Below are 85598 nucleotides of genomic sequence, written 5' to 3' on the forward strand. Positions count from 1 at the left end.
CGCTGCCACCCTTTTTCAGCATCTGGTAGCCGGCATCGGCGGCCAGCGGATTGGCGGCGGCGACCATGAATTTCTGCGCCGCCCAGCCCGATTTTTCCGCATACGCGGTAGCGATTTCCGGCGCCTTTTGCGGCACCTCGGCAAATACGGGACTGGCAGCCAGGGCTCCCAGCAAGGTCAGGCTCAGCGCCAGCGGCTTCAATGTGATCATGGATTCTCCGATAAAAAAAGGGCGCACAGCCGAGCAAGGCTGTACGCCCCATACGGGGGTATCCTACATCAAATCGCTGCCCGGCTTATTTAGGCTGCATGCGGATCGCGCCATCCAATCTGATTGTCTCGCCATTGAGCATGACGTTTTCCACGATGGCTTTCACCAGTTGCGCGTATTCGCCTGGCTTGCCCAGGCGCGATGGGAACGGCACCATCTTGCCCAGCGCATCCTGCACTTCGGCCGGCATGCCCAGCAACATCGGCGTTTCGAAAATGCCGGGCGCCACCGTCATCACGCGGATGCCGTTGCGCGACAGGTCGCGCGCCATCGGCAGGGTCAGCCCCACCACGGCCGCCTTTGACGACGCATACGCGGCCTGGCCGATCTGGCCATCGTAGGCCGCCACGGACGCCGTGTTGATGATGATGCCGCGCTCGCCTTCAGCGGTGGCATCCTGCTTGGCCATGGCGTCGGCCGCCAGGCGGCACATATTGAAGGTGCCGACCAGGTTGATGTTGACGACTTTCTGGAACAGGGCCAGCGGATGCGGGCCATCCTTGCCCACGGTTTTCACGGCCGGCGCCACGCCGGCGCAGTTGACCAGGCCGCGCAAGGTGCCCAGCTTGGTGGCTGCGGCCACCACGGCCAGGCCGTCTTCTTCCGACGTCACGTCGCACTGCACGAACACGCCACCGAGTTCCGCTGCCAGCGCCTGGCCCGCCTCCGTCTGCACGTCGGCCAGCACGACCTTGCCGCCGGCGGCCGTCAGCATGCGCGCCGTGGCCGCGCCCAGGCCCGATGCGCCGCCCGTGATGATGAATACATTGTCCTGAATCTGCATGAAATCTCCTGAGTGATAAGTGCCGTGTTCCCGGCGCCTGATGGTTGCATGGTGCCATAGTTACGTTTACGTAAACGTAATGTCGACGACAATTGTAGCCATTTTTACGCTCACCGAGCGAAAACTTGCAACACCAGCCAATGGCAGGGTTAAAAACACTGGATGAATGCGCCGTTGCGGTGGCAGATGCGCCCGTTGGCGTCGAGCGTGGCGTTGCCCGCGCCGTTGTAGCGCGCGCCGGCCGCATCGCGGCAACCGCCCGTGTCGCATGCGCCGATGGGCTGCGGCGCGCGCGGCATCGGCACGGCCGGGCTGGGCGGCAGGGGCGCCATGGGCACGACGGGAGGCGCAGGCTGGGCCGGCATGCGGCCGATCACCTGTGCCACGGAACGGCGCGGCTGCACGGGCGGCGCCGGGCGGCATGGCTCCACGGCCAGCTTGCCGCTGTCGCGCGGGTCGAGCTGGCACACGGGCAAAGGCTCAGGCAAGGAATCAGCAGGCGCCGCAGGCTCCTGCGCCCAGGCATGGCCGCCAGCTAGCACGATGGCGCAGGCCAGCGCCGGTATGGTTTTTATCATCGTCTTCATGCCACCTCCTCAAGCATCGATCTTACCGCTTTCATTATTGGCACACACGGCGCCAGATACCATGCACATGCTGCAACGGTGTTTTATTTCCTCTCATCACTTTCTTTCTTGCCAGCATGGCATTACAATAAGAACGATTCTTATTCTCATTATCGGAATTCGAGCGCAGTTTATTCTCTTTTCATTCATACCCGAGCCACCCGGAAGGCAGCCAGGAAATAACAACATCCGGAAAGTTCACCATGACCAAGCGTAGTCCCGCTTTCGCAACCTTTGCAGCCCCCGTTTCCACTCCCGTCCGCTCCATGCATTCCGCCGCCCTGCTCCTGCCCTGCCTGCTGTCGCTGGCCGTCAGCAGCGCCTGGGCCGAAGGCAATGTGGCCGCCGATCCCACCATGAACACGGTGGTCGTCACCGCCTCCGGCACGGCCATCGACATCAAGGATGCGCCGGCCAGCATCAGCGTCATCACGCGCGAGGAAATCGAGCGCCAGCCCGTGTATGACCTCAACACCCTGCTGCGCCGCATCCCCGGCGTGACGGGCGGCACCGGCACCGAAGACGAAGCGTCGAAGATCAAGCTGCGCGGCTTGCCCGACAAATACACCTTGATCCTGGTCGATGGCAAGCGCGTGGGCAGCTCGGCCGACACGGCGTACCGCCCAGACTTGGGCCGCCAGGACTTGAACTGGATTTCGCCCGACATGATCGAACGTATCGAAGTGGTGCGCGGCCCGATGTCCTCGCTGTACGGCTCGGACGCCATGGGCGGCGTGATCAACATCATCACGCGCAAGGTGCCGGGCAAGTGGAACGGTTCGGCCACGGCCAACTACACGCAGCCGCAGGACAGCGGCCGCGGCACGGCGCACCAGATGGGCGTGAACCTGGCTGGCCCCTTGTCGGACACGGTCGGCATGCGCCTGGGCGTGAGCCAGACGCGCCAGAATCCCGATGAAAAATTCTTCGATAAAGCGGGCAGCATGGGCGGCGAACGCAACCAGACTGTCTCGGGCCAGCTGACCTGGGCGCTGGGCAAGAAACAGAACCTGTCGCTGGACGCCAGCTATGGCAGGCAGGAAGCCAGCACTTCGAGCGCGCGTGATGCGGACGGCGAACCGCTGGTCGACAGCTGGGGCGCCAACAAGCTGATACGCAAGAGCGTCAGCCTCGGCTACGAAGGCCGCTGGGACTTCGGCAAAACCACCGTCAACCTGTATCACAACGACTTCGATAACCAGGACGTCGGCACGGTGGCGAAATCCAAGGACAGCACGCTCGATGCCAGCCTGGAAAAACGGGTCGGCTGGGGCGGTATCGAGCAGATGCTGGTGATGGGCGGCCAGTGGAAGCACCAGGAACTGACGAACACGAATACCATCGGCACCGTGCCCACCGATTACCTGGGCAACACTGTGAGTGGCGCGACCTTGTCCGGCACCACGTCGGCCCTGTTTGCGGAAGATCAGCTGTTCCTGCGCGACAACCTGACGGCCACGGCCGGCCTGCGCCTCGATCACCACAGCAAGTTCGGCAACCACTACAGCCCACGCCTGTACCTGGTGTACCACCCTGCCCCCGCCTGGACCATCAAGGGCGGCGTCTCGCAAGGCTTCCGCGCCCCGAGCCTGAAGGAAAACTCGCCGGCGGCGGCGACCAATTCGGGCGGACGCGGTTGCGGCAGCCTGAAACCGCTGGGCTACGTCACCGGTTCCTGCTACATGGCCGGCAATGCGGACTTGAAGCCGGAAACGAGCACGGCCGGCGAGATCGGCGTGGCGTGGGAACAGAATGGCTGGGACGTGGGCCTGACTTACTTCCACACGGATTTCAAGAACAAGATCGACTATGCGCCGCTGGGCTTTTACCAGCAGCGCTGGTGGACCAAGATGACGAATATCCAGAAGGCGCGCACCAGCGGCCTGGAAGCGACGGCCACCATCCCGCTGACGAAAAACCTGAACTGGCGTAACAACGTCACCTACATGGCGGAAGCGAAAAACCTGACGACGGGCGCCAACCTGCTCTCCACGCCAAAACTGTCGTGGTACTCGGCGCTGGGCTGGCAAGTCAACGACCAGCTGTTCGGCGAAGTATCGGCCCAGTACACGGGCAAGGAACTCGATGCGGGCAAGCTGGCCGACAAGGCCTACACCATCGTCGACACCGTCGTGTCGTACAAGGTCACGCCGCAGTGGACCGTGCGTGGCGGCGTGCAAAACCTTTTCAAGAAGGGCCCGATGGCCGATGGACTGGTCGACTATTATGTGCCGGGACGGCGCATGTTCGTCGGTCTGACGTCGCGCTTCTGACGTTCAGGGCACGCTGGCCGGCACCACGGCGCGCCAGGGTGTCATGCAGCGCGCCACGTACGGGTAGTACCCGCGTGGCCGCGCGCAGTAATACCACACGTCCGGTTCCGGATACACGGGCGGCGGCACGATGACCGTGCCGCCGTAGTAGTCAACACGGGGATAGCCATGCCAGGGATTGCCATACCAGCGCGGTCCGTGGCCATGGTGCCATCCATGGCCAGCCCATGCGCCGCCATGCACGCGGCCGTGAAAATGACCGTGGCCGCCATGGCCACCGGGCGTGGCCCAGGCATCGCCTGCCAGCACCAGGCCCGCTACCAGCAGCGCCAGCCATAGGCCACGTCTTTTGTGCTTGCTGTCCATGACATCCTCCTGCAGTGCAAGACTTTCATCATCCTCTCTCCATTATTGGCAAACGGGCGACGCAAGCCAAGCTGCCGTAACAATTGCTCACCTTTTAGACGCCGGGAACAAGGGCAACCGGGAGCTGCGCCCCATACAAACGCAAACAGCCCCGCGGCGCGGGCCACGGGGCTGCAGGGAGTGAGCGGTTTATTGCGCCGGCAAGCTTTGCACGGGGGTCGCCGGCGCCAGAATGGGCGGCACGGGCGCGTGGATGGGTGCCGGCGCCTTGACCGCCAGCCAGCCCGTGGCCGGCAGCAGCGGCACCAGCAGCAGGGCCACGATATTGATGATCTTGATCAAGGGGTTGACTGCCGGACCGGCCGTGTCCTTGTACGGGTCGCCCACCGTGTCGCCCGTGACGGCGGCCTTGTGCGCGTCCGACCCCTTGCCGCCAAAGTGGCCATCCTCGATGTATTTCTTCGCATTGTCCCAGGCGCCGCCGCCCGTGGTCATGGAGATGGCCACGAACAGGCCCGTGACGATGGTCCCCATCAGCAAGCCGCCGAGGGCCGCTGGCCCCAGCAGCATGCCCACGACGATGGGTACCACCACGGGCAGCAGGGACGGCACGATCATTTCGCGGATGGCCGACGCCGTCAGCATGTCGACGGCCTTGTCGTATTCAGGTCGCGCCGTGCCTTCCATGATGCCCTTGATGTCGCGGAACTGCCGCCGCACCTCGACCACCACGGCGCCGGCCGCGCGGCCCACGGCTTCCATCGCCATGGCGCCGAACAGATACGGAATCAGGCCGCCGATGAACAGGCCGACGATCACCATGGGGTTCGACAGGTCAAAGGTGATGTGCTGGCCCACGGATTCGAGCGCATGCGTGTAGTCGGCAAACAGCACCAGCGCGGCCAGGCCCGCCGAGCCGATGGCATAGCCCTTGGTGACGGCCTTGGTGGTGTTGCCGACGGCGTCCAGAGGGTCGGTGATGGCGCGCACGGAGTCGGGCAAGCCCGACATTTCCGCGATGCCGCCCGCGTTATCCGTAATCGGGCCATACGCGTCGAGCGCGACGATGATGCCGGCCATCGACAGCATGGCCGTGGCCGCGATGGCGATGCCGTACAGGCCGGCCAGCTGGTACGAGACGAGGATGGCGACGCAGACGGCCAGCACAGGATACGCGGTGGACTTCATCGACACGCCCAGGCCGGCGATGATGTTGGTGCCGTGGCCCGTCGTCGACGCTTCAGCGATGTGGCGCACGGGCTTGAAGTCGGTGCCCGTGTAGTACTCGGTGATGTACACCATCAGCCCCGTGAGGACGATGCCGACGACGGTGGCGCCCAGCATCTTGTAGCGCATGGCGTCGTCGGGCCACAGCAGCCACGTGACGACGGCAAAGCCGACCAGGGACAGGCCGGCCGCCCACCACAAGCCCGTGTACAGGGCCGACATGATTTTCGCGCCCGGCTTGGTCTTGACCATCGAGCAGCCGACGATGGAAGCGAGGATGGAGACGGCGCCCAGCAGCAGCGGGTAGATGATGGCCGTGCCGCTGGCCTCGGCCATCAACAGGGCGCCCAGCAGCATGGTGGCGATCAGGGTCACGACATAGGTTTCGAACAGGTCGGCCGCCATGCCGGCGCAGTCGCCCACGTTGTCGCCCACGTTGTCGGCGATGACGGCCGGGTTGCGCGGATCGTCCTCGGGTATGCCCGCCTCCACCTTGCCGACCAGGTCCGCGCCCACGTCGGCGCCCTTGGTGAAGATGCCGCCGCCAAGCCGCGCGAAGATGGAAATGAGCGAGGCGCCGAAGGCCAGGCCGATCAGGGGCTTGATCAAGTCATGCTGGGTCAGGCCCGGCGCGCCCGTCGTCACCAGCAGCCAGTAGAACAGGGTCACGCCCAGCAAGCCCAGTCCGACGACCAGCATGCCCGTGATCGCCCCGCCCTTGAAGGCCACGTTCAAGGCCTGGTTGATGCCCAGCGTGGCCGCCTGCGCCGTGCGCACATTGGCCCGCACCGAGACATTCATGCCGATGAAGCCGCAGGCGCCCGACAGCACGGCGCCGATCAGAAAGCCCAGCGCCGTATGCAGGCCAAGCAGCGCGTAAATGGCGATCAGCAGCACCACGCCAACGATGGCGATGGTGCGGTACTGGCGCGCCAGGTAGGCGGCCGCGCCCTGCTGGATGGCCAGCGCGATTTCCTGCATGCGCGCGTTGCCGGGATCCTGCCGCAGGATCCAGCTGCGCGACACCAAACCATAAATGACTGCGACCACGCCGCAGGCTACCGCAAACCACAAACTGGCTGCCATATCGTCCCCTTCTGTTTTTATCCGACGTCATTGCCAACAGCTGCAGACCGCACCGGGTAGGCACGCGCAGCCAGGAAAACACGACCTGCAAAAAACCTGAACCACGAAAACGATACGGCGCCCGCCTGAAGCGCGGGCACAAAAAAAGCGGACACTCAGGTCCGCTTTTCAATACTGCTTATTCCGCCAGGGCGGCAAATGCGCTGTCGCGGATTTGCTCGACCGGACCGACGCCGGCGATGCGGCGGTATTTCGGTGCGCCCGGCAAGCCGGACTTGGCCCAGTCATTGTAGTAGCCGAGCAAGACCTTGGTCTGGTTGTGGTACACGTCCAGGCGCTTCTTGACCGTTTCCGCCTTGTCGTCGTCGCGCTGGATCAGCGGTTCGCCGGTGATGTCGTCGACGCCGTCGACCTTGGGCGGATTGAATTTGACGTGGTAGACGCGGCCCGAACCCGGGTGGCTGCGGCGGCCGTCCATGCGCTCGATGATCGAAGCGTCAGGCACGTCGATTTCCAGCACGTAGTCGACATTGATGCCGGCGTCTTTCATGGCGTCCGCTTGCGCGATCGTGCGCGGGAAGCCGTCGAACAGGTAGCCATTGGCGCAATCGGCATCCTGCAGGCGATTCTTGACCAGGCCGATCATGATGTCGTCCGACACGAGGCCGCCCGCATCCATGACTTTTTTCGCGGCCAGGCCCAGTTCCGTGCCTTCCTTGATCGCCGCGCGCAGCATGTCGCCCGTGGAGATTTGTGGAATGTTGTATTTTTCTTTGATGAAATTAGCTTGGGTGCCCTTGCCGGCACCGGGTGCTCCTAAAAGTATCAGACGCATTGAAAAGTTCCTAAAAAACAGATTTTGGATGGTGGTATGTGTAATTATTTTTAGATGGTGTTGCCAAGGCTATCTTTCCGTACGAAACTTACCACAAAAAATCCCTGGAACGCCAGTTTGCTATCGAATTGCTATGCCCTGATTGATCAAAGCCAGCAATTCGCGCGGCAGACGTTTCAAAATGTGGTTTTTACTGCAGGCGCACAAAACTTTATTTGCACGCCTGCCGTTTTACGGGTAGCGCTTACAGGGCGCCGTAGTGTGCTTGCACCCGGGCAAGATCTTCCGGCGTGTCGACGCCGGCGGCCGGCGCCGAGTCCGTGACATGCACGGCGATGGCAACACCGTGCCACAGCACGCGCAGCTGCTCCAGCGCCTCGATGGCTTCCAGCGGCGAGGCGGACAATTGCGGATATTCTTGCAAGAACGCATTGCTGTACGCATACAGGCCGATATGGCGCAGCGGCACATAGCCTGCGGGCAAGCTGTCTTTCGACTGCGCGAAGCCGTCGCGGTGCCACGGGATGGTGGCGCGCGAAAAATACAAGGCGCGGCCGTTCTTGTCCAGCACGACCTTCACCACGTTCGGATTGAATGCGTCAAGCACATCGTGCAGCGGATGGGCGCACGTGGCCATGGGAACGGCGGCGCTGATCTGCGCGGCGCAGGCGGCCAGCAGGGACGGATCGATCAGCGGTTCGTCGCCCTGCAGGTTGACGACGACGGCATCCGGCGGCAAATCGAGCGTGCGCGCCACTTCGGCGATGCGGTCCGTACCCGACGGATGGTCGCCGCGCGTCATGCACACTTCCACGCCATGCGCGGCGCAGGCGGCGCGAATGGATTCATGGTCGGTGGCGACGATGACGCGCGCCGCGCCCGACAGGGCTGCCTGCTCGGCCACGCGCACCACCATGGGCTTGCCGCCCAGGTCAGCCAGCGGCTTGCCCGGCAGGCGCGTCGAAGCCAGGCGGGCCGGGATGATGACGATGAACGCCATCGTTATTCCACTGCGTCTTGCAGGGTGCGCGCTTCGTCCGCCCACATGATGGGGATGCCATCGCGGATAGGATAGGCGAGGCGGTCGGCGCGGCAAATCAGTTCCTGCGCCTTCTTATCGTGTTCAAGCGGACCCTTGCAAACAGGGCAGACCAGGATATCAAGCAGTCGAGCGTCCACGACATTTCTCCACAATTTGTTGGGCCAGCGCGCTATCGATGTGCGCACTGACGGGGACGACCCACAGTCTCGGGTCATCTTTGAGATGTTCAATTTGCGCACATTTTACTGCATCCTTCTCGGTGATCAAGATCACATCCGTGTCGAGCGCCGCAAATGGCTGGTCGAGGAAGTCGTGATGGTCGGGCAGGGGCAGTTCCATGAAGTCCAGTCCGGCCCCGCGCAGCATGGCAAAGAAACGCTGCGGGTTGCCGATGCCGGCCGCCGCCACGATGCGCTGGCCGCTGGCCGCCAGGGTCGCCAAAGGCATGCTTTCGCCGCGCTTGACCAGGCGTTCGGCCACGCCGCCATCAAGCCGCATCTGCACCACCAGGGAACCTGCTGGCGCCACCTGCGCCACGAGTGCCGGCGCCAGCTCGGGCGCATTGATCACCGTCACGTCGCGCCGGCGGCGCGGCGATTCCCGCAAAGGTCCCGCCGGCAGCAGCCAGCCATTGCCGGCGCCGCGGCCGTCGAACAGCACGATTTCCACGTCGCGCTGCAAGGCGTAATGCTGCAAGCCGTCGTCGGTGACCAGCACGTCGACCTCGGGGTGCGCGGCCAGCAGCGCCCTGCCCGCTTGCGCGCGGTCGCGTCCCACCATCACGGGACAGCCGCCGCGCTGGAAGATCAGCAGCGGCTCGTCGCCCACCTGTTGCGGCGTGGAAGCGGCGCTGACGGCGCGCGGCGAACGGTCGGCGCTGCCATGGCCGCGCGAAATGACGCCCGGGCGCATGCCCGCGTCGCGCAAGGCTTGCACCAGCCAGATCGTCAGCGGCGTCTTGCCCGTGCCGCCGATAAAAATATTGCCGACGACGACGACGGGCACGGGCAGACGCGCGGATGTCAGGATGTTGGCCCGGTACAGGCCGCGCCGCACGGCGCTCAGGGCGCCAAACAGCAGGGAGACGGGCCACAACGCGCACGCCAGCGGGCCGCGCGTCAGCCAGGCGCGGGTCAATGTGGATTCAAGCTTGGCGGGGGAGGATGTGGGCATGGGGGAAGACGTAAAAATGGTGTAGGTCGGATTAGCTGCGCCGCCAGGCGCAGCGTAATCCGACATGCTTGGCTGCAGCTTGTGTCGGCTTACGCCGTGCCGGCTAAGCCGACCTACTTGCCACCCGCCTGCGCCGCAAAGGTCAGCTTTTCATAGCCAGCCAGGCGGGCCGCTTCCATCACGTGGATGACCATCTGGTGCATGGCGAACTGGTCGGCGTTGACCACCACGACGGGCGTCTGCGCCGGCGCCTTGCCGCCATTGGCCGCTTTCGCCGCGTTTTGCAGGGCATCGGCCAGGCCGGCCACGTCGCGGAACGACACCGGTTCGCGGTTGACCGTGTAGTTACCCTTGGCATCGATGGTGACGTCGAGCTGCTGCGGCTTGTCCTTCGCCTGCTCGGCGTCGGCCGTCGGCAAGGTGATCTGCAGCTCCGTAAACTTGCTGTAGGTGGTGCTGACCATGAGGAAGATCAGGATCACCAGCAGCACGTCGATGAACGGGATCAGGTTGATTTCGGGGTCTTCACGCCCCTTGCCTTTGCGGAAGTTCATTTGCGGCCACTGTGGACGATGTCGACGAATTTGACCGCTTGCTGCTCCATGTCAATGACGAAGCTGTCGACGAGGGCGCGGAAGTGGCGGTAGAAGATCAGGGCCGGCATGGCGATGGCCAGGCCAAACGCTGTGTTATACAAGGCGACGGAAATACCGTGCGACAGCGCCGAGTTCGACGCGGTGGCGCCGGGCGAAGCAAAAATCTCGATCATGCCGATCACCGTGCCGAACAGGCCCATCAGGGGCGCCAGAGTGGCAATCGTGCCCAGGGTCGTCAGGAAACGTTCCAGTGTGTGGGCCACGCCGCTGCCCGCCTCTTCGATCGATTCCTTCATCACCTCGCGCGGCGCGTCGACGTTGCGCAGGGCGGCGGCCAGCACCACGCCCAGCGGCGAATTATCTTCCAGCTTGGCCACCGTGTCCGGCGTGATCTTGCCGCTGCGATACACCTGCACCACTTCATCAAACAGCTTGCGGGGCAGGATCTTGACGCGTCGCAAATACAGCAGGCGCTCGATGATCAAGGCCAGGGCGACGATGGAAGCGATCAACAACAGCCAGATGGGCCAGCCAGCGGCTTGAAATATAGCGAGCAAAAGGAACTCCTGGTAAAGGGAAGGCGGTGAATCGCCCGAACAGCCTGTATTGTACCGAGCGCCGAAGAGCGATGGTACGTGCGCGCGGGAATGGCGCAATGTAGCGCGTTGCCGCGCCGGCGGCAAGTGGCGCCCGCATGGCACTTGTCCACACGGCGCGTCGGGCGCACGCTGCCGCTGCACAGTTTTGCACACTTTGTGTGGATAAGATTGTGAGCAAGCATGAAGTCCAGCATGCAAGTCATTGATTTACATGAGAATTACTGCACTGCGCAAAATACAGGCATAGCAGCTCATCGCCATTAGTCAATGTCATAAAATCAAGAATTCAAGAGTTCTGCACATTTACTGTGGACAAGATTGTGCGCAAAGCCGAGGAATTCAATCAAGTCATTGATTTTAAAGGAGATTAAATCAATGAGTAAAAAAGTGGCAGCCGGCGCGCAATCGGCGGCACATAAGCCTTCAAAGTTCTGCACACATTCTGTGGACAAGATTGTGCGCAAGCGCAAGGATACGCGCCAAGTACATTGATTTATATCGTTTTTATTGCCATGCATAAAAATGTGGCAGAGGTCGGAAAGCGGGGTTTTATCGATCCGATTTCACTTCCAAACGGCAGTTTTCCACCGCCATCGCAGTTCCACACATAAAGTGTGGATAAGATTGTGAGCAAGCCGATTGACTCCATGCAAGTTCCTTGATTTTAAAGGGATTTTTTTCTCTGATGAAAAATGAGGCAGCAATTCGGCATGCTCACGCGGTGGAAAACCCGGACAAGCCACGAAACGGTTTATGCAGTTTTGCACACATTCTGTGGATAAGATTGTGAGCAAGGCGCACGGCCTGACGCTACATCCTTGATTTATATGGCTATTTTTATGCTGCGCAAAATTCAGGCAAGCGATGCCATGGCTCTTCCCGTGGATAAATCCGGCGCCGCGCCAGAGTTCTGCACATTTTTTGTGGATAAGATTGTGCGCAAGGCCATGCATGGCATACTAAGCGCTTGATTCCTATACACTTTATTTCCGTGCGCAAAAATGTAGCAAGGCACTTTTATCGGCCGATGTGGGCTTGCCGGGCCATGTTTGTTCCAGGCAAAAAGTTCCGCACACTTTCTGTGGATAACTTTGTGCGTAAGTGGCAGGGGCTGAACTGATGTGCTTGATATTAAAGGTTTTTTTCCCCGTGCACGCAAATCAGGCATACGGGAATTCATCATGAAATCAAATACTTAGAAATAGAACTTGTTGTTTTGCACGATATATGACATAAGCATGACCTCGCCGATAATATGTGGACAGTTCCCTCCCCCATAGCACCAGATGATGACCGATATCCCAACTGACAGCGGCTTTGCCGCCCCGCCCGTGCTGACCGTCAGCGCCCTGAACCAGGCCGTCGCGCGCCTGCTCGAGCGCTCGTTTCCCCTGACCTGGATCGCCGGCGAGATTTCCAACTTCACGCGCGCCGCTTCCGGCCACTGGTATTTCACCTTGAAGGACGATGGCGCCCAGGTGCGCGCCGTGATGTTCCGCGGCCGCGCCCAGTTTGCCGGCTTCACGCCGCGTGAAGGCGACAAGGTGGAAGTGCGCGCCCTCGTCACCCTGTACGGCGCGCGCGGCGATTACCAGATCAACGTGGAAGCCATCCGCCGCGCCGGCGTGGGCGCCCTGTATGAAGCATTCCAGCGCCTGAAGGAAAAGCTGGCCGCGCAGGGTCTGTTCGACCAGGAACGCAAGCGCGCCATTCCCATGTTCGCGCGCAGCATCGGCATCGTCACCAGCCCGCAGGCGGCCGCCTTGCGCGATGTGCTGATCGCGCTCAAGCGCCGCGCGCCGCACGTATCCATCATCCTGTACCCGACGCCCGTGCAGGGCCAGCAAGCGCCGGAAAAAATCGCGCACGCCATCCGCACGGCATCCACAAGGGCCGAGTGCGACGTGCTGCTGGTGTGCCGTGGCGGCGGCAGTATCGAAGACTTGTGGTCGTTCAACGATGAAGCCGTGGCCCATGCGATCGCCGATTGCTCCATGCCCGTGATCAGCGGCGTGGGCCACGAGACGGATTTCACCATCGCCGACTTCGCGGCCGACCTGCGCGCGGCCACGCCGACGGCGGCGGCCGAACTGGCGGCCACGCCGCGCGCCGACTGGATGGCTTCCCTGCGCGCCGATGCGGCCGACCTGCGCCGCGCCATGCGCCGCAGCCTCGACGATGCGGCGCAGACCCTGGACCGCCACAGCCGCCGCCTGCTCAACCCGAAAGCGCAGCTGCAGCAACAGCGCTTGCAGCTGCTGGCCCTGTCCACGGCCATGACGCATGCGGCGCGCGCACCCGTCAACCAGTCGCAGTACGCGCTGGAACGCCTGCGCTCGCGCTGGGCCAACCTGCGGCCCGACGTCACGGCATCACGCACGCGCCTGGCGGACATGCAGCGGCGCAGCGGCGCGACCATGGCGCAGCAACTGGGCCAGCGGCGCCACCGCCTCGACGGCCTGGCGGCGCAGCTGGAGCTGCTCAATCCCCAGCGCACGCTGGAGCGCGGCTATGCGATCCTGCGCGATGAAAAGGGAAATATCGTGCGCTCGCCAGTGCAGCTGCAGGCGCGCCAGAACGTCAACGTGCGCCTGGCCGAAGGCAGCGCGCAGATCGGCATCGCCAGTGTGCAGGCGAGTCTGGAATAAGCGCTGGAATAAAAAAGGCCGGGGAAGAACCCCGGCCCAACACCTTCCCTACTGAGTGGACTGCTACTGCAACTGCCCTTTCACACGGCCTGATTAAAACTTCATCGACACGCGCGCGCCAAAGGTGCGCGGCGCGTTGTAGAAAGCGCCGTAGATCTGCTGCGTCGGCTGGCATGGCATGCCGACGTCCGTGCAGATTTCATTGACGTCCAGCTTGACCGCCTTGTCCGTGGCGTTCTGCACGAACGCTTCGACCGTGTAGGCCTTGTTGGCCGGCTGGAAGCGCAGGCTCAGGTCCAGGGTCGTGTAGGCTTCCTGGCGCTTGACGCCGGCATGGCCCGGCACGTCGCCGTTGAAGGCGCCCGCACCCACATACGACATGGTTTCATAGTGCACCGAAGCGCGCGGCGTGAGCTGGCCGCCGGCGACACTGAAATCATGCTCGTACTGGACGGTCGTGGAAAACTTCGGCGCATGCTTCATGGTGCTGCCGCCCACGTTCACCAGTGGCGCCGTCGAACCGCAAGACTGGCCATTCGCACGCGCCGCATCGACGTCGCACGACATGAAGTCGTCATACACGGCTTTCAACCAGGTGGCGTTGCCCGTCAGACGGTCGACCTTCGTCGGCCGCCAGACCCACTCCGCTTCCAGGCCCTTGACGGTGGCGCCGGCCGCGTTGAAGTTGGCCAGCACGCTGTTGACCACCTGCGATTCGAGCTTGTCCTTGTACTTCATCAGGAAGGCGTCGAGGTTCAGGGTCAGTTCGCGGTTCAGCAAGTCGGACTTGAAGCCGATTTCATAGCTGGTCAGCTTTTCCGGCTTGGTGGTGGCGCCGCCATCGCCGATGGCTGGCGAATGGAAGCCCGTCGTCACGGAACCGAACAGCAAAATATCCGGGCGCAGCTTGTACTCGATGCGGCCCAGCCAGGTGGCCTGGCCGTATTTCAGGTCGGCCGTGTTGTCGCCCGGTGTATTGCCGCAAGTGGCGGCCGTGATGGCGCCGCCAGGGCCGATATTGTGCGTGTTGGCCAGGCCCGAGCCCGGCGTGACCAGCTGCGCCAGCTGATCGGGATTGAGCACCGTGGTGCCCAGCGGCGCGTTCGCGGGCCAGTTCGGGCAAGCCCAGTTCTTGCCGCCGACGTCGAATTTATGGTCTTTCGTGTAGCGCGCGCCGGCCGTCAGCTTGATCTGGTCCGTCACTTGCTGGCTGACCTGGCCGAACACGGCCTTCGATTTGAGCTGGCGGTCGCCCTGGATGAAGGACATCGACGAGGCATACTGGCCCACGGTCGGCTGCACGAAGATCACGGCGCCGTTGGCGATATCCTGCTGCACGGCCGCCTGCGAAATCTGGCTGCGGTCGATATCGAAGCGCACCTTGTTCTTTTCATTGAACAGGAACAGGCCGGCCACCCACTGGAACGGCGCATCGTCGTCCGAGCGCGCCTGCAGCTCGTGCGAATAGCTGTCGAACTGCGCCCAGTCGGTGCGGTTTTCCGACTTGAAGCCGGGGAACAGGCCCGCATCGGAATCGTTGCTGTTCTGGCGCTTGTAGCGGCTCCAGCTGCCCAGGTAAGTGAAGTCCAGCGCGTCCGTCGGCTTGTAATTGAGCTTGCCCTTGTAGGTCAGAATCGACTGGTCCAGGGTGCCTGGCGTGTCGATCAGGGCCGAGCGCAGCTTCTCGCCACGTTTCGGTTCGGCCGCCAGGTAGACGTTGCCGGCGCCCTGGTCGAGGAAGTAGTCGGCGATGAAGGTGCCGCGCAGTTGCGGCGTGAACTTCCACAGCAGCGAGGCGCGCACGCCCATCTGGTCGCCGGCGCCATACTTGGCCGTGCCCGGCATGACGTTCGAGCCGCGGCGGAAGTCCACCGTGCCGTCATGGCTATCCTTGATGGCGGCGATGCGCAGCGCCACGTCGTCGGAAAACGGGATATTGAGCATGCCCTGCGTCTGCAGATGGCGCTTGTCGCCCACGGTGATGCCGGCCGAGCCCATGAACTTGGCCGTGCTTGGCGCGGCCGACACGAGGTTGACGGCGCCGGCCGTCGAATTGCGGCCGTTCAGGGTGCCCTGCGGTCCGCGCGCCACCTCGACGTGCGACAGGTCATACATCAGCGCCGTGGCGCCCTGGGGACGCGGCGAATACACGCCGTCGACATAAAAGGCGACGGCCGGGTCGCCCAGCTCCGTGTGGTTGGCCGAACCGACGCCGCGCATGTAGACGTGCACGCCGCCCGAGTCGCCATGCTGCTCGACGACAAGGCTCGGCACCATGGTCGCCAGCGACGCCAGATCCTTGACCTGGTTGTTTTGCAGGGTGTCCTGGTTGAAGGCGGTGACGGCCAGCGGCGTCTCCTGCACGAAGGTATTGCGGCGCGTGGCCGTGACGACGATGCGGTCCATCTGTTCGGCGGCCGGTTTTGCCGCGTCCGTGACTGGCGTGGCGCTGGCCGAATCCTGGGCCATGGCGGCGCCGCTGCCCAGCAAGATGAACTGGGCGAATGTCGCATGCGCCAGGCTGAGGGCGATGGTGTTGCGTTTGAGCTGTTGCATTGTTGTTGTCTCCTGTACCGCTGGTTGATTGATGATCACATAGCTCTTTGGCTATTGCTGCACATTTTTTGGGTGTCAATCTGAAGTCATGTCGCCTCCGTGCGGGGTCAATGGGTAGCCACGGCGCGCCCGGCCGTGTCAAATAGAAAGGCATGGCCCTCTTCCGGCGCGAAGCCGATGGCGCTGCCCTGCGCCAGCGCATGGCGCGCCTCGCCATGCAGCTTGATGGCCACCGCATGCGGACTGTTATCGAGGGTCGCGTGGATGATTTGCGCATCGCCCAGCTGCTCGATCAGGGTCACCGTGGCGCCATAGCCTTCGTGGCGCGGCACCAGGCGCAGGTGTTCGGGACGTATGCCGACCAGCATGCCCGCCTCGCCGCCAAGCTGGCTGGCCAGCGCGGGGACGGCGGCGCACGGCAAGAAGTTCATGCGCAGCGCGCCGATGAAGCCGGCGACGAACTGGCTGGCCGGATGGCGGTACAGGTCCAGGGGCGCGCCCACCTGCTCCAGGTGGCCGCCATGGAAGACGGCGACCCGGTCGCCGAGTGTCATGGCTTCGACCTGGTCGTGCGTCACATAGATCATCGTGGTGCCCAGTTCCTGGTGCAGCTTGGCCAGTTCGATGCGCGTCTGCACGCGCAAGGAGGCGTCGAGGTTGGACAGCGGTTCGTCAAACAGGAACACCTTGGGCTGGCGCACGATGGAGCGGCCGATGGCCACGCGCTGGCGCTCGCCGCCCGACAGGGCCTTGGGTTTGCGGTCGAGCAGGTGCGTGATCTGCAAAATCTCGGCCACCTTGCCGACGGCGGCGCGCACTTCGGCTTCCGGTTTACCCGCCAACTTGAGGGCAAAGCCCATGTTGTCGCGCGCCGTCATGTGCGGATACAGGGCGTAGCTCTGGAAGACCATGGCGATGCCCCGCTCGGCCGGCGCCACATCGTTGGCCAGCAAGTCGCCGATGCGCAGCTGGCCCGCGCTGATGTCTTCCAGTCCCGCGATCATGCGCAGCAGGGTCGATTTGCCGCAGCCGGACGGCCCGACAAAGACCATGAATTCGCCGTCATGGATATCGAGGTCCAGGCCCTTGACGATTTCCGGGCCGTCGCCGTAGGTCTTGCGGATGCCGCGCAGGGAGATGGCGGCCATGTCAGTGCTCCTCGGCCAAGACGGCGGCGTGGGACGCGCGCTGGGCGGCGATGAAGTCGCGGTACCACAGGGCACTGTCCTTGAAGCTGCGCTGCTGCGTGGCGTAGTCGACGTACAGCATGCCGAAGCGCTTGGCGTAGCCGGAGTTCCACTCGAAGTTATCCATCAGGCTCCAGTAGAAATAGCCGCGCACGTCGATGCCCTGCGCGATCACGGCGCGCAAGGCGTCCAGGTGCAGCTGCACGTACTCGATGCGCGGCGCATCGTGGATCTTGCCGTCGACGGGCTTGTCGGCCACGGCCATGCCGTTTTCCGTGATGTAGACGGGCGGCAGACGGTATTCGCGGTGCAGGCCGACCAGCAGTTCCGTCAGGCCTTGCGGATAGGTTTCCCAGCCCATGTCGTTGACACCGAGCTTGCATTCGGGTTTGCGCGGCGGCGTCTCGGCACTCATGTAAGCGCGCGTGTAATAGTTCACGCCGAGGAAATCGATGGGCTGCTTGATATCTATGAAATCGTTTTCAAAGATGGATAAAGCAGAAGCGTCGACGTGTTTCAGGGCCAGGGCCGGATAGCGGCCCTTGAAGATGGCGTCCATATACCACTGCACCGAGCGCGCATATTCGAGTTCGGCCAGTTCGCGGTCCTGGGCGCTGTCGGTGGCCGGCGTGGCCGTCCATTGATTGAGCACGATGCCCAGTTTCGCGGGCGGATTGACGACGCGCATGGCTTGCATGGCCAGGCCGTGCGACAGCAGCAGATGGTGCGACACTTGCACGGCGGCGGCCGGGTCGGCCATGCCGGGGGCGAACTGGCCCGTGCCGTGGCCCAGCACGGCCGTGCACCACGGTTCGTTATGCGTGGCGATGCTGGCGACCTTGTGGCCGAAGCGGCGCGCCACTTCGGCAGCGTAGGCGGCGAAGTGGTAGCAGGTGGCGCGATTGAGCCAGCCGCCCTCGTCCTGCAAGGCTTGCGGCAAGTCCCAGTGGTACAGGGTCAGGTGCGCATCGAGTCCCTTGGCAGCCAGGGCGTCGAGCAGGCGCCCATAAAAGTCGAAGCCGGCCTCGTTCCAGGCGCCGGAACCCGTCGGCTGCACGCGCGACCAGGACATGGAAAAGCGGTAGGCATTCACGCCCAGGCTGGCGATCAGCTCCACGTCCTCGGCATAGCGGTGGTAATGGTCGCAGGCCACGTCGCCATTGCTGCCGTCGATGATCTTGCCGTCCGTGTGGCTGAAGGTATCCCAGATGGATGGGCCGCGGCCGTCGATGGCGGCGGCGCCCTCGATCTGGTAGGCGCTGGTGGCCACGCCCCAGGTGAAGGTGGCGGGAAAGTTGGTGTCAATGTCGTCGTTATGCATGGTGGTCATGTCAGTGTGAGTGGATGAAAAAAGTGCTAGCCTTTGACGGCGCCCTGGGTCAGTCCTTCAATTAAACGCTTCGAGGCGACAAAAAACATCAGCAGCAGCGGCAGCACGGCGATGGCGGCGCCCGTCATCAGCGCGCCCCACTCCGTGTTGTTCGGCGCCTGCATGCTGCGCAGGGCCAGCGGGATCGTGTAGTTCTCGACCGAGCGCATGACGACCAGCGGCGTGATGAAGTTGTTCCACGAGTTGATGAAGGTGATCAGGCCCAGGGTGCCCATGGCGGGACCGATCAGCGGCAGCACGACTCGCCAGTAGATGGCGAATTCGCCACAGCCGTCGATGCGCGCCGCCTCGATCAGGTCCTTCGGGATCGCCGTGCCGATGTACTGGCGCATCAGGAAAATACCGAGCGCGCCGGCCGCTCCCGGCACGTACAGGGCGCGCGGCTGGTCCAGCCAGCCGAGGAAATCCATCAGCATGAAGGTCGGAATCATGTTCATGAACGAGGGAATGATCATCGACGCCATCACCAGGGTGAACAAGGGCCGCTTGAAGCGGAACTCGTACATGGCGAAGGCATAGCCGCCCAGCGAGCAAAAGAACAAGGTCAGGGCCGTCGTCATCAGCGCCACGTACAGGCTGATGCCGATATTGCGCCAGAACGGCAGGCGCTCCTGCAGCAATTCCAGGTTGTTGAGCAGGGCCGTGCCGAACCAGCGCGGCGGCGGCAGGCTGTAGATCTCGGCGCTCGTGTGCGTGGCGAAGACGAACATGAAGTAGAACGGCGCGACCATGATCAGGGCGCCGATGGCCACCATGGCGTAGGCCGTCCAGCGGGTGGTTTTCATCGGACCTCCTTGCGCTCATTGCGTTCATTGCGGCTGAAAATGCGGTTGTTGACCCAGGTGGTGCTGGCGATGATCAGGAACAGCAGCCAGGAAATGGCCGACGCCGTGCCGAAGTCGCCCGAGGAAAACGCCGTCTTGTAGACGAAGATCGCCGTCGTCATCACCGACTGGCTCACGCCGCTCGATTCGGCCACCAGCACGAACGGCTCCTCGAACAGCTGCAGGTTGCCCATGATGGTCAGTGTCACGGCCAGGTAGATCATGGGACGCAGCTGCGGCAGGGTGATGTACCAGAACTGCTGGCGTTTCGAGGCGCCGTCGATGGTGGCCGCTTCGTACAGATCTTTGGGTATCACCTGCAGCGCGGACAGATACAGCACCAGGTTCCAGCCCAGGTAGCGCCAGAAAATGACGAAGGCGACGGCCGGCTTGATGAACAGCGAGCTGCCCAGCCAGTCGATCGATTCGGCCGGAAACAGGCCACCGACGAGCGGCAGGCTGGCGCACCATTGGATCAGCACATTGATCTGGCCATAGTCACGCGAGAACAGGGTATTGAAGACCATGGCGATGGCCACGCTGGACGTGATGAACGGTAAAAAGTAAATGCCGATCACCAGGTTGCGCGAACGCTTGAAGCTGTTGTGGATGAAGGCTGCCAGCGGAATGGCGACCAGGTGCTGCGGCACGCCTGAGGCCAGCGCCAGCCACACGGTATTGCCCAGCGAGCGCAGGAACCACGGGTCGCGCAAGGCGTACTTGTAGTTGTCCAGCCCCACCCACTGCATGGCTTCCACGCCGCTGGCCGCTTCCCACTGGTTGAACGACAGATAGATGGAAAACAGCAGCGGGAACAGACTGAAGACGGCGAACAAAATGAAGAAGGGGCTGATGAAGATATACGGCGCCCACTTCTTCATGTTGTAGCGTTTCCTGGCGGGCCGCGCGGCAGCGGCAGCGGGCGCGCCCTCGGTACAAGGCATGGAGGTAGTCATGCTGCTCCTAGCGCCGCGCGCGGTGGGTGATCAGGGCCTTGGCGTCGGCCAGCGCCGTCTTGATATCCTTGTTTTGCGCCAGCACGCTTTCCAGTTCCATGTTGACGATGTCGCGCGCCACGGCGTCGAACTTGTCGACGCGGATGACGGGGATTTTCGCCGCCGTGTCGCGCGCCAGCAAACGCGTCTTCTGGCCGCCGAAATACGGCTGCGGCTCGTCCATCATCGGGTCCGCATACGCCGCCTTGAGGGCCGGGAAGGCGCCGATCTCTTTGAGCGAATGCAGCTGGATATCCTTGTTGACGGTCATGAACTTGATGAATTCCCAGGCCTGGGTTTTATTCGCGGCCTTTTTCGGGATGCCGTAGAAGGAGCCGCCGTAGGACGCCAGCGCGCCGGCCGGCAGGTTCGCCGCACGCCACTGGCCGGACGACGCCGGCGCCAGCCACTTGGCCAGGTGGCCGCTGAGCCACGAACCCATCATCTGGCTGGCCACCTTGTCGCGTTTGAATCCTTCGGCCCACTCGCCCGTCCAGGCCACGGTGCGCGCATCGATGCCGGCGACCCGCGCCGCCTTGGCCAGCTCAAACGCTTTGACGAAGCGGGGCGAGTCGACCAGCACCTGGCCCTTGTCGCCAAAATAGATGCCTTCGCCATCTTTCAGATTGGCGCGGATGACGATGTCCGCCAGGTCGCTGGCGCCGGCCAGCAGATAGGTGCCGGTGGCCGCCTTGAGCTTCTTGCCGGCGGCGATATACGATTCCCACGATTGCGTCAGGTCGGCTTCCTTGATGCCCGCCTTGTCCATCAAGTCCTTGCGGTAGAACAGGGTGCCCGGTCCCAGGTCGGCCGGCATGGCGCCCAGGGTGCCGCGCGAACTGGTCGCCTGCACGAAGGTGAATGGCACGAACTGGGCGCGGTACTGCCCTGCCCCGTAGGGCGGCTGCAGCAAATCTTCCATACCCTTCGATTCGGCGAAGCTGCCGACATAGCGGAAGTCGATGGCCATCACGTCGGGCAGGCGCGCGCCGGCCGCCAGCGCCGTCGTCATCGAGTTATGGTGGTCGTCGATCTGCAGACTGACCAGCTTGACCTTCACTTGCGGATACAGCTTTTCCCACAGGGGCAAGGCCGTCTTGACGGCGCGGTCCAGGTCGGGGAACGAGGCGACGGTAATCGTGGCCGGGGCCAGCGCCGGCAGGGCGGCGGCCGGCGGGACGGCTGCGGGCGCGGCGGCCACGCTGGCAGCCAGGGACAGCGCGGCCAGCGGGGCGGCGCCAAGGATGCTTGACTTCATTATTTCGTCTCCGTTTATTGAGCGTCTTCTATCTTGAAAACGTTTTCACAACATATATCCATTTAACACCGCAAAGAAAATCAAGTCAACCGAAAAAGTTGTCATTTTTATTGAGGGCAGCGTGGCGAGATACATGCTGGGGCGCGTGTTCTCCTATGAAAAACGCGAAAATACAGGCTGCCGGGCTTGCTGTTGTTTTTTGTGAAAACGTTTTCAAGCACCGTCCCACGGCCCTTTCGGCATTTATGGTAATCTTTCGATGAAAAGGTTTTCAGAGCACTGACAACCAGCCATTTTGATACCCAGGAATCACCTTGAACGATAGCGCCCACGCTGCTCCCCCTTCCACCCTGCTCGACGTGGCCCGCCAGGCCGGCGTGTCGCCCAGCACCGTCTCGCGCATCCTCAATGGCACGGCCAAAGTGTCCGACGACAAGCGCGATGCCGTGCTGGCGGCCATTGCGCACATGAAATTCGCGCCGAACCAGATGGCGCAGGGTCTGAAAAAGGGCCGCTCGATGACCATCGGCATCGTGGTGCAGGATATTTCCAGCCCCTTCTTCGACGAAAGCCTGCGCGGCGTGGACGATGGATTGAAGGACACGGGCTATGCCTCCGTCATCGTCAGCGGGCACTGGAATGCGCAGGAAGAGGCCGACCGCATCCGTTTGCTGCTGGCAAGAAAGGTCGACGGCATCATCCTGCTGTCGGGGCGCATCTCGGACGAGAGCGTGCTCGATTTCTCGCAGCAGCGCCCCATCGTCTCGACGGGCCGCCTGCTGGCCACGAAAAGCGCCATCGGCTTCAAGCTCGACAACGAATACGGCGCCTACCTGGCCGTGCGCCACCTGGTGGAACTGGGCCACCGACGCATCGCGTTCGTGGCCGGCCCCGCCAACAATACGGATGCGGCCGAGCGCCTGACGGGCTACCAGCGCGCGCTGCGCGAAGCGGACATCGCCATCGATCCGAAGCTGATGGTGGAAGGCGATTTCCATGAGGCAAGCGGGATGCTGGCCATGAACCATTTGTTCGATACGCAGCAGCAATTCAGCGCCGTCTTCGCCGCCAATGACCTGTCCGCCTACGGCGTGCGCCTGTGCCTGTACCGCAAGGGCATCCGCGTGCCCGACGATATCTCGCTCGTCGGCTTCGATGACTTGCCCGGCTCGTCCTACACGACGCCGCCGCTGACGACCATCCACCAGCCCCTGTACGACATCGGCCGCATCGCCACGCAAGCGCTGCTGGGGCTGATCAATGGCGAAGCCGTGCAGGCGGCAATACCGCCCCTGGAGCTGATCGTGCGGGAAACCACGCGGCGTATTCGCTAGGCCTGGTGCTGAACGAGAATCACTACGCCAACGGCATCCGCAACGCGTGCGGGAATCTGCAGCAATGGCGCATCCGCTTTACAATAGTGGCTCGTTCAGCAAGAATGCTTGGTTCAAGCACGCAAGGCTCAACCCTCCGGCCACAGGCTGGAAGACTCCGAACACTCACCATAAAGGGACATCACATGGAACATACTCTGCCACCACTGCCGTATGAAATGGACGCTCTGGCGCCGCATATTTCGAAAGAAACCCTGGAATACCACTATGCCAAGCATCACCAGGCGTATGTCACCAACTTGAACAACCTGATCAAGGGTACCGAGTTCGAGAACCTGTCGCTGGAAGAAATCATCAAGAAATCGTCGGGCGGCATCTTCAACAATGCGGCGCAAGTATGGAACCACACCTTCTACTGGAACGGCATGAAGCCGGCCGGCGGCGGCGCGCCTACCGGTGCCGTGGCTGACGCGATCAACGCGAAATGGTCGTCGTTCGACAAGTTCAAGGAAGAATTCACCAAGTCGTGCGTGGGCAACTTCGGTTCGGGCTGGACCTGGCTGGTGCAAAAAGCCGACGGCTCCGTCGACATCGTCAACACCTCGAACGCCGGCTGCCCGCTGACCACCGGCGACAAGCCGCTGCTGACCTGCGACGTCTGGGAGCACGCCTACTACATCGACTACCGCAACCTGCGTGCCAAGTACGTGGAAACGTTCTGGGGCCTGGTCAACTGGGACTTCGTTGCCAAGAACTTCGCGTAAGCGCCAGTTCCTGTCAACGTAGGGCGAAAAGAAGCCTGCGCCACCCCGCGCAGGTTTTTTTTCGCCTGCTGAAAGGCACGGCGCTGCGCTACAATCACTGCCCCGCCACCGCTATCTCCCCTGCCCCGATGTCCGCTCGCCTGCTGCGCCGCCTGTTGATCTTGCCCCTGCTGGCGTGCCAGCTGCACGCGTGCGCGGCCGCCCCATCGCCCCTGCTGTCCGACTACACGCACAACGCCTGGGGCGCCCTGCAAGGCGCGCCCGTCGATGTGTTGAAATTCGCCCAGGGCAAGGATGGCTGGCTGTGGATCGCCACGGCCACCGGCTTGTATCGCTACGATGGCGTGCGCTTCGACAGGGTCGACAGCGTGTACGGCCACCGCCTGCCGTCGAGCAATGTGCTGGGCCTGGCCACGCCGGCCGATGGCGCCGTGTGGGTCGGCTACCGCCTCGGCGGCGTCAGCGTCTTTCGCAAGGATGGCGCGCGCACCTACCGCGAGGCGGACGGCTTGCCGCCGGGCGCCGTGTTCCATATCGAGGCAGCGCCCGACGGCGCCATCTGGGTCGGCACGCGCGATGGCGCGGCGCGCCTGGCGCCCGGCGCGGACCGCTTCGTTGCGCAGGCGGCCAACGTCGGCCTGCCCGACAAGCGCGTCTACCAGATCCTGTTCGCGCGCGATGGCACGCAGTGGATGGGCACCATGCACGGCGCCTATTTCCGCAGGCCGGGCGAGACGCGCTTTTCCCATGCCTGGCCGCGCACCATCCTCACCGGCATGGATGAAGCGCCCGATGGCGCCATCTGGGCCGTCGACGCGCAAAGCAATTACTATCGCGTGCGCACCAGCGCGCCGCGCGGCGATGCGCCCATCCGGCCCGACGCCAGGGGCAACAGCATCCGCTTCGACCGCGCCGGCACCATGTGGCTGATGCAGCCCGATGGCATCGAACGCAAGTTCGACCCTTCCGGCCCCAGCCTGCCGTCCCAGCGCCTGACGCGCCAGAACGGCATCAGCGGCCCGCTGCCGCAAACCTCGTTCCAGGACCGCGAAGGCAATCTGTGGTTCGGCACCTCGACGGGCCTGGACCGGCTGCGGCCGAACCGCCTGACAACCCTGAGCGTTGCCGTGCCCTTCGACCATCCAGGCATGCTGCCGGGGCCCGATGGCGACGTGTGGATCGGCGATTACGTGAGCGACGTGCGCAGCTTTACGTCCGACGGGATGAAAAAAGTGATACTGAAGGGGGCGCTGGCGGCCAGCCACTGGGCGCCCGACGGCACACTATGGCTGGGCAACGAGCAGGAACTCCACCATCGCGCGCGCAATGGCGTCATGACGCGCGTGATGACGCCCGTGCAAGGGCTCGATCCGCAAGCGCTGCAGCAGGATCGCTCGGGCGCACTGTGGGCCTCATTTTCCGGCGGTGGCCTGTTTCGCCTGAACGACGGAAAATGGATCGCCAACGGCGGCCTGTCCGGCCTGCCCGCGGTGCTGACGACGGCCATGGCGATCGATGGCGCCGGCACCGTCTGGCTGGGCCATGCCGACAATACCATCAGCCTGGTGGCCGAGGGGCAGCGCGCAGGCGCCGTCAGGCGGCTTGGCGCGCCCGAGGGCCTGCAAGTAGGCACCGTGCTGCAGCTGTACCGCGATGGCGAGGCGATGTGGGCCGGCGGCGAAAACGGCGTGGCGCTGTACCGCGCCGGCCGCTTCCACACCTTGCGCGGCGCGCACGGCGCAGCGTTTCGCGGCGTGTCGGGCATCGTGCGGCTGCCGGACGGCGACCTGTGGCTGCATGGCGCGGACGGCATAGCCCATATCGGCGCCGCCAGCCTGGCCGCGTGGATGCGCGACGGCAGCGCCGTCGACCCGGAACGCTTCGACGCGCTCGACGGCTTGCAGGGCCATGCCTCGCAGCTGCGCCCCGTGCCGTCGCTGATCCATGCACCCGATGGCAAGCTGTGGTTCTCCACCTCGGCCACCATCGGCATGCTCGACCCGCTGCACATCCGCCGCAACGCCCTGGCGCCGCCCGTGCAGATCCACAGCTTGCTGGCCGATGGCGCGCGCTACGCGCTGGATAATGGCAAGCCGCTGCACCTGCCGCAGGGCAGCAAGTCCCTGCAGATCGGTTTCACGGCCCTGAGCCTGTCGATGCCGGAACGCGTGCGCCTGCGCTACCGGCTGGCGGGCGTGGACGCGGGCTGGCAGGAGGCGGTGGGACGCCGCGAAGCCTACTACACCAACCTCGCGCCCGGCAGTTACCGCTTCGAGGTCACGGCCGCCAACGAAGACGGCGTGTGGAACACGCAGGGGGCTGGGCTAGACATCGTCATCGCGCCCGCCTTCGTGCAAACGCCGTGGTTCGTCGTGCTGCTGGCGCTGGGCGCCGCGCTGCTGCTGTATGGCGGCTATGTGCTGCGCATCCGCCACCTGACGCGCAATATGCAGGAACGGCTGCAGGAACGCTTGCAGGAGCGCCTGGCCGAACGTTCGCGCATCGCCCGCTCGCTGCACGACACCCTGCTGCAAAGCGTGCAAGGCTTGATCCTGTCGTTCCATGCGCATGCGGACATGCTGCCCAAGGGCACGCGCGAACGGGCGCGTCTCGACGGCACGCTCAACCTGGCGGACCAGTTGCTGATCGAAGGCCGCGACCAGATCATGGACTTGCGCGCCTCGGCCGAACCGGATGAACTGCGCCTGGCGCTGCAGCAATTCGGCAAGGGCCTGGCCGAGCACCGCGCGCATGCGTTCACCGTGCATGTCAGCGGCACCTGCCGGCGCCTGCAACCGCGCGTGCATGACGAGGTTTATGCGATCGCGCGCGAAGCGCTGTTCAACGCTTCGCGCTATGCCGAGGCGGCCAACATCGTGCTGGAACTCGACTATGCGGAACAGGCCTTCACCTTGCGCGTGCGCGACGACGGCTGCGGCCTCGACGACGCCGTGGCGCAAACGGGCCAGCGGCCCGGCCACTGGGGCCTGGTCGGCATGCGCGAGCGCGCCGCCGGCATCGCGGCCAGCCTGCGCATCGACAGCCGGCCCGGCGCCGGCACGCAGATCGAAGTGAGCGTGCCGGGCCGCCTGGCCTATTGACGTCGCTAGCAGGGAAGTGTTGTAGGATGCGCAAGGGCGCAGCCTTGCGCGCCAATCCCGCCACCACTCTGTCTGAAAGTACATCATGAAAAAATGCCTGCTCGCCCTATTGCTCTGCGCCTCCGGTTCCGCCTTCGCCAACTCGGCTTGCGACACGCCGCGCAACGACTTCGACGGCCTGTATTGCCTCAACAAGGTGTACCAGGAAGCGGACAAGGAACTCAACGCCAACTACAAGAAACTTAGCTCCCAGCTCGATGCCAGCGGCAAGCAAAAGCTGAAAGCGGGCCAGCTGGCGTGGATAAGCAACCGCAACCAGAATTGCTCCAAACGCGAATCGTCGGGCTTTTATGTGAACCTCGATTGCGCCACCCAGACCACCATCGAACGCGCGCAATTCCTGCAAGACCGCGTGCGCGAATGCACCAGCGCCGGCTGCCAGAACAGCAAACTGTGAACTGAACCTGCGCCAGCGCAAACGGGAGCGGGCGGCAAGCGCCCATACTGGCCGCTCCGATGTCTTTCCCGTTTGTGCCATGAGCAAACTCATCGATATTTCCCTGAACCAGTGGGACGCCAGCGGCAGCGCCGCGCAACAGGCGACGGCGCAGCAGGCACTCGAAGATGGGCAAGTGCTGCTGTTGCCCCGCCTGGGCTTCTCGCTGCGACAGGAAGAGCATGCCCTGCTGAACGGCGCGGCGGGTAGCGCCAGCAGCGCCAAGAACATCAGCTGGGAAGCGGCGCGCGGCGTGCGCGGCCACGGCGACGCCTGCGATGCGGTCCTGCTGGCCGCGCTGATGCAGCGCTATGCGCGGCACACGCAGCGCCTGCTGGGCGGCTTGCTGCCTGGCTATGTTCCCCATCTGCAGCAAGGCAAGGGCAGCTTTCGTCCCGTGGAAATCGCCGGTCGCGTGAGTTCCTGGCGCAAGGACGATACGCGCCTGCACGTCGACAGTTTTCCCTCCTCGCCCACGCAGGGCCGGCGCATCCTGCGCGTCTTCACCAACATTCATCCGCGCGACACGCCCCGCGTGTGGAAACTGGGCGCGCCATTCGAGCAGGTGGCGCAGCATTTCTTGCCCGTCGTGAAGCGTCCGCAACCGGTGCTGGCAGCCCTGCTGCAATGGCTGCACATCACCAAGTCGCGGCGCACGGCCTACGATCACTACATGCTGCAGTTGCACGACGCCATGAAGGCCGACCTCGGTTACCAGGCGCAGGTGGAACAGCACACCCATGCATTCGCGCCGGGCCAGACGTGGATCGTCTTCAGCGACGCCGTATCGCACGCGGCCCTGCGGGGACAGCATGCGCTGGAGCAAACCTGGCTGCTGCCCGTGCACGCCATGGCCGCCCCGCACAAGTCGCCGCTGGCCATCCTCGAGCGCCAGTTGCAACGTCCGCTGGCTTAGCCAGGTTCAGGCCGGCAAACGTGCCGCCTTGAAGCGCCGCCAGGCCTTGTGCATGCGGCCATCGCTGCCCTGCGCCTGCGCGCGCGCCGCCAGATAGCCGCGCACGAAGGCCGCGTGCAACCGCAGCCCGTCCTGGGTCGACTGATCAAGCTGGCCAGCCTGGTCAGCCTGAACTTCGGGCAATTGCTGCAGCAGCCGGTCGGCCACCTGCACATCGTTGAGCCAGCCCAGTTCATCCTGCAGGGCCGACAAGCGTCCCACATACGGTTTCACGGCCCGGCCCGCAAACAGCGAGGCAAAAAATTCCGTCGCGTAGCGCGTCTTTTTGGCCGCGATGCGCACCCGGTGGCGCTGCGGCGGCGTGGCGTGCAGCAAGCCCTTGCCGCGCTTCATCAGGCGGCGCTGGTCCTTGCGCAGCGTGGCGCGGGCAAACGGTGAAACGCGCGCGTCCAGGCGCCGCAATTGGCGCGCGGAGCAATTGTCGCGCCAGGCGCGCGCCTGCAGCCAGCGTTGCAAGCCCAGCATGCAGGCCGTGTAGCGCGCCGAGGTGACGGCCTGGGCCGCTTGCTCGTGCTTGAGCCGCGCCTGCGCGTGCGCCGCCTCGGCCAGCGCCGCCGCATCCGCCTGCGCCTCGCCGTCGAGTTGCGCCAGGGTATTGCCTGCCAACACATCCCAGTCGCGCGCCTCGCCCAGCGCACCGCCCAGCCACTCGAGTTCTCCCTTCAAGGCGTCCGGCAGCGCCACCAGGGACTTGAACATGCCCAGCGCCGAGCGCAAACGGCGCAGGCCCACGCGCATCTGGTGCACGCTTTCCACGTCCTCGCCCCCCGCCACGCCATCCTGGTTGCCGCTGACTTGCTCCAGGCAATTGCCGGCGATGGCCAGGAATACCTGCTCCACGGACATCGCCGCGTCGAGCGCCAAAGGCTGCGCCTTGACCGCCTGCAGCGGCTGTGACGCCGCGAGACGGTAGCCGCGCTCCGCCTTGCTCATATGGCCCAGCTGCAGCGGCACATCTTGCAGCAGGGCCAGCGCCACGTCGAACAGGCTGGCCGCCTGCCCCTGCTTCAATTCCAGCTCGATCTCGCTGACGGGCACAGTGCGGACGACGCTATCGGCCCCGTCCGCGCCGCTTTCAATGACACCCTGGTCCAGCACGCATTCGATCTCGTCGCCCTGCGGCGTACGCAACTGCCATACGGTGCGCTCCATGCGCGTGGTAAACACGGGCCGCAAGGCGTCGCGGATGGCGTCCTGGCGCAGCAGCGCGCGGATGGGCTGCTTGCGGCCGATGGCCGCATCGAGCGCGGCGAGGTCCGGCTGCGGCCCGGGAACTTCGCCTTCCCATTCGTGGCGGCTGTGCAAGCCGCCGCTGACGGTACCGCCCGCCTTCAGCGTTTGCACCCAGCGCCCGTCCACCTGGCGCACGCGCAAGCCCGCCTGGTGGCGGCACAGCTGCAAATCGGGCGTATCGACATAGATATCGTGCATCCGCAGCAGCTGCGGCTCACCTTGCGCATATTGCGCATACTGCGCCAGCAGCGGGTGCGCGCGCAAACGGGGCACGTCTTGCGGTGCCAGCAACAACTTCAATTCGATTTCCATGACCGCTCCTTGCGAGACTCCTGAACGCCCATTGTAAGGCGCGTCCGGCCGCTCGCAAGGAGCACGCACACCGACCTTGATTTTGCGCGAAAATAAGCGCTTCATTCAACCAGGAGATGCCATGACCTACCACGCCGCCGAGAACCGCTACGACAGCATGCAATACCGTACCTGCGGGCGCAGCGGGTTGAAACTGCCGCTGCTGTCCCTGGGACTGTGGCACAACTTTGGCGACAGCAACAATCTGGCTTCCCAGCGCGACATGCTGCGCACGGCGTTTGACCTCGGCATCACGCATTTCGACCTGGCGAATAACTACGGCCCGCCGTATGGCAGTGCGGAAAGCAATTTCGGCAAGCTGCTGCGCGACGATTTTCTGCCCTACCGCGATGAACTGATCATTTCCACCAAGGCGGGCTGGGACATGTGGCCGGGCCCGTACGGCCAGGGCGGCGGTTCGCGCAAATACGTGTTGGCCAGCCTGGACCAGAGCTTGCGGCGCCTGGGCCTCGATTATGTCGACATCTTTTACTCGCACCGCTACGACGCCGACACGCCGCTGGAAGAAACCATGGGCGCGCTGGCTACCGCCGTGCAGCAGGGCAAGGCGCTGTACGTGGGCCTGTCCTCGTACTCGCCGCAAAAGACGGCCGAGGCCGCTGCCCTGCTGAAGGAATGGAAAGTGCCGTGTTTGATCCACCAGCCGGCCTACAACATGCTCAACCGCTGGATCGAGGAAGATGGCTTGCTCGATACCCTGCAGCAAGAAGGCATGGGCTGCATCACGTTCACGGCGCTGGCGCAGGGGCTGCTGAGCGACAAGTATCTCGATGGCGTGCCGCAGGATGCCCGCGTCAACCGGCCCGGCGGCGCTTCGCTGACGCAACAGCACCTGAGCGCGGAAAACCTGGCCCGCGTGCGCGCGCTGAACCAGATCGCCGCGCAGCGGGGGCAAACCCTGGCGCAGATGGCGCTGGCCTGGGTGTTGCGCGATCCCCGCGTCACCTCGACCCTGATCGGCGCGAGCAGCAGCGCGCAAATCCGCGAAAACGTGGCCGCGTTGCAGCAATTGTCGTTCACGGCCGACGAGCTGGCCGCCATCGACGTGCAGGCGCGCGAAGGCCATATTAATCTGTGGGAAGGTCCGTCGCGGGCCGTGTAAGGCGATTATGGCGACAGGGGCGGTGGCAGCAGGGCCAGCAGTTCCTGCGCCACCTGCCGGCGCCGTTCCGGCGTGGCAAAGACGCCCACCGCCACATGCCGGGTAGCATCACGCATATCGTTGATGTGTATCAATTGGCGCGGCCCTTGCGGCACGGCAATGCGCGTGCACCACGGCGCAAAGTGGTGGCACCGGCGGCGCCCGGCGCTGACCTGTTCGATGATCAGCTCGCCGTCGCGCAGGGCGATGTGGTCATAGTCGCGCGCGTGGCGCAGGTAATGCAGCAGGGCGGCGGCCACCAGGATCAATTCGGCGAACGAAAAAACGGGGATGTACCAGAGACCGCGCAGTGCAAAGGCGGCGGCAATGACGAGGGAAAACAGGCAGAGCAAGCCGTAGGCGCGCAGCAACTGGCGCGCCGTCAAGGCACTGTGGCGCGCCAGCAGCCATTGCGGCTGCTCGCGCGAGTGATCGCGTGGCATGGCGTCTCCCGCACTATCGCTTTATCACCCATCACAATCACCGCAGCGGCACTTGCCGCCGCAGGGTCAGCCAGACCGTTCAGCCAGCTTGCGCCAGGCTCAGGCGCCCATGCGCACCAGCGCGTGGCCCACGTGCTGCCACCAGTGATCGCGCGACTTGACCTGTTTCAGGCAAGACGTGTCGATCTCCGCAGGAAACACATGATCCTGGCATGCCTTCGTTTCCAGCGCATGGCGCTGGTTTTCCGCCGCTGCCAGGGCCACGACGAGCCAGAATCCCAGCGCCAGCAAGATCACCAGCAAACTCCAGGCCAGGTGATTGGTGTTACTTTTTTCGCCAAAAAACTCGCGCGGCCGCGTCTCGCGGTACATCGACATCAAGTCTTTTTCTTTCTCTTCCGACATCTGCGTTTGCATCCTCTGACATCCTATCCTGTGCCGGCCGGCTGGCCATGGCGGCGCGCACGCCGCCTTGCCCGCATTTTACGCTGATGCCGCAGGAGAGGCGGTAATTCATGGGGGCGATTCGCCACCACCATCCTCCGCCGGCCGCACGGGCGCCATGTTTTCTACATGGTCGACGTCGATGTCGCCGCCATCGGGCGCCGTATTGCGCGGCTCCACGCCGGCCCGCTCACCGGTGCCGGCCGCATCGCTGTCGTTGTCGAGCTCTTCCGCATCCTGACCCGGCACGCCCTGCATGTCGCTGCCGCTGTCGGAACTGTCGCTGGGGCCGAGCGCGCCCTTGCCATGGCCGCTGCCCAGGACGCGGTCGGGGATGACGGGCAAATTGTCCGGATCGAGTGTGCTGCCGCTCATGGTTGACTCCCGTTGAACAAAAAACCAGCTTACTCCCCTGGCCCGGCCAGCGGCGCACGCCTGCACCGCATTTTCCAAGGGGCAAATGCGGCGGCGCACAACTATTTTCATAAATTACTTCACAAATGTACTATTCATTGCTATAGTTAATTCAAGTAAGCATCTTCTCATCCAGAAACTGCTTCATCGCCGGCACGGCGCCCACCAGCGCCATGCCGACGAACCGACCGGTACGTGGCGATCCGGCCCATCCACCCAGCCATCATGCACATTTTGGAGTCTTATCATGCAAGCCAAATCACTCATCGCAGCATTGTTTGCCATCACCACCGCCACTTCGGCTTTGGCCCAAAGCGCCGCACCTGCCGCCACGGACAAGCAACTGACGCGCGAGCAAGTCACGGCCGAATACATCCGCGCCCGCAACGCCGGCGAAATCGCCACCAGCGAAGTCGACTACCCGAAAACGCCGGCCACCGCCACCAGCCAGGTGACGCGCGAGCAAGTCATGGCCGAGTTCTACGCCGCCCGCAAGGCAGGCCTGATCCCGCAAACGGAAGCGGACTTTGATATCGCGCATACGATCAAGCAGGTCGTGCAATAAAAAACCAGTTAGCCGGTTTCAGTCACACAGTAGTACACCTCAGTTGCGGCGCAGCACCCGGGCCTACCCCGACCGGGCCACTCCCGGCGCTCACCGCGGCGAGCTGTCAGCATCGCCCCAACACCACCTTCCGGAGTTCCTGCATGTCCCTGCACCGCCGCTTGCTTGCCGCCAGCCTGATCCTTGCCTTGAGCGCTTGCGCCGACATGGGCCATATCGCGCCGCAATCGGCCATGCTCGACGCCAACAAACTGCAAGCGAGCCAGGCCATGGATGCCGCCGCCAGCGCTGCCATCGAATGGCCGCGCACGCAATGGTGGCAAGACTTGCATGACCCCCAATTGAACCATTTGATGGACCAGGCCCTGGCCGACAGCCCCACCCTGCGCGGCGCCCAGGCGCGCGTGCGCCAGGCCGAGGCGCTGGCCGGCGCGGCGGAAGACAAGACCCGTCCACAAGCGGACGCGAGTGTTTCCATCAACCGCGAACTGTATTCCCAGCACGGCAGCACGCCGGCGCCGCTGGCCGGCAATTACGCGTGGCGCAACCAGGCCACCGTCACGGCCTCGTACGACCTGGACCTGTGGGGCCGCAACCGCGCCGCCCTGTCCGCCGCCCTGGGCGACGTGCAAATGGCGTCGGCCGAATCGCAGATGGCCCGCCTGGCGCTGGAAACGGCGCTGGTGCGCACCTACATCCAGCTGTCGTATGAATTCCAGCTGCAGGATGTGATCGAACGCAGCCTGGCGCAGCGCGCCCGCATCCTCGACATCACGCGCCAGCGCAAGGCGGCCGGCATCGGCACGGACATTGACGTGGCGCAAATCGAAACCACCTTGCCGGCCGGCCGGCGCCAGCTGGAACAGTCGGCCGAATCGCTAGCCCTGCTGCGCAACCAGCTGGCGGCCCTGGCAGGCAAGGGTCCGGCCGCCGGTGCGGCGCTCACGCGCCCCGTGCTGCGCCTGGACCAGCCGCTGGCCATCCCCACCGCCCTGCCGGCCGAGCTGATCGGCCGCCGGCCCGACATCGCCGCCCAGCGCTGGCGAGTGGAAGCGGCGGCGCAGCGCATCGATGCGGCCAAGGCCGAGTTCTACCCGAACGTCAACCTGGTGGCGTTCGCCGGCTTCCAGGCGTTTGGTTTCAGCCATTTTCTCGATGCCAACTCGGACATCCGCGGCGTCTCGCCCGCGCTGAGCCTGCCCATCTTTGCCGGCGCCCGTTTGCGCGCCCAGCTGGGCAGCCAGACGGCCGTGTACGACGGCGCCGTGGAGCAATACAACGCCACCGTCATCAACGCCATGTCGGACGTGGCCAATGCCGTCACCAAGGCGCAGTCGCTGGCCAGGCAGCACCAGCTGACCGTGCAGGCGCTGGCGACGGCGCAGCGCGCGCGCGACCTGGCAGAAAAGGCCTACAAGGCGGGCATGAGCGACGCCATCGCCATGCTCAACACGCAAGTGGCGCTGCTGGCGGAAGAACAGCAGCAGGCGCAGAATGGGGCGCGCGAGCTCGATCTGTACGTTTCCTTGATGAATGCGTTAGGAGGCGGCATCTGAGCTTGCAATCCTGGCATTGCCCTAGCCCAACAAGATACAATCGGAACTTTATTCACACATGAAGGAATATGACATGATCGCTTTTGACGCCACCTCCAAGCGGCTGCAAAACATCCGCACGCGCATGCCAGGCTTCCCCATGGAACTGATGCGTTTATTGCGCATGACGTACCACATTCAAAAAGGCATGAAGGACCTGACCAACGCCGCGCTGAAAAAGCACGACCTGGTCGATGCCAGCTACATGGTGCTGGCCGTGCTGTACGGCACGGACGATGAAACCTCGAACGCCTGCACCCTGGGCATGGCCTGCCATGAAAAGCCGGCCAACCTGACGCGCGTGTGCAACGACCTGGAAACGCGCGGCCTGATCCACCGTGGCACGCGCCCCGGCGACCGCCGCTCGGTGATGATTTCGCTGACCGACAAGGGCCGCGCGCTGATCGAAACGGCGCTGCCCGACGTGTACCAGGAAACCTCGGCCCTGTACGAAGGGTTCACGGAAGAAGAGCTGCAAGTGCTCGACAAGCTGTACATGCGCCAGCTGCGCAATTTGAACAATCTCAACAACCAGAACTGATAGCCTATCGATGACGCCAGCCACAGCAACAACATCTACGCACGGCCCCCTGAGCCGGGCGGCCCACTGGCTGGCGCTGGCGCTGCAGGACTGGCGCGCGACGGAAGGCGAACGCTGGATCTACGTCGGCAAGACCCTCATCGCCGCATTCTGCGCCCTGTGGCTGGCCTACCGCCTGGGCCTCGATTCGCCCAGCACGGCGATGACCACCACCATCATCCTGGCCCTGCCCAGCAGCGGCATGGTGCTGGAAAAAAGCTTTTACCGCCTGTGCGGCACCCTGCTCGGATGCACGGCCGCGCTGACCCTGATCGGCCTGTTCCCGCAGCAGCCCGTGCTGCTGTTCGCCGGCCTGGCCCTGTGGGTGGGCCTGTGCACGAGCGGCTCGGCCCTGCACCGCAACGCCCAGTCGTATGTGTACGTGCTGGCCGGCTACACGGCCTGCATGATCGTCTTGCCCGCCATCGAGCAGCCGATGCAGGTGTTCTCGCTGGCCGTCACGCGCGTGGCTGAAGTGAGCCTGGGCATCATCTGCTCGGCCGCCGTCTCCAGCGTGCTGCTGCCACGCCACCAGGGCACGCAGGTGATGCGCACGGTGCAGGCGCGCTACGGCAAATTCCTCACCTTTTGCCAGGACGTGCTGCAGCAAAAGCTCACGCCGGCGCAGGTGGAACTGACGCATCTGCAGTTTGCCGCCGACGTGGCGGCGCTGGAACTGGGCCGCTCGGCCGCCCTGTTCGAAGTCACCAGCAAAGTGAGCCACGTGCGCGCGCAAAACCGCAAGCTGCACGCCTTCAACGCCACCTTCATGACGGCGCTGACCACCTTCTACACCTTCCACCGCCTGTTCGACCGGCTGCAGCGCGATGGCGAAACCCAGGTCATGCAGGCCTGCGCGCCCCTGTACGCCATCGTCGCCGAAGCGCTGCAAACGACGCCGTCGCAAGACTCGCTCGACACCATGCAGCGGCATCTGCAAACGGCGCTGGGCCAGGCCCGCGCGGACATCGACGGCGCGGCCATCGCGCATGCGCAGCGCATCGATTTCGACACCGTGTGCGAACTGCTCGAACGCTTCGCGCGCGACATCAGCCGCTTTCACGAAGTGTATTTCAGCCTCGTGCACGACACGCCGCTGGACGTGAGCACGCCGCAGGCGTATGCGCCGAAGACGCCGCCCGCGCTGGTGCTCGCCAGCGGCGCGCGCGCCGGCATCAGCCTGGCCCTGCTGGCGCTGGGCGCCTATTTCCTCGCCTGGCCCTACGCCAGCACGGCGATGCTGATGGCGGCCGTGTTCTGCGCGCTGGCCTCCTCCTCGCCGCGCCCCATCCTGATGATCCGGCAAGTGCTGGCAGGCTTCCTCATCGCCATGCCGCTGTCGCTCGTCTGCGTGTATTTCGTGCTGGTGCACGGCGACGGCTTCCCCATGCTGGTGCTCAGTTTTGCGCCGTTTCTGGCCGTCGGCCTGTACCTGATGACGAATCCGGCCAAGCTGGGCGTGGGCCTGGGCGTGTCGACCTTCATCACGCAGATGGCGCCGACGAATGTGATGCACGTCGATGGCGCGGCCTTTTTGAACACGGGCATGGCACTGATCGTCGGACTGATGCTGGCCGCCCTCGTATTTGCCGTGCTGCTGCCCGAGCACACGATGGGCCACAAGGACCACATCGGCCGTGCCCTGTGGCGCGAAGCGCTGCATGCGTGCACGGCGCCCGCACGCCGAGTAAAACACCGCTTCGACAACCGCGTGCGCGACTTGCTCAGCCAGCTCAATGCGGCGGCCGGACCGGCGCCGGGCGAAGCCACGCGCGCCGTCGTGCGCCAGGCCCTGACCCTGCTGGAAATCGGCCACTCCGTGATCGAATTGCGCGAACTGATTGCCACGGCCCGGCCAGGCGCCACACGCCACGCGCTGCAGCAATGCGTGGATCACATCGCCGCCTGGCTGCGCACGCGCAGCGACCCCGCACTGCAGGCGGCCCTGGCGGCCACCCTGCAGGCGGGCGCCGTCGTGCGCGCGGCCCAGACGGAAGCCGATGCGACCGGCGAGCGCAGCGCGCGCCTGCAGACGGCGCTGGCCGACCTGCATTCGATCTACACCTCATTACTCGACCATATGGCGCCTGGCGCCGGAGACCACCATGCCGCGTGAATTCGCCCTGTTCGGAATTCTGATTCCTACCCTGCTGCCCCTGTTCCTCCTCAGCATAGCCCTGCAAACCCTGCTTGACCGCGTGCTGGGCTGGCTGGGCGTGTACCGCATGGTGTGGCATCCGTCGCTGGCGCGGCTGTGCATCTTCATCGCCATCTTCGGCGCGCTGGCGCTATCGCTTTACAAATAGCTAGACAAATAAAAAAACTGTTCAACCCCATCAAGGAAAGGCTGCCACCATGGTAAGCAAACTGACCCGCTATGCAATCACCGTGCTGCTATTGGCCGCAGCCCTGTGGACAGGCAAGACCGTCTGGGATCGCTACATGGAGTCGCCGTGGACGCGCGACGGCCGCATCAAGGCCGACATCGTCAACATCAGCGCCGACGTGGCCGGCACCGTCACGGAAGTGCTGGTGCGCGACAATCAGGTGGTGCAGAAGGGAGATATCCTGTTCGTCGTCGACAAGGAACGCTATGCGAGCGCACTGGCGCAGGCCGACGCCGTGCTGGCCGCGCAAAAAACGGAGCAGGGTCGCCGCGGCAAGGAAGCGCAGCGCCGCGCAGGCCTGGACGCCAGCATCATCTCGACGGAAAGCCGCGAAAGCGCGGCCTTTGCCGCCAGCTCGGCCTCGTCGCAAGTGCAGGCCGCCGTGGCCGCCCGCGCGCTGGCGCAACTGAACCTGGAGCGCACCACCGTGCGCGCCCCCGTCAGCGGCTACGTGACGAACCTGAACGTGCACAAGGGCGATTTCGCCGCCGTCGGCGCGGCCAAGCTGGCCGTCATCGACAGCGCCTCGTACTACGTGGTCGGCTACTTCGAAGAGACCAAGCTGGGCATGCTGGCGCAGGACGACAAGGCGGAAATGAACCTGATGAGCGGCGGCACCCTGCATGGCCACATCGAAAGCATCGCGCGCGGCATCACGGACCGCGACGCCGCCACGGGCCGCGAATTGCTGGCCGACGTCAACCCCACCTTCAACTGGGTGCGTCTGGCGCAGCGCGTGCCCGTGCGCATCCACATCGACGAGCAGCCGAAGGGGCAATTGCTGGTGGCCGGCACCACGTGCACCGTGGTGATCACGCCGCATTCGGCAGCGGCGCCGAAGCCAGCAGCGACCGCGCACCCCGCATGAGCCGCGGCGGCGCCGGGCGCCTGGCGGAAATCGCCCTGTTCCTCGACGCCGCGGCGCTGGGCAGCTTTTCCGCGGCCGGCCGCAAGCACGGCCTGTCGCCGGCCGCCGCCAGCGCCGCCATCGCGCGCCTGGAAACGGCGCTGGGCGCCACCCTGTTCGAACGCACCACGCGCCAGCTGCGCCTGACGGATGAAGGTGTGCACTACCGCCGCTACAGCGAACAGGCGCTGGACTTGCTGGCGCAGGCCGAAGACGGCTTGCATGCGGGCGACGGCGCCGTGCGCGGCCTGGTGCGCATCTCGGCGCCGTCCGACATCGGCCGCCAGTTGCTGCTGCCGATGCTCGACCGCTTTGCCGCGCTGCACCCGCAGGTGCGCCATGCGCTGACCCTGACGGACGCCACGGCCGACCTGGTGCAGGACGACGTCGACCTGGCCATCCGCTACGGCGAGCTGCCCGACAGCGACATGGTGGCGCGCCTGCTGCACCCGGGCAGGCGCGTCGTGTGCGTGGCGCCCGCGCTGGCCGCCAGGGTCGGCTTGCCGGCCGCGCCGCGCGACCTGGCGTCGCTACCGACGCTGGTGCTCATGGCCGGCGACGGCGCGCCGCAGGAATGGCGCTACCGCGAAAATGGCAAGCGCCACGGCCTGCGCCTGCAAGGGGAATGGCACAGCAACGACGGTGAAATCATCCGCCGCTGGGCCGTGGCCGGCCATGGCTATGCCTACAAATCCCTGCTCGACATCAGCGACGACCTGCGCGCGGGGCGCCTGCAGACGGTGCTCGACGATTACTTTGCCGATAGCGTGCCCCTGAACCTGCTGTACCGGCGCAGCCGCTTCCAGGCGCCGCGCATCACCCTGCTGGCCGACTTCCTGCTGCAGCAGTTCGCCGCGCTGCAAGTCTGAAGGCCGCCCTTACTGCGCCAGCACGCCCAGCTGGCGCAGCAGCGTCAGATTATCTTCCAGGTGCCAGTTGTCGCTGATGCGCCCCTGCGCGTTCACTCGGTACAGGTCGAACGCATGGAAATCGATGGCTTGCCCCTGGCCCTGCAGCTCGCCCTGCGGCGTGGGGAAGACGCCGGTGAAATGGCCCGTGAAATGCAGGCGCAGGCTGACCCGGTCGCCCGCCACCAGCATCTCCTCGATGGCGACTTTCAAATCCGGCACGGCCGCATGGAACACTTGCGAGGCCTGCAGCGGGCCGGCCAGTCCCTGCGGACGGCCGGCGGGCAAGGTGCGGTCAATAAAATTGTCGGCCAGCGCCAGCCGCGCCAGGGCCGGGTCGCCGCTCTGCCAGAACGCGGCGTAGCGGCGCGCGGCCAGCGCCGTTGTATCCGTGGCGGTGGCGCCGGACAGGTGGGCCGGCATGGGCAAATCCATGGCGGCATGGGCTGGCGCGGCGCCCAGCAGCGACAGGGCCAGGAGGACGGGGGCAAAAACAGAGGCGGAAGCAGATACGGGCATGATGAATCCAGGTTGGTTGATCGGCGTGCACATGGCACACCGCCATTCTGGACTCGCTTGCCCTGCTTGATAATTGGCCCCGCGCTTGAATCAGTCGCTCGCCAAATTTGAAAATGAGTTGAAAATCAGCGCCCGCCCGCCACGTCGAGAATGCTGCCCGTCACATAGCTGGCGCCCGGTCCCAGCAGGTACAAAATGGCGTCGGCGATTTCTTCCGGCTGGCCGCCGCGCTGCATCGGCACGCCGGGTGCCAGGCGCGCCACCCGTCCCGGCTCGCCGCCGGAAGCGTGGATCTCCGTATGGATGATGCCGGGCCGCACGCCGTTGACGCGGATGCCTTCGGCCGCCACTTCCTTCGCCAGACCGAGGGTCAGGGTATCGACGGCGCCTTTCGACGCCGCGTAATCGATGTATTCGTCCGGGGAGCCGATGCGCGCGGCCGCCGACGACACGTTCACGATGCGTCCGCCCTGCCCGCCATGGGCCGTCGACATGCGCCGCACGGCCTGCTGGCAGCACAGGAAATAACTGATCACGTTGGTGCGCAGCACGCGTTCCAGGCGCTGCGCGGAAATGTCGGTCAGCCGGCATTTCTGCTCCAGCACGCCCACATTGTTGACCAGCGCCGTGAGTGTCCCCAGGCGCGCGTCGATTTCCGCAAACAGGCGCGCCACGTGCGCTTCGTCGCTGACGTCTGCCTGCACGGCGATGGCCTCGCCCCCGTCAGCCACGATGCCCGCACACAGCGCCTCGGCCGCCTGCGCATCGCGCACATAGTTAATGCACACGGCATAGCCCTGGCGCGCCGCCAGCTGCGCCGTCGCCGCACCGATGCCGCGGCTGCTACCGGTAATCAAGATCACTTCCTTCATTGTCCCTCCTGAATAGTTGTGGCTTCATCATACGCGGACGAAAAAAAACCCGCGCGCGGCGGGTTTTCATGCAGACGCCTTCAGTTTCGGAAGTGCGTCATGGCGTACGTCAGATGCTGCCACCAGTGTTCGCGCGACCGCACGGACGCCAGGCATTTCGCGTCGACCTCGTTCTTGAACGCGGGGTCCACGCACGCCTTGGTGACCAGCGCATTGCGCTGGTTTTCCACGCTGACGACGGCGATCGCCAGCCACGCCACGAGGGCGAAGGCCAGCGCGCACAGGGTCCAGGGCAGCTGTTTCATGACGTTCTCCGTTTACTTCTTCGCCGGCGCCGGGGCGCGCTCTTTCAGCACGCGCGCCACCAGTTCATCCATCACGCGCAGGGTCGCTGTCTGGGTTTGCGGCTCGGACTGGCCCGGACGCGACAGCTGCGCCGGCGATGTGACGAAACGGCCATCGATGACGATGGTCGGCGCGCTGTCGATCTTGCTGGCGGTGATCAGCTGTTCGTTGCGTTTCAGCTTGGTCTGCACGCCGAAGGAATTGAACATGTCCAGGTATTTCGCCTTGTCGATGCCATTCTTGACCAGCAGGTCGAGGATGGCGTCATCGCGGTTCAGGCGGTTGCGCTCGACGTGGATGGCGCGGAAGATCTTGTCGTGGAACTGGTCCAGCTGGCCCATCGCTTCCAGGGTGGCATAGGCGTGCGCCTGCGAGTCTTTCGGGCCGGTGGCAGCCAGGTGGACGCGGCGGAAGGCGATCTTGTCGCCCTGCTTCTTGACCCAGTCGTGCATCAGCGGATCGAGCGCGTAGCAATGCGGGCACGAATACATGAAGTACTCGACCACTTCCACCTTCTTGCCCGTGTCCGTACGCACTGGCGTCGTGAGCGTGGTAAAGCCGGTATCGGCCGCCATGGCGCCGCCTGTGGCCGCCACCAGGGTGACGGCGGCAAGCAGGGGACGCAAGAAACGCAGAAAACGCATAATAATCCTTCATCATAAAGTGGTCGTGAACGGGGCGAGATTACCACTTTTTGCGCCGGGCGATGAGGCCCGGGCGGAAAAAAGCCGTGTTTATCGCCCCGCTTTGCGCCCGCTTAAGCCGCATTTAAGCCCCGCTGCGCCTGCACCTCAAAAATGGTAGCGCGCCGACACGCGCAGCTGGCGCGCATCGTTGAGGTAAATGCTGGAATGGCAGCCCGGCGCATCGCCGTAATGGCGGCGGTTGGCCAGGTTGCTGCCGGCCAGTTCCAGCTCCCAGGCGCCCAGCTTGCGCGCATAGCGCCCGTCCACGGTGGCAAACGCGGGCACTTGCGCCAGGCAGCTGCCGGCGAAATCGGGACCATAGCGCAGCGCGCGCAGCCACTGCACGCCCACATCGGCACTGGCGCCGCCCTGCCCCGTCCAGTACAGGCGCAGGCTGGCCAGGGTCTTGGGCACGAGGGCGATATCCGGGCCGTCGTAGGCGTAATCGTCATAGCGCGCATGCACTTGCCGCAGTTGCCCGTCGAGGCGCCAGTCGCGCGCCAGCGCCATGCTGGCCTCGATGGCGACGCCGTCGCGGCGCGAAGGGTCGAGGTTGCCCGCAAAGCCCAGCTGGCCCAGGCTCTGGTCGAAGACGATCTGGTTGCTCAGGCGCTCGCTGAAGACGCGCACGGAAGCGCTGCGCGCCGCGTCGCCAAAGGTGGCGCCCACTTCCATGTCGCGCCGCAGCTGGCCCGCCAGGGGGCGGTAGCCGGCGCGGGTATAGCCGTCGTCGTCGATGCGGTAGCTGCGCGCGGCCTTGGCGTACACGCTCAGTTGCGGACGCAATTGCAGGCTGCCCTGCACGTCCCAGGCATTCTGGTTTTCCCAGTCGCTGCCGCCGGCGGGCAGGTCGGCCGGATCGAGCTGGAACTGTTCATGCCGCAGCCCCAGCAGCAGGCGCGGCACATACGGGCCGCCGAATGCCAGCTCTTCGCGCAGCAGCAGCGCGCGCGAAGTCTGGCGCCGGCGCGCATCGCCATCGCGGCCCGAGCGCCGCTGCCACTGCATCAGGTCCAGGCCCACTTCCGTATCCGTGCCCACGCCGCCCACCTTGCCGTAATGGCGCAGGCGCGGCGCCAGCTGCCGGCGACGGCTGCTGTAGGTCGATTCGCTGCTGCCGTCCTCGCCCGCATAGTGGGCCGTGGCGCGTTTTTCCCGCTGCGACAGTTCCACGCCCAGCTCGAACTTGCCGACATAACGCTGCACGAAAGCGCTGGCGCGCCGCACCTCATAGCGGTACAGGTCTTCGGGACGGGCCGCCAGCAAGGCGAGGAACGGCGCCTCGGGCGCCGGGTAGCGGGTGTCCTGGTTCAGCTGGTCGGCGCTGAAGCCGAAGCGGCCCTGGCGCGCCTTCCATTCCGCGCCGCCGGTGAAGCCGCGCTGGTGAAACACGCTGCCATCGCGGTAATTGCCGTTGCGCAGAGCGTCGACGGCGGCATCGAGCGTCATGCCGCCCTGCTCGCGCGACAGGGCGCCGCGCACGCTGTGCTGGCCGCCCTGCCCCAGTTCGGCGGACACGTCGCCATGCGTGACGCCGGCCGCGCCAGCATCCACGCCAGCCACACCTTGCTGCGCGCACGCCGGCATGGCCAGGGCGCACAGCAGCAAGGCGCGCGTGGCGATGGTCAGGACGGGAGGGGCAGGCATCATGGCGGCAGGCTTGAGACGTCACCGCGGCGCGGCTGCGCGCAGGCGGAACGGAGGGATGGCAAAAGCGAATCATTATACGTACGGCGGGCGGCGCCGCAAGCGCCAGCCCGGTGGTACTTTCTTTATGCCAATATTTTATTGGTGATTTGGCATTTTTGTAGGTATATTAAGCTGCGCCCGGCGATCCTGGGCGCAGCCGACTGCATTTAAAAATCAACAATAAGAAGTCACTGTGGGAGTCACGCATGGAAAGTCGTAGCACAACGCGCCAGGGGCCGCCAAGTCCCCGCGGCACGCGCCGCAGCATTGGTTTTTTCCCCATCTCGGGCAAGCTCAAAGCCCTCTCCATCGCCGCCCTGCTGCTGGCCGGCCTTGCCCTGCAGGCCGACCTGTTCGCGCAGCCGGGCCAAGGCAAGCCGGCCAGCGCGCCCTTGCCGCTGGCGCCATCGGCCGACGGCATCGCCCTGGCGTCGCCGCACGCGTCGGCCGTCAGCACGCCCAGCGCCAGCAACGCCTGGGGCGGCGCGCGCACGGGCGCGCAAGCGACCCTGTCGGACCGCGTGGTCGACTACCAGATCGAAGCGACGCTCGATCCCGTCAAGCACACCATCGACGGCCAGCAGAAACTGCGCTGGCGCAACCGCAGCGCGCAAGCCGTCAGCAGCGTCTACCTGCACCTGTACCTGAATGCCTTCGAAGGCGAACATTCGACCTTCTTTACCGAGAAGCGCAAGCTCGACACGGGCTTCCGCTCGGGGGTCGACACGCGCGACGGCGAGTGGGGCTACATCGAACTGCGCAGCATGACGCAGAACGGCGCCAAGGCGCCCTGGCATTTCGTCCAGCCCGACAACGGCCCGGCCACCGACCGCACCGTCGTGCGCGTCGACTTGCCGCAAGCCGTCGCGCCGGGCGCCGAGACGACGCTCGACATCCGCTTTTTCGACCAGCTGCCGCGCGTCATCGCGCGCACCGGCTATTTCGGCAGCTTCCACCTGGTGGGCCAGTGGTTCCCGAAGATCGCCGTGCTGGAACTGCCCGGCGAACGGGGCGCCACCGCGCCGCGCTGGAACGCGCATGAATTCCACCTCAATTCGGAGTTCTACGCCGATTTCGGCCACTACGACGTGAAGCTGACCGTGCCCAAGGAGTACACGGTGGGCGCCACGGGCGAGCTGCAAGGCGCGCCGCAAGAAAAGAACGGCATGCTCACGCATCACTATGTGCAGGGCGACGTGCACGATTTCGCCTGGACGGCCGACAAGCACAGCGCCCAGCCGCTGACGGGCAGCTGGAGCGGCCCTGGCAGCCCGCCGGTAGCCATCAAGGTGTTGTACCCGCCAGAATACGCGTCGAACGCGGCGCCCGCGCTGCAGGCGGCCAAGGATTCGCTCACGTATTTCTCGCGCACCCTGGGCCCGTATCCGTACAAGACGCTGACGGTGGTGATTCCGCCGTTTAACGCGGCTGAAGCGGGCGGCATGGAGTACCCGACCTTCATCACGGCATCGAGCTACGCCAATCTGCAGCCGAAGACCATCCCTGAATTCGGCCTCGATTTCGTCACCATCCATGAATTCGGCCATGGTTATTTCTACGGCATCCTGGCCTCGAACGAATTCGAGGAACCGATCCTCGACGAAGGCTTGAACGAGTACTGGGACCAGCGCATGCTGCGCGCGCGCGACCAGCACATCCACGCCACCACGCCGCTGCTCAAGCGCCTGGGCTTCGATCCCGTCTTCAAGGTCTTCGAATTCGAGCGCATGGCCGCACCGCGCCAGGATGCGGCCGATCCGCTGGGCCAGAACGCGTGGGACCGCCTGCAGGGCGTGGGACCCGTCTACAGCCGCACGGCCATCACCATGCGCGACCTGGAAGCGCGCATCGGCAGCGAGGCCATGGAACGGGGCTTCAAGGCCTATTACGAACAGTGGAAATTCCGCCATCCGAGCGTGGCCGACCTGCGCGAAACGCTGGCCGAGGCGACGGGCCAGCGGCGCATCGTGGAACAGGTCTTCGCGCAGCAAGTGTATGCCAGCGCGAACATCGACGACCGTATCGGCACCTTCACCAGCGAAGAGCAGACGCCGCTGGCCGGCACGGCGCTGGTGAACGGCAAACGCGTGGAACATACGGCCGACACGCTGGAAAAAGAGGAGAAAAAGGTACGCGAGGCGTGGGACAAGGCGCATCCGGACGCCAAGCCCGGCACCGGGCCGTATCCGTATCTGACCAGCGTGGTCCTGCGCCGCCGCGGCGCGCCCGTGCCGCAGGTGCTGCTGGTGAAGTTCGCCGACGGCACGTCCGAACGCGTGGTGTGGGACAACGAGCAGCTGTGGCAACGCTACACCTGGAGCAAGCCCGTGAAGGCCGTCTCGGCTGAACTGGACCCGGACCGCGTGCACTACCTCGACGTCAACAAGCTCGATGACAGCCGCACCCTGAAAGCCGACAAATCCGCCGCGCGGCGCTGGAGCTTCGACCTTGCCGCCGCCTTCCAATACCTCCTTTCCCTGATTGCCATCGTATGAGCGCCACTTCCACGACACGGGCCAGCGGCCTGACACTGACCACGCGCGCCAGCCGCGCCGCCCTGCAATGGCGCTTGCTGCTGCTGTGGGCCGGCCTGCTGCTGATCCCCGCCATCCTTGCCGTCATTCCCCTGTGGCGCACCTTGAGCGCCAGCCTCGATAACGCCGTGCATGCGGCGGCCCTGGCGCACAAGCTCGACCTGATGACCCTGGCCGACCTGGTGGCCAATGCGGGGCGCAACGGCGCCGCCATCAGCCAGGCGGCCATCACGGGCATCGTGCTGGCCCTGCTGCTGTCACCGCTGCTGAGCGGCCTGGTGGTGACGGCCGCGCGCGCGCCGGCGCCACTCGGTTTCGGCCCCCTGCTGACGGGCGCCTTCAGCGAATACGGCCGCATGCTGCGCATGCTGTTGTGGAGCATCGTGCCGCTGGGCCTGGCGCTGACGATCGGCGCCGGCGCGCTGAAACTGGCTGACAAGCACGCGGCGAAAGCCATCCTGGAAGCCGACGCCGACCTGGCCCGCCACCTGGCCTTGCTGTTCGCGGGCGTGCTGTTCCTGCTGGCCTGCGCCACGCTGGACGCAGGCCGCGCGGCGCTGGCCGTCGACCGCCGCCGCACGTCGGCCGTCAAGGCCTGGTGGCGGGGCCTGGGCATGCTGCGCCGGCGTCCGCTGGCCAGCCTGGCCATCTACCTCGTCATCACCTTGCTGGGACTGGCGCTGTACGCGCTGCTGGGCGTGGCGCGCCTGAACCTGGCCGCACCCGGTCCGCTGGCCATCGTGGCCGGCTTGCTGGTGACGCAGCTGGCGGCGCTGGTGCTGGCGTGGATGCGCAGCGCGCGCCTGTTCGCGCTGATCGACGTCAAGCGCTCGCTGGCGTAATCAAGTCCCCAGGCGCCCTTCATCGGCAAGAAAGTCGATGAAGGTGCGCACTTTCGAGGACAGGTAGCGGCGGCTCGTGTAGACGGCGTACACCTTGCCGCCCGCCAACTTGAAATCGTCAAAAAGGCGCACCAGCCGCCCCGCCGCCAGATCCGCATCCGTCTGCCACGACGGCAGCAGCGCGATGCCCATGCCGTCGAGCGCGGCCGCGTGCAGCAGGCTTTCGTTATTGCATTGCAGGACGGGCGAAAATTTTACCGTCTCGCGCCCCTGCGCCCCGTCGAAATCCAGTTCATTACCGTTTGCCAGCAAGGAATAGCTGATCATGGCGTGTTGCGCCAGGTCTTGCGGCAGCTGCGGGTGGCCCGCGCGCGCCAGGTAGGCGGGTGCGGCCACCAGGTGAAAGGCGATGCTGCCGATGGGCCGCGCGATCAGGGTTGGCGACGGCGCCTGGCTGACGCGCAGGGCCAGGTCGAAACCCTCTTCCACCAGATTGACGACTCTTCCGCTGAGGTCGATGTCGAACGTCACTTCCGGGAAGCGTTCGCGGTAGGCGGCCAGGGTGCGCGTGAAGATGGCGTTGGCGAACCAGACGGGCGCGCTCAGGCGCAGCATGCCGCGCGGCACCACCGTCGTGCGGCCCACCGTCGCTTCCACCTCGTCGAGATTGTCGAGCATGTCGCGGCACTGTTCAAAATACACTTTGCCGATTTCCGTCAGGCTCAGGTGGCGGCTGCTGCGGTTCAGCAGGCGCGCGCCCAGGTGGCGCTCCAGGTGCATCACATGCTTGCTGACCATGGCCGGCGACAGATCGAGGCGCTCGCTGGCGCGCACAAAACTGTCCAGTTCCACCACGGCGCGAAACACGCGCATGCTGCGCAAGGTATCCATGTCGATCCGATCATCAACAAAATGGAAATGATATATCAATAATTGCGATCTTGATCAACTGACCGGGCATGACTATCATCGATAGCATCAGTCATTCCACTCCGGAGCCGCCATGCAAGAGCACACCTTCCCCACTTACTTCCTGTCCCACGGCGGCGGCCCGTGGCCGTTCATGAAAGACCAGTTCGGCGGTCGCTACGACGTGCTGGAAGCGTCGTTGCAGGATATCCCGCGCCAGATCGACGCGCGGCCGAAGGCCGTGCTGGTCGTCACGGCGCACTGGGAAGGGCCGCAATTTCTCGTCTCGGCCAGCCCCCGGCCGGGCATGATCTACGATTATTCGGGCTTTCCGCCGCACACCTATCAAATCCAGTACCCGGCGCCCGGCGCGCCGGAACTGGCGGCGCAGGTCAAACAGTTGCTGGACGCGGCTGGACATCCGGCGCGCCTCGACCACGAGCGCGGTTTCGACCATGGCACCTTCAGCGCCCTGTTCCCCATCTACCCGCAGGCCGACATGCCGCTGGTACAGCTGTCGCTGAAACACGGCTACGACCCGCTCACGCACATCGAGGTGGGCCGCGCGCTGGCCAGCCTGCGCCGGCAAGGCGTGCTGATACTGGGCAGCGGCCTGTCTTACCATAACCTGCGCCAGTTCGGCCAGGCGGGCGCCGTCGCCTCGCACCAGTTCGACGCCTGGCTGCGTCAGGCCATGGCCTTGCCACCCGAACAGCGGCTGGAACAATTGCTGGCCTGGGACAGGGCACCGGGCGCGCGCCAGGCCCATCCGCAGGAAGACCATCTGCTGCCGCTGATGGTGGCGCTGGGCGCGGCAGAACAGGAAGCGGCGCAGGTCGTGTACCACGAGGAGGATTTTTTTGGGGCCTTGGCCGTCACCAGTTTCAAATTCGGATAGGCCGGCAAGGCATAAAAAAAGCGCCGCGACAACAATGTCGCGGCGCTTTTTGTAAGCAGGGGTCAGACGGGGACGCCGAGTCCCTCAACACCGCTAACGGCTGGTTCAGCGCCAACGGCACCGGGGGTCTGACCCCAAAATTTGCTTTGGGGTGACTTGGCGACCGTGAATTACGTCCCGCGCTTGCCGCGCGCCGCATTCTTCGCCTTCTCGGCGGCAATCTCCGCCGCCTTGGCCGCTTTTTCCGCCATCTCGGCCGCGTGCTGGGCCAGCAGGGCCGCGCGCGTGTCCGGCGTTTCCAGAGAGATACGTCCGAGGATGCCGCTGCGGTAATCGAGCAGCAGGGTGTGCGACGCTTTCTCGAAATCGTAGTCGCCGCCCTTGATGCGGAAACCGCGCTTGGCGGCGATGCCCTCGACCACGCCGATGGCGTCGACTTCATCGACCTTGGTGCCGTAGCGGGTTGCCAGCAAGTCCGGGTAGCGCTTGAGCAATTCCTCGGCCAGGAACACGGCCACTTCCTCTTCGATCAGCGCGTTCGAGCCGATGGCGTGGCTGGCCGCCAGCATCAGGCCGTCGCTGGGGATGGCGATCTTCGGCCACAGCATGCCGGGGGTGTCGACGAGGATGGTGTTCTTGTCCAGGTACAGCTTTTGCTGCATCTTTGTAACAGCCGGCTCGTCGCCCACCTTGGCCACGCGCTTTTTCAGCAGCGCGTTCATCAGGGTCGACTTGCCCACGTTGGGGATGCCCATGATCATGATGCGCAGCGGCTTCGTCGGCACGCCGCGGTGCGGCGCCAGCGATTTGGCCAGATCCGGAATGCGCGCCACGTCGCCCGGCTTCTTGGTCGTCATCGCATACGCGGTCACGCCTTCCTGGGCATTGAAATACGCCACCCAGGCGGCGGTGGCGGCAGGGTCGGCCAGGTCGGTCTTGTTGAGGATTTTCAGGCAAGGGCGCTGGCGGAACAGGCGCAGCTCGTCCACCATGGGATTGCAGCTGGCTGCCGGCAGGCGCGCGTCCACCACTTCAATCACCAGATCGGTGTTTTCCATGGTCTCGGCCGCTTTCTTGCGGGCCGCGTTCATGTGTCCTGGGTACCATTGTATCGCCATGCTCTTGCTTTCAAAATCGTTCGGTCAATCCGCTATTTTACGTGGTTGCCGCCACGACGTCCCATTTTCCGCCGCCAACGCCAGCCGTGCGACATGAACGAGACAATTGGTGATAATTTGGCAGTTACCTGAATGATAAGATCTGCAATCCGTCCAGCCTGACCGGTTCCCCATCGCAAGCTTAACCTGACACGCATTCCATGCACTTTTCCCGCTTTTGCCTCCTCGCCTCCCTTTACGCCTGCCTGCTGCCCGCCATGGCCCAGGAAAAACCGGCGGCGCCGGGCGAGGCGGTGAATCAGGAAATGCAGCAGATCGTCGACGTGCAAGGCACGCGCGATCCCGACCTGCGCCCCTACCGCACCATGCTCAGGGGACTCGACGCGTATGCCGACCACCAGCGCCTGGCGCCAGCCGCGCCGCTGCGCTTCATGCTGATACCCGCCACGCCCCAGGCCAGGCTCGATGGCGTGACCCTGCACCTGTCAGCCGACAACCTGTCGATCCCCGTGCCGCTGGCGGCGGATGGCGGTTTCACTTTGTCGCGCGACAAGACCGCCTACGATGCGAATGCCGACCTGGTCAGCAACAAGAAGCGCGACACCTTGCGCTGGCGCGCCGACATCCACACGCCGGGCTTGCCGCAGAACGTGCGCCGCCTGGGCGACTTGCGCCTGGAATGCGAAATCCGCTGGGCCGTCGAGCAGGATGAGCTGTCTTTTGTACGGCGCAACCTGTTCCGCCTGGCGGGCGGACCGTGCCACTCGTCGCTGATCCACGTGCCGTTTCCCGTGGCCCGCAAGCTGCTTGCCGTGCAGGCGCGCTCGGGCGAGCGCACCCTGGACATCCGCCTCACGCAAGACCGCCAGCGCTACGTGCCGCCGCTGCATGACGTGAACTGGGACGACGATACCCTGCTGACCCTGACGTACGCCGACGAGGGCAAGATGGCTGGAGCCGCTCCGGCAGCGCCCTTGCAGACAATGCAGCATCAGTGAGGCGCGCCCGGGAAGCCAGGTCAAATATTTCCACATGGATTTTTATATTTACTGAAAGAAACAAAAAAGTATGCTCTAATATCGCCTCTTAAATGAAAAGCAATTATTTTCCAGGCTGGTTCCCGCCGGGGAGATAGGCGATGGGGATAGTGCGATATGATGATGGAACACACTGGCAAGGCGCCCAAGCGCGTGCCGCGCAATGACTGGAAGAAGGAATGCCGGCAGTTGCAGGGGCAAGTGGCGCAGCTGGAAGAGCGGTTGAAGCGCCAGAGCGCGGACAGCTATGGCTTGCAAGTGCTGTATGACCAACTGGTCAATGAAATCAAGCATCACCGCGACATGTTGCAGCTCGACAGTTTTGACGCGGACAAATCGTCGCTCGTCTACACGCAAGCCTGGCGCCGCTTCATGGCCGGCGATGCGCTCGACTACCAGACGCACCGCCACACGAACTCCCGCAGCCGTCCGAGTTTGCTTTAGTTAAAGCTCCGCCAGCGCCTTCACGTGCGCCGCCACGCTGCGGCCCAGGGACGACAGGTTGTAGCCCCCTTCCAGGCAGCTGACGATGCGGCCCTTGCCATACTGATTGGCCACGGCCATCATTTGCTGCGTCATCCACGTGTAGTCGGCCTCCACCAGGCCCATGCCGCCCACGTCGTCTTCACGGTGGGCGTCGAAACCGGCGGAAATGAAAATCATCTGCGGCTGCTGCCGGTGCAGCGCGGGCAGCCAGTGGTCGAGCACCAGCTGGCGCACGGCGTCGCCCTTCGAGCGGGCCGGCACGGGCACATTGACGCGCGTGTCCGTGTACGATTCCACGTCGCTGTACGGATAGAACGGGTGCTGGAAAAAGCTCACCATCAGGATGCGCGGATCATTTGCCACGGACTCGGCCGTGCCATTGCCATGGTGCACATCGAAATCGACGATGGCGACCCGTTCCAGGCCGCGCACGTCGAGCGCATGCTTGGCGGCGATGGCGATATTATTGAACAGGCAAAAACCCATGGGCTCGCTGGGCCGCGCGTGGTGGCCGGGCGGGCGGATCGCGCAAAAGGCGTTGCTGATCTCGCCATCGATGACGGCGTCCGTGGCCGCCACGGCCGAGCCAGCGGCGGCCAGCGCCGCGTCATAGCTGTGCGCGTTGAGCAGGGTGTCGCCGTCGAGCGGGTAATAGTCACCGGCCTGCGGCACATTGTCGCGCACCAGGCCGATGGCCGTCGCACTGTGGTTGCGCTCGATATCGGACAATTGGGCATGCACGCCATCGCGGTGCTCGACCAGGTCGCTGATGTGCGCGAGGATCAATTGATCATTGATGGCCTGCAAGCGGGCCGGCGATTCGGGATGCCAGTCGCCCATTTCATGGCGCTGGCAATCGGGATGGGTATAAATGGCTGTGCTCATGCGCTGTACTGGTTACCTCTGTCTCTGTCCGTTCTCCGGGAACACTGCATGGCATTCCTGTTCGCCCTGCGCGTTCTCGCATAAAATCACTGGCCGGTCTGTGCCGCTACTGCACTAATCTACCACGAGCACGGCACGGGCGGGCGGCACGGCTTGACCTGGCCAAAGCGATTGTAAATTAAATAATCCGACTTACTGTGATAGAAATAGCATGTTTTCGAAAATACACCAGGCCGCACAGCAGATCGGCGAAGTTCTCGTCGGCAAACACTTGCAGATCCGCCAGGCCCTCGCCTGCGTGCTGGCCGGCGGCCACCTGCTGATCGAAGACGTGCCCGGCGTGGGCAAGACGACTCTGGCGCACGCGCTGGCCATCTCGCTGGGCCTGCAATGGAAGCGCCAGCAATTCACGAGCGACCTGCTGCCCGCCGACGTGGCCGGCATGAGCGTGTATGACCGGGGCAGTGGCAGCTTCATCTTCCACCCTGGCCCCCTGTTTACCCAGGTGCTGCTGGCCGACGAGATCAACCGCGCCACGCCGAAGACGCAATCGGGCTTGCTCGAAGCGATGGAAGAGCGGCAAGTGACGCTCGACGGCGTCACGCGCGCGCTGCCGCAGCCGTTTTTCGTCATCGCCACGCAAAACTGCGCGCACCAGCTGGGCACCTTCCCCCTGCCCGAATCGCAGCTCGACCGTTTTCTCATGTGCGTCACCCTGGGCTACCCCGATGCGGCCGCCGAACGGGAACTGCTGCTCGGTGCCGACCGCCGCGCCATGCTGCAAACCTTGCCGGCCGTCATGAACGCGGAAGAATTGCTGCAGGCGCAGGCAGGCCTGCGCGCCATCCACGCCTCGGTCGCCGTCGTCGACTACGTGCTGGCTCTCGTGCATGCCACCCGCGTGCCGGGCGTGTTTGCCGATGGCCTGAGCCCGCGCGCCGCGCTGGCCCTGCTGCAGGCGGCGCGCGCCTGGGCCGCCCTGGCCGGACGCGACCACGTCACGCCCGACGATGTGCAAGCCATAGTCTTACCCGTCTGCGCCCACCGCCTGCATGCCGCGCAAGGGTCCACGGACAGCCGCACCCTGCTGCAGCAATTGCTGCTGGCAACTCCCGTCTGACCGCCATGCGCCTGCGCACCATCCGCTGGCTGCCGGCGCGCCCCTGGCTGGGCGCGCAGCGCGTGCACATCCGCCCCTCGCGCGCGGGCCTGGCATTTGCCGCGCTGCTGCTGGCGCTGTGGATCGCCGCCGTCAATTACCGCCTGGGCCTGGGCTATGCGCTCACATATTTCGCGGCCGCCTGCGCCATCGCCGACATGCTGTTTGCCAGCCGCAACCTGGCGGGCCTGGCGCTGGCTGCCACGCCAGGCCAAGCTGTGTTCGCGGGCGGCCACGCCACGTTCACCTTGCGCCTGATCAACCGCAGCACACGCCCGCGCCATGCGATCCAGCTGGCCGTGATCGATTCCAGCGCAGCGCCCAGCCTGGCCGATATCGATGCCCACGGGGAAACGGCCATCCATATCGTCGTAGCGGCGCGGCAACGCGGCTGGCTCGATGCCCCGCCCTTGCGCCTGTCCGGCAGTTTCCCGCTGGGCCTGTTTGTTGCCTGGTGCCATTGGCAACCCGAGGCGCGCGTGCTCGTGTATCCGCAGCCCGAGCAGAACGCGCCGCCACTGCCCTTGCCGGCCGGGACAGAACAGCCGACAAAGCAGACACCACAACAGCCACACTCGTCCGGCGGCGCCCTGGAACTGGCCGGCGTGCGCGCCTACCAGCCAGGCGATCCCTTGCACCGCCTGGCCTGGCGCCAGATCGCCCGGCATGACGGCGAGCATTTATTCAGCAAGCAATTCCAGCCAGCCGCCGACGCGCAAGCAGGCGCAGCCCGTGGCAGCATCGTGTTCGATCTCGCCACTCTGCACGCGCTGGCGCCGGAAGCGCGTTTGTCCCGCCTGGCCGCCTGGGTGCTGCAGGCGGAACGCACGGGCTTGCCATATGGCTTGCGCCTGGGCGCGCTGACTCTGGCGCCGGCCCTGGGCGCCAGCCAGCGCGACGCCTGCCTGCGCGCGCTGGCGCTCCATGATGTGCCGCACGATTTGCCACAGGGTTCGCCGCACAATTGGCGGCACGATTGGCCGCCAGCGCAGGCGACGCCATGAAAGCCTGGCTGAGCAACTTGCCGCGCGACAAGGCCGACATCGTGCTGCTGTTGCTGGCCACCGCCATGGTGCTGGCGCCGCACGCGCTGCACCTGCCCCCGTGGCTGTCGGCCGCCGCCGCAGCCCTTCTGCTGTGGCGCGCCGTCATTACCGTGCGGGGCCGGCGCCAGCCGCAGCTGGCCGTGCTCGCGCCGCTGGCCTTGCTCGGCATCGCCGCCGTCTACGCCAGCTATGGCACCGTGCTGGGACGCGATGCGGGCGTGGCCATGCTGGCCCTGCTGCTGGCCCTGAAATCGCTGGAAATGCATGGCCGGCGCGACATCTTCGTCTTTGTTTTCCTCAGTTTTTTCCTCCTGCTGGCGAACTTCTTCCATGCGCAAGGCATCCTCAGCGCCGCCTGGATGCTGGCCACCGTCATCGTCCTGCTGGCAGGCCTGTTGTCGGCCCAGTACGGCGCCGTGCAGCCGCGCCTGGCGCAAAGGCTGCGCTTGCTGGGTCGCATGCTGGCGCTGGCCCTTCCCCTGTCGGCCGTACTGTTTCTGGCCGTGCCACGCATCGACGGCCCCCTGTGGGGCGCGGCGCCGGAAGGCGCGCAGGCGCGCACGGGCTTGTCCGACAGCATGCAGCCGGGTGCCATCGCCTCGCTGGCTCTGTCAAGCGAACCCGTCTTCACAGCCCGTTTCACTACACCACTCCCGCCGCAAGACCAGCTGTATTGGCGCGGCGTCGTGCTGGGCGACTTCGACGGCGCCACCTGGACGCGCCGGGGCGCTGGCCAACGCGCACCGGCCAGCGACAACCGGATAGACATCGCACTGGAAGGCCAGCCCAGCCACTACGAAGTGACCTTGCAAGCGAGCGGCCAGCGGCGCATCTTCGCGCTCGACGTGCCGCGCAGCATCGAACGCCTGCCCGGCAATCCGTATGTGGTCTCGTCCGCGCTGGAAGTGCTGACCATACAGCCTATTACTTCGACCGTCCGTTACCGCGTCAGTTCCCTGCCACGCTACCGGCTGCAGGCCGGCCTGTCGCTCGCGCAACAACAGCCATGGCTGGCCTTGCCCGCTGGCAGCAACCCGCGCAGCATCGCCTGGGCCCGCGCACTGCGCGGCAGCGGCGCACAGGCGCTGGCACCCGCCGATGCCATCGCCGCCGTACTCACGCATTTCCGCCGCGCACCTTTCCGCTACACCCTGCAGCCGCCACTGCTGGGCAAGCATGGCGTCGACGACTTCCTGTTTACCACGCAGGCGGGCTTTTGCGAGCATTACGCGGGCAGCTTTGTCGTGCTGATGCGCGCCATGGGCATACCCGCGCGCGTCGTCACCGGTTACCAGGGCGGCCTGCGCAACGGCACGGACAACAGCCTGAGCGTGCGCCAGTCCGACGCCCATGCGTGGAGCGAGGTGTGGCTGGCCGGCCGGGGCTGGGTGCGCGTCGATCCCACCGGCGCAGTCGCGCCCCTGCGCACCGAACGCAACCTCGACGCCGCCCTGCCGCCGGCCCCGTCGCCGCTGACGGCGTGGCGCGCGCTGGCCGGCCTCGATGGGGGCGCGCACGTGGCGGTGGCCGCATGGCGCCAGCAATGGCAGCAGGCCGAGCACGTCTGGAGCCGCTGGGTACTTGACACCACGCCGCAGCGCCAGCGCGCCATGCTCGATGGCTTGAAAAACGTGCCCGCAAAAAAGCTGGCACTCGCTTGCGCCGTGCTGGCCCTGCTGGCGGCCGTGGCTGGCGCGCTGGTCTGGTGGCGGCAGGCGCGGCAAGGCGATCCGCTCGACGCCCTGTACGCGCAGTTTTGCCAGCAGCAGGCGCGGCGCGGCTACAGCCGTGCGCCGCATGAAGGCCCGCACGGTTATGCTGCGCGGCTGGCCGCAGGCAAGGCCACACAAGAGGCGCACGCCGCCATCGCACAGTTTCTGGCAATCTATGCCGCGATGAAGTATGGTAATGCCAACCCAGACGAACAATTCCGCGCGCGGCGCAGCTTGCGCCGCCTGTTAACCCAATGCCGATGAGACGCTCCTTGTTACCGATCAAATACCCCGCCCTGTCCCTGCTCCTCGCCCTTCCCCTGTGCCTGTCCACCGCGCATGCTGGCGAAAACAGCAATATTTCCGCTGCCGACCGGGCCCGTGCCGTGCGCGCGGCCAAGGCGCCACCCGCCAAGACAGCGGCCAAAAAAGCACCGGCGAAATTCGACTTCGAAGGCGAATTTGTCGACTATGCCAACTGGAAAGAAGTACGCGCCTTCCTCGACGAGATGTCCGCCAAACACGGCTTTAACCGCGCCGAACTCGATGTCCTGATCGGCAAGGTGCGCTATGTCGAGTCGACCGTGCAGCTGATGAAGCCGGCGCCACCGGGCAAGCCGAAGAACTGGCAAGCGTACAGCGCCCGCTTCATCGAGCCGGTGCGCATCAATGCGGGCGTGAAATTCTGGGAAGAGAATGCCGATGCGCTGGCGCGCGCCGAACGCGAATATGGCGTGCCGGCCGAGATCATCGTCGGCATCATCGGCGTGGAAACTGTCTACGGACGCAACACGGGCCGTTTCCGCGTGCTCGACGCGCTGACGACCCTGGCGTTTTCCTACCCGGAAAGCCCGACCCGCGCCGCGCGCATGGAGTTTTTCAAGGGAGAACTGGAAAACGCGCTGCTGTACGCGCGCAAGGATGGCATCGATCCCTTGACCCTGCTCGGCTCGTATGCGGGCGCCATCGGCCTGCCCCAGTTCATGCCTAGCAGCATCATGAAATATGCGGTGGACTTTGATGGCGATAGTCACATCGACCTGCGCAATTCCACAGCCGACGCCATCGGCAGCGTCGCGCATTTCCTCGTCGAGCACGGCTGGCGGCGCGACGACCCGGCCATCAGCACCTATCCCGTCACCGTCTCGGCCAGCCGCGCCTGGGAAAAATTCATCGGCCAGGGCTTGCAAGCGAAGTACCGGCTGGCGGAAATGAAGGAGGCGGGCGTGAGTGCCAGCCCGTCCACACCCCAGAACATGCTGTTTGGCCTGATCGATCTGCAAAATGGTTCAGAAGCAACTGAGTATCACTTGGCAACCAATAACTTCTTTGCTATAACTCAGTACAACAGAAGTTATTTTTATGCCATGTCAGTGATCGACTTGGGCAAGGCCATCAGTCAAGTGCGCGCACGCTAACCGAAAGTCAGTGTAAAGTTATAATATTACTTGTAAGAAAGCGTAAGGGATGTTGAAGCGACCAGAAAACAAGTCTATGGTAGGGCCGATAACATGTGCCAGCCTTGCTCGCCAGCCTTTGTGCGGCACGGAATACGGAAATGGTTTTATACTTAACTTTTGTCAAAGTACAATTTTTGTTCTATCATAGAGCATAATAAAGAATAAATAGGTGTTGCAACAAGACAACACCTATTTTGTACAAAGCAAGATTGCTGGGCTTTCCGGCCTGAAATTGAATCCTGTTGTACAATTGTGTATATATTACGAAAAACTGTATCCCGGATCGTACCGTGTGTGAATTCGTTCCTTTTAGTAAAGAATGAACATGAACGCAGCAAGAGCGAGCTCCGAGTGTTTTTTACTTTGCAGTGCAACTACAGAAGGAACAATAACATCATGACAAACCAAGTCGGCATTGATATGAACAGCGATTCGGACTCCGACGATCTGCTCCAGTACAACCCAAACAGACTGCTCGATACCCTGATCGAAAACCTGCGCCTGAAAAACGACGCAGCCCTGTCCCGCGCGCTGGAAGTAGCGCCACCAGTCATCAGCAAAATCCGCCACCACCGCCTGCCGGTCGGCGCATCGCTGCTGATCCGCATGCACGAAGTCAGCGACCTGAGCATCCGCGACCTGCGTTACCTGATGGGTGACCGTCGTAACAAATTCCGCATCAGCGACAAGCAATTCAAGCCAAAAGAAGGCGAAACGCCACAAGGCTGATCCTGCCAGTTACGCAGGTTTTCCCTCCCCGCCATGGGGAGGGGGTATTTCCAGCAGTTCCCAGGCCGTTCTGGCCGACATTATTTTCCCGTATCAACTATCAAGCAGGAAACACGCCGGTCGAGAGATAGCGGTCGCCGCGATCGCACACGACAAACACGATCGTCGCGTTTTCCACCGTTTGCGAGATGCGCAGCGCGATTTCGCAGGCACCGGCTGCCGAGATGCCGCAGAACAAGCCCTCTTCCGCCGCCAGGCTGCGCGCCATGCGTTCAGCCACGCCTTGGCTCACGTACTCCACCTGGTCGACGCGCGACTTGTCGTAGATTTTCGGCAGGTACGCTTCCGGCCACTTGCGGATACCGGGAATCTGCGAACCGTCTTCAGGCTGGGCGCCGATGATCTGGATGGCGGGATTCTGTTCCTTCAAATAGCGCGATACGCCCATGATGGTGCCCGTCGTGCCCATGGCGCTGACGAAATGCGTAACCTGGCCATTCGTATCGCGCCAGATTTCCGGCCCGGTGCTTTCATAGTGGGCGCGCGCATTGTCTTCATTGGCGAACTGGTCGAGGATGATGCCACGGCCATCCTTCTGCATCTGCTCGGCCAGGTCGCGCGCATATTCCATGCCGCCCGTCTTCGGCGTCAATAAAATGTCGGCGCCGTAGGCGGCCATGCTCTGGCGGCGCTCCACGCTGAGGTTATCGGGCATCAGGAGCAGCATCTTGTAGCCGCGCAAGGCGGCGGCCATGGCCAGCGCGATGCCCGTATTGCCGCTGGTCGCCTCGATCAGGGTATCGCCCGGCTTGATGACGCCGCGCTCTTCAGCGCGCTTGAGCATGGACATGGCCGCGCGGTCCTTCACCGAGCCGGCTGGATTATTGCCTTCCAGCTTGCCCAGGATGACGTTGTTGCGCGCAAGCGCATCGGCACCCGGCAAGCGCGTCAGCTGCACCAGCGGGGTATTGCCTATCGTATCTTCAAGTGTCTTGTAAGCCATCGTGTCTGTTTGAGTAGGTTCAACAAAGACCCATTCTAATATGAGATGCCGGCCTGCGTATCGCTGATCGGCTCCAGCAGCCGGGCCCGCGCGCGCCCCTTGCTGCGCCGCCACATGCGGCATGGCGCCTGCCGCGCCGCCATTTCCGGGCGTACACAAGGGGTATTGCGGCAGGCGCGCGCCGCATGCGCTAGACTCGTCACTGTTAGTTATTTTTGTTATTTGCTTATTCAGCCTCCGAACGGACTCGCCATGGCCAGCAGCACACCCGAATTCATTCCCGAAACGACGCAGGACGATCCCGTCCAGTTCGCCACGCTCGACTTGCAGGGCCGCAGCCACCAGATCTCGCCCGTCTTCAATGGGCTCGAACTGCAGCGCTTGCAGCGCTATGGCACGCTGCAGCGCTTTGCCGATGGCGATACCCTGTTCGAGGCGGGCAGCAGCAGCTTCGGCATGCTGGTGATACTGTCCGGGCGGGTCAGCATCAAGCGCCACGAAGTGATGGGACAGGCGTCCGTCCTGCGCGAAGTGGGCGTCGGCCACTTCATTGCCGAAGTGGCGCAATTGTCCGGCCGCCCCACCCTCGTCAACGGCAGCGCCGTGGGCGCCGTGGAATTGCTCGACATCAGTTCGGAATCCCTGCGCGCGCTGATCGTGGCCGAGGCGGAGATGGGCGAACGCATCGTGCGCGCCCTGATCCTGCGCCGCGTGGCGCTGATCGAATCGAATTCGGGCGGCCCCGTGCTGGTAGGGCCGCGCGGCAATGGCAATCTGTTCCACCTGCAAAGTTTTCTGTCGAGCAATGGCCATCCGCACACGGTGCTTGATCCGTCCACCGATGCGGCCGCCGCCGCGCTGGCCGAGCGCTACCAGCCTACGCCGCAGGAATGGCCGCTGGTGGTCTGTCCTGACGGCAAGATCATGAAGAATCCCGGCAATGCGGAACTGGGACGCTGCCTGGGCATGCTGCCCGATTTGTCCGGTGACAAGATTTTTGATGTGCTGGTGGTGGGCGCCGGCCCCGCCGGCCTGGCCACGGCCGTGTATGCCGCCTCCGAAGGCCTCACCGTGCTGGCGCTGGAACAGCGCGCGTACGGTGGTCAGGCGGGTGCCAGCGCGCGCATCGAAAATTACCTGGGTTTTCCCACCGGCATTTCCGGCCGGGCCTTGGCGGGACGCGCCTATGTGCAGGCGCAAAAATTCGGCGTCGAAATCGCCACGCCGGCCAGCGCCGCCAACCTGCTGTGCGACACCTGGCCCCTGCGCGTCAATCTGTGCGACGGCACGCAGGTGCGCGCCCGCACGGTGGTGCTGTCGTGCGGCGCGCGCTACCGCCGCCCCTCGCTGGCCAACCTGAAAACGTATGAGGGACGGGGCGTGTATTACTGGGCCTCGCCCATCGAAGCCAAGCTGTGCCGGCAGGAAGAGATCATCCTCGTTGGCGGCGGCAACTCGGCCGGCCAGGCGGCCGTGTTTCTATCCAGTCACGCCGCCAAGGTCCACATGGTGATCCGCGGCGAAGGCCTGGCGGCCAGCATGTCGAGCTATTTGATCGAGCGCATCGCCGCCACGCCCAACATCACTTTGCACACGCACACGGAAATCATCGCCCTCGAAGGTGACGACGATGGCTTGACAGAGGTGCGCTGGCGCAACAACCAGACAGGCAAGGAAGCCGCTTGCGCCGTGCGCCGCGTCTTCCTGTTTGTTGGCGCCGATCCGAACACGGACTGGCTGCACGACTGCGCCGTGGCCGTCGACGAACAGGGTTTCATCCGCACGGGCTTCGACGTCACGCGCGCCGAATGCCGCGCCCACGGCCATGCTGCGCATTTACCCTACCCGCCACCGGACTTGCCGGAGCGGGCCGCGCTGGAAACAAGCGTGCCGGGCGTGTTCGCCATCGGTGACGTGCGGGCCGGCTCCACCAAGCGCGTGGCCGCCGCCGTCGGTGAAGGCGCGGCAGTTGTTTCCCAGATTCACGGCTTCCTGGCGCGGCTGCCGGCCGGTTCCGCCTGAAAATCGTGCATTGTAGAAACTGCTACAATCGGCTGTTGCCATCCCGCTGAAAGAGTCCGCATGCCCCACACCACCCGGCTTTTCCCGCGCCGCAGCATGCCCGCGGTGCGCTGACGGTGCGCCGCATGCTCGTCAAATTGCTGCTGCTGGCCACCTTGTTTGCCATGCTCAGCATCGCCGCCCTGTACAGCTACGGGCGCTTCGCGGAACGCTCGCTGGGCGCGCCTGGCACGGCCCTGCCCGTGGCGATGGATGCCACCCTGCTCGACCGCGTGCTGGCGCCGCAACTGGCGCAACGGCCCGGCCACAGCGGCACGGCGTTGATCGACGACAATCTGGAAGCGTTCGCCCTGCGCGCCCTGAGCGCGCGCGAAGCGGGCCGCAGCCTCGACCTGCAATACTACATTTGGCATAACGACGTCACGGGACGGCTGCTCGTGCGCGAACTGCTGCGCGCGGCCGACCGCGGCGTGCGCGTGCGCGTATTGCTCGACGATATCAACGCGCGTGGCCAGGACGCCGCCATCCTCGCGCTCGACAGCCACCCGCTGATCGACGTACGCATGTTTAACCCGGGCCGCAACCGCGACGGCATCTGGTTGCGCGCCACGGAAATGGCCTTGCGCGCCGTCAGCCTGAACCGGCGCATGCACAACAAGGCCTGGATCGTCGACGGCAGGGTTGCCCTCGTCGGCGGACGCAATATCGGCGATGAATATTTCGATGCCGCAGAACAAGTCAATTTTCAGGATGCCGACCTGCTGCTGGTGGGCCCCGCCGTGCAGCAGACGAGCGACATCTTCGACCGTTTCTGGAACAGCCGCGCCGTCATCCCCATCCGCGCCTTGCACGCTGGCAAGGACGCGGGCGCGCCGGAGCTGCAGGCTGTGCGTGCCCGCCTCGACGCACTGACGGGCGAACTCGGCGCTTCACCCTACCTGCGGCAACTGACGGATGCGGGCCAGTTGCAAGCCCACCTCGATGGCCGCCTGCGCCTGCACTGGAGCGAAAAAGTGCAGGTGCTGTCGGATCCGCCGGAAAAAGCCGCGCCCGTGGCCAGTTTGCAGCGCAGCGAGCGCTGGCTCATTCGCAGCTTGCTGCCCCTGCTGACGGAGGCGCGCGCGGAAGCGCTGCTGACTTCGCCATACTTCGTGCCCGGTGCGGCGCTGACGCACACCCTGGGCGAAAAAGTCGCCGCCGGCGTCCAGGTCCAGGTGCTGACCAACTCGCTGGCCGCCACCGACGTGGCCCTCGTGCATGCGGGCTATGCGCGCTACCGCCAGGCGCTGCTGGGCGGCGGCATCGAACTGTATGAATTGAAGACCCAGCACCGCAAGCGCATCAGCCTGATGGGGTCGAGCCGCGCCAGCCTGCATACCAAGGCCATGGTGGTGGACGGCCAGCGGGGTTTCGTCGGCTCCTTCAACCTCGACCCGCGCTCGGCCCAGCTCAATACGGAGATGGGCATGCTGTTCGACGATGCCGCGCTGGCGGCCGACATGCGCGCGCTGTTCCACCATTCGACGGCGAGCGACACCAGCTACCGTTTGCTCCTCGACAACGGCGCCCTGCGCTGGTCCGACGCCACCGAAGTACCCGCCAAAGTGTGGACGCACGACCCGGAAGCGGGTATCTGGCGCCGCATGCTGGTGTCCGTGATGCGCTGGCTGCCGATCGAGTCGCAGCTGTAGCAGCATAAAAAAAACCCCGCGCGGCCGGTACCACGCGGGGTTTTCTTCTCGTGCTGCGCGGCACCACCACGCAGCACGCCTTCAGCAACACGCTTACTTTTTCTCGGCTTCAGCCTTCTTCGCGTCGGCAGCAGCCAGTTTGGCTTCCTTCTTCGCCGCCGCTTCCGCAGCCTTGGCTTCTTTCTTGGCGGCCGTTGCCGCTTTCTTCGCGGCAGCGGCTTCCTTCTTCGTCTCGGCAGCCGTTTTCACGGGGGCGGCATCGGCGGCGGCTGGCGCAGTGGCGGCGGCAGGGACGACCTTGGCGGCGGCGGCTTCTTTCTTGGCGGCGGCAGCGGCGGCCTTGGCTTCTTTCTTCGCGGCAGCAGCTTCTTTCTTCGTTTCAGCGGCTGTCTTGGCTGGCGCCGCAGCGGTGTCGGTCGCAGCAGCTGGCTTCGGTGCGGCTTCTTTCGCTGCAACTTCCTTCACAGCAGTTTCCTTTTTTGCCGGGGCAGCTTTCGCCGCCGGAGCAGGCGCCGCTGGCGCGCCGGACTTGGCCTGGCCATTCACTTGCAAGCCCGCTTCCGACAGCTTCAACGAACTTTTCGGGCCGATGCCCTTCACGCGGGTTTCAAAATCGGCCCAATCCTTGAAGGCGCCGCCCTTGGCGCGTTCATCGATGATGGCTTTCGACGTGACGGGGCCGATGCCCTTGACGCTATCGAGTGCCGCCTGGTCCGCCTTGTTGACATCGACCTGGGCAAAGGCAAAGCCCATCGTCGCAATCAGGGTGGCGATGGCCAGCAGTATTTTTTTGAACATGGATATCTCTCCGTAAGGTGGTTTTAAGATGACTCGAACGCAAAGGAGGAACAGCGCCTTAACGGCTTAACGGCTGTGGCGTGATACGGTTGACAAGACGGGACAGCGGAATGGCGGGGAAACCTGCGCCAGATCAAACGGACTGGCGCAGGCGAGATGCGGCATACAGCGGCATAGTTACTGCGGGAACAGCTCTTCCCGGGTGACGGTGGCCGTGCCCAGCTTGCCGACGACGATGCCGCCGGCGCGGTTGGCCGTGCGCACGGCGTCGCCCAGGCTCATGCCGGCGCCCAGCATGGCTGCCATGGTGGCGATCACCGTGTCGCCAGCGCCCGAGACGTCGAATACTTCGCGCGCATCGGTCGGCATGTGCAGCACTTCATCGGCCGTGTACAAGCTCATGCCTTCTTCCGAGCGCGTCAGCAGCAAGGCGTCCAGGCCCAGCTGCGCGCGCATCTGTTGCGCGCGTTCCGTGAGTTGCTCTTCCGTGCTCCAGTTGCCGATCACGCGGCGTAGTTCCGATTTATTCGGAGTGAGCACTGACGCTCCGGCATAGCGGCTGAAATCATCGCCTTTCGGGTCGACCATGACGATCTTGCCGGCCGCCCGGGCCGCCTTGATCATCTCGGCCACGTTCACCAGACTGCCTTTGGCGTAATCGGACAGGACCACCACATCATAGTGCGGCAAGAGGGCATTGAACTGCGCCAGCTTGTCGCGCAGCACCGTATCGCTGGGCGCATCCTCGAAGTCGATGCGCAGCATCTGCTGCTGGCGGCCGATCACGCGCAGCTTGATGATGGTGGAAATGGCCGCATCGCGCTGCAGATAGCTGTGGATGCCGCCGCCTTCGAGCAGGCGCTCGACCTGGCTGCCGGCCTCGTCGTCGCCGACCACGCCCAGCAAGCTTGTCTTCGCGCCCAGCGCGGCCGCGTTGCGCGCCACGTTGGCCGCACCGCCCAGGCGCTCTTCGCGCTTCTCGATGCGCACGATGGGCACGGGCGCTTCCGGCGAAATACGGCTGACGTCGCCGAACCAGTAGCGGTCCAGCATCACATCGCCCACCACCAGCAGGCGTACCTGGGCCAATGCGGCCGGCGCCGTCAAGGCGACCACCTCTTGGGCGCTCATGCGCGCGTCAGGATCGAGCGGCCGATCCCGTGGTATTCGATGCCGTTCTCAGCCATGACCGCCGGCTCGAACAGGTTGCGTCCGTCAAAGATCACGGCCTGCTTGAGGCGCGCCTTGACCTGCTCGAAGTCAGGGCTGCGGAAGGCTTTCCATTCGGTCACGATGACCAGCGCATCGGCGTCCTGCAGCGCATCTTTCGAGCTGTCGGCAAAGCGCACCTTGGCCAATTGCTCCGGCGTCAGGTCCAGCTGCAGCACGCGGCGCGCCTCGGCCATGGCGACGGGGTCGTACACGGCCACGGTGGCGCCGCGTCCCAGCAAGTCGGCCAGCAGCACGCGGGCCGACGCTTCGCGCATGTCGTCCGTATTCGGTTTGAAGGCCAGGCCCCACACGGCGAAATGCCGGCCCGTCAGGTCTTCGCCGAAGCGAGTGACCACTTTGCGTCCCAGCACCTGCTTCTGCTGGTCGTTGACGGCCTCGACGGCGCGCAGGATCAGCAATTCCTGGCCGTGCCCGCGCGCCGTGCGCTCGAGCGCCTGCACGTCTTTCGGGAAGCAGGAACCGCCATAGCCGCAACCGGCGTACAGGAAGCTGTGGCCGATGCGCGGGTCGGAACCGATGCCGTGGCGCACGGCTTCGATGTCGACGCCCACCTTGTCGGCCAGGTTCGCCAGTTCATTCATGAACGAGATGCGCGTGGCCAGCATGGCGTTGGCCGCATACTTCGTGAATTCGGCCGAGCGCACGTCCATCCAGTAGGTTCGTTCATGGTTGCGGTTGAACGGCGCGTACAGGCTTTTCAGCAATTCGCGCGCGCTCTCTCCGTCCGGCGTGGCGTCGACGCCGATGACGATGCGGTCGGGACGCATGAAGTCTTCGACGGCCGCGCCTTCCTTGAGGAATTCCGGGTTTGAGGCGACCGAGAACGTGGCGGCCACGCCCCGCGCGTCGAGTTCGCCCTGGATGGCGGCGCGCACTTTTTCAGCCGTGCCGACGGGCACGGTCGACTTGTCGACGATGACCTTGAAGTCCGTCATGTACTTGCCGATGCCGCGCGCGGCGGCCAGCACGTATTGCAGGTCGGCCGAGCCGTCTTCATCGGGCGGCGTGCCGACGGCGATAAATTGCATCACGCCGTGTGCGGCGGCCGCCTCGATGTCGGTGGAAAAGGTCATGCGTCCGGCGGCGCGGTTGCGCGCCACGACTTCTTCCAGGCCCGGTTCATGGATGGGGATGCCGCCGCTGTTGAGCAAGGCGACCTTCTGTGCGTCCAGGTCGAGGCAAAAGACGTCGTTGCCCAGCTCCGCCAGGCAGGCGCCGGTCACGAGGCCAACATAGCCGGTGCCGATAATAGTGATTTTCATGGATGTACCGTATGGATAAAAAGCAGGTCTTACATAGAAGTACACGCCACATTGCTCAGGGCAAGGTGACGTGTACGAATCAGTTCATGACATTGAGTTCTTCTGTGCGGCGTGGTGGGTAAGTCTCCCACTTGTTGCAGCCAGGGCAGTGCCAGTAGAACTGGCGCGCCTTGAAGCCGCAGTGGCTGCACTGGTAGCGGGCCAGCTTTTGCGTGTAGCCGTGCACGAGGTTTTTCACCATCGACAGCTCGGACCAGATGGCGGCCGGCGCATCCATCATGCGCGCTTCCAGCAGTTTATCGAGGCCCAGCAGGGTCGGCGTGCGGCGCAGCTCTGCGCTGACCAGCTGCTTCGCCGCTTCCACGCCGTCGAGTTCGATGACGGCCTTGAAGACGACTTCGATCAGGTCGATCGACGACGCCTCTTCCAGGTAGGAGCGCAGCAGGTTGACGCCTTCCTGTGGACGGCCCAGCTTGGTGTACCCATCCATCAGGCGCTGCGCCACCAGGGCCACGTGCGGCACGCTTTGCTGCTCCACGCGGCGCCAGGTGGTCAGCGCGCCTTCCACGTCGCCGCGCGCCAGCAGCACGTCGCCCGTCAGGATGGTGGCGCGCACGCTCTTGCGGTCCGTCTGCAAGGCTTTTTCCAGCAGCGGCATGGCCTCGTCCGGCTTCATGTGCACGAGGGCGTCATGCGCCAGTTCGCAATAGAACTGGGCGATTTCCTTCTGGCGCGCGCCGGCGCCCGATTCCTGCAAGCCCACGGCCGCTTCGATGGCGCGTGGCCATTCCTTTTCGCGCTGGTAGATTTCCAGCAGCGCGCGGCGCGCCTGGGCCGCATATTGCGTGTCGATCAGGCTATTGAAAGTTTCTTCGGCGCGGTCCAGCAGACCCGCCTTCAGGTAATCCATGCCCAGCTCGTAGGCGGCGTGGCCCTGCTGTTCCAGCGGCAGGTCCGGGCGCGCCAGCAAGTTCTGGTGCACGCGGATGGCGCGCTCCGTCTCGCCGCGGCGGCGGAACAGGTTACCCAGCGCAAAGTGCATATCGGCCGATTCCGGGTCCAGCTTGACGACTTCGATGAAGGCGTCGATCGCCTTGTCATGCTGTTCATTGAGCAGGAAGTTCAAGCCCTTGAAATAATTGCGCGGCAGGCTGCGCGATTCGGACACCAGTTGATGAATGTCCACACGCGCGGCGATCCAGCCCAGCGCGAAAAACATCGGGATACCCAAGAGCCACCAGAGTTCAAAATCCATGCGATTGTTTTTATTCGAGTAAGAGAGATAGGAGCGACGGCGGCGCTTACTGCGCGCTCACGCTGTCCGGTTGCGGCTGGACATTGCTGGCCACGCCAACGGTCTGCAGCGCGGCAATGGTGGTTTTTTGCTTGGTCGCTTCGCGGCGGTGACGGAACACGGTCGGCGTCAGGGCCAATACGCCCAGGCTCGCGCCAGCGACAAAAAAGCCCAGCAGCATCAGGACCAGGGGGCCGCGAATTTCATAATTGAGAAAAACATGCAGGTCAACAACCTGCGCATTCTTCAGCGCAAAACTGAAGAACAGGACGAAAAGAACACAGCCAACGATGGTGGAGATGATTTTCATCGATACGTCCAGAAAGTACAAAAAATGCCTGTATGGCACAACCTTGGAATGCCTGACAGAAGCGTAGCGAGCGTCAGTGATTTGTGGCCAAGAAGCGCAACCGTACTTGAGTACGGTGAGCATCGCAGGCCGCAAAGCGCGACGCGCAGTAGCTTATGTCAGGTATTCTCAGCATATTAACAAAAAAAGCGGCATCCAAGGACGCCGCTCTTTATGTCGCCTTCCAGCAGACGATTAATCCTCGATAATCGGTTGCCCGACCATCGCGTCCACGCGCTCGCGCAACTGTTTGCCCGGTTTGAAGTGGGGCACCCGTTTTTCAGGAACCATCACCTTGTCGCCGGATTTCGGGTTGCGGCCGATGCGCGGGGGCCTGCTGTTCAGGGCAAAACTGCCAAAACCGCGGATCTCGATACGCTGACCCGTCGCCAGGGCGTTGGTCATCGCATCGAGAATGGTCTTGACGGCATACTCCGCATCTTTCGCCACCAGCTGAGAATAACGCTCAGCGAGGCGGTTGATCAGCTCGGACTTTGTCATCTGCCGTATCCGCAGTCTTAGTTCTTGTTATCGAACTTAGCTTTCAACAAGGCGCCCAGGCTGGTGGTGCCCGAAGCTGCGTTGTTGTCGGTAGCTGCCATCTTCTGCATGGCTTCCTGGGTTTCAACGTTGTCTTTCGCTTTGATCGACAGTTGGATACCACGGGCTTTGCGGTCGATGTTCAACACCATTGCTTCGACGGTGTCGCCGACTTTCAGGTGCGTACCAGCATCTTCAACGCGGTCGCGCGAGATTTCGGAAGCGCGCAGGTAGCCTTCAACTTCTTCGGACAGTTGGATCACGGCGCCTTTAGGCTCAACCGATTTAACGGTACCGGTTACCAGCGAGCCTTTGTCGTTCATGGCTGCGAAGTTGTTGAATGGGTCACCTTCCAGTTGCTTGACGCCCAGGGAAACGCGCTCGCGCTCAACGTCGATGGCCAGAACGATGGCTTCCAGTTCGTCACCTTTCTTGAAGCGACGCACGGCTTCTTCGCCGGTTTCGGTCCAGGACAGGTCGGACAGGTGCACCAGACCGTCGATGTTGCCGGCCAGGCCGATGAACACGCCGAAGTCGGTGATCGATTTGATCGCGCCGCGGACTTTGTCACCTTTCTTATGGGTAACACCGAAGTCGTCCCATGGGTTGGCTTTGCACTGTTTCATGCCCAGCGAAATACGACGACGCTCTTCGTCGATTTCCAGAACCATCACTTCTACTTCGTCGCCCAGTTGGACAACTTTGTTAGGAGCAACGTTTTTGTTCGTCCAGTCCATTTCGGAAACGTGTACCAGACCTTCGATACCCTGTTCCACTTCAACGAATGCGCCGTAGTCGGTCAGGTTCGTTACTTTACCGAACAGACGGGTGCTTTGTGGGTAACGACGGGACAGACCGGTCCAAGGATCGTCGCCCAGTTGTTTCACGCCCAGCGAAACACGGTTTTTCTCTTGATCGTATTTCAGGACTTTGGCGGTGATTTCCTGGCCAACCGTCAGTACTTCCGACGGGTGACGTACACGGCGCCATGCCAGGTCGGTGATGTGCAGCAGGCCATCGATACCGCCCAGATCCACGAACGCGCCGTAGTCGGTGATATTTTTGACGACGCCGGTCACGACCGTGCCTTCTTTCAGCGTTTCCATCAGTTTCTGACGCTCTTCGCCCATCGAAGCTTCGATGACGGCGCGGCGGGACAGAACCACGTTGTTACGCTTGCGATCCAGCTTGATCACTTTGAATTCGAGGGTTTTGCCTTCGAATGGGGTCGTGTCTTTGACAGGACGGGTATCAACCAGCGAGCCCGGCAGGAATGCGCGGATGCCGTTGGTCAACACGGTCAGACCGCCTTTGACTTTACCATTGACGGTACCGACGACGATTTCGCCCGATTCCATCGCTTTTTCCAGAGCCAGCCACGAAGCCAGACGCTTGGCTTTATCGCGCGACAGGATGGTATCGCCGAAACCGTTTTCCAGCGATTCGATCGCCACGGAAACGAAGTCACCAACTTTGACTTCCAGTTCGCCGTGGTCGTTTTTGAATTCTTCGACAGGGATGAATGCTTCGGATTTGAGGCCAGCGTTCACGATCACGAAATTGTGGTCGAGGCGCACGACTTCAGCGGAAATAACTTCGCCGGAGCGCATATCTTGACGCGACAACGATTCCTCGAAGAGCGCAGCAAAACTTTCCATACCGGTAGATTCGTTAGTTGTAACAGTAGACATAGGGTTCACACAGGTTATCCAGCAGAGATCGCACGATGCGACTTAAACTGGGTTAGGTTTTTGACACACCCGGACAGGCCAGGAGCCGTCAACGGGCACCACATAGCATAGTAATCACACTATTTTGCAACTGACGCATACCATTTCAACACGGTTTCGACGGCCTCATCAGCCGTCATTGCCGACGTATCCAGGACATGCGCCCCTTCCGCAGGGACCAGCGGCGCAATCGCACGGTGAGTATCACGTTCGTCCCGCGCCTGCAAATCCATCAGAAGGTCTTCCATATTAGCAGAAAAACCCTTGTCTATCAATTGCTTGTAGCGCCGTTGCGCGCGCGCCTCGACGCTGGCCGTCAGGAACACCTTCAATGGGGCATGCGGGAAGATCACCGTGCCCATGTCGCGCCCGTCGGCCACGAGGCCCGGCGTCTTGCGAAAGCCCAGCTGCAAACCCACGAGCGCATGGCGCACCGTTGGCAATACAGCAATCTTCGACGCCGTATTGCCCACTTCTTCGGCACGGATCTGCTCGGTGACGTTTTCATGCGCCAGCAGGATCTCGCCGCCGGCAAAATGGCAAGGCAGGTGTTCGGCCAGCTTGGCCAGCGCGTGCTCGTCGCGCAAGTCCGTGCCGCGGCGCAGCGCGCTCAAGGCAGTCAGGCGGTACAACGCGCCCGAATCGAGGTAATGAAAGCCCAGCTTGTCGGCCACACGGTGCGCCACCGTGCCCTTGCCGGAAGCGGTGGGGCCGTCGATGGCGATGACTGGGATGTTGGAGGTCGGCATAGTATTAGGCAATCAATTAAATCAAGGTATCTTTGGCAATCCCCGCAAACGCGGCGAAATACTCGGGGAAGGTCTTGGCCACGCATTTCGGGTCGTTGATGCGCATCTCGTTGCCGCGGCGCGCGGCGCCATCGAGCGAGGCGAGCGAGAAGCACATGGCCATGCGGTGGTCATCATACGTGTCGATGGTGGCAGCAAGAATCTGCGCTGGCGGCGTCACGCGCAGGTAGTCGGTGCCCTCTTCCACTTCGGCACCGAGTTTGCGCAACTCCGTGGCCATGGCGGCCAGGCGGTCCGTTTCCTTCACCCTCCAGCTGGCGATATTGCGCAAGGTCGAGGTGCCGTCCGCGTACAGGGCGGCCACGGCGATCGTCATGGCCGCATCGGGAATATGATTAAAATCCATGTCGACGGCCGTCAAGACGCCGTTCGAACGGGCCTCGATCCAGTTCTCGCCCATGGTGATGGTCGCGCCCATCTGCTGCAAGGCTTCGACGAAGCGCACGTCGCCCTGGATGCTGTCGCGCCCCACGCCTTCCACGCGCACGGGACCACCGCCGATGGCGCCGGCCGCCAGGAAATACGAAGCAGACGACGCATCGCCTTCGACGTGGATCGTGCCCGGACTTTGATACTGCTGGCCCGGCTGCACGGTGAACGACTGCCAGCCGTCATGCTCGACCGTCACGCCAAAGCGGCGCATCAGGTTCAGGGTGATCTCGATATACGGCTTCGAAATCAGCTCGCCCGTGACGTCGATGGTGACCGCATGGTCGCGCGCCATCAGCGGCGCCACCATCAGCAGGGCCGTCAAGAACTGGCTCGACACGTTGCCGCGCACGGCGATGCGCTGCGCGTGGATGTGGCCGCGGCGGATGCGCAGCGGCGGGAAGCCCTGCTCGCCCGTGTATTCGATTTGCGTGCCGACGGCGTTCAGCGCGTCGACCAGGTCGCCGATCGGGCGCTCGTGCATGCGCGACACGCCATGCAGGGTGTAGTCGCCACCGATCACGGCCAGGGCCGCCGTCAGCGGGCGGATCGCCGTGCCGGCATTGCCCATGAACAGGTCCGCCTCGTGGTGCGGAAAGACGCCGCCGCAGCCTTCCACGTGGTGGATCTGGTGAGCGGTGGCCGGGTCGCCCGTCAATTCATCCTGCGTCCACTTCACGCCCAGCGACGTCAATGCCGTCAGCATGACGAAGGTGTCGTCGGAGGCGAGCAAGTCGATGATCTTCGTCGTGCCCTTGGCCAGCGCGGCCAACAGCAGCACGCGGTTGGAAATGCTTTTCGAGCCGGGCAGGCGCACCGTGCCCTCGGCATGCATCACCGGCTTCAAGTCGATATGGTGGGGGTAGTGCTTGGTCTGGGTCATGCTGGAATCCTTGAGTATTTATCGTGTGGGCGCGGGCGGCACTTCCGCCGTTTCAATCGCCTCGATCCATTGCTGCCGCGCGTGCTGGGCGTTCGCGTACACGCCTTCGATGGCGGCGCCGTCGTTCGCGGCCAGGTGGGCGCGCAAGGTCGTCAACTGCGCCAGGTAGGCGTCCAGTTCATGCAGCAGCGCCGGCTGGTTGGCCAGGCTGATGTCGCGCCACATTTCCGGCGATGAGCCGGCGATGCGCGTAAAGTCGCGAAAGCCGCTGGCCGCATATTGGAACAGCAGGCCCGCGTGCGGTTTGTTGGCAATGTCGTCGACCAGCGCAAAGGCCAGCAAATGCGGCAGATGGCTGACGGCGGCAAACACCTTGTCATGTTCTTCGGGGCTCAAGGTGTGCAGGATGGCGCCGCAGGCGCGCCAGGCGGCTGCCACCCGTTCGACGTCGTCCGCGGCGTTTTCCGCCAGCGGCGTGAGCACCACTTTCTTGCCTTGATACAGATCGATGATGGCCGCGTCGGGACCGTTCGTCTCGCGGCCCGCGATCGGGTGGCCGGGCACGAATTGCCCGACCTTGCCACCGAGCGCCGCGCGCGCGGCCGCCACCACGTCGCTCTTCGTGCTGCCCGCATCGGTGACGATGGTGCCCGGCTGCAGGTGCGGCGCGATGGATGCCAGGATGGCGCCCGTCTGCGCCACGGGCGCAGCCAGCAGCACCAGGTCGGCGCCATGCAAGGCTTGCGCCATGTCGCCGCCGATGGCGTCGATGATGCCCAGTTCGAGCGCGCGCGCCATCGACGCCGGCGAGCGGCCCATGCCAACTACCGTGCCGCCCGCGCCCGCGTGCTTGAGGGCGCGCGCGAACGAGCCGCCGATCAGGCCTACGCCAAAGATAACTACCTTGTTCAGTGCAGGCGTCGTCATATCGTCAGGCCAGCGCTTTCGTCAACGCGGCGATGAAGATGGCGTTTTCCTGCGGCAGGCCGATGGAAATGCGCAGCCATTGCGGCAAGCCATAGCTGCCCACGGGACGCACGATCACGCCCTGCTTGAGCAGCGCCAGGTTCACGCGCGCGCCCGCTTCATCGTCGTCGCCCACTTTCACCAGCACGAAATTGCCGTGCGACGGCACGAATTCCAGGCCCAGTTGCGCAAACGCCTCCGTGAACTGCTGGTAGCCGGCAGCGTTGTTGCGCGCACTCTGCTCCAGGAAGGCCTTGTCGTTCAGGGCGGCAATCGCGGCCGCCTGCGCCAGCGAGTTGACGTTGAACGGCTGGCGGATGCGGTTCATCAGGTCCGTCAGCACGGGCTGGGCGATGGCAAAGCCGATGCGCAGGCCGGCCAGGCCGTAGGCCTTCGACAGGGTGCGCGACACCACCAGGTTCGGATACTGGCGCACCCACGCCGTCGACTCGTACTGGTCATCGGCCGACAGGAATTCGTTGTAGGCCTCGTCCAGCACGACGACGACATGCGCCGGTACTTTCTTGAGGAAGGCTTCCAGCTGCGCCGCCGTCAGGAAGGTGCCGGTCGGGTTGTTCGGGTTGGCGATGAAAATCAAACGCGTGTCGTCGGCAATCGCCGCCGCCATGGCGTCCAGATCATGACCGTAAGCTTGCGCCGGCACGACGAGGTGGCGCGCGCCCAGGCCTTGCGTGGCCAGTGCGTACACGGCGAACGAATACTGCGAGTACACGACGGATTGGCCATGCTGCACGAAAGCGTGCGCGGCGATTTCCAGAATGTCGTTGCTGCCATTGCCCAGGGTGATCCAGTCGGCCGGCACGTCATAGCGCTTCGACAGCACTGCCTTCAAGTCGAAGCCGTTGGCGTCCGGGTAGCGGCCCAGGTCATCGATGGCGGCGATCATCGCCTGCTTGGCCGATTCCGGCATGCCGTACGGATTTTCATTCGACGCCAGCTTGACGATGGCTGCCTCGTCGAGACCGAATTCGCGCGCGACTTCCGCGATCGGTTTGCCGCTCTGGTAAGGGGCGATGGCGCGGACGTATTCTGGACCGATATTTTTAGACATGGTGTTCTTTAAAAGTTGGTGAATGATTAGGCTGGTGGTTTTTGTTGGGTTACGCTGCGCTAACCCAACCTACGGCTTATTGTAGGTCGGATTAGGCCGCAGGCCGTAATCCGACACCACCGTCGGCGTCACAGACTGACCGGATACGACCCCAGCACCTTGAAAAACGCCGCATTGCTCTGCAGCTCGCCCAGCGCCTGGGCGACGGCCGTGTCGTGCACGTGGCCTTCCACGTCGACATAGAAATAATACTCCCAGCTGCCCATGCGCGCCGGGCGCGACTCGAAGCGCGTCATCGACACGCCGTGCTTGGCCAGGGGCGCCAGCAACTGGTACACGGCGCCGGCCTTGTTCGGCACGGCCAATACCAGCGAGGTCTGGTCCTTGCCCGACGGCGCCGTCTGCAAGGTGCCCACGACGGCAAAGCGCGTGCGGTTGTGCGGATCGTCCTGGATATGGCCCTTGACCACGCCCAGCTTGTACTGCGCGCCGGCCAGTTCGCTGGCAATCGCCGCCACCGTACCGTCTTCGCCGGCCATGCGGGCCGCTTCGGCGTTCGAGGCGACGGCGTGGCGCGCAACGTTCGGATAATTCTGGTTCAGCCACACCTGGCACTGCGCCAGCGCCTGCGAATGGGCGCAGATGGCGGTGACGCCATCCATGTTGCCGCTCTTCGTCATCAGGCTGTGGTGCACGGCGATCGCCACTTCGCCGCTGATGATGAGGCTGGTCTGCAGCATCATGTCCAGGGTGCGGTTGACGGCGCCTTCCGAGGAATTTTCGATCGGCACGACGCCGAAGTCCGCCGTCCCCGCCTCGGCGGAACGGAATACTTCATCGATGGACGCGCACGGCAAGCCTTCGACGGCGCTGCCGAACTGCTGATACACGGCCTGTTCGCTGAAGGTGCCGGCCGGGCCAAGGTAGGCCACGGTCACGCGCTTTTCCAGCGAGCGGCAGGACGACATGATTTCGCGGAAGATGGTCTGCACTTCGCGGTCGCCCATGGGGCCGGGATTGCGCTCGGCCACGCCGCGCAGCACCTGCGCTTCGCGCTCGGGGCGAAACACGGGCGCCTGGGTTTCGGCCTTCACGTGGCCCACTTGCTGGGCGATTTGCGCGCGGCGGTTCAGCAGTTCGAGGATTTGCGCGTCGATCGCATCGATCTGTTCGCGCAGCGGTTTCAATTTATCGGTCATGGTGGTTTGTTTCGTCAGCTGTACTTCAATCATGGCCGCGCGGCCTGCGCCGGCGGCGGGCCGGCGCGGTCGTCTAGGCGACTCAGCGTCCGGCAAACTCGTTCAGATAATTCACCAAGGCTTGCACACCCTCGATCGGCATCGCGTTATAGATCGATGCACGCATGCCGCCGACGGACTTGTGGCCCTTCAGCTGCAGCAGGCCGCGCTGCTTGGCGCCGGCCAGGAATGCGTCGTTCAGACTTTCGTCGCGCAGATAGAACGGGATGGTCATGCGCGAGCGGTATGCGGGGTCGACCCGGTTCTGATAGAAGTCGTCCGCATCGAGCGCCGCGTACAGCAGCGCCGCTTTCTCAATATTACGCTGTTCCATGGCTGCAACGCCACCCTGGCGTTTGAGCCACTGGAAAACCAGGCCGGCGATATAGATGCCGTAGGTGGGCGGCGTGTTGTACATCGACTCATGTTCGGCCACGATGGTCCAGTCGAAGGCCGACGGGCAGATCGGCAGCGCCTTGCCCAGCAAGTCTTCGCGCACGATGACCAGGGTCAGGCCGGCCGGGCCGATATTTTTCTGCGCGCCGCCGAAGATGACGCCATATTGCGACACGTCGATCACGCGCGACAGGATGTGCGAGGACATGTCGGCCACGATGGTGGTCCCCGCCGGCACGCCTGGCGCCTGCTGGAATTCCACGCCGTCGATGGTTTCATTGGTGCAGATGTGCAGGTAGGCGGCGCCTGGCGTCAGCTTCCATTCGGAGACGGGCGGCACGCCCGTGAAATGGGTGGCCTTGGACGACGCGGCCACGTTCACGTTGGCATACTTGGCCGCTTCCTGGACCGACTTGCCCGACCACGAGCCTGTGTGCACGAAGTCCACGGTGGCCGGCTGCTGCGCCGCCAGTCCCGCCAGGTTCATCGGGATGATGGCGTTTTCGCCCAGGCCACCGCCCTGCAGGAACAGGATTTTATAGTTGTCGGGCACGGCCAGCAGCTCGCGCAGGTCGGCCACTGCCTGCTTGTAGATGGAAATGAATTCGGGACCACGGTGGCTCATTTCCATCACCGACATGCCACTGCCATGCCAGTCCTGCATTTCAGAGGCAGCTTGCGCCAGCACTTCCTTGGGCAAGACGGCGGGGCCGGCGGAAAAATTGTAGATATGGGTCACGATACGGTCCTTGGCAAAATGGGAATCTTATTGGGGCGACTGCGTGGCCGCCCGCATGACCTGGTCAAGCACGGCATTCACGCGCGGGATCAGCACGCGCTGGCTGATGGCCATCGACTCGGCCGACAGTTCCGGCATGGTGGCCAGCATCTTGCGGCCCAGCGGCGTCTTGTAGAAGGCCGTCAACTGCTCGACTTCCGGCACCGTGTAAAAGCGCGCATACAGGGGCACCATTTCGTCGCCCAGTTCGTCGATCAGGGTCGGGTCGGCCAATACCTGCGTCAGGGTGGCGATGGCCAGGGGGATTTCTTCCTCGGCGCTGGCCAGCGCGCGCGCCTTGCGCTGTTCGTCCAGGTTCGGGTTGCCGCTGATTTGCTGCTGCGCCGACTGGCGGATCATGGCCGGCACCGATTGCAGCATCTGGTCGAAGATATTGCGCGTCAGTTGCGGGAACTGCATCGCGTCGAGCATGCGCCGCACGGCCACTTTCATGGCGGGGCTGGGCGCCGCCTGGCGCGCCGGGGTGGCTTGCGCGCTCTGGGCCAGGGCCGGCAGGGTCGCAAGGAAGGCCAGCGAAAACGCGGCGAAGAAGGTGGCGACGATTTTTCTCATGGCATGCGGGATATTGAGTGACTTGTAAATAGACATTGCCGGCGATGCATGTCGGCTTACGCCCGACGGGCCAAGCCGACCTACGCAATTCTGTTGGCGGCATAAGCACGCGCCAATAGCAATTGGGGCTCCCGAAAGAGCCCCAATCATCTTACTCCGGCTGAGCCGGATCGACCGGATCGGCTGGTTCAGCCGCTGCCGGCGCAGGCGCGGCGTCCGCCTCCGTCGTCAGCTCGACTTCGTCGATATCCGTTTCCACCACGCGCTGCAGGCCGGACAGCTTGGTGCCGTCTTCCACGGCGATCAGGGTCACGCCCTGCGTCGCGCGGCCCATCTCGCGGATTTCCGACACGCGGGTGCGGATCAATACGCCACCGGTGGTGATCAGCATGATTTCATCGCTGGTATCGACCAGGGTCGCGGCAACCACTTTACCGTTGCGTTCGCTGGTCTGGATGGCGATCATGCCTTTCGTGCCACGGCCATGGCGCGTGTATTCAAGAATCGGCGTACGCTTGCCGTAGCCGTTTTCCGTTGCCGTCAGCACCGACTGCTGCTCGTTCTCGGCCACCAGCAGGGCGATCACGTGCTGGCCTTCTTCCAGGTTCATGCCGCGCACGCCGCGCGCCGTACGGCCCATCGGACGCACGTCGTTTTCGTCGAAGCGCACTGCCTTGCCCGAATCCGAGAACAGCATCACGTCGTGCTGGCCGTCGGTCAGCGCCGCGCCGATCAGGAAGTCGCCGTCGTCCAGGTCGACCGCGATGATGCCGGCCTTGCGTGGATTGCTGAAGTCCTTCAGCGGCGTTTTCTTGACGGTACCGAGGCTGGTCGACATGAAGACATAATGGTCTTCCGGGAACGTGCGGTTCTCGCCCGACAGCGGCAGGATCACGGTGATCTTTTCGTTGTCCTGCAACGGGAACATGTTGACGATCGGCTTGCCGCGCGAATTGCGCGAGCCTTGCGGCACTTCCCACACCTTCAGCCAGTACATGCGGCCACGATCCGAGAAGCACAGGATGTAGTCGTGCGTGTTGGCGATGAACAGCTGGTCGATCCAGTCTTCCTCTTTCGTCGCCATGGCCTGCTTGCCGCGTCCACCGCGTTTTTGCGCGCGGTATTCGGTGATCGGCTGGGCCTTCATGTAACCGGTGTGCGACAGGGTCACGACCATGTCCTGCGGCGTAATGAGATCTTCAGTCTCGAGGTCGGTGGCGTTGAGTTCGATCTGCGAGCGGCGCACGTCCTTGTTGCCGGCGCCGTATTCGTTCTTCGCGGCCGTCATTTCATCGGTGATGATGACGGTGACGCGTTCCGGCTTGGCCAGGATGTCGAGCAAATCGGCGATATGTTCCATCACGTCCTTGTACTCGTTGACGATCTTGTCCTGTTCCAGGCCGGTCAGGCGTTGCAAACGCATTTGCAGAATTTCCTGCGCCTGGTCGTCCGACAGCTTGTACAGGCCATCCGTCTGCATGCCGTAGTGCTTCGGCAGGTTTTCCGGACGGTAGGCATCGATGCCGCCTGGCGTCGTGCCGTCGCCCGTGCGGGCCAGCATTTCGCGCACCACGGACGAATCCCAGGCCTTGGCCATCAGCTCGACCTTGGCGATCGGCGGCGTCGGCGCGGCCTTGATGATGGCGATGAAGTCATCGATGTTGGCCAGCGCGACCGCCAGGCCTTCCAGTACGTGGCCGCGTTCGCGCGCCTTGCGCAGTTCGAACACGGTACGGCGCGTGACCACTTCGCGGCGGTGCGACAGGAAGCATTGCAGCATCTGCTTGAGGTTCAGCAGCTTCGGCTGGCCATCGACCAGGGCCACCATGTTCATGCCGAAGGTGTCTTGCAACTGGGTCTGCTTGTACAGATTGTTCAGCACCACTTCCGGCACTTCGCCCCGTTTCAGCTCGATCACCACGCGCATGCCCGACTTGTCGGACTCGTCGCGGATGTCGGAAATGCCGTCGAGCTTCTTGTCGCGCACGTTTTCAGCGATACGTTCCAGCAAGGATTTCTTGTTGACCTGGAATGGCAGCTCGTCGACGATGATGGCGATGCGGCCGCCATCCTTGCCGTATTCTTCGAAGTGGGTCTTGGCGCGCATGACGACGCGGCCGCGGCCCGTGCGGTAACCGTCGCGCACGCCGGACACGCCATAGATGATGCCGGCCGTCGGGAAGTCCGGTGCCGGGATCAGCTCGATCAATTCATCGATCGTGCACTCGGGATTGCGCAGCACGTGCAGCGCGCCGTCGATGACTTCGGTGATGTTATGTGGCGGAATGTTGGTCGCCATGCCGACGGCGATACCGGAGGAGCCATTGATCAGCAGGTTCGGGATACGCGTCGGCAAGACCGTCGGTTCCTTTTCCTTGCCATCGTAGTTGGGCTGGAAGTCGACGGTATCCTTGTCGATATCGGCCAGCAGCTCGCTGGCGATCTTGTCCAGGCGGCACTCGGTATAACGCATCGCCGCGGCGCCGTCGCCGTCGACGGAACCGAAGTTGCCCTGGCCATCGACGAGCATGTAGCGCAGCGAGAAATCCTGCGCCATGCGCACCAGTGTGTCGTAGATCGAGGCATCGCCGTGGGGATGGTATTTACCCATGGTTTCGCCGACCACGCGGGCGCACTTGACGTAAGGGCGGTTCCACACGTTATTCATTTCATGCATCGCGAACAAGACGCGGCGGTGCACTGGCTTCAAGCCATCGCGCGCATCGGGCAAGGCGCGACCGACGATCACGCTCATGGCGTAATCGAGGTAGCTCTTGCGCATCTCTTCTTCGAGGGAAATAGGAATTGTTTCTTTTGCGAATTGATCCATTGGCGGTTCGACTGATCTCAGGCTGTGGTTAACTTATCTGTTACGCAATGTATGACGCAATACTGCATATCCTGGGTGGCTGTCGTCGTGGACGCCGCGCCGCGCGCTGCTGGCGCGGCCCGGTGTCCATGTCGCAGAGTGCCAGAACAAATCGGCGGGCTGGCGGCACGGCCAGTACGGCTACCGCAAGGGTAGGTGCTGGCCATGCCGTGCCGCCGTGGGCATTTGCTCGACACTCTTGACAGTCAAGCGCACGATTTTAGCATGCGCGCCCAGCTACCTGTACAAATTGGCCATACCGGCAAGATTGGCAGTTTGCACGGGAGCCGTGCATGTTGCTCTGTCGATAATGCACAATGGCAATATCAGTTCAAGACACCTGCCCTTAAAAGAGGCAAAAAAAGCGATCAATTGTTACAGACGCGTTACAAATGGGCATTTTCGTTGCGCAAAAACAACGCACGGTCTAAAATCGGGCAAGCTTTGATTTAACCACGGTCGTGTGCCCCTGATGCGTGTGGCAAAATGACTGGGAAGTTAATTGCTAGTTTCGCAATCTGAAACGAGCGCATATGGTCTACATGATAAAATCTTGGCACGTAGCACCAGTAGCGCAGTGTTGTTCTGCGGATATCACCCCCCGAAAGGAAAAAAGAATGAATAAATTTGTAACGCTGTTTTTCGCTGCATCCGCAGTGATTGCTGGCTCGGCTTCGGCCCAAACCCCAACCTCCCCACCATTCGCGCCAGTTACCACTGACATCAAAGCACCAAGCCCAAAAAGCGCTTACGTGCAAGATGCCCGCGGCGTCATCGTGCGTGACCCATTCGGTCTGTGCTGGCGTACCGGCTACTGGACACCTGCTGACGCGGTGCCAGGTTGCGACGTACCACTGTGCGTAGAGCCAGAAACCCTGCAAGACGGCAAATGCGTGGCTCCTCCAGCACCAGTCGTACCTGCTCCAGCACCAGCACCAGTCGTGCCAGTGCCAGTCGTAGTTGCTCCTACCTCGGAAAAAGTCAGCTTCGCTGCTGATGCATTCTTCGATTTCGACAAAGCTACGCTGAAGCCAGAAGGCAAGTCCAAGCTGGACGAGCTGGCCGCACAACTGGGTGGCATCAACCTGGAAGTCATCATCGCTGTGGGTCACACCGACTCCGTCGGCACCGATGCTTACAACCAAAAACTGTCGGTACGTCGTGCTGATGCTGTCAAAGCCTACCTGGTCAACAAAGGCGTTGAAAGCAACCGCGTGTACACCGAAGGCAAAGGCGAAAAACAACCTGTTGCTGATAACAAAACTGCCGAAGGCCGTGCGAAAAACCGTCGCGTGGAAATCGAAGTTGTTGGTACCCGCAACAAGTAATTGCTGAACCTCTGGACTTGCCGCAAGTCATCGCGCAAGTCAAGAACAGCATGAAAAACCCCGCTACGGCGGGGTTTTTTTTCGTCCGTGGCTGCCCAATTGTAAAATTGCCGCTATTATTCGACCTATGAACGCCGACCCTCTCGAAATCCAAAAATTCAGTGAGCTGGCCCACCGCTGGTGGGACCCCACTTCCGAGTTTCGTCCCCTGCACGAAATTAACCCCCTGCGCCTGGAATGGATCAACGCGAAAGTGCCGCTGGCCGGCAAGCGCGTGATCGACATCGGCTGCGGCGGCGGCATCCTGGCCGAATCGATGGCCCGCAAGGGTGCCGACGTGACGGGCATCGACCTGTCCGACAAGGCCTTGAAAGTGGCCGACCTGCACAGCCTGGAATCAGGCGCCAAGGTACGCTACAAGCTGATCGCCGCAGAAGCCATGGCCGAGGAAGAGCCGGGCCAGTACGACGTCGTGACGTGCATGGAAATGCTCGAGCACGTGCCGGACCCCGCCGCCATCGTCAAGGCTTGCGCCGCGCTGGTCAAACCGGGCGGCCACGTCTTCCTGTCGACCCTGAACCGCAACCCGAAAGCGTATCTGTTCGCCATCCTGGGCGCCGAATACCTGCTGCGTTTGTTGCCGAAAGGCACGCACGACTATGACAAATTCATCACCCCGGCCGAGCTGTCGCAATACCTGCGCAGCGCCGGCCTGGACGTCAACAGCATGCGCGGCATGGGCTACAATCCGCTGACCAAGATTTACTCACTTAATAGCGATACCAGCGTCAATTACCTGGTGGCTTGCACCCGGCCGCTGTAACCATCACGCATAATACAAGGCGGCCGCGGCCGCCATTTTTCATTCCCACTTGACACACTTTGCCCGCCATGATCACTGACCATCTGCCAGCCCCGCGCGCCATCTTGTTCGACCTCGACGGCACCCTGGCCGACACCGCGCCCGACCTGGCAGCGGCCATCAACCTGCTGCGCGCGCGTGCCGGCCTGGCGCCGACGCCGTACGACATCCTGCGCCCCACGGCCTCGGCCGGCGCGCGCGGCATGATAGGCGCGTCGTATGGGATTGCCCCAGGCGAAAGCGGCTACGAAGCCCTGAAAGACGGCTTCCTGAACAATTACGAAGCGGCCCTGGCCGTGGAAAGCCATTTATTCGACGGCATCCCCGCCCTGCTGGAAGGCTTGACCGCCCTAGGCCTGGCCTGGGGCGTGGTCACCAACAAGGCCGCCCGCTTCACCGACCCGCTGGTCGGCCAGATCGGCCTGGGCGCCGCCGGCTGCGTGATCTCGGGCGACACCATGTCGCACCCGAAACCGCACCCCGCCCCCCTGCTGGAAGCGGCACGCCGCCTGGACCTGGCGCCGGAAGACTGCTGGTACGTGGGCGACGACCTGCGCGACATCCAGGCCGGCCGCGCCGCCGGCATGCGAACGGTGGCCTGCGCCTGGGGCTACTGCGGCCCCATCGAGCCGCAGCACTGGAACGCGGACCATTTGCTGGAGACGCCGCAGGCCTTGCTCGCGCTGGTCAGCGCGGTAGTGAAGGCGGCGCAGGAGCGGCAGCTGGCGGCTTGAGGCACATCCCTTTTCGCAGCAGAAAGCTGAGGTCTGACCCGACGGGTCAGCCCCCTTACGCCAATGGCGCGAATGCATCATGCAAGAGTGGGCAGATTGCGCTACAATGAAGGTTCTGTGGGGACGACCTGGTTTCGACGTGGGTTGCAAAGCAGCGCAGGGCATACCGAGGGCGGGCTACCTCGTAAATACAACCTGAAAAAACTTAACTGCAAACGATAACTCGTACGCACTGGCAGCTTAATCGCTGTTAGCTCTAGAACACCTCGTCCCTGGGGTGGGCCGTCAAAAGCTCTAGAGTCATTTACAGGGACTCGTCGTATGCTGGGTTACTTAGCGTCCGACTAAATAATAGGTAACTCGCTTGCCCATAACGTGCACATCCGTGCTGGCTGAGTTAAATTAAATGATAGTGCTAAGTATGTAGAACTGTCTGTAGAGTGCTTGCGGACGCGGGTTCGATTCCCGCCGTCTCCACCACTGAATTGTTTAGAATCAAGTAGTTAGCAAGATGAAGGCTGTCATTATTTGGGTTGTTTTTGGGCTGTTCTAGCCTGGGAATGACAACAAAATGACAGCTTTTTTTTGTTTTGATGAGGTGATTTCCAAACGTCTTTCCTTAAATTCAGCTCCCAAATGTGAGTAAGAGTCAGAATTCGGGACAAGTCGCTCGGCTCGTTGACAGGAAGCGTCTAGACGCCTCTCATAAACCTTGTCAAGTCTTTAATTACCACATAGACTGCGTTACGTAGTTCCAATTCGCCGAGGTTTTTTATGCAACAAGATTTTGTAAAGCCCAAGTTAGAAGGGCAACGCTTTAGCGATCATAGTATCCCGCTGGAGCTGTTGAAGGACTTCGCTGCGCTGGAAGAGATGTTGATTGCGGTTGCAAAATGGGAATACCTCAAGGTTAATCCTGGACGAGCGCGCGTACTTAAGAACTTCTCCCAAGGAGTGGAGTTAAAGCTCGCTCAGGTTGAGGAGGGAAGTGCTATTGCGGCTATCGTTCTCTCGTTCTCTACATTGGTGCCGGCACACGCTGCGACGTATTTGGAGATAGCTCGCTCCCAAATAGTTGAAGCCATTGCAGCAGCATCGGAGAATCGCAAGCCAGATTTACCTCCACAGTTTTTAGCCTATTTTGATCGCGTTGGTCGAGGCCTCAAAGAAGATGAGTCTATGTCGTTTGACAGGCCCGCTGGAGCTACGGCTAGGTTGACTCCAACTATCCGTAAGCGTCTTATTGATGCTGCACACGTTCAAACTTGGACCGAAGAGGTCTTTCTTCGGGGGCGTGTTTGTGAATTCGATCCAGCGCGGGGCAGCTTTGAGCTTGAGCTGCGGGATGGGTTAAAGATCAAAGCTCCGCTACATGAGCAGCATAGAACTTCGATATATGAGGCTGCTCGCTCTTATCCCGATAATGACTATATCCTTGTCCAAGCGATCGCGCTCAAAGACCGCAATAATAAGTTGAAGTCAATTCAGACCGTTGAGCAAATTAGCGAGTTGGATCCGATGGATGTTGCGCTCCGCCTTGATGAGTTAGCGCAGCTGAAAACGGGATGGCTAAACGGAAAAGGGCGCGGGTTCGACAGAGGCAGGCTTGATCGTTTGGCTGTCCAGTTCGACAGGTACTATTCCAGTGAATTTGCTATGCCTCATATTTATCCAACGGCAGAGGGTGGTGTGCAAGCGGAATGGTCACTGGGAGATTGGGAAGTCAGCTTGGAGATAAACGTGGACTCGTTGATTTCTGAGTATCAAGCGTTTAACGTTGCTACACGCGATACCAATGAGCACGAAATTAGCTTAGCCTCAGAAGTAGGCTGGATATTTCTACGAGATCAATTGTCCCAAATCGTAGGAGTGCAAGCATGACGCCGGATACTTTATTGCTACGTCAGGTGCATCCGAGCTTTGTACAGGAAGGACGAGTAACTTCTCAAGCCTTTCGAGCGACACCAAAGGATGAAAAAAAACTCTCCGTCTATGATGGAGATCAAATCACAGCATTGGATAGCTGGAGCCATTTTGTTCAGCAGCCCGATTGTAGCTCTGCCGGCGTGATGGCAATCTCGTGTGCTGAATGCGCTGCGCAGGCCTTGGTGGTCGACCCTGACGGAGTGCCATTTCCATCGCATGTGTCTATTGACTTCAGCGAGTTTGCTGAAAGCGAGATTAAAAAGAAAGCCAAAATCCTAGCAAGAGACGCTCAAATGCGCGGTTGGTTACATCTAACAGATTGAAAAAATGGGCCGGGGTCAGATACCGTCTTGAATGACAAGTCCTTTTGCCAAATAATGCGCATCAAAGGGCCTGTCATTGTGGATCACTCCATAGATCAGATGTGCTAGTTTGTGCATGATCGCGCCAATTACGGCTTTTTTCGCCATGCCCGTTGCAGACAAGCGTTC

At 63.5% G+C, this 85598-nt stretch carries 79 protein-coding genes and 1 other RNA gene (1 of these 80 only partly in view); 35 read left to right on the forward strand and 45 right to left on the reverse strand.

Translation table 11 applies throughout. The annotated features are described in order from the left end of the window. The 3 genes from ggt to KO539_RS26605 form a co-directional block, all read right to left on the reverse strand. On the reverse strand, window positions 1-211 hold the 5' portion of the coding sequence (gene ggt / locus KO539_RS26595) for a gamma-glutamyltransferase (protein WP_176388664.1). The gene continues 1565 nt to the left of window position 1, outside the view; the window shows 211 of its 1776 coding nt (coding positions 1-211); its start codon is at window positions 209-211; the stop codon falls past the left edge of the window. An 85-nt stretch (window positions 212-296) separates the two neighbouring features. Continuing rightward, window positions 297-1055, reverse strand: coding sequence for a 3-hydroxyacyl-CoA dehydrogenase (locus tag KO539_RS26600; RefSeq protein ID WP_099665094.1), 759 nt, complete (start codon window positions 1053-1055; stop codon window positions 297-299). Window positions 1056-1204: 149 nt separating this feature from the next. Continuing rightward, window positions 1205-1642, reverse strand: coding sequence for a hypothetical protein (locus tag KO539_RS26605; RefSeq protein WP_219313068.1), 438 nt, complete (start codon window positions 1640-1642; stop codon window positions 1205-1207). Between the two features lie 242 nt (window positions 1643-1884). Here KO539_RS26605 and KO539_RS26610 point away from each other — a divergent pair, with 242 nt between their 5' ends. Then, a complete protein-coding gene (locus tag KO539_RS26610) occupies window positions 1885-3954 on the forward strand; it encodes a TonB-dependent receptor domain-containing protein (protein ID WP_219313070.1) in 2070 nt (689 codons plus the stop codon). Window positions 3955-3957: 3 nt separating this feature from the next. Here the strand turns inward: KO539_RS26610 and KO539_RS26615 are convergent, their stop codons facing one another. The 8 genes from KO539_RS26615 to KO539_RS26650 all read right to left on the reverse strand — a co-directional run bounded on the left by KO539_RS26615 (window position 3958) and on the right by KO539_RS26650 (window position 10836). After that, entirely contained in the window at window positions 3958-4320 is a 363-nt protein-coding gene (locus KO539_RS26615) for a hypothetical protein (RefSeq protein WP_099378938.1), read from the reverse strand. Between the two features lie 189 nt (window positions 4321-4509). Continuing rightward, the gene (locus tag KO539_RS26620) at window positions 4510-6633 is read right to left on the reverse strand and encodes a sodium-translocating pyrophosphatase (protein WP_035825774.1); all 2124 of its coding nucleotides are present in this window, start codon (window positions 6631-6633) and stop codon (window positions 4510-4512) included. Window positions 6634-6811: 178 nt separating this feature from the next. After that, on the reverse strand, window positions 6812-7468 hold the full coding sequence (gene adk, locus KO539_RS26625) for an adenylate kinase (protein WP_035825772.1): 657 nt from the start codon (window positions 7466-7468) through the stop codon (window positions 6812-6814). 244 nt (window positions 7469-7712) lie between these two features. Then, entirely contained in the window at window positions 7713-8468 is a 756-nt protein-coding gene (gene kdsB, locus KO539_RS26630) for a 3-deoxy-manno-octulosonate cytidylyltransferase (protein WP_219313072.1), read from the reverse strand. Between the two features lie 2 nt (window positions 8469-8470). Then, window positions 8471-8647: a Trm112 family protein gene (locus tag KO539_RS26635; protein WP_010395789.1), complete on the reverse strand. Its 177-nt coding sequence runs from the start codon at window positions 8645-8647 to the stop codon at window positions 8471-8473. After that, on the reverse strand, window positions 8628-9683 hold the full coding sequence (gene lpxK, locus KO539_RS26640; RefSeq protein WP_219313074.1) for a tetraacyldisaccharide 4'-kinase: 1056 nt from the start codon (window positions 9681-9683) through the stop codon (window positions 8628-8630). The genes KO539_RS26635 and lpxK overlap by 20 nt, the downstream gene beginning before the upstream one ends. A gap of 113 nt (window positions 9684-9796) precedes the next feature. Continuing rightward, complete coding sequence (locus KO539_RS26645) at window positions 9797-10237, reverse strand: biopolymer transporter ExbD (RefSeq protein WP_086146703.1); 441 nt, start codon at window positions 10235-10237, stop codon at window positions 9797-9799. Next, window positions 10234-10836, reverse strand: a complete 603-nt coding sequence (locus KO539_RS26650; RefSeq protein WP_219313077.1) for a MotA/TolQ/ExbB proton channel family protein — start codon at window positions 10834-10836, stop codon at window positions 10234-10236. Before KO539_RS26650 ends, KO539_RS26645 begins: the two co-directional genes overlap by 4 nt. Before the next feature lie 881 nt (window positions 10837-11717). Here KO539_RS26650 and KO539_RS30440 point away from each other — a divergent pair. Further along, complete coding sequence (locus tag KO539_RS30440) at window positions 11718-11849, forward strand: hypothetical protein (RefSeq protein ID WP_257626501.1); 132 nt, start codon at window positions 11718-11720, stop codon at window positions 11847-11849. Window positions 11850-12164: 315 nt separating this feature from the next. Next, window positions 12165-13526 (forward strand): exodeoxyribonuclease VII large subunit, encoded by a 1362-nt coding sequence (gene xseA / locus KO539_RS26655; RefSeq protein ID WP_219313079.1) that lies wholly within the window; start codon window positions 12165-12167, stop codon window positions 13524-13526. Between the two features lie 93 nt (window positions 13527-13619). On the opposite strand, the gene KO539_RS26660 is transcribed toward xseA, so the two are convergent. The 6 genes from KO539_RS26660 to KO539_RS26685 all read right to left on the reverse strand — a co-directional run bounded on the left by KO539_RS26660 (window position 13620) and on the right by KO539_RS26685 (window position 21736). Continuing rightward, a complete protein-coding gene (locus KO539_RS26660; RefSeq protein WP_219313080.1) occupies window positions 13620-16082 on the reverse strand; it encodes a TonB-dependent receptor in 2463 nt (820 codons plus the stop codon). A 107-nt stretch (window positions 16083-16189) separates the two neighbouring features. Further along, window positions 16190-17230 (reverse strand): ABC transporter ATP-binding protein, encoded by a 1041-nt coding sequence (locus tag KO539_RS26665; RefSeq protein ID WP_219313082.1) that lies wholly within the window; start codon window positions 17228-17230, stop codon window positions 16190-16192. Window position 17231: 1 nt separating this feature from the next. Then, on the reverse strand, window positions 17232-18599 hold the full coding sequence (locus KO539_RS26670) for a GH1 family beta-glucosidase (RefSeq protein WP_219313084.1): 1368 nt from the start codon (window positions 18597-18599) through the stop codon (window positions 17232-17234). Window positions 18600-18625: 26 nt separating this feature from the next. Further along, window positions 18626-19444 (reverse strand): carbohydrate ABC transporter permease, encoded by an 819-nt coding sequence (locus tag KO539_RS26675; protein WP_034751746.1) that lies wholly within the window; start codon window positions 19442-19444, stop codon window positions 18626-18628. Next, window positions 19441-20439: a carbohydrate ABC transporter permease gene (locus KO539_RS26680; RefSeq protein ID WP_257626502.1), complete on the reverse strand. Its 999-nt coding sequence runs from the start codon at window positions 20437-20439 to the stop codon at window positions 19441-19443. Before KO539_RS26680 ends, KO539_RS26675 begins: the two co-directional genes overlap by 4 nt. A gap of 7 nt (window positions 20440-20446) precedes the next feature. Next, window positions 20447-21736, reverse strand: a complete 1290-nt coding sequence (locus KO539_RS26685; protein ID WP_219313086.1) for an extracellular solute-binding protein — start codon at window positions 21734-21736, stop codon at window positions 20447-20449. Between the two features lie 314 nt (window positions 21737-22050). Here KO539_RS26685 and KO539_RS26690 point away from each other — a divergent pair, with 314 nt between their 5' ends. From KO539_RS26690 to KO539_RS26710, 5 genes are all read left to right on the forward strand, one after another. After that, window positions 22051-23070, forward strand: a complete 1020-nt coding sequence (locus tag KO539_RS26690; protein WP_035825735.1) for a LacI family DNA-binding transcriptional regulator — start codon at window positions 22051-22053, stop codon at window positions 23068-23070. A 185-nt stretch (window positions 23071-23255) separates the two neighbouring features. Further along, window positions 23256-23834, forward strand: a complete 579-nt coding sequence (locus tag KO539_RS26695; RefSeq protein ID WP_070224622.1) for a superoxide dismutase — start codon at window positions 23256-23258, stop codon at window positions 23832-23834. 128 nt (window positions 23835-23962) lie between these two features. After that, window positions 23963-26935 (forward strand): sensor histidine kinase, encoded by a 2973-nt coding sequence (locus tag KO539_RS26700; RefSeq protein WP_219313088.1) that lies wholly within the window; start codon window positions 23963-23965, stop codon window positions 26933-26935. Between the two features lie 85 nt (window positions 26936-27020). Continuing rightward, window positions 27021-27392: a lysozyme inhibitor LprI family protein gene (locus tag KO539_RS26705; protein ID WP_219313091.1), complete on the forward strand. Its 372-nt coding sequence runs from the start codon at window positions 27021-27023 to the stop codon at window positions 27390-27392. Between the two features lie 79 nt (window positions 27393-27471). Further along, window positions 27472-28347, forward strand: a complete 876-nt coding sequence (locus KO539_RS26710; RefSeq protein ID WP_219313093.1) for a Kdo hydroxylase family protein — start codon at window positions 27472-27474, stop codon at window positions 28345-28347. Between the two features lie 6 nt (window positions 28348-28353). Here the strand turns inward: KO539_RS26710 and KO539_RS26715 are convergent, their stop codons facing one another. Then, on the reverse strand, window positions 28354-29952 hold the full coding sequence (locus KO539_RS26715; protein ID WP_219313095.1) for a CYTH and CHAD domain-containing protein: 1599 nt from the start codon (window positions 29950-29952) through the stop codon (window positions 28354-28356). Window positions 29953-30073: 121 nt separating this feature from the next. On the opposite strand from KO539_RS26715, the gene mgrA reads away from it, so the two are divergent. Further along, a complete protein-coding gene (mgrA, locus tag KO539_RS26720; RefSeq protein WP_219313097.1) occupies window positions 30074-31114 on the forward strand; it encodes an L-glyceraldehyde 3-phosphate reductase in 1041 nt (346 codons plus the stop codon). 5 nt (window positions 31115-31119) lie between these two features. Here the strand turns inward: mgrA and KO539_RS26725 are convergent, their stop codons facing one another. The 3 genes from KO539_RS26725 to KO539_RS26735 form a co-directional block, all read right to left on the reverse strand. Further along, on the reverse strand, window positions 31120-31596 hold the full coding sequence (locus tag KO539_RS26725; RefSeq protein WP_219313099.1) for a DUF2244 domain-containing protein: 477 nt from the start codon (window positions 31594-31596) through the stop codon (window positions 31120-31122). Between the two features lie 99 nt (window positions 31597-31695). Continuing rightward, window positions 31696-32013, reverse strand: a complete 318-nt coding sequence (locus KO539_RS26730) for a hypothetical protein (RefSeq protein ID WP_219313101.1) — start codon at window positions 32011-32013, stop codon at window positions 31696-31698. Between the two features lie 96 nt (window positions 32014-32109). Beyond that, window positions 32110-32415: a hypothetical protein gene (locus KO539_RS26735; RefSeq protein WP_219313103.1), complete on the reverse strand. Its 306-nt coding sequence runs from the start codon at window positions 32413-32415 to the stop codon at window positions 32110-32112. A gap of 286 nt (window positions 32416-32701) precedes the next feature. Between KO539_RS26735 and KO539_RS26740 the strand changes: the two genes are divergently transcribed. From KO539_RS26740 to KO539_RS26770, 7 genes are all read left to right on the forward strand, one after another. Next, complete coding sequence (locus tag KO539_RS26740; protein ID WP_219313105.1) at window positions 32702-33019, forward strand: DUF4148 domain-containing protein; 318 nt, start codon at window positions 32702-32704, stop codon at window positions 33017-33019. Window positions 33020-33162: 143 nt separating this feature from the next. Continuing rightward, a complete protein-coding gene (locus KO539_RS26745; RefSeq protein ID WP_219313107.1) occupies window positions 33163-34575 on the forward strand; it encodes an efflux transporter outer membrane subunit in 1413 nt (470 codons plus the stop codon). A gap of 73 nt (window positions 34576-34648) precedes the next feature. Next, window positions 34649-35155 (forward strand): MarR family winged helix-turn-helix transcriptional regulator, encoded by a 507-nt coding sequence (locus KO539_RS26750; protein ID WP_099400982.1) that lies wholly within the window; start codon window positions 34649-34651, stop codon window positions 35153-35155. Window positions 35156-35165: 10 nt separating this feature from the next. Further along, complete coding sequence (locus KO539_RS26755) at window positions 35166-37310, forward strand: FUSC family protein (RefSeq protein WP_257626503.1); 2145 nt, start codon at window positions 35166-35168, stop codon at window positions 37308-37310. Next, window positions 37300-37500 (forward strand): DUF1656 domain-containing protein, encoded by a 201-nt coding sequence (locus tag KO539_RS26760; protein WP_034751763.1) that lies wholly within the window; start codon window positions 37300-37302, stop codon window positions 37498-37500. The genes KO539_RS26755 and KO539_RS26760 overlap by 11 nt, the downstream gene beginning before the upstream one ends. Before the next feature lie 49 nt (window positions 37501-37549). Continuing rightward, on the forward strand, window positions 37550-38449 hold the full coding sequence (locus KO539_RS26765) for an efflux RND transporter periplasmic adaptor subunit (protein WP_099400981.1): 900 nt from the start codon (window positions 37550-37552) through the stop codon (window positions 38447-38449). Next, entirely contained in the window at window positions 38380-39357 is a 978-nt protein-coding gene (locus KO539_RS26770; protein WP_374106495.1) for a LysR substrate-binding domain-containing protein, read from the forward strand. Before KO539_RS26765 ends, KO539_RS26770 begins: the two co-directional genes overlap by 70 nt. Before the next feature lie 9 nt (window positions 39358-39366). Here the strand turns inward: KO539_RS26770 and KO539_RS26775 are convergent, their stop codons facing one another. The 5 genes from KO539_RS26775 to KO539_RS26795 form a co-directional block, all read right to left on the reverse strand. Then, window positions 39367-39915: an ester cyclase gene (locus tag KO539_RS26775; protein ID WP_099401101.1), complete on the reverse strand. Its 549-nt coding sequence runs from the start codon at window positions 39913-39915 to the stop codon at window positions 39367-39369. A gap of 125 nt (window positions 39916-40040) precedes the next feature. After that, on the reverse strand, window positions 40041-40787 hold the full coding sequence (locus tag KO539_RS26780; RefSeq protein ID WP_219313109.1) for an SDR family oxidoreductase: 747 nt from the start codon (window positions 40785-40787) through the stop codon (window positions 40041-40043). 80 nt (window positions 40788-40867) lie between these two features. Next, a complete protein-coding gene (locus KO539_RS26785) occupies window positions 40868-41092 on the reverse strand; it encodes a hypothetical protein (protein ID WP_099378912.1) in 225 nt (74 codons plus the stop codon). 12 nt (window positions 41093-41104) lie between these two features. Beyond that, complete coding sequence (locus tag KO539_RS26790; RefSeq protein ID WP_166447600.1) at window positions 41105-41776, reverse strand: thiol:disulfide interchange protein DsbA/DsbL; 672 nt, start codon at window positions 41774-41776, stop codon at window positions 41105-41107. Window positions 41777-41923: 147 nt separating this feature from the next. Beyond that, window positions 41924-43468: a TonB-dependent receptor gene (locus KO539_RS26795; RefSeq protein WP_219313111.1), complete on the reverse strand. Its 1545-nt coding sequence runs from the start codon at window positions 43466-43468 to the stop codon at window positions 41924-41926. Between the two features lie 245 nt (window positions 43469-43713). Between KO539_RS26795 and KO539_RS26800 the strand changes: the two genes are divergently transcribed. Together KO539_RS26800 and KO539_RS26805 are read left to right on the forward strand one after the other, a co-directional pair. After that, window positions 43714-46002 (forward strand): M1 family metallopeptidase, encoded by a 2289-nt coding sequence (locus tag KO539_RS26800; protein ID WP_219313112.1) that lies wholly within the window; start codon window positions 43714-43716, stop codon window positions 46000-46002. Further along, on the forward strand, window positions 45999-46883 hold the full coding sequence (locus tag KO539_RS26805) for a hypothetical protein (protein ID WP_219313114.1): 885 nt from the start codon (window positions 45999-46001) through the stop codon (window positions 46881-46883). Before KO539_RS26800 ends, KO539_RS26805 begins: the two co-directional genes overlap by 4 nt. Here KO539_RS26805 and KO539_RS26810 read toward each other — a convergent pair whose 3' ends face one another. Further along, window positions 46884-47774 (reverse strand): LysR family transcriptional regulator, encoded by an 891-nt coding sequence (locus KO539_RS26810; RefSeq protein ID WP_219313116.1) that lies wholly within the window; start codon window positions 47772-47774, stop codon window positions 46884-46886. Between the two features lie 112 nt (window positions 47775-47886). Here KO539_RS26810 and KO539_RS26815 point away from each other — a divergent pair, with 112 nt between their 5' ends. Beyond that, window positions 47887-48690 carry a class III extradiol ring-cleavage dioxygenase gene (locus KO539_RS26815; protein WP_099400973.1) on the forward strand — a complete coding sequence of 268 codons (804 nt, stop codon included), beginning with the start codon at window positions 47887-47889 and terminating at the stop codon, window positions 48688-48690. A 170-nt stretch (window positions 48691-48860) separates the two neighbouring features. Here KO539_RS26815 and ylqF read toward each other — a convergent pair whose 3' ends face one another. Further along, window positions 48861-49781 (reverse strand): ribosome biogenesis GTPase YlqF, encoded by a 921-nt coding sequence (gene ylqF / locus KO539_RS26820; RefSeq protein ID WP_035825692.1) that lies wholly within the window; start codon window positions 49779-49781, stop codon window positions 48861-48863. Between the two features lie 227 nt (window positions 49782-50008). Between ylqF and KO539_RS26825 the strand changes: the two genes are divergently transcribed. Further along, window positions 50009-50806: a hypothetical protein gene (locus KO539_RS26825; RefSeq protein WP_219313117.1), complete on the forward strand. Its 798-nt coding sequence runs from the start codon at window positions 50009-50011 to the stop codon at window positions 50804-50806. Window positions 50807-50962: 156 nt separating this feature from the next. Beyond that, window positions 50963-51289, forward strand: a complete 327-nt coding sequence (locus KO539_RS26830) for a hypothetical protein (RefSeq protein ID WP_219313120.1) — start codon at window positions 50963-50965, stop codon at window positions 51287-51289. On the opposite strand, the gene KO539_RS26835 is transcribed toward KO539_RS26830, so the two are convergent. Beyond that, entirely contained in the window at window positions 51290-52216 is a 927-nt protein-coding gene (locus KO539_RS26835) for a histone deacetylase family protein (RefSeq protein ID WP_219313121.1), read from the reverse strand. It lies immediately after the preceding gene. Window positions 52217-52427: 211 nt separating this feature from the next. On the opposite strand from KO539_RS26835, the gene KO539_RS26840 reads away from it, so the two are divergent. From KO539_RS26840 to KO539_RS26860, 5 genes are all read left to right on the forward strand, one after another. Continuing rightward, entirely contained in the window at window positions 52428-53336 is a 909-nt protein-coding gene (locus KO539_RS26840) for a MoxR family ATPase (protein WP_219313124.1), read from the forward strand. A gap of 5 nt (window positions 53337-53341) precedes the next feature. After that, a complete protein-coding gene (locus tag KO539_RS26845; RefSeq protein WP_219313126.1) occupies window positions 53342-54379 on the forward strand; it encodes a DUF58 domain-containing protein in 1038 nt (345 codons plus the stop codon). Next, a complete protein-coding gene (locus KO539_RS26850; RefSeq protein ID WP_219313128.1) occupies window positions 54376-56397 on the forward strand; it encodes a DUF3488 and transglutaminase-like domain-containing protein in 2022 nt (673 codons plus the stop codon). Before KO539_RS26845 ends, KO539_RS26850 begins: the two co-directional genes overlap by 4 nt. An 8-nt stretch (window positions 56398-56405) precedes the next feature. Beyond that, complete coding sequence (mltB, locus tag KO539_RS26855) at window positions 56406-57551, forward strand: lytic murein transglycosylase B (RefSeq protein WP_257626504.1); 1146 nt, start codon at window positions 56406-56408, stop codon at window positions 57549-57551. Window positions 57552-57989: 438 nt separating this feature from the next. Next, window positions 57990-58322 (forward strand): hypothetical protein, encoded by a 333-nt coding sequence (locus tag KO539_RS26860; protein WP_034751784.1) that lies wholly within the window; start codon window positions 57990-57992, stop codon window positions 58320-58322. Between the two features lie 100 nt (window positions 58323-58422). Here KO539_RS26860 and cysM read toward each other — a convergent pair whose 3' ends face one another. Next, window positions 58423-59325, reverse strand: a complete 903-nt coding sequence (gene cysM / locus KO539_RS26865; protein WP_219313132.1) for a cysteine synthase CysM — start codon at window positions 59323-59325, stop codon at window positions 58423-58425. A gap of 252 nt (window positions 59326-59577) precedes the next feature. Between cysM and KO539_RS26870 the strand changes: the two genes are divergently transcribed. After that, window positions 59578-61347, forward strand: a complete 1770-nt coding sequence (locus KO539_RS26870) for an FAD-dependent oxidoreductase (protein ID WP_219313134.1) — start codon at window positions 59578-59580, stop codon at window positions 61345-61347. 125 nt (window positions 61348-61472) lie between these two features. Next, window positions 61473-63038, forward strand: coding sequence for a phospholipase D family protein (locus KO539_RS26875; protein ID WP_219313135.1), 1566 nt, complete (start codon window positions 61473-61475; stop codon window positions 63036-63038). A gap of 93 nt (window positions 63039-63131) precedes the next feature. Here the strand turns inward: KO539_RS26875 and KO539_RS26880 are convergent, their stop codons facing one another. From KO539_RS26880 to gyrA, 15 genes are all read right to left on the reverse strand, one after another. Further along, window positions 63132-63836 carry a helix-hairpin-helix domain-containing protein gene (locus KO539_RS26880; RefSeq protein WP_099400961.1) on the reverse strand — a complete coding sequence of 235 codons (705 nt, stop codon included), beginning with the start codon at window positions 63834-63836 and terminating at the stop codon, window positions 63132-63134. Window positions 63837-64013: 177 nt separating this feature from the next. Further along, window positions 64014-64967, reverse strand: a complete 954-nt coding sequence (gene rfaE1 / locus KO539_RS26885) for a D-glycero-beta-D-manno-heptose-7-phosphate kinase (protein ID WP_219313137.1) — start codon at window positions 64965-64967, stop codon at window positions 64014-64016. Further along, entirely contained in the window at window positions 64964-66331 is a 1368-nt protein-coding gene (locus KO539_RS26890) for a UDP-glucose/GDP-mannose dehydrogenase family protein (protein WP_219313139.1), read from the reverse strand. Before KO539_RS26890 ends, rfaE1 begins: the two co-directional genes overlap by 4 nt. Window positions 66332-66410: 79 nt before the next feature. Further along, a complete protein-coding gene (lapB, locus tag KO539_RS26895) occupies window positions 66411-67586 on the reverse strand; it encodes a lipopolysaccharide assembly protein LapB (protein WP_035825667.1) in 1176 nt (391 codons plus the stop codon). Between the two features lie 46 nt (window positions 67587-67632). Then, the gene (locus KO539_RS26900; protein WP_034751796.1) at window positions 67633-67935 is read right to left on the reverse strand and encodes a lipopolysaccharide assembly LapA domain-containing protein; all 303 of its coding nucleotides are present in this window, start codon (window positions 67933-67935) and stop codon (window positions 67633-67635) included. Between the two features lie 234 nt (window positions 67936-68169). Further along, a complete protein-coding gene (locus KO539_RS26905; RefSeq protein ID WP_008446215.1) occupies window positions 68170-68475 on the reverse strand; it encodes an integration host factor subunit beta in 306 nt (101 codons plus the stop codon). A gap of 17 nt (window positions 68476-68492) precedes the next feature. Then, entirely contained in the window at window positions 68493-70205 is a 1713-nt protein-coding gene (rpsA, locus tag KO539_RS26910; RefSeq protein WP_071650172.1) for a 30S ribosomal protein S1, read from the reverse strand. Between the two features lie 119 nt (window positions 70206-70324). Then, the gene (cmk, locus tag KO539_RS26915) at window positions 70325-70993 is read right to left on the reverse strand and encodes a (d)CMP kinase (RefSeq protein WP_219313142.1); all 669 of its coding nucleotides are present in this window, start codon (window positions 70991-70993) and stop codon (window positions 70325-70327) included. Window positions 70994-71009: 16 nt separating this feature from the next. Next, window positions 71010-72365: a 3-phosphoshikimate 1-carboxyvinyltransferase gene (gene aroA, locus KO539_RS26920; protein WP_219313144.1), complete on the reverse strand. Its 1356-nt coding sequence runs from the start codon at window positions 72363-72365 to the stop codon at window positions 71010-71012. Window positions 72366-72383: 18 nt separating this feature from the next. Further along, window positions 72384-73292 (reverse strand): prephenate dehydrogenase/arogenate dehydrogenase family protein, encoded by a 909-nt coding sequence (locus KO539_RS26925; protein ID WP_219313146.1) that lies wholly within the window; start codon window positions 73290-73292, stop codon window positions 72384-72386. 4 nt (window positions 73293-73296) lie between these two features. Next, complete coding sequence (hisC, locus tag KO539_RS26930) at window positions 73297-74403, reverse strand: histidinol-phosphate transaminase (protein WP_219313148.1); 1107 nt, start codon at window positions 74401-74403, stop codon at window positions 73297-73299. A 128-nt stretch (window positions 74404-74531) separates the two neighbouring features. Continuing rightward, complete coding sequence (gene pheA / locus KO539_RS26935) at window positions 74532-75602, reverse strand: prephenate dehydratase (RefSeq protein WP_035828753.1); 1071 nt, start codon at window positions 75600-75602, stop codon at window positions 74532-74534. 82 nt (window positions 75603-75684) lie between these two features. After that, on the reverse strand, window positions 75685-76776 hold the full coding sequence (gene serC / locus KO539_RS26940; protein WP_219313150.1) for a 3-phosphoserine/phosphohydroxythreonine transaminase: 1092 nt from the start codon (window positions 76774-76776) through the stop codon (window positions 75685-75687). Between the two features lie 27 nt (window positions 76777-76803). Beyond that, a complete protein-coding gene (locus KO539_RS26945; RefSeq protein ID WP_219313152.1) occupies window positions 76804-77388 on the reverse strand; it encodes a DUF2059 domain-containing protein in 585 nt (194 codons plus the stop codon). Between the two features lie 151 nt (window positions 77389-77539). Beyond that, window positions 77540-80218 (reverse strand): DNA gyrase subunit A, encoded by a 2679-nt coding sequence (gene gyrA, locus KO539_RS26950; protein ID WP_219313154.1) that lies wholly within the window; start codon window positions 80216-80218, stop codon window positions 77540-77542. 264 nt (window positions 80219-80482) lie between these two features. Between gyrA and KO539_RS26955 the strand changes: the two genes are divergently transcribed. The 7 genes from KO539_RS26955 (at window position 80483) to KO539_RS26985 (ending at window position 85430) form a co-directional block, all read left to right on the forward strand. Continuing rightward, window positions 80483-80710, forward strand: a complete 228-nt coding sequence (locus tag KO539_RS26955) for a hypothetical protein (RefSeq protein ID WP_219313156.1) — start codon at window positions 80483-80485, stop codon at window positions 80708-80710. A 164-nt stretch (window positions 80711-80874) separates the two neighbouring features. Next, window positions 80875-81585, forward strand: coding sequence for an outer membrane protein OmpA (gene ompA, locus KO539_RS26960; RefSeq protein WP_034751810.1), 711 nt, complete (start codon window positions 80875-80877; stop codon window positions 81583-81585). Between the two features lie 127 nt (window positions 81586-81712). Further along, entirely contained in the window at window positions 81713-82408 is a 696-nt protein-coding gene (gene ubiG / locus KO539_RS26965; protein WP_034751812.1) for a bifunctional 2-polyprenyl-6-hydroxyphenol methylase/3-demethylubiquinol 3-O-methyltransferase UbiG, read from the forward strand. A gap of 68 nt (window positions 82409-82476) precedes the next feature. Next, window positions 82477-83181, forward strand: coding sequence for an HAD family hydrolase (locus KO539_RS26970; protein ID WP_219313157.1), 705 nt, complete (start codon window positions 82477-82479; stop codon window positions 83179-83181). 119 nt (window positions 83182-83300) lie between these two features. Then, window positions 83301-83661: a transfer-messenger RNA gene (ssrA, locus tag KO539_RS26975) on the forward strand. A gap of 294 nt (window positions 83662-83955) precedes the next feature. Next, entirely contained in the window at window positions 83956-85062 is a 1107-nt protein-coding gene (locus tag KO539_RS26980) for a hypothetical protein (RefSeq protein ID WP_219313158.1), read from the forward strand. Next, complete coding sequence (locus KO539_RS26985; protein ID WP_219313159.1) at window positions 85059-85430, forward strand: hypothetical protein; 372 nt, start codon at window positions 85059-85061, stop codon at window positions 85428-85430. The genes KO539_RS26980 and KO539_RS26985 overlap by 4 nt, the downstream gene beginning before the upstream one ends. Window positions 85431-85598 lie beyond the last annotated feature (168 nt).

Source organism: Janthinobacterium sp. NKUCC06_STL (assembly GCF_019345455.1).
GTDB classification, from domain to species: domain Bacteria; phylum Pseudomonadota; class Gammaproteobacteria; order Burkholderiales; family Burkholderiaceae_D; genus Janthinobacterium; species Janthinobacterium rivuli.

Bases quoted from the DNA above. Each gene is read 5' to 3' on its own strand.
- KO539_RS26790 (WP_166447600.1), bottom strand. From the start codon at position 41,776: ATGCGTTTTCTGCGTTTCTTGCGTCCCCTGCTTGCCGCCGTCACCCTG.
- KO539_RS26810 (WP_219313116.1), bottom strand. From the start codon at position 47,774: ATGGATACCTTGCGCAGCATGCGCGTGTTTCGCGCCGTGGTGGAACTG.
- KO539_RS26890 (WP_219313139.1), bottom strand. From the start codon at position 66,331: ATGAAAATCACTATTATCGGCACCGGCTATGTTGGCCTCGTGACCGGC.
- KO539_RS26735 (WP_219313103.1), bottom strand. From the start codon at position 32,415: ATGAGCGGCAGCACACTCGATCCGGACAATTTGCCCGTCATCCCCGAC.
- KO539_RS26755 (WP_257626503.1), top strand. From the start codon at position 35,166: ATGACGCCAGCCACAGCAACAACATCTACGCACGGCCCCCTGAGCCGG.
- KO539_RS26825 (WP_219313117.1), top strand. From the start codon at position 50,009: ATGCACTTTTCCCGCTTTTGCCTCCTCGCCTCCCTTTACGCCTGCCTG.
- gyrA (WP_219313154.1), bottom strand. From the start codon at position 80,218: ATGGATCAATTCGCAAAAGAAACAATTCCTATTTCCCTCGAAGAAGAG.
- KO539_RS26875 (WP_219313135.1), top strand. From the start codon at position 61,473: ATGCTCGTCAAATTGCTGCTGCTGGCCACCTTGTTTGCCATGCTCAGC.
- KO539_RS26780 (WP_219313109.1), bottom strand. From the start codon at position 40,787: ATGAAGGAAGTGATCTTGATTACCGGTAGCAGCCGCGGCATCGGTGCG.
- KO539_RS26835 (WP_219313121.1), bottom strand. From the start codon at position 52,216: ATGAGCACAGCCATTTATACCCATCCCGATTGCCAGCGCCATGAAATG.
- KO539_RS30440 (WP_257626501.1), top strand. From the start codon at position 11,718: ATGCTGCGCAAAATTCAGGCAAGCGATGCCATGGCTCTTCCCGTGGAT.
- KO539_RS26750 (WP_099400982.1), top strand. From the start codon at position 34,649: ATGATCGCTTTTGACGCCACCTCCAAGCGGCTGCAAAACATCCGCACG.
- KO539_RS26985 (WP_219313159.1), top strand. From the start codon at position 85,059: ATGACGCCGGATACTTTATTGCTACGTCAGGTGCATCCGAGCTTTGTA.
- rpsA (WP_071650172.1), bottom strand. From the start codon at position 70,205: ATGTCTACTGTTACAACTAACGAATCTACCGGTATGGAAAGTTTTGCT.
- KO539_RS26845 (WP_219313126.1), top strand. From the start codon at position 53,342: ATGCGCCTGCGCACCATCCGCTGGCTGCCGGCGCGCCCCTGGCTGGGC.
- KO539_RS26715 (WP_219313095.1), bottom strand. From the start codon at position 29,952: ATGGAAATCGAATTGAAGTTGTTGCTGGCACCGCAAGACGTGCCCCGT.
- kdsB (WP_219313072.1), bottom strand. From the start codon at position 8,468: ATGGCGTTCATCGTCATCATCCCGGCCCGCCTGGCTTCGACGCGCCTG.
- KO539_RS26660 (WP_219313080.1), bottom strand. From the start codon at position 16,082: ATGCAACAGCTCAAACGCAACACCATCGCCCTCAGCCTGGCGCATGCG.
- KO539_RS26745 (WP_219313107.1), top strand. From the start codon at position 33,163: ATGTCCCTGCACCGCCGCTTGCTTGCCGCCAGCCTGATCCTTGCCTTG.
- KO539_RS26795 (WP_219313111.1), bottom strand. From the start codon at position 43,468: ATGATGCCTGCCCCTCCCGTCCTGACCATCGCCACGCGCGCCTTGCTG.
- adk (WP_035825772.1), bottom strand. From the start codon at position 7,468: ATGCGTCTGATACTTTTAGGAGCACCCGGTGCCGGCAAGGGCACCCAA.
- KO539_RS26685 (WP_219313086.1), bottom strand. From the start codon at position 21,736: ATGAAGTCAAGCATCCTTGGCGCCGCCCCGCTGGCCGCGCTGTCCCTG.
- KO539_RS26945 (WP_219313152.1), bottom strand. From the start codon at position 77,388: ATGAGAAAAATCGTCGCCACCTTCTTCGCCGCGTTTTCGCTGGCCTTC.
- KO539_RS26805 (WP_219313114.1), top strand. From the start codon at position 45,999: ATGAGCGCCACTTCCACGACACGGGCCAGCGGCCTGACACTGACCACG.
- KO539_RS26615 (WP_099378938.1), bottom strand. From the start codon at position 4,320: ATGGACAGCAAGCACAAAAGACGTGGCCTATGGCTGGCGCTGCTGGTA.
- KO539_RS26670 (WP_219313084.1), bottom strand. From the start codon at position 18,599: ATGACCACCATGCATAACGACGACATTGACACCAACTTTCCCGCCACC.
- KO539_RS26620 (WP_035825774.1), bottom strand. From the start codon at position 6,633: ATGGCAGCCAGTTTGTGGTTTGCGGTAGCCTGCGGCGTGGTCGCAGTC.
- KO539_RS26775 (WP_099401101.1), bottom strand. From the start codon at position 39,915: ATGCCCGTATCTGCTTCCGCCTCTGTTTTTGCCCCCGTCCTCCTGGCC.
- KO539_RS26765 (WP_099400981.1), top strand. From the start codon at position 37,550: ATGGTAAGCAAACTGACCCGCTATGCAATCACCGTGCTGCTATTGGCC.
- ubiG (WP_034751812.1), top strand. From the start codon at position 81,713: ATGAACGCCGACCCTCTCGAAATCCAAAAATTCAGTGAGCTGGCCCAC.
- KO539_RS26815 (WP_099400973.1), top strand. From the start codon at position 47,887: ATGCAAGAGCACACCTTCCCCACTTACTTCCTGTCCCACGGCGGCGGC.
- KO539_RS26740 (WP_219313105.1), top strand. From the start codon at position 32,702: ATGCAAGCCAAATCACTCATCGCAGCATTGTTTGCCATCACCACCGCC.
- KO539_RS26900 (WP_034751796.1), bottom strand. From the start codon at position 67,935: ATGAAAATCATCTCCACCATCGTTGGCTGTGTTCTTTTCGTCCTGTTC.
- KO539_RS26705 (WP_219313091.1), top strand. From the start codon at position 27,021: ATGAAAAAATGCCTGCTCGCCCTATTGCTCTGCGCCTCCGGTTCCGCC.
- KO539_RS26850 (WP_219313128.1), top strand. From the start codon at position 54,376: ATGAAAGCCTGGCTGAGCAACTTGCCGCGCGACAAGGCCGACATCGTG.
- lpxK (WP_219313074.1), bottom strand. From the start codon at position 9,683: ATGCCCACATCCTCCCCCGCCAAGCTTGAATCCACATTGACCCGCGCC.
- KO539_RS26905 (WP_008446215.1), bottom strand. From the start codon at position 68,475: ATGACAAAGTCCGAGCTGATCAACCGCCTCGCTGAGCGTTATTCTCAG.
- ompA (WP_034751810.1), top strand. From the start codon at position 80,875: ATGAATAAATTTGTAACGCTGTTTTTCGCTGCATCCGCAGTGATTGCT.
- KO539_RS26600 (WP_099665094.1), bottom strand. From the start codon at position 1,055: ATGCAGATTCAGGACAATGTATTCATCATCACGGGCGGCGCATCGGGC.
- KO539_RS26605 (WP_219313068.1), bottom strand. From the start codon at position 1,642: ATGAAGACGATGATAAAAACCATACCGGCGCTGGCCTGCGCCATCGTG.
- KO539_RS26760 (WP_034751763.1), top strand. From the start codon at position 37,300: ATGCCGCGTGAATTCGCCCTGTTCGGAATTCTGATTCCTACCCTGCTG.
- KO539_RS26710 (WP_219313093.1), top strand. From the start codon at position 27,472: ATGAGCAAACTCATCGATATTTCCCTGAACCAGTGGGACGCCAGCGGC.
- lapB (WP_035825667.1), bottom strand. From the start codon at position 67,586: ATGGATTTTGAACTCTGGTGGCTCTTGGGTATCCCGATGTTTTTCGCG.
- KO539_RS26970 (WP_219313157.1), top strand. From the start codon at position 82,477: ATGATCACTGACCATCTGCCAGCCCCGCGCGCCATCTTGTTCGACCTC.
- KO539_RS26680 (WP_257626502.1), bottom strand. From the start codon at position 20,439: ATGACTACCTCCATGCCTTGTACCGAGGGCGCGCCCGCTGCCGCTGCC.
- KO539_RS26695 (WP_070224622.1), top strand. From the start codon at position 23,256: ATGGAACATACTCTGCCACCACTGCCGTATGAAATGGACGCTCTGGCG.
- KO539_RS26700 (WP_219313088.1), top strand. From the start codon at position 23,963: ATGTCCGCTCGCCTGCTGCGCCGCCTGTTGATCTTGCCCCTGCTGGCG.
- mgrA (WP_219313097.1), top strand. From the start codon at position 30,074: ATGACCTACCACGCCGCCGAGAACCGCTACGACAGCATGCAATACCGT.
- KO539_RS26610 (WP_219313070.1), top strand. From the start codon at position 1,885: ATGACCAAGCGTAGTCCCGCTTTCGCAACCTTTGCAGCCCCCGTTTCC.
- KO539_RS26785 (WP_099378912.1), bottom strand. From the start codon at position 41,092: ATGAAACAGCTGCCCTGGACCCTGTGCGCGCTGGCCTTCGCCCTCGTG.
- KO539_RS26645 (WP_086146703.1), bottom strand. From the start codon at position 10,237: ATGAACTTCCGCAAAGGCAAGGGGCGTGAAGACCCCGAAATCAACCTG.
- KO539_RS26840 (WP_219313124.1), top strand. From the start codon at position 52,428: ATGTTTTCGAAAATACACCAGGCCGCACAGCAGATCGGCGAAGTTCTC.
- KO539_RS26980 (WP_219313158.1), top strand. From the start codon at position 83,956: ATGCAACAAGATTTTGTAAAGCCCAAGTTAGAAGGGCAACGCTTTAGC.
- ylqF (WP_035825692.1), bottom strand. From the start codon at position 49,781: ATGAACGCGGCCCGCAAGAAAGCGGCCGAGACCATGGAAAACACCGAT.
- KO539_RS26725 (WP_219313099.1), bottom strand. From the start codon at position 31,596: ATGCCACGCGATCACTCGCGCGAGCAGCCGCAATGGCTGCTGGCGCGC.
- KO539_RS26675 (WP_034751746.1), bottom strand. From the start codon at position 19,444: ATGAAAACCACCCGCTGGACGGCCTACGCCATGGTGGCCATCGGCGCC.
- KO539_RS26955 (WP_219313156.1), top strand. From the start codon at position 80,483: ATGCGCGCCCAGCTACCTGTACAAATTGGCCATACCGGCAAGATTGGC.
- KO539_RS26800 (WP_219313112.1), top strand. From the start codon at position 43,714: ATGGAAAGTCGTAGCACAACGCGCCAGGGGCCGCCAAGTCCCCGCGGC.
- KO539_RS26665 (WP_219313082.1), bottom strand. From the start codon at position 17,230: ATGGCCGCCATCTCCCTGCGCGGCATCCGCAAGACCTACGGCGACGGC.
- hisC (WP_219313148.1), bottom strand. From the start codon at position 74,403: ATGTCTAAAAATATCGGTCCAGAATACGTCCGCGCCATCGCCCCTTAC.
- aroA (WP_219313144.1), bottom strand. From the start codon at position 72,365: ATGACCCAGACCAAGCACTACCCCCACCATATCGACTTGAAGCCGGTG.
- KO539_RS26830 (WP_219313120.1), top strand. From the start codon at position 50,963: ATGATGATGGAACACACTGGCAAGGCGCCCAAGCGCGTGCCGCGCAAT.
- KO539_RS26730 (WP_219313101.1), bottom strand. From the start codon at position 32,013: ATGCAAACGCAGATGTCGGAAGAGAAAGAAAAAGACTTGATGTCGATG.
- xseA (WP_219313079.1), top strand. From the start codon at position 12,165: ATGATGACCGATATCCCAACTGACAGCGGCTTTGCCGCCCCGCCCGTG.
- KO539_RS26860 (WP_034751784.1), top strand. From the start codon at position 57,990: ATGACAAACCAAGTCGGCATTGATATGAACAGCGATTCGGACTCCGAC.
- rfaE1 (WP_219313137.1), bottom strand. From the start codon at position 64,967: ATGAGCGCCCAAGAGGTGGTCGCCTTGACGGCGCCGGCCGCATTGGCC.
- cysM (WP_219313132.1), bottom strand. From the start codon at position 59,325: ATGGCTTACAAGACACTTGAAGATACGATAGGCAATACCCCGCTGGTG.
- pheA (WP_035828753.1), bottom strand. From the start codon at position 75,602: ATGACCGATAAATTGAAACCGCTGCGCGAACAGATCGATGCGATCGAC.
- KO539_RS26880 (WP_099400961.1), bottom strand. From the start codon at position 63,836: ATGTTCAAAAAAATACTGCTGGCCATCGCCACCCTGATTGCGACGATG.
- KO539_RS26870 (WP_219313134.1), top strand. From the start codon at position 59,578: ATGGCCAGCAGCACACCCGAATTCATTCCCGAAACGACGCAGGACGAT.
- cmk (WP_219313142.1), bottom strand. From the start codon at position 70,993: ATGCCGACCTCCAACATCCCAGTCATCGCCATCGACGGCCCCACCGCT.
- KO539_RS26925 (WP_219313146.1), bottom strand. From the start codon at position 73,292: ATGACGACGCCTGCACTGAACAAGGTAGTTATCTTTGGCGTAGGCCTG.